121 protein-coding genes and 2 riboswitches (1 of these 123 cut by a window edge) are annotated in these 115,343 nt (G+C 34.1%); of the genes, 26 read left to right on the plus strand and 95 right to left on the minus strand.

What is annotated here, in order from left to right; translation table 11 throughout:
- Positions 1-43: 43 nt before the first annotated feature.
- From bshC to I5776_RS13260, 6 genes are all read right to left on the minus strand, one after another.
- Positions 44-1,663 (minus strand): bacillithiol biosynthesis cysteine-adding enzyme BshC, encoded by a 1,620-nt coding sequence (bshC, locus tag I5776_RS13235; protein WP_202776866.1) that lies wholly within the window; start codon positions 1,661-1,663, stop codon positions 44-46.
- A gap of 124 nt (positions 1,664-1,787) precedes the next feature.
- A complete protein-coding gene (locus tag I5776_RS13240; protein WP_202776867.1) occupies positions 1,788-2,183 on the minus strand; it encodes a DUF3397 domain-containing protein in 396 nt (131 codons plus the stop codon).
- Positions 2,180-3,073 carry a 2-dehydropantoate 2-reductase gene (locus I5776_RS13245; RefSeq protein WP_202776868.1) on the minus strand — a complete coding sequence of 298 codons (894 nt, stop codon included), beginning with the start codon at positions 3,071-3,073 and terminating at the stop codon, positions 2,180-2,182. The genes I5776_RS13240 and I5776_RS13245 overlap by 4 nt, the downstream gene beginning before the upstream one ends.
- 89 nt (positions 3,074-3,162) lie before the next feature.
- Positions 3,163-4,701 (minus strand): acyl-CoA carboxylase subunit beta, encoded by a 1,539-nt coding sequence (locus I5776_RS13250; protein WP_202776869.1) that lies wholly within the window; start codon positions 4,699-4,701, stop codon positions 3,163-3,165.
- 28 nt (positions 4,702-4,729) lie between these two features.
- Positions 4,730-4,942 carry an acetyl-CoA carboxylase biotin carboxyl carrier protein subunit gene (locus tag I5776_RS13255; protein WP_202776870.1) on the minus strand — a complete coding sequence of 71 codons (213 nt, stop codon included), beginning with the start codon at positions 4,940-4,942 and terminating at the stop codon, positions 4,730-4,732.
- A 22-nt stretch (positions 4,943-4,964) separates the two neighbouring features.
- Positions 4,965-6,305, minus strand: a complete 1,341-nt coding sequence (locus I5776_RS13260) for an acetyl-CoA carboxylase biotin carboxylase subunit (protein ID WP_202776871.1) — start codon at positions 6,303-6,305, stop codon at positions 4,965-4,967.
- Between the two features lie 321 nt (positions 6,306-6,626).
- Between I5776_RS13260 and I5776_RS13265 the strand changes: the two genes are divergently transcribed.
- A complete protein-coding gene (locus I5776_RS13265) occupies positions 6,627-7,109 on the plus strand; it encodes an N-acetyltransferase (protein ID WP_202776872.1) in 483 nt (160 codons plus the stop codon).
- 34 nt (positions 7,110-7,143) lie between these two features.
- Here the strand turns inward: I5776_RS13265 and I5776_RS13270 are convergent, their stop codons facing one another.
- The 4 genes from I5776_RS13270 to I5776_RS13285 all read right to left on the minus strand — a co-directional run bounded on the left by I5776_RS13270 (position 7,144) and on the right by I5776_RS13285 (position 9,577).
- Positions 7,144-7,710, minus strand: a complete 567-nt coding sequence (locus tag I5776_RS13270) for an RsfA family transcriptional regulator (protein WP_202776873.1) — start codon at positions 7,708-7,710, stop codon at positions 7,144-7,146.
- A gap of 158 nt (positions 7,711-7,868) precedes the next feature.
- The gene (locus tag I5776_RS13275; protein WP_202776874.1) at positions 7,869-8,624 is read right to left on the minus strand and encodes an enoyl-CoA hydratase/isomerase family protein; all 756 of its coding nucleotides are present in this window, start codon (positions 8,622-8,624) and stop codon (positions 7,869-7,871) included.
- A gap of 162 nt (positions 8,625-8,786) precedes the next feature.
- Positions 8,787-8,960 (minus strand): 50S ribosomal protein L32, encoded by a 174-nt coding sequence (gene rpmF, locus I5776_RS13280; RefSeq protein ID WP_202776875.1) that lies wholly within the window; start codon positions 8,958-8,960, stop codon positions 8,787-8,789.
- Positions 8,961-9,025: 65 nt separating this feature from the next.
- Entirely contained in the window at positions 9,026-9,577 is a 552-nt protein-coding gene (locus I5776_RS13285; protein WP_343066391.1) for a YceD family protein, read from the minus strand.
- Positions 9,578-9,836: 259 nt separating this feature from the next.
- Here I5776_RS13285 and I5776_RS13290 point away from each other — a divergent pair, with 259 nt between their 5' ends.
- Complete coding sequence (locus I5776_RS13290; protein WP_202776877.1) at positions 9,837-11,060, plus strand: nucleotidyltransferase; 1,224 nt, start codon at positions 9,837-9,839, stop codon at positions 11,058-11,060.
- 53 nt (positions 11,061-11,113) lie between these two features.
- On the opposite strand, the gene I5776_RS13295 is transcribed toward I5776_RS13290, so the two are convergent.
- Positions 11,114-12,154, minus strand: a complete 1,041-nt coding sequence (locus I5776_RS13295) for a SepM family pheromone-processing serine protease (protein WP_202776878.1) — start codon at positions 12,152-12,154, stop codon at positions 11,114-11,116.
- A complete protein-coding gene (locus tag I5776_RS13300) occupies positions 12,144-12,941 on the minus strand; it encodes a patatin-like phospholipase family protein (RefSeq protein ID WP_202776879.1) in 798 nt (265 codons plus the stop codon). Before I5776_RS13300 ends, I5776_RS13295 begins: the two co-directional genes overlap by 11 nt.
- Positions 12,942-13,087: 146 nt before the next feature.
- On the opposite strand from I5776_RS13300, the gene ylbJ reads away from it, so the two are divergent.
- On the plus strand, positions 13,088-14,305 hold the full coding sequence (gene ylbJ / locus I5776_RS13305; protein WP_202776880.1) for a sporulation integral membrane protein YlbJ: 1,218 nt from the start codon (positions 13,088-13,090) through the stop codon (positions 14,303-14,305).
- 19 nt (positions 14,306-14,324) lie between these two features.
- Here ylbJ and coaD read toward each other — a convergent pair whose 3' ends face one another.
- From coaD to I5776_RS13325, 4 genes are all read right to left on the minus strand, one after another.
- Positions 14,325-14,813: a pantetheine-phosphate adenylyltransferase gene (gene coaD / locus I5776_RS13310; RefSeq protein WP_202776881.1), complete on the minus strand. Its 489-nt coding sequence runs from the start codon at positions 14,811-14,813 to the stop codon at positions 14,325-14,327.
- 12 nt (positions 14,814-14,825) lie between these two features.
- A complete protein-coding gene (gene rsmD, locus I5776_RS13315; RefSeq protein WP_202776882.1) occupies positions 14,826-15,380 on the minus strand; it encodes a 16S rRNA (guanine(966)-N(2))-methyltransferase RsmD in 555 nt (184 codons plus the stop codon).
- A gap of 38 nt (positions 15,381-15,418) precedes the next feature.
- The gene (locus I5776_RS13320) at positions 15,419-15,571 is read right to left on the minus strand and encodes a hypothetical protein (RefSeq protein ID WP_202776883.1); all 153 of its coding nucleotides are present in this window, start codon (positions 15,569-15,571) and stop codon (positions 15,419-15,421) included.
- Between the two features lie 134 nt (positions 15,572-15,705).
- Positions 15,706-17,115 (minus strand): stalk domain-containing protein, encoded by a 1,410-nt coding sequence (locus tag I5776_RS13325; RefSeq protein ID WP_202776884.1) that lies wholly within the window; start codon positions 17,113-17,115, stop codon positions 15,706-15,708.
- A gap of 152 nt (positions 17,116-17,267) precedes the next feature.
- Here I5776_RS13325 and I5776_RS13330 point away from each other — a divergent pair, with 152 nt between their 5' ends.
- On the plus strand, positions 17,268-17,657 hold the full coding sequence (locus tag I5776_RS13330) for a DUF7147 family protein (RefSeq protein WP_202776885.1): 390 nt from the start codon (positions 17,268-17,270) through the stop codon (positions 17,655-17,657).
- A 44-nt stretch (positions 17,658-17,701) separates the two neighbouring features.
- Here I5776_RS13330 and I5776_RS13335 read toward each other — a convergent pair whose 3' ends face one another.
- From I5776_RS13335 to I5776_RS13360, 6 genes are all read right to left on the minus strand, one after another.
- Complete coding sequence (locus tag I5776_RS13335; RefSeq protein ID WP_202776886.1) at positions 17,702-17,977, minus strand: YlbG family protein; 276 nt, start codon at positions 17,975-17,977, stop codon at positions 17,702-17,704.
- Positions 17,978-18,116: 139 nt separating this feature from the next.
- Positions 18,117-18,563, minus strand: a complete 447-nt coding sequence (locus I5776_RS13340; protein ID WP_202776887.1) for a YlbF/YmcA family competence regulator — start codon at positions 18,561-18,563, stop codon at positions 18,117-18,119.
- A 58-nt stretch (positions 18,564-18,621) separates the two neighbouring features.
- The gene (locus I5776_RS13345; RefSeq protein WP_202776888.1) at positions 18,622-19,020 is read right to left on the minus strand and encodes a hypothetical protein; all 399 of its coding nucleotides are present in this window, start codon (positions 19,018-19,020) and stop codon (positions 18,622-18,624) included.
- Positions 19,021-19,116: 96 nt separating this feature from the next.
- Positions 19,117-19,353 carry a YlbE-like family protein gene (locus I5776_RS13350; protein WP_202776889.1) on the minus strand — a complete coding sequence of 79 codons (237 nt, stop codon included), beginning with the start codon at positions 19,351-19,353 and terminating at the stop codon, positions 19,117-19,119.
- A 15-nt stretch (positions 19,354-19,368) separates the two neighbouring features.
- Entirely contained in the window at positions 19,369-19,782 is a 414-nt protein-coding gene (locus I5776_RS13355) for a YlbD family protein (RefSeq protein WP_202776890.1), read from the minus strand.
- 185 nt (positions 19,783-19,967) lie between these two features.
- Positions 19,968-21,035 (minus strand): CAP domain-containing protein, encoded by a 1,068-nt coding sequence (locus I5776_RS13360; protein ID WP_425490384.1) that lies wholly within the window; start codon positions 21,033-21,035, stop codon positions 19,968-19,970.
- 352 nt (positions 21,036-21,387) lie between these two features.
- Here I5776_RS13360 and I5776_RS13365 point away from each other — a divergent pair, with 352 nt between their 5' ends.
- The gene (locus I5776_RS13365; RefSeq protein ID WP_202776892.1) at positions 21,388-21,747 is read left to right on the plus strand and encodes a YugN family protein; all 360 of its coding nucleotides are present in this window, start codon (positions 21,388-21,390) and stop codon (positions 21,745-21,747) included.
- A gap of 40 nt (positions 21,748-21,787) precedes the next feature.
- Here the strand turns inward: I5776_RS13365 and I5776_RS13370 are convergent, their stop codons facing one another.
- The 7 genes from I5776_RS13370 to cyoE all read right to left on the minus strand — a co-directional run bounded on the left by I5776_RS13370 (position 21,788) and on the right by cyoE (position 28,391).
- The gene (locus I5776_RS13370; protein WP_202776893.1) at positions 21,788-22,249 is read right to left on the minus strand and encodes a DUF420 domain-containing protein; all 462 of its coding nucleotides are present in this window, start codon (positions 22,247-22,249) and stop codon (positions 21,788-21,790) included.
- Positions 22,250-22,313: 64 nt separating this feature from the next.
- Positions 22,314-23,225 (minus strand): cytochrome c oxidase assembly factor CtaG, encoded by a 912-nt coding sequence (ctaG, locus tag I5776_RS13375; RefSeq protein WP_202776894.1) that lies wholly within the window; start codon positions 23,223-23,225, stop codon positions 22,314-22,316.
- A gap of 190 nt (positions 23,226-23,415) precedes the next feature.
- A complete protein-coding gene (gene ctaF / locus I5776_RS13380; RefSeq protein ID WP_202776895.1) occupies positions 23,416-23,748 on the minus strand; it encodes a cytochrome c oxidase subunit IVB in 333 nt (110 codons plus the stop codon).
- A 4-nt stretch (positions 23,749-23,752) separates the two neighbouring features.
- Positions 23,753-24,382, minus strand: a complete 630-nt coding sequence (locus I5776_RS13385) for a cytochrome (ubi)quinol oxidase subunit III (RefSeq protein WP_202776896.1) — start codon at positions 24,380-24,382, stop codon at positions 23,753-23,755.
- Positions 24,383-26,260 (minus strand): cytochrome c oxidase subunit I, encoded by a 1,878-nt coding sequence (gene ctaD / locus I5776_RS13390; RefSeq protein ID WP_202776897.1) that lies wholly within the window; start codon positions 26,258-26,260, stop codon positions 24,383-24,385.
- 32 nt (positions 26,261-26,292) lie between these two features.
- Positions 26,293-27,387, minus strand: coding sequence for a cytochrome c oxidase subunit II (gene coxB / locus I5776_RS13395; RefSeq protein WP_202776898.1), 1,095 nt, complete (start codon positions 27,385-27,387; stop codon positions 26,293-26,295).
- Between the two features lie 92 nt (positions 27,388-27,479).
- On the minus strand, positions 27,480-28,391 hold the full coding sequence (gene cyoE / locus I5776_RS13400; protein WP_202776899.1) for a heme o synthase: 912 nt from the start codon (positions 28,389-28,391) through the stop codon (positions 27,480-27,482).
- A gap of 524 nt (positions 28,392-28,915) precedes the next feature.
- On the opposite strand from cyoE, the gene I5776_RS13405 reads away from it, so the two are divergent.
- Positions 28,916-29,824, plus strand: a complete 909-nt coding sequence (locus I5776_RS13405) for a COX15/CtaA family protein (protein WP_202776900.1) — start codon at positions 28,916-28,918, stop codon at positions 29,822-29,824.
- Between the two features lie 55 nt (positions 29,825-29,879).
- Here the strand turns inward: I5776_RS13405 and pyc are convergent, their stop codons facing one another.
- The 3 genes from pyc to I5776_RS13420 all read right to left on the minus strand — a co-directional run bounded on the left by pyc (position 29,880) and on the right by I5776_RS13420 (position 35,029).
- On the minus strand, positions 29,880-33,320 hold the full coding sequence (gene pyc, locus I5776_RS13410; RefSeq protein WP_202776901.1) for a pyruvate carboxylase: 3,441 nt from the start codon (positions 33,318-33,320) through the stop codon (positions 29,880-29,882).
- A 49-nt stretch (positions 33,321-33,369) separates the two neighbouring features.
- Complete coding sequence (locus I5776_RS13415; protein ID WP_202776902.1) at positions 33,370-34,581, minus strand: FtsW/RodA/SpoVE family cell cycle protein; 1,212 nt, start codon at positions 34,579-34,581, stop codon at positions 33,370-33,372.
- A gap of 163 nt (positions 34,582-34,744) precedes the next feature.
- On the minus strand, positions 34,745-35,029 hold the full coding sequence (locus I5776_RS13420; RefSeq protein ID WP_066232108.1) for an Fpa/YlaN family protein: 285 nt from the start codon (positions 35,027-35,029) through the stop codon (positions 34,745-34,747).
- Between the two features lie 216 nt (positions 35,030-35,245).
- Between I5776_RS13420 and I5776_RS13425 the strand changes: the two genes are divergently transcribed.
- Positions 35,246-35,737, plus strand: coding sequence for a peptidyl-prolyl cis-trans isomerase (locus tag I5776_RS13425; RefSeq protein ID WP_202776903.1), 492 nt, complete (start codon positions 35,246-35,248; stop codon positions 35,735-35,737).
- A 90-nt stretch (positions 35,738-35,827) separates the two neighbouring features.
- Here the strand turns inward: I5776_RS13425 and I5776_RS13430 are convergent, their stop codons facing one another.
- A complete protein-coding gene (locus I5776_RS13430; protein ID WP_202776904.1) occupies positions 35,828-37,156 on the minus strand; it encodes a PhoH family protein in 1,329 nt (442 codons plus the stop codon).
- Positions 37,157-37,475: 319 nt separating this feature from the next.
- Here I5776_RS13430 and I5776_RS13435 point away from each other — a divergent pair, with 319 nt between their 5' ends.
- On the plus strand, positions 37,476-38,075 hold the full coding sequence (locus I5776_RS13435) for a YhcN/YlaJ family sporulation lipoprotein (RefSeq protein WP_202776905.1): 600 nt from the start codon (positions 37,476-37,478) through the stop codon (positions 38,073-38,075).
- An 80-nt stretch (positions 38,076-38,155) separates the two neighbouring features.
- Positions 38,156-38,350 carry a YlaI family protein gene (locus I5776_RS13440; protein ID WP_202776906.1) on the plus strand — a complete coding sequence of 65 codons (195 nt, stop codon included), beginning with the start codon at positions 38,156-38,158 and terminating at the stop codon, positions 38,348-38,350.
- 40 nt (positions 38,351-38,390) lie between these two features.
- Here I5776_RS13440 and I5776_RS13445 read toward each other — a convergent pair whose 3' ends face one another.
- Together I5776_RS13445 and typA are read right to left on the minus strand one after the other, a co-directional pair.
- The gene (locus I5776_RS13445) at positions 38,391-38,717 is read right to left on the minus strand and encodes a YlaH-like family protein (protein WP_246483786.1); all 327 of its coding nucleotides are present in this window, start codon (positions 38,715-38,717) and stop codon (positions 38,391-38,393) included.
- A gap of 28 nt (positions 38,718-38,745) precedes the next feature.
- Positions 38,746-40,584, minus strand: coding sequence for a translational GTPase TypA (typA, locus tag I5776_RS13450; RefSeq protein ID WP_202776907.1), 1,839 nt, complete (start codon positions 40,582-40,584; stop codon positions 38,746-38,748).
- Positions 40,585-40,775: 191 nt separating this feature from the next.
- On the opposite strand from typA, the gene I5776_RS13455 reads away from it, so the two are divergent.
- Complete coding sequence (locus tag I5776_RS13455) at positions 40,776-40,961, plus strand: YlaF family protein (RefSeq protein WP_202776908.1); 186 nt, start codon at positions 40,776-40,778, stop codon at positions 40,959-40,961.
- Between the two features lie 47 nt (positions 40,962-41,008).
- On the opposite strand, the gene I5776_RS13460 is transcribed toward I5776_RS13455, so the two are convergent.
- Both I5776_RS13460 and I5776_RS13465 read right to left on the minus strand, forming a co-directional pair.
- Positions 41,009-41,806: an inositol monophosphatase family protein gene (locus I5776_RS13460; protein WP_202776909.1), complete on the minus strand. Its 798-nt coding sequence runs from the start codon at positions 41,804-41,806 to the stop codon at positions 41,009-41,011.
- A 161-nt stretch (positions 41,807-41,967) separates the two neighbouring features.
- The gene (locus I5776_RS13465) at positions 41,968-42,162 is read right to left on the minus strand and encodes a hypothetical protein (RefSeq protein WP_202776910.1); all 195 of its coding nucleotides are present in this window, start codon (positions 42,160-42,162) and stop codon (positions 41,968-41,970) included.
- A gap of 304 nt (positions 42,163-42,466) precedes the next feature.
- On the opposite strand from I5776_RS13465, the gene I5776_RS13470 reads away from it, so the two are divergent.
- A complete protein-coding gene (locus I5776_RS13470) occupies positions 42,467-43,084 on the plus strand; it encodes a YktB family protein (protein ID WP_202776911.1) in 618 nt (205 codons plus the stop codon).
- An 87-nt stretch (positions 43,085-43,171) separates the two neighbouring features.
- Here the strand turns inward: I5776_RS13470 and I5776_RS13475 are convergent, their stop codons facing one another.
- Complete coding sequence (locus I5776_RS13475; RefSeq protein WP_202776912.1) at positions 43,172-43,441, minus strand: UPF0223 family protein; 270 nt, start codon at positions 43,439-43,441, stop codon at positions 43,172-43,174.
- 32 nt (positions 43,442-43,473) lie between these two features.
- Positions 43,474-44,433 carry an NAD(P)H-dependent flavin oxidoreductase gene (locus I5776_RS13480; protein ID WP_202776913.1) on the minus strand — a complete coding sequence of 320 codons (960 nt, stop codon included), beginning with the start codon at positions 44,431-44,433 and terminating at the stop codon, positions 43,474-43,476.
- A gap of 172 nt (positions 44,434-44,605) precedes the next feature.
- On the opposite strand from I5776_RS13480, the gene I5776_RS13485 reads away from it, so the two are divergent.
- Positions 44,606-46,075 carry an aminotransferase class I/II-fold pyridoxal phosphate-dependent enzyme gene (locus tag I5776_RS13485; protein ID WP_202776914.1) on the plus strand — a complete coding sequence of 490 codons (1,470 nt, stop codon included), beginning with the start codon at positions 44,606-44,608 and terminating at the stop codon, positions 46,073-46,075.
- Positions 46,076-46,110: 35 nt separating this feature from the next.
- Here I5776_RS13485 and I5776_RS13490 read toward each other — a convergent pair whose 3' ends face one another.
- The 8 genes from I5776_RS13490 to I5776_RS13525 form a co-directional block, all read right to left on the minus strand.
- The gene (locus tag I5776_RS13490) at positions 46,111-46,236 is read right to left on the minus strand and encodes a GapA-binding peptide SR1P (protein WP_202776915.1); all 126 of its coding nucleotides are present in this window, start codon (positions 46,234-46,236) and stop codon (positions 46,111-46,113) included.
- Positions 46,237-46,406: 170 nt separating this feature from the next.
- Positions 46,407-46,706 carry a hypothetical protein gene (locus tag I5776_RS13495; RefSeq protein ID WP_246483787.1) on the minus strand — a complete coding sequence of 100 codons (300 nt, stop codon included), beginning with the start codon at positions 46,704-46,706 and terminating at the stop codon, positions 46,407-46,409.
- Positions 46,707-46,823: 117 nt separating this feature from the next.
- Entirely contained in the window at positions 46,824-48,236 is a 1,413-nt protein-coding gene (gene lpdA / locus I5776_RS13500) for a dihydrolipoyl dehydrogenase (protein ID WP_202776916.1), read from the minus strand.
- Positions 48,237-48,240: 4 nt separating this feature from the next.
- On the minus strand, positions 48,241-49,557 hold the full coding sequence (locus tag I5776_RS13505; RefSeq protein ID WP_202776917.1) for a dihydrolipoamide acetyltransferase family protein: 1,317 nt from the start codon (positions 49,555-49,557) through the stop codon (positions 48,241-48,243).
- 294 nt (positions 49,558-49,851) lie between these two features.
- On the minus strand, positions 49,852-50,829 hold the full coding sequence (locus I5776_RS13510; RefSeq protein ID WP_066232165.1) for an alpha-ketoacid dehydrogenase subunit beta: 978 nt from the start codon (positions 50,827-50,829) through the stop codon (positions 49,852-49,854).
- Between the two features lie 3 nt (positions 50,830-50,832).
- A complete protein-coding gene (gene pdhA / locus I5776_RS13515; protein ID WP_202776918.1) occupies positions 50,833-51,945 on the minus strand; it encodes a pyruvate dehydrogenase (acetyl-transferring) E1 component subunit alpha in 1,113 nt (370 codons plus the stop codon).
- A 715-nt stretch (positions 51,946-52,660) separates the two neighbouring features.
- The gene (locus I5776_RS13520) at positions 52,661-53,305 is read right to left on the minus strand and encodes a YkyA family protein (protein ID WP_202776919.1); all 645 of its coding nucleotides are present in this window, start codon (positions 53,303-53,305) and stop codon (positions 52,661-52,663) included.
- 215 nt (positions 53,306-53,520) lie between these two features.
- Positions 53,521-54,294, minus strand: a complete 774-nt coding sequence (locus I5776_RS13525) for a Cof-type HAD-IIB family hydrolase (protein ID WP_202776920.1) — start codon at positions 54,292-54,294, stop codon at positions 53,521-53,523.
- Positions 54,295-54,745: 451 nt separating this feature from the next.
- Here I5776_RS13525 and I5776_RS13530 point away from each other — a divergent pair, with 451 nt between their 5' ends.
- Positions 54,746-54,958 (plus strand): DNA-dependent RNA polymerase subunit epsilon, encoded by a 213-nt coding sequence (locus I5776_RS13530; RefSeq protein WP_202776921.1) that lies wholly within the window; start codon positions 54,746-54,748, stop codon positions 54,956-54,958.
- 5 nt (positions 54,959-54,963) lie between these two features.
- Positions 54,964-56,631, plus strand: a complete 1,668-nt coding sequence (gene rnjA, locus I5776_RS13535; protein ID WP_202776922.1) for a ribonuclease J1 — start codon at positions 54,964-54,966, stop codon at positions 56,629-56,631.
- 46 nt (positions 56,632-56,677) lie between these two features.
- On the opposite strand, the gene I5776_RS13540 is transcribed toward rnjA, so the two are convergent.
- The 8 genes from I5776_RS13540 to I5776_RS13575 form a co-directional block, all read right to left on the minus strand.
- The gene (locus I5776_RS13540; RefSeq protein ID WP_202776923.1) at positions 56,678-57,337 is read right to left on the minus strand and encodes a potassium channel family protein; all 660 of its coding nucleotides are present in this window, start codon (positions 57,335-57,337) and stop codon (positions 56,678-56,680) included.
- A 131-nt stretch (positions 57,338-57,468) separates the two neighbouring features.
- Positions 57,469-58,107, minus strand: a complete 639-nt coding sequence (locus I5776_RS13545) for a response regulator (RefSeq protein WP_202776924.1) — start codon at positions 58,105-58,107, stop codon at positions 57,469-57,471.
- On the minus strand, positions 58,104-59,150 hold the full coding sequence (locus tag I5776_RS13550) for a sensor histidine kinase (protein ID WP_202776925.1): 1,047 nt from the start codon (positions 59,148-59,150) through the stop codon (positions 58,104-58,106). Before I5776_RS13550 ends, I5776_RS13545 begins: the two co-directional genes overlap by 4 nt.
- Positions 59,147-59,866, minus strand: a complete 720-nt coding sequence (gene liaF / locus I5776_RS13555) for a cell wall-active antibiotics response protein LiaF (protein WP_202776926.1) — start codon at positions 59,864-59,866, stop codon at positions 59,147-59,149. The genes I5776_RS13550 and liaF overlap by 4 nt, the downstream gene beginning before the upstream one ends.
- A gap of 164 nt (positions 59,867-60,030) precedes the next feature.
- On the minus strand, positions 60,031-60,672 hold the full coding sequence (locus tag I5776_RS13560) for a PspA/IM30 family protein (protein WP_202776927.1): 642 nt from the start codon (positions 60,670-60,672) through the stop codon (positions 60,031-60,033).
- Between the two features lie 39 nt (positions 60,673-60,711).
- Entirely contained in the window at positions 60,712-61,068 is a 357-nt protein-coding gene (locus I5776_RS13565) for a lmo0954 family membrane protein (RefSeq protein WP_202776928.1), read from the minus strand.
- Between the two features lie 141 nt (positions 61,069-61,209).
- A complete protein-coding gene (locus I5776_RS13570; RefSeq protein WP_246483788.1) occupies positions 61,210-63,027 on the minus strand; it encodes an ABC transporter ATP-binding protein in 1,818 nt (605 codons plus the stop codon).
- Between the two features lie 11 nt (positions 63,028-63,038).
- Positions 63,039-64,793, minus strand: a complete 1,755-nt coding sequence (locus tag I5776_RS13575) for an ABC transporter ATP-binding protein (RefSeq protein WP_202776929.1) — start codon at positions 64,791-64,793, stop codon at positions 63,039-63,041.
- 290 nt (positions 64,794-65,083) lie between these two features.
- Here I5776_RS13575 and I5776_RS13580 point away from each other — a divergent pair, with 290 nt between their 5' ends.
- Positions 65,084-65,905 (plus strand): mechanosensitive ion channel family protein, encoded by an 822-nt coding sequence (locus I5776_RS13580; protein ID WP_202776930.1) that lies wholly within the window; start codon positions 65,084-65,086, stop codon positions 65,903-65,905.
- Between the two features lie 49 nt (positions 65,906-65,954).
- Here I5776_RS13580 and I5776_RS13585 read toward each other — a convergent pair whose 3' ends face one another.
- The 3 genes from I5776_RS13585 to ccpC form a co-directional block, all read right to left on the minus strand.
- Entirely contained in the window at positions 65,955-67,073 is a 1,119-nt protein-coding gene (locus tag I5776_RS13585) for an N-acetyldiaminopimelate deacetylase (RefSeq protein ID WP_202776931.1), read from the minus strand.
- 58 nt (positions 67,074-67,131) lie between these two features.
- On the minus strand, positions 67,132-67,833 hold the full coding sequence (gene dapD, locus I5776_RS13590; RefSeq protein ID WP_202776932.1) for a 2,3,4,5-tetrahydropyridine-2,6-dicarboxylate N-acetyltransferase: 702 nt from the start codon (positions 67,831-67,833) through the stop codon (positions 67,132-67,134).
- Positions 67,834-67,906: 73 nt separating this feature from the next.
- Positions 67,907-68,794, minus strand: a complete 888-nt coding sequence (ccpC, locus tag I5776_RS13595; RefSeq protein WP_202776933.1) for a transcriptional regulator CcpC — start codon at positions 68,792-68,794, stop codon at positions 67,907-67,909.
- Positions 68,795-69,037: 243 nt separating this feature from the next.
- Between ccpC and sigV the strand changes: the two genes are divergently transcribed.
- Both sigV and rsiV read left to right on the plus strand, forming a co-directional pair.
- Positions 69,038-69,520, plus strand: coding sequence for an RNA polymerase sigma factor SigV (gene sigV / locus I5776_RS13600; protein WP_202776934.1), 483 nt, complete (start codon positions 69,038-69,040; stop codon positions 69,518-69,520).
- 71 nt (positions 69,521-69,591) lie between these two features.
- Positions 69,592-70,473, plus strand: coding sequence for an anti-sigma-V factor RsiV (rsiV, locus tag I5776_RS13605; RefSeq protein WP_202776935.1), 882 nt, complete (start codon positions 69,592-69,594; stop codon positions 70,471-70,473).
- A 90-nt stretch (positions 70,474-70,563) separates the two neighbouring features.
- On the opposite strand, the gene cbpB is transcribed toward rsiV, so the two are convergent.
- Together cbpB and I5776_RS13615 are read right to left on the minus strand one after the other, a co-directional pair.
- The gene (gene cbpB, locus I5776_RS13610; RefSeq protein WP_202776936.1) at positions 70,564-71,010 is read right to left on the minus strand and encodes a cyclic-di-AMP-binding protein CbpB; all 447 of its coding nucleotides are present in this window, start codon (positions 71,008-71,010) and stop codon (positions 70,564-70,566) included.
- 254 nt (positions 71,011-71,264) lie between these two features.
- Positions 71,265-71,519: a YkuJ family protein gene (locus I5776_RS13615; protein ID WP_058002465.1), complete on the minus strand. Its 255-nt coding sequence runs from the start codon at positions 71,517-71,519 to the stop codon at positions 71,265-71,267.
- Positions 71,520-71,809: 290 nt separating this feature from the next.
- Here I5776_RS13615 and I5776_RS13620 point away from each other — a divergent pair, with 290 nt between their 5' ends.
- Positions 71,810-72,757 (plus strand): MBL fold metallo-hydrolase, encoded by a 948-nt coding sequence (locus tag I5776_RS13620; RefSeq protein WP_246483789.1) that lies wholly within the window; start codon positions 71,810-71,812, stop codon positions 72,755-72,757.
- 25 nt (positions 72,758-72,782) lie between these two features.
- Here I5776_RS13620 and I5776_RS13625 read toward each other — a convergent pair whose 3' ends face one another.
- The 6 genes from I5776_RS13625 to I5776_RS13650 form a co-directional block, all read right to left on the minus strand.
- On the minus strand, positions 72,783-73,430 hold the full coding sequence (locus tag I5776_RS13625; protein ID WP_202776937.1) for a DUF3993 domain-containing protein: 648 nt from the start codon (positions 73,428-73,430) through the stop codon (positions 72,783-72,785).
- Between the two features lie 224 nt (positions 73,431-73,654).
- Positions 73,655-74,539: an acetamidase/formamidase family protein gene (locus tag I5776_RS13630; RefSeq protein WP_202776938.1), complete on the minus strand. Its 885-nt coding sequence runs from the start codon at positions 74,537-74,539 to the stop codon at positions 73,655-73,657.
- A 21-nt stretch (positions 74,540-74,560) separates the two neighbouring features.
- On the minus strand, positions 74,561-75,283 hold the full coding sequence (locus I5776_RS13635; protein WP_202776939.1) for a DsbA family oxidoreductase: 723 nt from the start codon (positions 75,281-75,283) through the stop codon (positions 74,561-74,563).
- A 98-nt stretch (positions 75,284-75,381) separates the two neighbouring features.
- A complete protein-coding gene (fadH, locus tag I5776_RS13640; protein WP_202776940.1) occupies positions 75,382-76,146 on the minus strand; it encodes a 2,4-dienoyl-CoA reductase in 765 nt (254 codons plus the stop codon).
- Positions 76,147-76,325: 179 nt separating this feature from the next.
- Entirely contained in the window at positions 76,326-76,547 is a 222-nt protein-coding gene (locus tag I5776_RS13645; protein WP_202776941.1) for a hypothetical protein, read from the minus strand.
- A 200-nt stretch (positions 76,548-76,747) separates the two neighbouring features.
- Positions 76,748-78,844, minus strand: coding sequence for a bifunctional diguanylate cyclase/phosphodiesterase (locus I5776_RS13650; protein WP_246483790.1), 2,097 nt, complete (start codon positions 78,842-78,844; stop codon positions 76,748-76,750).
- A gap of 369 nt (positions 78,845-79,213) precedes the next feature.
- Here I5776_RS13650 and I5776_RS13655 point away from each other — a divergent pair, with 369 nt between their 5' ends.
- Positions 79,214-79,672, plus strand: a complete 459-nt coding sequence (locus tag I5776_RS13655) for a YkyB family protein (protein ID WP_202776942.1) — start codon at positions 79,214-79,216, stop codon at positions 79,670-79,672.
- Positions 79,673-79,816: 144 nt separating this feature from the next.
- On the opposite strand, the gene I5776_RS13660 is transcribed toward I5776_RS13655, so the two are convergent.
- Complete coding sequence (locus I5776_RS13660) at positions 79,817-80,722, minus strand: chemotaxis protein (RefSeq protein ID WP_202776943.1); 906 nt, start codon at positions 80,720-80,722, stop codon at positions 79,817-79,819.
- 148 nt (positions 80,723-80,870) lie between these two features.
- On the opposite strand from I5776_RS13660, the gene I5776_RS13665 reads away from it, so the two are divergent.
- Positions 80,871-82,025: an aminotransferase A gene (locus tag I5776_RS13665; RefSeq protein WP_202776944.1), complete on the plus strand. Its 1,155-nt coding sequence runs from the start codon at positions 80,871-80,873 to the stop codon at positions 82,023-82,025.
- Positions 82,026-82,220: 195 nt separating this feature from the next.
- Here the strand turns inward: I5776_RS13665 and I5776_RS13670 are convergent, their stop codons facing one another.
- From I5776_RS13670 to I5776_RS13710, 9 genes are all read right to left on the minus strand, one after another.
- Positions 82,221-82,400: a hypothetical protein gene (locus I5776_RS13670; protein ID WP_202776945.1), complete on the minus strand. Its 180-nt coding sequence runs from the start codon at positions 82,398-82,400 to the stop codon at positions 82,221-82,223.
- Positions 82,401-82,461: 61 nt separating this feature from the next.
- A complete protein-coding gene (locus I5776_RS13675; RefSeq protein ID WP_202776946.1) occupies positions 82,462-83,334 on the minus strand; it encodes an NAD(P)-dependent oxidoreductase in 873 nt (290 codons plus the stop codon).
- A gap of 144 nt (positions 83,335-83,478) precedes the next feature.
- Positions 83,479-84,264, minus strand: coding sequence for an SDR family oxidoreductase (locus tag I5776_RS13680; RefSeq protein ID WP_202776947.1), 786 nt, complete (start codon positions 84,262-84,264; stop codon positions 83,479-83,481).
- Between the two features lie 220 nt (positions 84,265-84,484).
- Positions 84,485-86,203, minus strand: a complete 1,719-nt coding sequence (ptsP, locus tag I5776_RS13685) for a phosphoenolpyruvate--protein phosphotransferase (protein WP_202776948.1) — start codon at positions 86,201-86,203, stop codon at positions 84,485-84,487.
- Positions 86,203-86,469, minus strand: coding sequence for a phosphocarrier protein HPr (locus I5776_RS13690; protein WP_202776949.1), 267 nt, complete (start codon positions 86,467-86,469; stop codon positions 86,203-86,205). Before I5776_RS13690 ends, ptsP begins: the two co-directional genes overlap by 1 nt.
- Before the next feature lie 184 nt (positions 86,470-86,653).
- Positions 86,654-87,631 (minus strand): hypothetical protein, encoded by a 978-nt coding sequence (locus tag I5776_RS13695; RefSeq protein WP_202776950.1) that lies wholly within the window; start codon positions 87,629-87,631, stop codon positions 86,654-86,656.
- A 260-nt stretch (positions 87,632-87,891) separates the two neighbouring features.
- Positions 87,892-89,040: a DUF58 domain-containing protein gene (locus I5776_RS13700; protein ID WP_202776951.1), complete on the minus strand. Its 1,149-nt coding sequence runs from the start codon at positions 89,038-89,040 to the stop codon at positions 87,892-87,894.
- A gap of 46 nt (positions 89,041-89,086) precedes the next feature.
- Entirely contained in the window at positions 89,087-90,025 is a 939-nt protein-coding gene (locus I5776_RS13705; protein WP_202776952.1) for an AAA family ATPase, read from the minus strand.
- 109 nt (positions 90,026-90,134) lie between these two features.
- Positions 90,135-90,311 (minus strand): hypothetical protein, encoded by a 177-nt coding sequence (locus tag I5776_RS13710; RefSeq protein ID WP_425490274.1) that lies wholly within the window; start codon positions 90,309-90,311, stop codon positions 90,135-90,137.
- A gap of 198 nt (positions 90,312-90,509) precedes the next feature.
- Here I5776_RS13710 and I5776_RS13715 point away from each other — a divergent pair, with 198 nt between their 5' ends.
- Together I5776_RS13715 and I5776_RS13720 are read left to right on the plus strand one after the other, a co-directional pair.
- The gene (locus I5776_RS13715; RefSeq protein ID WP_202776954.1) at positions 90,510-90,701 is read left to right on the plus strand and encodes a YkvS family protein; all 192 of its coding nucleotides are present in this window, start codon (positions 90,510-90,512) and stop codon (positions 90,699-90,701) included.
- 367 nt (positions 90,702-91,068) lie between these two features.
- Positions 91,069-91,680, plus strand: coding sequence for a CPBP family intramembrane glutamic endopeptidase (locus I5776_RS13720; protein WP_202776955.1), 612 nt, complete (start codon positions 91,069-91,071; stop codon positions 91,678-91,680).
- Between the two features lie 27 nt (positions 91,681-91,707).
- Here I5776_RS13720 and I5776_RS13725 read toward each other — a convergent pair whose 3' ends face one another.
- Positions 91,708-92,754 (minus strand): YkvI family membrane protein, encoded by a 1,047-nt coding sequence (locus I5776_RS13725; RefSeq protein ID WP_202776956.1) that lies wholly within the window; start codon positions 92,752-92,754, stop codon positions 91,708-91,710.
- A 263-nt stretch (positions 92,755-93,017) separates the two neighbouring features.
- Here I5776_RS13725 and I5776_RS13730 point away from each other — a divergent pair, with 263 nt between their 5' ends.
- Positions 93,018-95,144, plus strand: coding sequence for an ATP-dependent Clp protease ATP-binding subunit (locus tag I5776_RS13730; RefSeq protein ID WP_202776957.1), 2,127 nt, complete (start codon positions 93,018-93,020; stop codon positions 95,142-95,144).
- 40 nt (positions 95,145-95,184) lie between these two features.
- Here I5776_RS13730 and I5776_RS13735 read toward each other — a convergent pair whose 3' ends face one another.
- Together I5776_RS13735 and I5776_RS13740 are read right to left on the minus strand one after the other, a co-directional pair.
- Positions 95,185-96,885 (minus strand): M3 family oligoendopeptidase, encoded by a 1,701-nt coding sequence (locus I5776_RS13735; RefSeq protein WP_425490275.1) that lies wholly within the window; start codon positions 96,883-96,885, stop codon positions 95,185-95,187.
- A gap of 114 nt (positions 96,886-96,999) precedes the next feature.
- Positions 97,000-97,437 (minus strand): MarR family winged helix-turn-helix transcriptional regulator, encoded by a 438-nt coding sequence (locus I5776_RS13740; protein ID WP_202776958.1) that lies wholly within the window; start codon positions 97,435-97,437, stop codon positions 97,000-97,002.
- 103 nt (positions 97,438-97,540) lie between these two features.
- Here I5776_RS13740 and I5776_RS13745 point away from each other — a divergent pair, with 103 nt between their 5' ends.
- Positions 97,541-99,034 carry an ATP-binding protein gene (locus I5776_RS13745; RefSeq protein WP_202776959.1) on the plus strand — a complete coding sequence of 498 codons (1,494 nt, stop codon included), beginning with the start codon at positions 97,541-97,543 and terminating at the stop codon, positions 99,032-99,034.
- Positions 99,035-99,145: 111 nt separating this feature from the next.
- On the opposite strand, the gene I5776_RS13750 is transcribed toward I5776_RS13745, so the two are convergent.
- Complete coding sequence (locus I5776_RS13750) at positions 99,146-99,433, minus strand: aspartyl-phosphate phosphatase Spo0E family protein (protein WP_202776960.1); 288 nt, start codon at positions 99,431-99,433, stop codon at positions 99,146-99,148.
- 355 nt (positions 99,434-99,788) lie between these two features.
- Here I5776_RS13750 and I5776_RS13755 point away from each other — a divergent pair, with 355 nt between their 5' ends.
- Positions 99,789-101,540 carry a B12-binding domain-containing radical SAM protein gene (locus tag I5776_RS13755; RefSeq protein ID WP_202776961.1) on the plus strand — a complete coding sequence of 584 codons (1,752 nt, stop codon included), beginning with the start codon at positions 99,789-99,791 and terminating at the stop codon, positions 101,538-101,540.
- A gap of 14 nt (positions 101,541-101,554) precedes the next feature.
- Here I5776_RS13755 and I5776_RS13760 read toward each other — a convergent pair whose 3' ends face one another.
- From I5776_RS13760 to I5776_RS13770, 3 genes are all read right to left on the minus strand, one after another.
- Positions 101,555-101,695: a hypothetical protein gene (locus tag I5776_RS13760; RefSeq protein WP_202776962.1), complete on the minus strand. Its 141-nt coding sequence runs from the start codon at positions 101,693-101,695 to the stop codon at positions 101,555-101,557.
- Positions 101,692-101,850, minus strand: coding sequence for a hypothetical protein (locus I5776_RS13765; RefSeq protein ID WP_165797717.1), 159 nt, complete (start codon positions 101,848-101,850; stop codon positions 101,692-101,694). The genes I5776_RS13760 and I5776_RS13765 overlap by 4 nt, the downstream gene beginning before the upstream one ends.
- 76 nt (positions 101,851-101,926) lie before the next feature.
- Positions 101,927-103,282, minus strand: coding sequence for a TrkH family potassium uptake protein (locus I5776_RS13770; protein WP_202776963.1), 1,356 nt, complete (start codon positions 103,280-103,282; stop codon positions 101,927-101,929).
- A 208-nt stretch (positions 103,283-103,490) separates the two neighbouring features.
- On the opposite strand from I5776_RS13770, the gene I5776_RS13775 reads away from it, so the two are divergent.
- Positions 103,491-103,682, plus strand: a complete 192-nt coding sequence (locus I5776_RS13775) for an alpha/beta-type small acid-soluble spore protein (protein ID WP_066227883.1) — start codon at positions 103,491-103,493, stop codon at positions 103,680-103,682.
- 253 nt (positions 103,683-103,935) lie between these two features.
- On the opposite strand, the gene I5776_RS13780 is transcribed toward I5776_RS13775, so the two are convergent.
- The 12 genes from I5776_RS13780 to nhaC form a co-directional block, all read right to left on the minus strand.
- Positions 103,936-105,045 (minus strand): anti-sigma factor domain-containing protein, encoded by a 1,110-nt coding sequence (locus tag I5776_RS13780; RefSeq protein ID WP_202776964.1) that lies wholly within the window; start codon positions 105,043-105,045, stop codon positions 103,936-103,938.
- The gene (gene sigI / locus I5776_RS13785) at positions 105,045-105,776 is read right to left on the minus strand and encodes an RNA polymerase sigma-I factor (protein ID WP_202776965.1); all 732 of its coding nucleotides are present in this window, start codon (positions 105,774-105,776) and stop codon (positions 105,045-105,047) included. The genes I5776_RS13780 and sigI overlap by 1 nt, the downstream gene beginning before the upstream one ends.
- A gap of 197 nt (positions 105,777-105,973) precedes the next feature.
- On the minus strand, positions 105,974-106,744 hold the full coding sequence (locus tag I5776_RS13790; RefSeq protein ID WP_202776966.1) for a TerC family protein: 771 nt from the start codon (positions 106,742-106,744) through the stop codon (positions 105,974-105,976).
- A 27-nt stretch (positions 106,745-106,771) separates the two neighbouring features.
- Positions 106,772-106,969: riboswitch (yybP-ykoY riboswitch) on the minus strand.
- Between the two features lie 73 nt (positions 106,970-107,042).
- Positions 107,043-107,513, minus strand: a complete 471-nt coding sequence (locus I5776_RS13795) for a hypothetical protein (protein ID WP_202776967.1) — start codon at positions 107,511-107,513, stop codon at positions 107,043-107,045.
- A 5-nt stretch (positions 107,514-107,518) separates the two neighbouring features.
- Positions 107,519-107,668: a hypothetical protein gene (locus I5776_RS13800; RefSeq protein ID WP_202776968.1), complete on the minus strand. Its 150-nt coding sequence runs from the start codon at positions 107,666-107,668 to the stop codon at positions 107,519-107,521.
- 118 nt (positions 107,669-107,786) lie between these two features.
- Complete coding sequence (locus tag I5776_RS13805) at positions 107,787-108,473, minus strand: ECF transporter S component (protein ID WP_202776969.1); 687 nt, start codon at positions 108,471-108,473, stop codon at positions 107,787-107,789.
- Entirely contained in the window at positions 108,455-110,107 is a 1,653-nt protein-coding gene (locus I5776_RS13810; protein ID WP_202776970.1) for an ABC transporter ATP-binding protein, read from the minus strand. Before I5776_RS13810 ends, I5776_RS13805 begins: the two co-directional genes overlap by 19 nt.
- On the minus strand, positions 110,080-111,012 hold the full coding sequence (locus I5776_RS13815; RefSeq protein WP_202776971.1) for an energy-coupling factor transporter transmembrane component T: 933 nt from the start codon (positions 111,010-111,012) through the stop codon (positions 110,080-110,082). The genes I5776_RS13810 and I5776_RS13815 overlap by 28 nt, the downstream gene beginning before the upstream one ends.
- The gene (locus I5776_RS13820; RefSeq protein WP_202776972.1) at positions 110,963-111,754 is read right to left on the minus strand and encodes a DUF4430 domain-containing protein; all 792 of its coding nucleotides are present in this window, start codon (positions 111,752-111,754) and stop codon (positions 110,963-110,965) included. Before I5776_RS13820 ends, I5776_RS13815 begins: the two co-directional genes overlap by 50 nt.
- 12 nt (positions 111,755-111,766) lie before the next feature.
- Positions 111,767-112,342 (minus strand): class D sortase, encoded by a 576-nt coding sequence (locus I5776_RS13825; RefSeq protein ID WP_246483791.1) that lies wholly within the window; start codon positions 112,340-112,342, stop codon positions 111,767-111,769.
- A gap of 5 nt (positions 112,343-112,347) precedes the next feature.
- Positions 112,348-114,261 (minus strand): DUF4430 domain-containing protein, encoded by a 1,914-nt coding sequence (locus I5776_RS13830; RefSeq protein WP_202776974.1) that lies wholly within the window; start codon positions 114,259-114,261, stop codon positions 112,348-112,350.
- Between the two features lie 114 nt (positions 114,262-114,375).
- A riboswitch (cobalamin riboswitch) is annotated at positions 114,376-114,580 on the minus strand.
- Between the two features lie 65 nt (positions 114,581-114,645).
- Positions 114,646-115,343, minus strand: partial view of a Na+/H+ antiporter NhaC gene (nhaC, locus tag I5776_RS13835; protein WP_202776975.1) — the 3' portion only. It continues 700 nt past the right edge of the window; 698 of the gene's 1,398 nt are visible here — the last part of the coding sequence; its start codon lies off the right edge, out of view; the stop codon is at positions 114,646-114,648.

Consider the following 115,343-nt stretch of genomic DNA (forward strand, 5'->3'; position numbering starts at 1 on the left):
TCTTTTGGAATAAAGCATAAAAAAAGACTAGCTGTCAGCTAGTCTAAATACGAATTAATTTATGTTTGCCATTAAACTCATAATGAAGTGTCATGATTTGGTCAATAAATGTATCGCCGTATTTGTTTAAGAAATAATAGATGTTCCATATTCTTTCCTGTGGTGCTCCGTTTGGTTTCAGAAGGCGTTCGATGCGATTATAACGTTCAAGTATGACATCGTTCTTTTCAGCTAACATTAAATCTGCTTTTCTTTGAAGAAAATCTAATTGGTTTTGATGAAATTGAAGATTTTTCTCAACAATCGGTAATAAACCTTTTTCTGCTTTCTCTTCTATTTGTTTATATTGAGTGTCTAAAAAAGCTTTTGATTCATTAATTAGCCTATCCAAATCATGATTTTTAATTGAATCCCAATAAACTTGTTTTTCATCCTGTAAGCCCTGACGAATAACTTTTTCAACATCCAAATTTAATTCATTCACATCGGATTCAATGGATCGCTCCAATAGACTAATGTTTAATCTTGGAATGATTGGAGGCATTTGAAAATGAAGTGCTTCAAATGCTAGTTTCAGCTCACCCCAGTAAGCAATTTCTCCAGGTCCTGCGATGAATGCTAATGTAGGAAATAGCCATTCTTGCATTATGGGACGAGTCACCACATTGTTACTGAAAGCACTAGGATTTTCCTCCAATATATCCAAAAGTTCATTTTTTGTAAAAAAGACTTCCCCATTCTTCCCCACAAATCCATTTTTTTCTTGTTGATATTCTAATAAGATTCTTTCCATGCCATTATAATAAAATAAATTTAAAGCATTCCCGCTTATATCAATTGCATTTGGAAAATCATTTCCTTTAATCAATTCTTGTTGATGAATGACAGAATCGGTAATTGCTTGTTGATTTTCAATGAGTTCTTGAAAGAACGGGATTTCCAATTGACGTAAATTTTTATCAGCAGAATCGATGACAAGCATTCCATATTTTTTAAATAAATCAACAACAATATACGTAAAAAAATCAACCAAAGACTCGGTATGTTCTATTGCATCATCGATGAGAGCCATAATATTTTTTGTATGAATCGTTTCACCAAAATGTTCAAATACCTTTTTTATCCATCGGCTTAATTGATCCTTATCATACACAATATCTGAAACCATTCTTTTATCGACTGGTCCTTCGGAGTAGCTTATTTTTTTCAAAGCTCTATCACTTTCAACAAACACATGATTGATTTCTAAATAATCGTGATCTTCTCCAGCAATCCAAAAAATTGGAACGACGGGTTTATTTAGTTTTTCTTCTTGTTGTTTAGCGAGATGAATGATCGATATTATTTTATGTATTGTATATAAAGGACCTGTTAATAAACCTGCTTGTTGACCGCCAATCACGACAGATGAATCATCACGTTTTAACTTTAGCAACGATTCTTTTATTTTTTCAGATTTAGGAAAACGTTCCATATATGTTTCAATACAATTAGCAAGCTCATCCCTTGCAAAGTTCCTTTTATGTAAATCCTTCAACCTTTTTTCAAAAACATTAGAATTTGTTATATCATAATGAAAAAAACTTTTAACAGGTTGCTTTTGGTCTAAATAAAGCGAGGCAAAGCGATTTGTTGCTGGAATCGAGATAGTTTCCAGTTCCATTTTGTAATTCTTCCTTTCTCATAGCACAATTTGTCGTCTAATTTTCCACGCTACACTATTTTCTCCAAAGAGTATACCATCATTAGAAAGGAAAATAAAAAAACTTGCTTTAGTGATGGGGTAATTAGCTGCCAATTACGGATTCCATTACACTGGATGTTAACCCATATAGAAGCAGGATAATGTAAAGGCTGAAAAATATCAAAAAATTCAAACGCCAATATCCACGAAAAACCCTTAAATAATCGATTTCATCACGTAAATAACGATAAATAATTGCAAATAATAACGCTAATAACAACATGACAAGAACTATTAGCCATAAGAAGGAGTGTCCCCAAATCGTTTTGATAAAAAAATGCACGGAAATAATTAAAATGACGGTTGTAATATCTATCGAGATTGCTACCGCTTTTCGATGATTTTTTGTTATTTGTTTAATGAATACAAATGAAAGGAAATATCCTATAAAGGGAATGGTTATTAACATTGCAATCATCCATGATATAAAAGTACTCATTCAGTTCCTCCCTTTTCCATCCCTTTAACCATTCCATAAAGCATATTGGTTAAAGGCAATCGGACATTTTTATCCTTTGCTAGTTCTACTATATAGCCGACAATTGCATCAATTTCTGTTTTCCTTTGAAATTTAATATCTTTCAACATTGAGGATTCGTTATTTTCCGTATTTCGACAAATCCAAATGATTTCATTTAGTAGGTTTTTAGAATCTAATTCCGGAAACAATGGAATAATCTCGCTATATAAATCATGAAAAATTTGCATAAAGAAGTTATTTTTTATTAGTTCCCCATTTTTCACTTTCAATATAGCTGTTAATGGATTAATTATTGCGTTAACTAATAACTTTTTTAAAAGGATCTCTCTATAATCCGAATAAGTTGTAAATTGAAAATATTCGCAGTGCAGATTGAGGAGTGAGCTTATACTTGTTATCTCCCCTCTATAGGGAGCTAGTTTCGTTAATCCAATTCCATTATGTGCTACTGTTGTTTCATTTACTTTTAATGCTCCATGTTCAACGGATCCTACCATTATGGATTCATGTTGTAAATGATCGATTAATTTTAAATGTAACATTCCGTTTTGCAAAAATAGCAGAGGGATACTTTTATGTATATTATTTAGATCTGATCGTATGTTTGCAAGTTGATATTGTTTTACTGCGACAATAATTAATTCCTGTTTATTAAACTCTTCTTTATCAAGTGTAGCCTTCACTTTGGATGTAATAGTTGAATCTAATGTTTGAAGTGTAACCCCTTTTTCGTTAATTAAGTCCGATTGTTCAAGTCTATGAGGGAAGAGGGTAACATCAAATTGCTTGCTTAGATAGGATGCAAAAAGTAAACCAATTGATCCGGCTCCGAGTATTCCAATCCTCATCATTTCACCCCTTTCTGAAATTATTTCTACTACCATTGTAACAAAATTTTTAGGGACAGACACTAGAATAGCATCTGTCCCTAAACAAATTAAACTGGATAAACCGGGTGTTTTCTTGTACTAAATTCTAGTTCCTTTGTTTCATATAAACTGAATCGATTAATTAATACAGATCTTAATCGATTAGGCTCTACTATTTCATCTACAATTAATTCCGATGCTAACTTATAAATGTCAATTGTTTCTTGATATTCCTTTTGTTTTTCTTGAATAAAAGCAATTCTTTCTTTCGGATCTTCAATTGCTTGAATTTTATTCGAGTAAACTGCATTTACCGCCGCCTCTGGGCCCATTACAGCAATTTGAGCTGTAGGTAATGCGATACAACAATCAGGTTCAAATGCGGGACCAGCCATTGCATATAATCCTGCTCCGTAAGCTTTTCGGACAATGACAGAGATCTTAGGTACGGTTGCCGAGCTCATCGCAGCAATTAATTTAGCTCCATGGCGGATAATCCCTGCTCTTTCAACTTTTGTGCCTATCATAAATCCCGGTACATCTGATAAGAATAGTAAAGGTATATGGAACGCATCGCAAAGCTGGATAAACTTCGCACCTTTGTCAGCAGAATCAACAAATAATACCCCGCCTTTTGCTTTCGGCTGATTTGCAATGATTCCAACAGCTTTACCATCTATTCTTGCTAAGCCGGTAATTAATTCAGTAGCAAATAACTTCTTAATTTCAAAAAAACTATCCTCATCTATTAATTGATTAATACATTCATACATATCAAATGGTGCATTTTGATGTTTAGGAATAATTTCTTCCAACGTACGCCCAGCTTTTGGGGCAACCCCTTCAATAACACTAGGTTTTTCTTGAAAATTAGTTGGAAAATAAGATAGGTACTTTTGTACTTCCTTAATTGCTTCTTGCTCAGAATTTACAAGCACATCCCCACATCCACTTACGGTGCAATGCATGCGAGCGCCACCCATCTCTTCCAACGAAACCTTTTCTCCTATGACTTTTTCAGCCATCCTTGGTGAACCTAAATACATCGATGCATTTTTATCAACCATGATGACAATATCACAAAAAGCTGGTATGTAAGCGCCGCCTGCTGCAGATGGGCCAAATAATAGGCAAATTTGCGGTATCATACCGGAAAGCTTCACTTGATTATAAAATATTCTTCCTGCCCCTCTTCGATTCGGAAACATTTCCAACTGATCAGTAATCCGAGCTCCAGCAGAATCGACCAAATAAAGCAATGGAACTTTTAATTTTTCTGCAGTTTCTTGAATTCGGATGATTTTCTCTACTGTTCGAGCTCCCCAAGAACCAGCTTTTACAGTAGAATCATTTGCCATAACACAAACCGTTTTTCCGTCAATTTTACCAATAGCTGTAATAACTCCATCCGCCGGTAAATCATCTGCTGTGCAATTGGCAAACAACCCATCTTCTTCATATTCACCAGAATCGAATAAAAGCTGCAATCGATCTCTTACAAATAGTTTGTTTTGAGTTTTTAGCTTTTCATGATATTTTTCCGGTCCGCCGTGTTTTATTTGTTCTTTTCTAGTTTCAAAAGTCTGCTCAGTGCTAGATAACACCATCGGTCACTCCTCCTTTTTATCTGTCTAATTACTCAATAGTCAGAAGAACATCCCCTTCGTTAACAAAATCACCGATATTCACGTGAATTTCCTTTACTTTTCCTGATCCTGTCGATTCAATCGGAATTTCCATTTTCATTGATTCCAACATAACAACTGTTTGCCCAGCCGCTAATTCATCATCCTTATTTACTAATACATTTAATACCGTACCTGCCATTGATGCTGTGACTTCAATCATTTGTGTTTCCTCCTAAAATAAATTAATTGTTCACTTTCATTTGATTAACTAAATTAGTTGTATACTCACCATTATTGAAATATATAGATTGCAATACATTTTTCAAAAAAGGAATATTTGTTTTAATACCTTCAATTATCGTATGATCTAAAAATTCTCTTGCTTTTTGTATACAATCCGTCCTATTTGGAGCAAATATCACACATTTAGCGATCATTGGATCATAGAAAGGTGTAACTTGTAATCCTGAATGGTAACCTGCATCGATGCGAACTCCCTCAATATCTCCCCACGTTAATTGTGAAATCATACCTGGGGAAGGGAAGAAGGTATTTGGATCTTCTGCATAAATTCTTAATTCTATTGCATGACCGCGCTTTTCAATTTCGTTTTGGAATAAAGGAAGCTTTTCACCGCGTGCAACAAGAATTTGCCACCTTACTAAATCAAGATTAGTTAACATTTCAGTCACAGGATGTTCTACTTGTAATCTTGTGTTCATCTCTAGAAAATAAAAATGTTCATTTTCATCGACAATAAACTCTACAGTACCCGCATTTTTATAACCTACAGCTTTTGCAGCGTTAATTGCCGCTGCATACATTTTTTGTTGTGTTTCCCTAGAGAGGTTGGGTGATTGGGCTTCTTCAATAACCTTTTGATTTCGTCTTTGGACAGAGCAATTTCTTTCGTATAAATGAACAATATTCCCATACTGATCACCAAAGATTTGCACTTCCACATGACGAGCATTATCAATACATTTTTCAATAAATACTTCATCAGATCCAAAATATGCTTTAGAGCGCGCTTTAGTTGATTCATAGTGTTGATTGAGCGCTTGTTCATTATCACAGCGCATCATCCCTATTCCACCACCGCCACCGCTTGCCTTTAACATGATAGGATATCCAATTTGATCAGCAAGTTTCTGTGCCTCTTCAAGACCCATCAGTCCTTTAATACTGCCTGGAACGATTGGTACACCCGCTTCATTCATTGTTGTTCTAGCCTTTATTTTATCTCCCATCGACTCGATTGTTTCAGGTGATGGACCGATAAAAGTTATCCCATTGTCAACAACTTTTCTAGCAAATTCACTATTTTCCGACAACAAACCGTATCCCGGATGAATTCCATCGACCTTTTCTCTTATAGCAATTTCGATCAACTGATCCATATTTAAATAAGATTTGTTTACAGGCGACTCACCAATACGGAAAGAATAATCAGCCTCTTTCACAAATGGCATGGAAGAATCTGCATCTGAGTATATTGCAACCGTTTCGATTCCCATTTGCTTACATGTATGAATAATACGTAAAGCAATTTCCCCACGATTTGCAATCAATATTTTTTTCATCGAAACCCCCCTTAAAGAAAAATGGGTAAAATACGTTTAAATTGATACGTATGTGTCCTTTAATTAGAAAAAAGGATCTTATCAAAGGACACACAAAATATAAAATACGAAAAATTTCTCCCCCAATTTTATTATTTCTACAAATTTTGTTTTTTTCCTGCAAATTTTGAAAACGTTTTCTAACTTAATAGCAGAATTTTTTATAATTTTGTTATATAATTATATAAATTACATTTATATAAAATGAATACTGAATAATAAATGATTTGATTTTATTTTATTCATATTCTTATATCGATATTTATTTAAGGAGGAATTCCATTGCCTATTAAAGTTGAAAGATTAAAAGTAAACTACAAAACCCTTGAAGAGTTTAAAAAGTTTAAAGAATACGGTGTTCAGGAACTTTCAATGCTAGAGGATCTACAAGAGAATATTATTGAAGATAATTGCGACTCTCCTTTTTACGGTATTTACTATGGAGATAAATTAGTCGCAAGGATGAGCCTTTATGAACGTTCATCAAAATATGATTTATATTTTGATCCACCACAAAACTATTTAGAACTTTGGAAATTAGAAGTACTACCTGACTATCAATTTAAAGGATATGGAAAGAAGCTCGTAGAATTCGCTAAAAGCTTTGGTGTACCAATAAAAACCAACTCTCGTATGAAGTCAAAAGAATTTTGGGAAAAAATGGGCTTTCAAACTGTTACATATGATATGGACAGGGATTTGGGACAGAACCCTCTCGTTTGGTATCCGGAAGGTGTAAAAGAGAAAAAACAAACAGCTAACTAAGCTGTTTGTTTTTAATTTGATTGTTAACCATATTTTATTTATGTTGCAACGTTAATATTCTTGCTTTTTCTAAGATGGCTACCATAGCAGAATACTCTTCCCGTAAAGACTCATACTCATTTTTTAAACTATCATAACTTTGTTTTTGCTTTTCCAATGATTGGGTTAATTGTTGTATTTGCTGCTTTAACTTTTCATTTTCTTGTATCGCAGTTTCGCTTATACCCTGCTCATTTTGTATACGTTGTAAGTACTTTATCACATTGCTTATACTTTGTTCTATGTTTTGTTCAATGTTTTCTTGAGGACTAATATTTTGTTCATATATAGTAGGTGTTTCAGAGGTTTGTGATTCTGATAATTTTGATTTCCCTTTACGTTCTTTCCTTTGTTTTTTCGCTAGTTCAATGCCTGATTTATATTGTTTGCGAACATATGAATTCCACCTGAATCCGCATGCTGCAGCAGTTCGATTCATTTGTTTACCAACTTCTTCAAATGCCTGCAACTGGGTCCCGCCATCACGGATATGACGTAACACCACCTCTGCAAGTAATAAATCCTCATCATGTGTCCAAGCATCTTGTCGTGTTGATGACATGTCTATCCCTCCTTCAGCTTTTTATTCATACATATGCTACTAGTAGAAAAGATAGACTAATTATGACTGAGAATTATAGTTTATTACTGGTGTTATTACCTTCATTATTTTCAATTGGCGGGCAAGTATTTTTCCCTATGAATACAGTGTCGGTCGTTTTACTTATTTCGAAACTTTTCAACTGCTTGGTGATGCGTGTCTCTCTCCCACAAGACTGCACAGTTTCTTATTTCTTGATTCATTCTTTCTTGTAAATGATTCTCTTCCCATTTAGAAATAATACTTTGCTTGTAGCATTTTAATACATTAACATCCTTCATTATCATTTCTTTGAAAAATTGATGGGCACTGTCACTATTTACTTCCGAAAAAACAAATTGAATAAACCCTTCTTCTATCAATTCCTCCGCGTAATATGTTTTGGCTTCCATTAACATTTTTAGTGCAGAATGTACGGGTATTCTTTCAAACAATAACGAGGCACCACCCCAACCAGTGGTAATCCCTAAATTTCCTTGAATAAATCCTAGTTTACTGCCTTTTTTGGCGATTCGAAAATCACATGCAGCAGCTAACTCACAACCGCCTCCGACAGCTGTACCATTAATTAGAGCCAACGTAGGCTTGTCAAGTGTAGCCAGTCTAAATAAAATTTTTCCCATTTTTGATAACATAGCATATGCATCTTCTTTCGTTTTCAAAAGATGGAATTCGTCCAAATCACCACCTGAACAAAAAGCAGTCTCACCTTCGCCTGTAATGACAAAGGCTTTTACTTTAGGATCATCTTCAGCAATCTCTAGCGCTTTCTCCAAACCATGTATGACATTGAAATTAATTGCATTTCTTTTTTCTGGACGATTTATTTTCCACTCAAGTATGCCAGAATCATGCAAATAAACGGTATAATCCATATCCTCTCCCCCTTAAAAAAAGACCTAAAAAAAACGCGAAGAGCCATGGTCTCTTCACGTTTTTTCTGCTTTGAACGCCAATAGATTGCACTGCTAAAAAATAATAACAGAATCTACTCTATTCGTATTCCTACGAATTTTTATTAGCGATCTTCACAATTTCTAGTTGTTTACTACTTCTTTGCCTTTATATGTTCCACACTCTTTACATACACGGTGTGCAAGTTTCATTTCTCCACAGTTAGGGCACGCAACCATGCCAGGAACTTGTAGTTTGAAATGTGTACGGCGTTTTCTCTTCGCTGTTTTGGAAGTTCTTCTAAAAGGTACAGCCATTCTTCCCACCTCCTTATAGAGATCACTGTTGTTATAAGATCCAGTATAGCTGGTTCTTCAAAAGTTTACGATTGTTCATCAAAGAATTTTGCTAATCCAGCTAAGCGTGGATCAACTTTTTTTTCTTTGCTTTCCTCATCTTGTTTTACTTGTTCTTCCGTTACGACTTCCCATTCATTACCTGATGGAAGATTTGAATCATTTTTAGCCGCTTCACTAAAAACTTGTATCGGAATTTCAAGTAAGAGTAATTCTATTATGACGGGGTCTAAATCTACAATATCACCATTGGGATAATGAATTTCAGCATCCTCTTCCTCTTCGAATGAGGTAGATGATTTTAAAAGAAATATTTCGGTAGATTTAACGTCAATTGGATAATCCACATCTACAAGTGTTCTCGAGCAGGGCAGTACTAATTTTCCCGTTATATGTAAATGAAATGCTACTTTTTCAGACGAAATATTGGCATTACCAGTTACATGAATCGGTGAAACATCACGTATTTCCGGGTCCCGTTTTTTTAAGTCCTCAGAAATATCGATTGTTTCATTAATATCCATACTCTTACCACGGTACTTTAACAATTGAATTGTTGACCATTTCAATGTAATCACTCCAAGACAACAAAGGTAATTATAGCTTTCATTATACCTTTTGTCAATATTTTATCTTTACGCGTATTTGCGTATTTTAATCTATTGTATACTGTTCTTGAAAAATTTCAAATATCCTACTAATCACATTTATAATTAGTATATACAAAATGTTAATTTAATTTTATCCAAAAATGATTTACGTGTTATATTAAAAGAAATTAAGAATTAATCATTCAATCATTTCCGCTGCTCGGATAAAAAAGTTTTGGAGGGCACAATGAAAAGTACCGGACTTATTGTTGAATATAATCCGTTTCACAACGGACATTTTTTTCATGTAGAGGAAGCTAGAAAACGCACAAATGCCGATGTAGTGATTGCCGTCATGAGTGGGAATTTTCTACAGCGAGGAGAACCGGCAATTATTTCTAAATGGGCAAGAGCAAAAATGGCTTTGCTAGCTGGTGTAGACATTGTTGTTGAACTTCCATATGCGTTTGCCGTTCAACATGCTGAAATATTTGCCTACGGTTCGATAACTATTTTACATGCTTTAAAATGCAATTATTTTTGTTTCGGAAGCGAATCAGGAGATATTAACGAATTTTCTTCTGCAATTGATTTAATAGAAAATTACCATATGGAATATGAAACATCCGTTAAGGAATTAATGAAAACCGGAGTTAGTTATCCAACTGCCTTGTCACAAAGTTTTAAAAAGATATTTACAGATCATAAAAATCCCATAGATCTTTCAAAACCAAATAATATTCTCGGCTTTCACTATATGCAAACAAACAATACATTTCAATCACCAATGCAAGCAGTTACGATTAAGCGGAAAAATGCAAATTATCATGACGAAGAATTTGCATCGTCAACGATTGCAAGTGCAACCTCTATTCGTAAAGCGACATTTGAATCAAATCAATCAATTAACGGCATTGAGCAATATGTACCTAAAACTACATCAAATGTACTTCAAGATTATTATAATGGCTACCAAACATTCCACAATTGGGAATTATATTGGCCATTTCTTCAATATCGACTACTTTCCATTGAAGAGACAGATTTAGCAAATATATATGAAATTGAAGAAGGAATCGAACACCGATTAAAAAGACACGCAAAAGATGCAGTTAGCTTTCATGATTTTATGCAAAGGGTAAAGACAAAAAGATATACATGGACAAGAATTCAAAGAATGTGTGTACATATTTTAACTAACACGAAAAAAAATGAAATGTTTCGACATCATAAACATGTCGAATATATTCGTCTATTAGGCATGACGGAAAATGGGAGAAAGTATTTAAATCAAATCAAAAAAGATATAGATGTTCCGCTAATTTCAAAAGTTTCTTCTATTCCAAACGAATTAATCGAACTTGATATTCGAGCGTCAAATGTTTATTCACAAGGATTACAAGAACCATTTAAACAAAAACTATTTAAAGCTGAATATGCGCAGCCACCCCTTTATATTCATAATAATTAAATAGAAATCACAAAAACCGCTTTCTCAAAAAAATAAGCGGTTTTTGTTTTAGGTTATTTTAATGCTTTAAGATAAGCCAAGGCATCATCAAATGTTTTGACCGGAACGATTTTCATTTTTGTTCCAATTTCTTTGGCTGCCTTTAAGGCTTCTTTATAATTAGATTCAATAGTTGGATATTCTTTTTTCATTTCTGGTGTTATTTCATCATCTGGAGCGAAAAATATTTTTGCCCCTTCTTTATCTGCAGCTACTACTTTTTTATCAATTCCTCCAATTCTGCCAACTACACCATCAGGCTCAATGGTGCCCGTACCTGCAATACTATACCCTTTTGTTATATCTTCTTTTGTCAACTGATTATAGATTTCTAAACTGAACATTAACCCCGCTGACGGACCACCGATACTTTCCGTATTCATTTTTACTACTGGATTTGCAATTAGTTCACGATCATCAACTAAACCAATCCCCATGCCAATTTTACCATTAGCATCGTCAAATTTTGCTAGTTGGATGTTGGCGGTTTTTTCTTTGTTGTCTCTTACAAATGTTATTTTTATTTGATCGGCAACCTTTTTTTGCTGAACATATTGAATGAATTTCTCCGACGATTCAAAAGTATGTCCATCCACCTTAATTATTCTGTCACCAGCTTTTAAAACTTTTGATGCAGGCATATCCGAGTACACATCTAGTACGTATACACCCTTATAATTAAAACGATACGATTTATTTGCTTTTTTGTAAGCAACTTGAATAGCATTGTTTTTGGAAGACTCCATTAAATATAATTGATAAACATTATATTCCTCTTCTGTTTGTTTCTCATCTCTAACCTCATTCAGAGGGACAATTTCTTCAAATTTCTTTACTTTTGCTAATGCATAATCATAAATATTTGCTCTTCCCATACGAACCGTAGTTAGCATCAATTTCCCCTTATCATGATAGCCGTTTTCGACATGAACATACGAATCCAATTCATGTGCCATACCTGGTTTCTCTACATAATATGGTAATCGATAAAAGAAGAGTGCAATCATTATTACTAAAAAAAGCATTAAAATACGGGTCCAAATCTTACGTTTCATCTTTATTTCTCACCTTCCATTCTCCAATCATCTGTTTGATTGCTGGAATATATTTTTTTGTTTCCTCTTCTCCTATCTTAATGATTTCTTCAATATTTGTAAAAGCTCTTGAACTATAAAGTGAAACATCCGGTTGAATAAAAAAATCTGATAATGTTTCATAATTTGTCGTATTTTCCATTTGTAATATATCAATACTTTGCATAATAACATCATAAATATTTGTGATTTCTGCATTTCTTTTTACAAATGAAACATCTACCCCGATGATTATATCTGAACCCATATCTTTAGCAACGGATACTGGCACCCGATCAATGACTCCTCCATCTACTAGCAGTCTATCATTTATTTTTTCCGGAACAAAAATTCCCGGTATCGAGATACTAGCACGAACGGCCTCAGCGACTGATCCTGTTTTAAATATTACTTTTTCACCTTTGATTAAATCGGTCGCTACCACTTGAACAGGAGTCTTTAAATCTTCTAAATTTTTGTTATGTGTAAAGAGTGTTAAAAATTCCTTCACACGTTTTCCAGCAATAAACCCCATTTTGGGAATCGTAAAGTCCAAGTAAAATTTTCTTTTAAAAACTGTAGCAAATTTTATGAGTTGGTCCATATTATGTCCTACACCATAAAATGCAGCAACTAATGCTCCCATACTGCAACCTGCAAGGTAATCAATTGAAATATTATTTTCCTCTAACGTTTTCAATACACCTAAATGGGCAAATCCACGTGCACCTCCAGATCCTAAGGCAACTCCGATTTTTGGGTTACTCAACACATATCACCCCATACAATAGTTAATGAAAATTTTATATTTACAAACATCATATGGTCTAATTTATTTCTCTATGAGTATATTGATTTATATGGGGACAAGTATATTTTTATGGATTCATATGAATAATTAGGGAGGAACATAACTTGATTCAATCAAAACTTAAAACAATTTTTTTAGCCCTAGGCGCAACATTAATAGCTGTTTCTATGATAATCCTTCCTGTGGAAACTTTTGAAGCATCTAAAAGAGGATTAAATATATGGTGGGGGACGGTCTTTCCATCCCTTTTTCCGTTTTTTGTTATTTCCGAATTACTAATTGGATTTGGAGTAGTGAAATTTATCGGGATTATTTTAGAACCGTTGATGAGGCCTTTATTTCGCGTTCCGGGAGTTGGCGGATTTGCATGGGCAATGGGAATGGCTTCAGGAAATCCCGCAGGTGCCAAAATTACTGCGAGATTAAGGGAAGAAAAGCAAATATCAAAAATTGAAGCGGAAAGACTCGTCTCATTTACTAATTATTCTAGTCCTCTTTTTATCTTTGTAGCAGTATCAGTTGGTTTTTTTCATAATAAAGGTTTGGGGATTCTTTTTGCCATTGCACATTATTTAGGAAATATTCTCGTAGGATTAATTATGCGATTTTACGGTTACTCAAAAAAAGAAAAATTAGAAGTTAAAAATAAAAAATTCCGTGTTTGGGAGGCTGTCCGTGCTTTACATAGAACGCGTATTGAGGATAAAAGACCTATCGGAAAACTTTTAGGTGATGCGGTTGTTTCTTCGATACATACATTACTTATGATTGGTGGATTTATCATTTTATTTTCAGTCATTAACCGTTTACTTTTTCATTTACAAATTACAGCACTTTTAGCAAGTGTAATTAAAGAATTTTTTGCTACTTTACACTTTCCAAAGCAACTAACAATCCCATTTATTTCGGGATTATTTGAAATTACAATTGGCAGCGATTTAGTTAGCCGCGTAAAAGAATCAACATTACTTCAGCAATCCATCCTTACAAGTTTTATACTTGGTTTTGGCGGCTTTAGTATACAAGCCCAAGTAGCCAGTATACTTGCTCAAACAGATATTCGTTTTAAACCATTTTTTATCGCTAGAATTCTTCATGGATTGTTCGCAGCGATTATCACTTTACTCATTTGGGGACCTATTTTCGGAAAACATCATGAAACGAATAAACTTCCAATTTCTTTACCAGTATTTCTACAAGATTCTCATAGCTTTCTTGATAAATTATCTCAATGGGGAATCGAATATGGCCCAATTATTACAATTTGTTCTTTACTTCTTTATATTTTCATTTATTCAAAAAGGAATGTTTATAGAAAATAGGAGGAAGTCCCTCCTATTTTCAATTGGTATTTTTGTATTTAACTTTTAATGCTTTTTCAACTTGTGGGGGAACTAATTCAGATATCGCCCCTTTATATTTTGCAGCTTCTTTTACAATACTTGAACTTAAAAAAGAATACTGATTATTTGTCATGATAAAAAACGTTTCAATTTCCTCATTAAGGACTCTATTCATTGAAGTAATTTGCATTTCATATTCAAAATCAGATACTGCTCGTAAACCACGAATAATTGCATTAGCATTTACACTCTTTGCATAATCGACAAGTAATCCTTGAAACATATCGACAGTAACATTGGGAATAACTTTCGTTACTTCCTCAATTAATTGAACCCTTTCGTCCACAGTAAATAATGGATTCTTTGACGAGTTGTTTAAGATCACAACATACACTTTATCAAATACCTTTGCTGCTCTTTTGATAATATCTAAATGTCCGTACGTAATCGGATCAAAACTCCCTGGACATACCGCTATACTACCCATCCTGCAATCCCCCTAATTACCCATACTATAAATTGAAATACCAATAATGCCGTAAACGGCTTCTTTTGTTTTCACTAGTTCACCTACAACATTTGGCAACTGTATATCTGAGCTGCACTCACAGACAACGAAACCGCTTTCAGTTAATAATTTTCCATCACTAATTGATTGCAAAAGTGACACAAGTTTTTGCTTTTTATATGGTGGGTCAAGAAAAATGACATCCAATTTAATATCTCTTTTAATAATTGCTTTTAAAGCTCGTTCTGAATCATTACGATAAAGCTCACTCTGCTGTTCAAAACCACATTCACTTATGTTAGTTTTTATTGTTTGGAATGCATTCATATCTCGATCAACAAAGATTACTTTTTCAAGTCCTCTGCTAAGTCCTTCAATTCCCAATCCACCACTGCCAGCAAATAAATCTAGGCCTGTCCCTGTTGTAAAATAAGGACCAATCATATTAAAGATTGCTTCTTTTACTTTATCTGTTGTTGGCCTCGTTTGATTTCCTGGTACAGATTTTAATATTTTTCCTTTTTTACTGCCTGATATCACTCTCATCTGCTTCACCACATAGTTCTTAAATTTTCCTTATTATCCTACCACATTGTATGAATAGGGAAAAGTGAAAGATGATATTTATCTATTTGAAAAACTAAATGTATAATTCTGGTGATGATGGTGATACTTTTATTAGCAACATCATTTAACGATGTTGTTGCCAACCGCGGAGAAGACTTACGTTTCCCCATAAGTTCTTCCTCCGGTTTCTCCTCTCCCTTTGCCTTCTGTCCTTTTACATAGGATATAGAAGGACCCTGCAGATATTTGCAGGGTTTTTTATTTTATAACATTGTTTTGAATCGTTGATTAAACGCTCTAGTCTTTAATTAATTGAAATTTGTTTATCATTTACATCTACTTTTATATGGAAGAGCTGATGTAGCCAATTCATATCGATATATGATTCTCCGTTAATATGGATAAAAGGATTTGCAAGTAATCCATATTTTTCACCATTATAAGTAAATATTTTTTCTCCAAAATAAAATGTAAAGTGATTATTATTATTTTTTAATTGGACGTATTGATTTTTATTTTCCGATTCAACTTTATAGCCCAGTGATTCTGCAATATCATTGAATAATAAGAAGTTTTTCCCGTTGAATGTATATACATGTAAATTTTTTATGTCTTTTCCTCGAACGACTATTTTCCGTCGGTCAAACAGAACGAATGATTTATTCGGTGAAGATAATCGTTTATTCTCCTTAAAAAAGTTTGTACCTAGTCCTGTCGCCTTTATTATTAATTGATCTAGTTTACCGCTGCTTAACTTTATTTCATTCATATTTAAGATCAAATTAGTAAATGAATGAAAATGATCCTTACTTAATTTACCTTTTAGTTCTGAATACATAAATTGTGCCTTTTTCGTTCCTATTGCTTTATCTATAACAATCGATGCGATGAAATCCTTCATCCACTCTTCCTCTTTAGGAAACGTGGAGTTATGATTAATGGCATCCATAACTACTTGTTCTTCTATGCCTTTACTCTTTACATTATTTGCAATTAATAATGAAGATAAAAATGTTTGCTGATAATCATTAGTTAAAACAATTACCATTTTATATTTTGCTTTTATTTTTTCTAGAGTGTTAAGTTTCAAGTTTGCGAGATTCATAGATCTTTGATAATAAATCGTTAACCAATTATTTACGTTCTTTTTGAGCAACTTTTTTTCATGCCAAAAAAGACTGGGTGCTTGTCCATTTATATCAAATACAAAATAATTTATATATTTTTTTTTCTTTACCGCTGTCTTTTCTGCAGCTGCAATCCACATTCCGTGTCTAAATTGTTTTTCTATTAATTGAATTTTACTAGCGGCTACTTTTTGATCCTTTAGCTGTGCAACCCAATTTTTTAATAATAAGGCAGAGCCATTTGAATTCATATTAATTCTATATTTTAAAACGATTTTTCCAGAATTTATTTTCATATTCGTTTTTTCTTCATTCGTCCACTGGCATTGCCTGTTGTCATTTAAACATTCATGTTTTTTTGCATTTTGCGGCCAATCAATTGTATAATTCCCGCTACTAACGGATGAGATTATTTGCTTAACATAAAATTGATTCTTGTGATGTTCAATAATAATATCTTGTTTTATTGTGTTAATCTTCTTTTGGTTCGACTTGGCGGAAAAAACATCCCATTGAAAATAAAGTAAAAAACTTATAATCAGTAATAGGATGGGAATTAAATAGAGTAAATTTCTTTTTCGAAGCATTTCTTTTCTCCTTTGAATATGATATCGTTCATTAGAATATAACCTAATAACCGGATATCTCCTCAATTGAATAATTCAATGATACATTAATTGGAGGTACTTTATCTAGGTAAAAAATTTTTGAAGAAATTAAGAAAAGTGAGGAACTTGATATGTTACAGCGTTTCATAGAACTTGGTGAAGGATATTCAGATTTATATGAGCTAATTGAATTAGCTAAAGCAAATAAACATCGATTAGCCCATTTAATCGCACTGCATACGACGCATAGTCAAAAACAATTGACTTCACTGTGTGTTGTCTTACAACCAACCAATCCAGGTGATTTTCAAGCAATTTATATTTGCCGTGAAGGAATACCAAACCCTCATTCAATACCGAACCAAAGATTCGATTTATTTAATCAGCTTGCTAAAAGTTTAGAAAAGCAAATAATAGAATTTGATGTAAAGCATTCCAAAGAATTTGCAGAAAATGAACTGTACTTCCAATATTTAATCGGAATATTAAGACTGAATCACTATATTCCACCATTAAGATAAAAAACCTCCGTTATGGAGGTTTTTTGATAGACGAATTCTCTTTTTTATAATCCTACTTTATAGTCATACTCTTTTGCTTTGTCAGGCTTAGAATTTTCATATTCAGTTTTCAAAAATGGCTTCCATGAAGGTTCAACTTTGCGAACAAATGGCATGGATGAGAATTTTTCTTGTAGATCATTAATTTCAGTTTGATCACAGTAGAGTACAACGTATTTCATTCTTTTAGAAACATAATGAACGTTTCCAAACCGTCTTAGAGTTTTTGCGTGTTTTAAGTTATAGAGCCAAATAATTAAGCTTTGTCTTTCATTAAACATATAGTTTTCCCCTTAATTCTACATTCACATTATTTTAGCATATCCGATAAATGATAATCAATGTCAGAAAATTATTTTTTTATTAAAGGTTTAAAAAAAAGGAATACAACATAGTATTCCTTTTAAAACAAATGTTCTATTATGCAGAACAGCTACAGCCCCCACCGGAACCGCATCCTCCAGAGCACGAACTATTTTCAGCAAAAAAAGGATTTCCTGTTGGGACTTTTATATGTTGGGAAACTGATTTTCCAACGATAACACTTACATGATCAAGAATATCTTGTAAAGCATTTTCTGCTTTGCGAAATCTAGCAACATTTTCATCCATGTCCATTTCACGCTTTGCTTGCCGTGTACGGATGTTGATTGATTTGTAATCAGGATGATATCTACCAAAACGTTGTACATCTTCGTAAAGGTCCTTCATCTTGTTAAATTCTTTAATCTTTTCTTGCGATTGTGAATCGTTATATAATTTAATATATGATTTTCTATATTCATCAGCAGCTTCAGATTGTAAAATCATTTTTGCCAAATCCTCTGCTTCAGTTATAATTTGAAGTCGTTCAATAGTTGCAAGCAATAAGCCCACCTCCAACTTTATTTTACCATGTTTTCAGTGAGCATGCGAATGATTGATATTATAAGATAGTTACATAAAAATCTTTAGTTAGCCCGTGACTTTTATTGTTTAATTTTACTACATCAATTTTCACATGATGTACGCCTTTGGATAAATTCTTCATAACAAAAGCAGCTGTATAATACTCCCCTTTCAATTGTCCGTCAACGTAAACAATGATTTTTCCACGTTCTATTTTTTTATTTGTCCCCGAAAAAGATACATTTGGTACAAAGCATTCGACAAATATATCCTTACCATGGACAATATGACGAATAGAAGCATTTTTTGATTTGTCCATCTGATTTGTTTTGCTATTTTCTGATGCCTCAACATTGAATGTTTCCGGTTTTGGTATATTTTGTTTGCATCCACTCATAATTATTAAAAAAAGAGCTAAGTAAATTAAACCTCTCATAATAATCACTCCTTGTCTTTAGCTTCTACAGAACAAGAAGTTTTTACACAAAAAAAAGATACATTTCCGCATTAAAATGTACCTTTTCACCGCGAGTCATTTAGAGTATAAACCTTGAAGCATATTCATCATCATTGATGCCATTTGAAGATTATTGTTTATTTTTTCAACTCTTTGTGGGATTGTTTTTTCAAAATAATGCAAAGAGGCAATTTCAAATTTTTCAATTTCCTCAGGGTGGCGACTTAATTTTCGATACCACATAGGCTGTCTTCTTAATAATTGTTTAAGTTCATTTTTTGAATAAATATATTCGATTATATCTTGTCGCAAACTAATTCCTCCTTCTTAATCTTTTCGGAATGAAAAAGGATTCCTTTGTTCATTTGTTGGTGCAGTTGATTGCTTCTCCCCTTGAAATTGTGCCAGCACTCCTTGTACAGACGCAATGACTTGACTCAAGTTATTGAGATGGTATTGCATTTGATTGGCATCTACCTTTTGAATGATACTTCCAATCTGTTTCATCCATTTCCCATCCGTTTCAGTCTTCTCATTACTTTCTAACGGTGTATCTATGTCACCTTCATCGTTATTTCTGTACTTTTCCCAAAATGGGTCTTCTTCCCCTAGTAAGTACCAATCTTCATAAAAGGACTGTAGTGTATTTGAACCATTTTTCACTTCGGAAATTAGTTTAGGATGTTCCTTAACGAACACTTTAAATTGTTCAACTGTTGGGTGAAGTTTTTTATTCCCCATTATCATTCACCTCATATAGTGTAAAACTTTAATCTATAGTTATATTCTATAGATGGTTATTTTTAATCTTTGTATTTACAATGCCTATAATAATTTATGTAAGGTTCGCGAAAAGGTGAGAACGTTTTAAAGAAACAAAAAAAGCCTTTAAAAACTAAGGCTCTTTTGTTTTGTCATCGTTTGAATTACTTCCACGTTTCCTCAATGAAATTTTGGGTATAATATTTTTGATATACACCAACACCTAGATGCGTAAACTTAGGTTCCAATAACGCCTTCCTATGTCCTTCTGAATTTAACCAGCCCTCTACTGCAGAAGGGGCGTCCATATATCGTGCTGCGATATTTTCACCTGCCAATTGAAAAAAAACATGGGCGGTTTGAAGTCGTTTTTCTAAATTGCCGAATTTCGGAGATTCATGGGAAAAGTAATCTTCAACTGCCATATCTTTACTATGGTTATAGGCTACTTCTGCTGTTTTTTGATCCCAAAGCAATTTATTTAGGTCAAACCTTTTGCGTATGATATTCGTTAAATCAAATATTTGTTTTTCACTGCCTACTTCAATCGCTCTCCAACGAGATTCAACGATTGGTGCGGGATCAATTAATCTTCCCCGATAACTCATCTCATATGGACGCTGCTTAATAAGTGTCTCTTTATCCATAAATCGCACACTCGATAAAGTCCCTTTAAATTTATCGAATGAAAGCTGAGCATAGATTGAACCTAATGGTACGAGAGGTCTCATATTTAAATCTTCTTCCGACAATTCAAACCGGTATGTTCCTTTATCGTATTGCACTGTAATATCAGTATCTAAAAGTAACTTTTGATAGATATCTTGAATTTCTTCGTTAATTTTGAATGGGCTTATATTTGTTTTATTTCCAATGGCATAAATTGTTACAACCGTTCCTTTATAAACTCCAACCTGAAAATAATTGTCTTCATTATTATATATCCACCATTCATAGTCATATGCTGAAGGATCGATTCTGTTTGGTTTACCAAATTTTTTTTCTAATTTACTTGCCGGTTCTCCAATAAAAATAGATATTCCTTTATTTGGCCTTTTATACGGTTCCTTATCAACCTTTTTCTTAAGGGTTTTGTCATTATCAGACATAGGTGTTTCTTTATTGCCTGTCCCATTTAAAATATTATTTTCATTCTCAGGTTTTAAATGAAAATATAAACTGATAATAAATATGATAATTAATACGATAATCACTTTGAAAACTGTACGCAGATCCTTTCCTCCTTCCAATAAATAATTTGTATAGTAAAGGTAAGATTTTTTAAAATATTTAATATGCTCTATATTATTATACATATTATATCATTTAAACATTATGTGTTTGAAGTAAAACAATTGGTTCTTTTCATAAACTTCTCTACGATTTGAAAAATATCAGTTATGGAATTCATGATAATGGTAATCGAGGTGCATAATATGTATATAGATATTCAAGTAGTAATACTACCGATTATTCACAATGTATTCATTGCAAGAATTGGCTTTTTAGACTATTATAAGACATGTGGGAAATTGTGTATGTACTTATAATTTGTTCTTGGAAGTATGAGGAGGGAATAATGATATGAATTTTGAAAATATCGGCATTCAAGCATTTAAAGCGGATTTAAACAGATTAGATGATGTAATGAAGAAATACGGTATGGTTCGTGCGGAACAATGGGATTACGAACGTGCATCATATGACCGTAAATTTATTATTAAAGAAGGTACATATTATCTTCGTGTCCAAGCTTATGCAGTTGAAGGCGATGTAGATACATTCGATGCATTAATGCAATTAATGACACCTATTTTGGGTAAACATTATTATCCACACGGTGTTGAGTATGGTGATGATGAAGTTTATCCTACACATTTAGTAAAGCAATGTGAGCAAATTCTTACAAACTTGAAAAAAGAAATTGAAGCTTTTGCTGAATAATCATACAAAAAACAGTGCAGATTCCTGCACTGTTTTTAATTTAAGTTCCTAATATAGCTTTTATGACAGAAGTCGTTTCTCCTCCATGATAAAATACATATAGAAGAAAATACACGACAACGCCAGTTATTCCAGTAAAGAACCAAATAATACTTGTAATTGGACCAAGTTTGCGGTGAAATGATAATCGATTTTTGTAACCTGTCCACAAAGAAATGATTCCAAACACAGCCCCAATTGTTGCTAATGTAATATGGAAGATTAAAAAAATTGTATAGTATATTTTTATACTATCCGGGCCACCAAATGAAGTATTTCCAATAAATATCGTTCTTGATGCATAAATGATAAAAAATATAACCGCAAAGATGGCAGCTAGTGTCATCATTTTTTTATGCTGATCGATTTTTTTCCTGCGAATTAAGTTCCAACCAATAGCGACAAAAATAGCACTGATTACTATGCATGATGTACTAATTGTTGGTAATATAGGAATTGTCATATTTTCTCCTCACATTTTCATGTTATATGTATAGATAGAGTATATCCTCTATCCTATTTCTACATTATTCAGTCGGTTGTGGATGTTGTGACATCATTAAATTTTTTGTCATTTCCTCTGCTTCTTGCTGATCCTTTTTGAACCATTTATAGAATATACTTGCTAGTACGATTCCATAAATAACTTCCTGAACTAGTTTCATAATAATTGCGCCAAGTTGTTGATCTTCTACTACTGGAAGTTTTGAAAATAACTCTGGTCCGCTTAAGTTAAGGCCAGCTAACGTATCTGTTGGAACACATAACGCCATTGCTTGGAGCCAAAGAGCACCGTTAGAATAGGTCTCATATAATGGTTTTCCAGCAAAGATTAATATCCCACATGCTGGAGTAAGCAATATTGCGCTTGAAAATAAATACCCAACACGTTTTAAGCCGTTTAATTGCTTTTGACCAGGTAATGTATTTATTAATGGCCACCACATAAACAAGGCAAGCAAAAATAGCGACATAGTATATGCACTGTGTGCTGTCTCACTCATTTTTATCTTATCAAATATGAATGGAATATGATAAAACGAAAAAGCCACATTAAATAGAATAACTGCTAGAACTGGATTTGTAAAAAATCGAAAAATCGTTTTTATTACTGGAAGCCTTAAAAATGCTTCCCAAAGCCAATTCGGGATACTTAGCATGAGTAAAGGTGTCATGATCATTAATAAAATTGACATTTGAACCATGTGATAAGTAAACATAATGTGGGCCAAAAGATCAATTGGTGAACCTTTTACCAGGTAGAGCAAAAGCATTGAAATAATGAAATAAATCGCTTGTTTTCGTTTTAACGGTTCACTATTTTTAAAATCTTTTCTCCACTTTGTTGTAATTAAAAAGTATAAAACTGACATAAATAGAATCGTTATAATAAAAAACGGACTCCATAATGCTTGGAAACCAAATATGCTTAAAGGCATTGCCTTCACCTCTTTTTATATTTTGTACAAGTCTACCATCTTTACGTTGTACAAGTAAATGTTGATTCCTCACTTTTCATTATACTTTTGTAAAAACGAATCTTCAATGTTCCATGTTGACAATCTATTGACAGTTTACACATGAGATATATTTCTTCAAAAAAATCCAGTCTTTCGACTGGATTTTTTCTTACCACCATACAATTGTAAAGAATGTTAACAATGTTAAAAATCCGACTAAAGCTCCTGAGAAAAGGAAGAGCTGTGGAGCTTCATGTCCTTTATGGCTCATATGCATAAAATAATATAACTGGAATATTACTTGCACAACTGCCATTAAAAGAATGACCGGAATCGTAAACCATTTTGATAAGTCAGCTGCAACCGCACCGAAAGCTATGAGAGTTAATAAAATCATCAAGACAAATGAAACAACTTGATATTTCATTTCCTCCGCGCTTTTTCTACGACGATAATCATAGTCTACTCTTGGGTTGCCGGTATTTATTTGTTCGTTTGTCATATTCTTATCCCACCATTCCCATTAAGTATACGACTGTGAAGATGAACACCCATACAACGTCAATGAAATGCCAATAAAGACTTGCAACATAAAATTTAGGAGCGTTGTATAGATCCAAACCACGACCTGCATTACGAATCATTAGTGACAAGATCCAACATAATCCAAAAGCAACGTGGGCACCATGGAAACCAACCAAAGTATAGAAGGCTGAACCAAATGCACTGCTAGTAAATGTATGATGGAAGTGATTTACGTAATGATTAAATTCATAAATTTCCGTACCAAGGAATGCAGCACCTAATAGTACAGTTACTAATAACCAAGCTTGCATTTTTTTAAATGCAAAGTTTTTCATGTGATACATTGCATATACACTAGTAATTGAACTTGTCAATAACAGCATCGTTGCAATAAATGATAATGGTAATTCAAATAGGTCTTTTGCATGCGCCATTGATGGGTCAGGCACTTTATCCTTTAAAGCAATATATGTTGCAAATAGGGAGGCGAATAACACCGTTTCGCCGCCAAGGAATAACCAGAAACCTAAAAATTTGTTCTTCCCTTCGAGGGTTGCCTTTTCAGGTGCTTCAGGCCATGTTTTTGGTGTAAACTTCTCTTCAACATGCATTTACGCCTTAACCCCCTTATCGTTATCATCTTCAATTAGTTCTTCTTTATGAATATGGAAACCATGATCATCTTTAAGAGAACGTATTAACATAGATCCTAATGCAATCGCTAATCCAATAATTAACACAGGAATTCCCCAAGTATTTCCTTCATCTCCGTGATACATTGCGCCAAATGCTGCAATAAATAATCCTAATGAAATGAATACTGGCAAAATTGATCCATTTGGCATATGGATGTCACCAAGTGGTTCTGCTGGTGTTAATTCTTTTTTACCTTCCATTTTTTCAATCCACCAAGTGTCAATACCACGAACTAATGGAAGTTGTTTAAAGTTATAGAAAGGCGGTGGTGATGGGATTGCCCATTCAAGCGTACGTCCATCTCCCCAAGGGTCATTTCCAACTCTTTTGTTACGAACAGATGTCACAACAATATTAATTAACATGACAATAACACCGAATGCCATAAACGCTGCACCGATTGAGCTTACTAAGTTACCAGTTTCAAGCCCTTGATTTGGAAGGAACTTCCAAATACGACGTGGCATACCCATTAGACCTAAGAAATGTTGAATAAAGAATGTTAAATGGAAACCAATTAGGAATGTCCAGAAAGTGATTTTTCCTAATGTTTCATTTAGCATTGTTCCAAACATTTTTGGCCAATAGAATTGAGTTCCGGCTAATAATGCGAATACTACACCACCAACAATTACATAGTGGAAGTGAGCTACTACGAAATAAGTATCATGATATTGATAATCCGCTGGCGCAGCTGCAAGCATTACACCTGTTACCCCACCCATTAAGAATGAAGGAATGAATGCTGCTGCCCATAACATTGGCGTTGTAAATTTAATATTACCGCCCCACATTGTTAATAGCCAGTTGAATATTTTCATACCCGTTGGAATAGCGATCGTCATTGTTGCAACCGCAAAGATTGCATTTGCAATATTACCTAGACCAACTGTAAACATATGGTGAGCCCAAACCATGAAACCAAGGAATCCGATCAAGACTGTCGCAAACACCATTGATGAATAACCGAACAATCTTTTTCTTGAGAATACTGCAAAGATTTCCGAGAAAATACCGAATGCAGGTAAGATCAAGATATAAACTTCTGGGTGTCCGAAAATCCAGAATAAATGTTCCCAAATAATTGTATTACCGCCGCCGGCAACTTCAAAGAACTGAGCGCCAAACATACGGTCAAATGTTAACATGAACATCCCTACTGTTAGTGGAGGGAAGGCAAATAAAATTAATGCAGATGTTACAAAAGTTGTCCAAGTAAACATTGGCATACGCATATATGTCATACCTGGCGCACGCATATTAATAATGGTAACTAAGAAGTTAATTCCACCCATTAATGTACCAAAACCTGTGATCTGTAAACCTAATGCGTAGAAATCCACCCCATGTCCCGGTGATGCCAATGACAATGAAGCATATGAAGTCCAACCTGCATCAGGAGCGCCACCTAAGAACCATGATAAGTTAATGAATACTCCCCCAAAGAAAAACAACCAAAATCCTAGTGAGTTAACAAATGGGAACGCAACATCGCGTGCACCGATTTGTAACGGCATGACCGCATTCATAAATGCGAATACAAGTGGCATTGCCGCCAAGAATATCATGGTTGTACCATGCATTGTGAGAACTTCGTTATAAAGACCAGCGCTGACAAAGTTACTATCAGGAAGTGCAAGCTGGATACGAATGATCATTGCTTCAATACCACCGATTAAAAAGAACAATCCCCCTGCAATTAAATAAAGAATTGCGATCTTTTTATGGTCTACTGTTGTTAAATAGTCCCATATGGTAGCACCAAAGCCTTTTTTCTGAGCTTTACTACTCACAGTTAAACCTCCCTTTATGCCTTAATAACCAATTATTGTTGTACTTTTAATCCCATTAAATATTCAGCTAATGCATCTAAATCTTGATCAGACAAGTTTTTAAATGCAGGCATTTTATTTCCTGGTTTATAAGCTTGTGGATCTTTAACCCATTTTTTTATATTTTCTTTATTATGATCTAAGATACCTGCTACACGTTCACGTTCACCAAAATCAGTTAAGTTTGGTGCTCTACGTGCTGCTTCAGGTGTTGAATTATCCGGTGAAACCGCATGACAGCTAATACAAGCTACATCTTTACTCTTAAAGATTTCTTCTCCACGTACGGCTAAGTCAGTGGTCGGTTTTACGCCCTCTTTTCCAACACTTTTCATATCCTTAACCCATTGTGTAAAGTCATCTTGTGACATCGGTTTAACTTTAAAATCCATTAAAGCATGTGACGGTCCGCAAAGTTCAGCACATTTTCCATAAAATACGTCGCCAGCTTCTTTTGCTTTTTGACTATCAAATTTCAGCCAAAATTTATTGACATTATCGACATTCGTATCGATTTTCCCACCAACAGAAGGAATCCAGAATGAATGCTTAACATCGGATGATTTTAAAGAAAAATACACTTTTTGATCAGTAGGAACGACTAAATCTTGACTTGTAACAATTCCTAAGCCAGGATATTCGAATTCCCACCAGTATAGATTCGAGCGAACGTTGACAACCAGCTCTTTTGGCTTACCATCTTTGTCCTTTTTCTCCATTGCAGCCGTATCACCTAAATTGAATGTAGCTGCAACTACTGGTATTGCAAGAACAAGTAATAGAATAATCGGAATAACTGTCCAAATAATTTCAAGAACATGATTTCCTTCCACTTGTTTTGGTATCATGTTTTCTTTTGCTTTTGTCCGGCGGAAGCGAATTATTGCAACAACGAAAATAACTACTACTACAGCAATTACAATTACCATAATGCCAGTACTCAACAACATTAAATCAAATTGCTTTTGAGCTACTTCACCCGCTGGCTTTAGTGTTGATAAGAATGGCTCACCACCACAGCCGGAAAGAGCTAGCGCTAATACAGCAAATACTGAGACTAGACGCCATTTTTTCAGCCATTGTTTCATAGCTTAATCAAACCCCACTTTCATTTTATGTCTTTAGTTAACAAGGACTGTAATATATATGGATTTCTTTAAAAAAGAAAGAATTCCCAAAGTTAAATAACGGTAAAGATTACCATTGCAACAAACAAAATTGTTAGATAATTTAATGAATACACAAACATCATTCTAGCCCATTTTATATCATCTTTCATTTTAAAACCATAAATCCCCATTACTAACCAGCCTATATTAAATAGAGTAGCAATAATAAAGAATGTTATGCCTAATGGTAGAAGAAAAAATGGCAATGGCAGTAAACAGGCCACCCATATTACGATATGACGTTTAGTCACTTCAAACCCTTTTACTACTGGTAACATTGGAATATTTGCTGCACGGTATTCCTCACAACGCTTCATTGCCAAAGCATAAAAATGAGGCGGCTGCCAAATAAACATCATCAAAAAGAGAACCCATGCAATCGTATCTAAATTTGGATCTACAGCTGCCCAACCAATTAAAGGTGGAACTGCACCTGATATACTGCCAACAATCGTATTACTTACATATAAACGTTTAGACCACATAGAATACAAAACAACATAACTGAAAATACCAATAATACCAATTATCCCTGCTGTGATTGATGTCATAAATAAAAGGACTGTTCCAAGTGTAATAAAAGAAAATCCAATCGTTAATACTTTAGCACCGCTCATTTTGCCTGTTACCGTCGGTCTTGATTTCGTCCTACTCATAATAGGATCAATATCACGGTCAATGAAATTATTAATACTGCATGAACCTGCGATAATTAAAGCTGACCCAAGTAAAGTAAGAATGACAATATGTATTGACTCCAAAAAATGTTGATTAGTAAATACTAATGCCAGCCACAGACCAGTAAAAGTAGTTATTAGATTTGAATTAACGATGCCTATTTTAATTAAAGATAAAAAATCTTTAATCGCCGTTGTTTCCGGAATGTTTGTTTTTTCAATATCTATCACTCGACTATTTGACATTCGCTCCCCCCCTCGTTTGAAATAAACAACATATATAATATTACTATAAAACAAATTTTACCGTTTTTCTATAATCCAGCGAATTTTCGCTAATTGTTCACTTTTACCCTTATTATGTACCTTGTTTTATTATATATGTCATTCTTCTAGTTTCAGTTTACCACAATCTCCGAAAAATAGACTTTTAATATAGGCAGAAGAGATTTTTTCTCCATCAATTCCATATTAAAACATATCTTTATTATTTTTTGTGAATAATTTTCGACGGTTTTATGTCTATTTTGTGTCGTGAATTATTCATATACTAGAACCGATCTCATTTTCTATAAGATTTTTTAATTCAGGATTAGCCAAATTTGTTACATTATTAAAATGATGAATGAATTGTAACATTTTATCGGTTGTCTTTTTTAAGGCTTTTAGGTACTATCATTAAGTGTATTAGATTAATTCATATCGGTTGGACATCATACTTTATTATGATCTTTTGGTCATATGAAATATTAGGTAAGTAGGTGAAAAAATTGCGTCGAGGATTAAAATGGTTAGCAATCTTAACGACGCTAGGAATGCTTTTCGTCTTGATCGGTGGAGCATTAGTTACAAAAACCGATTCCGGTATGGGATGCGGGAGATCTTGGCCACTTTGTCATGGTCAACTCTTACCAAGCCACATAACGATGAAGACTTTAATTGAATTAGCACATCGCTTTGTATCAGGTGGTGTAGGAATTCTATTACTAATTTTATCGGTTTGGTCATGGAAAGCTATCGGCCACAAGCGCGAAACAAAATTTCTAGTGATTTTATCTTTATTCTTTTTAATATTACAAGCACTTATTGGGGCAGCCGCAGTTGTTTGGGGACAATCTAGTTTTGTGTTAGCATTGCATTTTGGTATATCACTTATTTCATTTGCTTCGGTGTTCCTGTTAACATTATTAATATTTGAAGTGGATCAAAAATTTGATGCCTCAAAAGTTGTTTTTGATAAGCGAATGAAGTTTCATATTATCGGGGTTACAATTTATAGTTATATTGTCGTTTACACAGGTGCCCTTGTTCGTCATACACTCTCAAGTTTAGCGTGCAGGGACTGGCCATTTTGCTTAAACGATTCGATCTCCCTTCCAACAAACATGTACCAATGGGTTCAAATGGGACATCGTTTTGCTGCAGGTATTATTTTTCTTTGGATCGCATATATAACATATTTAAGCTTTAAAAATTACAGAAATCAGCCTGTTATCTATAAAGGTTGGTTCATAGCCTTTATTCTTGTCTGCTTACAAGTAATTGCAGGAGCTCTTATTATCGTTACAAGATTAAACCTATATATCGCACTTGCACATGCATTATTTATCTCCTGCCTTTTTGGCTTGCTAAGTTATTATCTATTATTGATCGGTAGAAGTAATAAAAATATGGAATAACTAGAAAAAATATAAAAAATAAAACACGTACAGACAACTGTACGTGTTTTATTTTTTATATTTTTTCTAGTTCTATTAAAAGATCATTTGGACTAATGGATTCCCCGTTTTGGACAAATATCTCTTTGACCACTCCGGAGAATGGCGCTTGGACAGTTGTTTCCATTTTCATCGCTTCGGTAATCATGAGGTGATCACCAGCATTGACTCTATCTCCTTTACTAACCATCACTTTAATAACCGTCCCTGGCATAGTTGCCCCGATTTGTTGTTCATTTTTCGGGTCAGCTTTTACCTTATTTGCTACAGTTGATTTTATACTTTCATCTTTAATTATTATTTCACGTGGCTGGCCATTTAACTCAAAATACATAATTCTCGTTCCATCTCTTCTAGGTTGTCCGATTGAAACTAATTGAACAAAAAGTGTTTTTCCTTTTTCTATTTCTACCTCAATTTCCTCGCCCAGTCTCATACCATACAGGAATGTTGGTGTATCAATGACGGAAACATCACCAAATAGTTCAACGGTTTTCACATAATCTAAAAATACTTTAGGATATAAAGCGTAAGAAATCGTTTCGTGGTCATTAACTTCCCTGCCTATTTCTTTAGACAATGTGTCTTTAAGACTGGAAAGATCAACACTCTCCATTAATTCTCCTGGACGAATGCTAATTGGATTTCTATCCTTTAAAATCACTTTTTGTAGCTCTTTTGGAAATCCACCGACTGGTTGCCCTAAATATCCTTGAAACAATTCCACAACTGAATCTGGAAAGTCTATTTTTAATCCACGTGTATAGACATCTTCTTCAGTTAGATTATTTTGCACCATAAATAAAGCCATATCTCCAACTACTTTTGAAGAAGGGGTTACCTTTACTATATCCCCAAACATACGGTTTACAATTTGGTACATTTCTTCCACTTCATCCCAACGCTCTCCAAGCCCTACTGCTTTCGCCTGTTGCATGAGATTGCTATATTGTCCACCCGGCATTTCATGTCGGTACACTTCTGTGTGTGGTGAATTCATTCCACTTTCAAAGTCACTATAATATTTTCTTACGTCTTCCCAATAATTTGTAAGCTTTTCCGCGGCATCAATATTTATTTTCGGTTTTCTTTCTGTTCCTTCCAATGCATAATATAATCCATTTAAACTGGGCTGTGATGTTAAGCCCGCCATTGAATTTAGTGCTACATCTACAATATCCACACCCGCATCAATGGCTTTCGCATATGTGTAAAGTCCATTCCCACTTGTATCATGTGTATGCAAATGAATTGGAATATCTATTGTTTCTTTTAATTCAGATATAAGTTGATAAGCTGCTTGTGGTTTTAATAGACCAGCCATGTCTTTAATAGCAAGAATATGTGCTCCTTGATTTTCTAACTCTTTTGCCAAGTTTTTATAGTATTGAATATTATATTTAGTTCTTATAGGGTCATTGATGTCACCAGTGTAGCAAATTGCTGCTTCGGCAATTTTTCCGGTTTGTCTAACAGCATCAATGGCAACTTCCATTCCTTTTATCCAATTCAAACTATCAAATATTCTAAAAACATCAATTCCCGCATCTGCAGACAGTTTGGCAAATTCGCGAATAATATTATCCGGGTAATTTTTATACCCTACCGCATTTGAACCTCTAAAAAGCATTTGAAAAAGAACATTTGGAACCCTTTCTCTTAATTCCTTCAAACGCTGCCATGGGTCTTCCTTTAAAAATCGATATGCCACATCGAATGTAGCTCCTCCCCACATTTCTAAAGAAAATAGTTCTGGAAGTAATTTAGAAGTCGGTTCGGCGATTTTTCTAATATCCTGTGTTCTTACACGTGTTGCGAGTAATGATTGGTGGGCATCACGAAATGTTGTATCAGTCAATAATACTTCTTTTTGCGATTTAATCCACTTTACTAATCCATCAGCGCCATCACGGTCCAGTATTTGTTTTGTACCAGGAGCTGATTCTTCCACGAGACTAACTTTTGGTACTCTGTTTTTGGGATATAATGGCTTTTCTTTATGCTCAATTCCCGGAAATCCATTAATCGTAACATTGCTAATATAAGAAAGCATTTTCGTTCCGCGGTCACGGCTGGCAGGAAAGTCAAAAAGTTCCGGAGTTGAGTCAATAAAAGAAGTGTCATACTCACCCGTAATAAAATTTTCATGTTTCACTACATTAATAAGGAAAGGTATATTTGTTTTTATTCCCCTAATTCTAAATTCCTTCAGATTTCGTACCATTTTTGCTACCGCTTTTTCAAATGATGGAGCTGATGTAGATAATTTTACTAATAGGGAATCATAAAATGGTGTAATAACTGCTCCTTGGAAGCCATTTCCTGCATCAAGTCGTACACCAAAACCACCACCGGAACGGTAAGCCATAATTTTCCCGGTATCAGGCATGAAATGATTTAATGGATCTTCAGTTGTTACCCTAGATTGAATAGCAAAGCCATTGATCGTGATTTTATCCTGTTCCGGAATACTCACAATTTCGCTATGTAATTGATGGCCTTCCGCAATTAAAATTTGAGACTGAACAATATCAATGCCAGTGATCATTTCCGTGATTGTGTGTTCTACTTGGACACGTGGATTAACTTCAATAAAATAAAATTCATTGTCCGCTACTAAAAATTCCACCGTACCAGCATTCACATAATTGACGTTTTTCATTAAATTAACTGCTGCTTGGCAAATATCCTTTCGCAACTCTTCAGTAAGCGATACACATGGTGCTACCTCAACTACTTTTTGGTGGCGTCTTTGAACAGAACAATCCCTTTCAAATAAGTGAACTATATTACCTTTTGAATCACCTAATATTTGAACTTCAATATGTTTAGGATTTTTAATAAATTTTTCTACATAAACCTCATCATTTCCAAATGCGGCTTTTGCTTCTGACTTAGCGCGATTAAATGCTTCAGTCACTTCCTCGGCATGATTAACAATCCTCATCCCACGACCGCCACCGCCTAATGATGCTTTAATGATAAATGGATATCCATGATGCTGACCGAATTTTTGTACTTCTTCAAGAGAAGAGACTGGACCGTTACTACCTGGAATAACTGGAATATTGGCAAGAATCGCTTGCTCCTTCGCTTTAACCTTATCACCAAACATATCTAAGTGATTTGTATTTGGACCAATAAAAGTTATTCCCTCTTCTACACAACGTTTTGCAAATTGAATGTTTTCAGAAAGAAATCCATACCCCGGGTGGATGGCATCTACATTTGAACTTTTCGCAATTTCAATAATTCCTTCAATATCTAAATAGGCATCTATTGGTTTTTTCCCTTCACCAACTAAATATGCTTCGTCCGCTTTGTAACGATGATAAGATCCCGAGTCTTCTTTAGAATAAATGGCTACCGTCCGAATATTTAATTCTGTACACGCTCGAAAAACTCGAATCGCTATTTCTCCTCTGTTCGCTACCAATACCTTTTCAATTTTTTTCATACAGTATGTCTCCCCTTTGCATGATCTTCGATGGATTAGTAATTGTAAATTAATGTACCTTAAATCCACGATTATTAAATTTCGAATTTACAAAAGTAGTAGTCTCTTCTTTTTTCTTATACTTATCTTCATACTTTACAAACATTGATACATTGACTAACACACCTAATGAAGCTGATAAAAGAAGCAGTGAAGAACCGCCATAACTAATCAATGGTAATGGAACCCCTGTAATGGGTATTAATCCCGACACCCCTCCTAAATTAATAAAGGTTTGAATACCAATCATACTTGAGATTCCGATTGATAGTAGACTTCCAAATGGATCTCTGCATTTTACCCCTATATATATTCCTCTTAAAACGAGGTAGGATAAACCAATAATGACAAAACCCACGCCAAAAATTCCTAGCTCTTCCGCAATGATAGCCATAATAAAATCAGTATGTGGCTCGGGAAGATATCCAAGCTTTTGAACGCTTTGTCCAAGACCTAACCCCTTCACACCACCAGACCCTAAGGCCAAGTATGAATTGTATAATTGAAACCCTTCATCTGCTTGACTTTTGAAAGGGTCCATATAACCCGTAATCCGTGCCATTTTATTTTTTGTAAATATTTCATCCTTTTTTAATAAAAATACGGGAGAAAGGAGTAAGACAACAATTAATCCCAAACTTAAAAGTTTCATCATCGTCTTCATTTTCATTCCCGAACAAAGCAAAATCGTTAGTCCTATTGCAAAAATTATGGAGGCAGTACCAAAATCAGGCTCAATCGCTATCAAGAAACAAACAAAGATTAAAAATAATAAAGGTGGAATGACTCCTTTATTAAATTGATCAATATAAGACTGCTTTTTCGCATAAACTGCAGATAGGTATATGATTACACTTAACTTTACAAACTCTGATGGCTGAATCATGCTTGTCCCGATTTTAAACCAGCTTTGAGCATTATTTGAGTTATGACCAAACAGGCGAATCCCGATAAGAGCTGCAACAGATATAAGCATAATCGTTCCAAGAAACTTATTGCTTTTATATATTTTATATGGAAAAAAAGCGGTAATGATAAAAGCAATTAGTGACAATATGAAACTTTTTAATTGTTTCATATAAAAGAAATCGCTGCTATAACCGTATTTTTGTACAGCAACCACCATGCTTGCACTGTATATCATGACTAATCCAAATAAACATAAAAGTATGTACACGATGACAAGTGAATAGTCATAAGACTTTAAGATTTTTTTTAACATAATAACCTTCCAATCCTTTAGTCTATTAAAAGATATTCTTCAATAATTTTTTATTTCCTGCTTATCAAAAGAAATTTAAAAAAAGTATACAGAAAAAATAACTCTTTACTCCTATTTTACAAAAAAACTCAAACAATTTCTGTGAACTGTTTGAGTTTTTTAATTATGATTTTTTTGTGGATGCTTCATGTAAGGCAGTAAGTTCTCGTTCTAATGAATCGAGTAGTTCCTTACCATCCTTCTCTTCCACCAAGCCTAGTCTGACTGCAAAATCTATTTCACGGGATAGGCCAAACATTTGTGTATCCAATACTTCTTCATATAATGGACATTGGGGCATCGTTAAATTATCCATTTGGACTTTAATTAAGCGCAAAATTTTCTCTGCGTCCACCCTTAAAAGAGAATAGGCTTTTTCCCGGTGATCCATTTTAATTTCAGACGCCATATAGATCCCCCCAATTTACGAACAAATAGACAATCTTATCTAAAAATTTTACTCTGAAAATAAGCAAAATGCAAGGATTAAGAGTATTAATTTTCATACCTTTATTTTCTCATATAATTTTGTTTTAGGAAACTTTTTTCATTATGAAAACGTTAGGAAAATGTGACAAGTTCATTTTTTCAGAGTATACTTTTACTATGTAAGGAGGCAAAATAGATGATTATTCCAATTAAAGGAAATATTAAATTTCCAATTACTTTAGATGCCGGGACTTGGATATTTGATGACCGTAAATTAGACTTAACTACATATTTTGATAATAAGAATACGGGTATTGACGAGGATGAAGAATATACAAAAAGTGTTGGTAAATTTTTTGATCGTGAAATTAAAGAAGGCGCTATTTCACCTCCAACACTAAAATCTGAAAAGAGATTTTTGAAAGAAAGACTTTTAACTGGTACATTCGGCATTAAATTTGAACCTTTTTTAAAAAATGCTGAACCTCTCGAAAGTGCTACTACACTTATAATTGAAACAAACGATGAAGAGGTACGAATCCCTATCAGTGAAGCATATGACCTTATTATTGCTTTTTCAAAAGAAGGGAAAGCTCTAAAAGAGGATGGACCAGTGCATATTTTATTTGAAGACGGTTCTAATAAAGATCAACCAATAAAATATGTCAAAGGTTTTCGCGTAGAGTAATCTTTAATATGTTATTGCAGCAACAGAATGGTCAACAAACCATTCTGTTGTGTATTTAACGATAGTATGAAATTCATCTTAATTTAATTTTTATAGAAGGTCCGCCGCCAATTGAGCTAATCCAGATCTTTCTCCTTTCATTAATTTAATATGTCCCGCTACAGCTTGATCCTTAAACTTTTCAAGTACATATGTCAATCCGTTATTGTATTCGTCTAAATATGGATGATCAATTTGTTCAGGATCGCCCATTAATACAATTTTACTTCTTTCTCCCACTCTTGTTAAAATCGTTTTTACTTCATGCTTCGTTAAATTTTGAGCTTCATCAATGATAATAAACTGATCCGGTATACTTCTTCCACGTATATAGGTTAAAGCTTCCACTTCAATTGACCCCATCCCCGCTAAAATAGCTTCTAATTCACCTGGTTTTTTTGTATTAAATAGATATTCCAAATTATCATAAATCGGTTGCATCCAAGGTCTTAATTTCTCTTGTTTTTCACCAGGTAAATATCCCAAATCTTTTCCTACTGGTACGATTGGACGTGCGACAAGTAGTTTTTTGTAGGAATGTAGATCTTCGGTTTGCATCAATCCGGAAGCCAGTGCAAGAAGTGTTTTTCCAGTGCCCGCTTTCCCAATCATTGTTACAAGATTAATGTCTTGTCTAAATAGTAATTCCATCGCCATGGTTTGCCCGACATTTCTTGGTTTAATTCCCCAAATTGGCTCATGGTTATAAACTAATTTTCGTACGACCTTGCCAGTTTTATCAACAATTCCAATCGCCGAAGATGAACTTCCTAACGCATCTTTCATAATTAAAAATTGATTGGGGTAGAAAGGATGATGTGTAATTTCCGATAAAGCTAATTCGCCTTTTTCATAAAATAAATTCAATAAATCAATATTTATATAAATTTCGAGTAACCCTGTATATATATGATCAATTTCCACCACTCGGTCGTTTAAAAAGTCTTCTGCTTGTAAACCTAGCGCATCAGCCTTAACACGTACTAGTGCATCTTTACTTACTAAAATGACAGGCCTTCCATTTTCCTTCGTAGCCTCCTCTATAGATAAATTCTTTGCTACAGCCAATATTCGATTATCATTAGTTTTTTCAATAAATATATCTTGTAATTGTTGAAATGATCGATGATTTAATTCGATTCTAAGTACCCCACCATTTTCAAGTGGAATCTTTTCATGGAGCTTTCCTGCTTTTCTAAAGCTGTCAATCAATTTGGATACTTGTCTGGCATTACGTCCAATTTCATCCATATACCTTTTTTTCGAATCAACTTCTTCTAGCACAACAGCCGGAATGACGATTTCATTATCTTCAAAAGAAAATATGGCATTCGGATCCTGTAATAAGACATTTGTATCTAATACATATATTTTCTTCAAATTGATGCCTCCTGCTCCTTATTGGATTATTGTATAATATGAACTTTTTCTACTTCCTGTTCATTTGAAGTGGACGGACATTGCTAAAATATATGAACAAATGAATAAAGATAGAAGAAAATTGCACACTAATTAAAGAAAAGCGGAATCGCCTTGGTCAGCCCCGACAAGCAAATGTTCAAAACCAAAGGAAGTCCGCTCTTTGACTTCATTTGGTTTAGGTTATTTGACCTCGAGGGGCTAGGCGATGCAGCTAGACATCTAGAAAAGCGGAATGGATTGGAGTACTTTGAGAATAGATTAAATGAGGTGAATGTAGTTGAAAAAAATAGGATTGCTTCTTTGTACTACTATTTTATTAAGTGCATGTGCAAACAATGAGGCTGGACAAAGAAAAAATAGCAATAATATCACTCCAAGAACGATATCTGTTAAAGATAGCAATATTAAAAGTGTCGACAGAAAAACAGGACAACAAATTTCACAACGACTTGTAGACCTTGCCGTCAGCGTACCTAACGTGAAAGATGCAACAGCAGTAGTATTCAGTAATTATGCTCTTGTTGGGATTGATGTTGACGATAATATTGATCGTTCTAGAGTTGGATCCATTAAGTATTCGGTTGCAGAAAGCTTAAAACATGATCCATACGGCGCAAATGCAATTATCGTTGCCGATCCTGATTTTACGCAGCGTCTTCGTGAAATTGGACAAGATATTCGTGATGGTAAACCTGGGCAAGGAATTATCCATGAACTTGCAGATATTGCAGGAAGACTGATGCCAGAAATACCGAAAAATATCATAGAACCAAAAAATCCGCAAGGCGGTACGGAAACACCTAAACAAGAATTAAATCAATCGGAAGATAATAAACTTGAAAAAGAGCAAGAAAACCAATCAAATAATAAAAAATAAAGAAATACAAACCGAAAATTTCCTCACTTTCATTTCCATGTTATACTAAAAAAAACGGTTTAAACTCGGGGTGTAACTGAATGAAAGTAAAATGTATTTTATGCGAAAAAATAAATGATATAAATGACGATTCCATTATGGCAAAACGACTTCGCAATCGTCCAATTCATACCTATATGTGCGATGAATGTTATCAAAGAATAACTGAGAAAACGACTGCAAGAATCGCTTCACGACAAGAATCCGAATCACATAACGAATCTAATGATATATAGAATAAAAAAAACAAATCCACCAATTAGGTGGATTTGTTTTTTATGCATCATTTTGCGCTTCATCTTTTTTGTAATTGTACCTGCGAATTTTATAAATTATTAAAATAAGGGCAGCAACTACGAGTCCTTCTGTAATTGGAAGAAATATCGCTAAAAAGGTTAAAATCGTGCAACCAAATGCTAAAAACAAATAGATTAAAATTGATTTTAACACTGGAAGCTTTTGAGCAAAACCCAATTTATAAACGACAATACATAAAGCTACAATAGTCAAATAAAGCATCCACATTCCTAGTTTAGGAAATTCATCCACTCGATACAAGCCTGCGAAAAAGGAAAGATGTTCCTGCACATTAACCTCTGGCACATTAGACTCCCTTTCTAGAAATTAGTTTTTAGTTCGTTTCTGCATATTTCATTTTTTTAGCAGCTTTTTCACGTTCATTTTTGTTTAGTATTTTTTTACGTAAACGAATAGACTCAGGTGTAACCTCACAGTATTCATCATCATTTAAATATTCAAGTGCTTCTTCTAATGACATAATGCGTGGTTTTTTAATAACTGATGTTTGATCTTTAGTCGCTGAACGAACGTTCGTTGCATGTTTCACTTTCGTAATGTTCACGGTAATATCATTTTCACGAGTATTCTCACCAACGATCATACCTTCGTAAATTTCTGTACCTGGTTCAACAAATATTGTCCCTCTATCCTCTACTTGCATGATACCATATGTTGATGCTTTCCCTGTTTCCATGGAAACAAGCACACCTTGGTGGCGGCCACCAACACGACCTGGCTGCATCGGTTGATAACTATCGAAAGTATGATTAATAATTCCATAGCCACGAGTCAATGTCATGAAATCAGTAGAATAACCGATTAATCCACGAGCTGGTACATTAAAGATTAAACGCACTTGACCGTTTCCGTTATTGACCATATCAAGCATTTCACCTTTGCGAGAACCAAGTGATTCAATAATACTTCCTGTATATTCTTCAGGAATATCAATTTGTACCCTTTCAATTGGTTCACATTTAACACCGTCAATTTCCTTAACAATAACAGAAGGTTTTGATACTTGCAATTCGAAACCTTCACGACGCATATTTTCTATTAAGATAGAAAGATGAAGTTCACCACGGCCGGAAACAATCCAAGCATCAGGGGAATCAGTATTTTCAACTCTTAAACTCACGTCTGTTTGCAATTGAGCACGAAGACGTTCTTCAATCTTCCGTGATGTTATATATTTACCTTCACGACCTGCAAACGGGCTATTATTGACAATAAACGTCATTTGTAGTGTCGGTTCATCAATGCGTAATGGTTGTAGAGGTTCTTGATGGTCAATTGGACAAACTGTTTCCCCAACATTAATATCCTCCATACCGGAAACTGCTATAAGGTCACCCGCATGTGCTTCTTGAATTTCCTGACGTTTTAATCCGAAGAAACCGAAAATTTTAGATACCCGGAATTGTTTTACCGTCCCATCCAATTTCATTAATGCAACTTGTTGTCCCACATGCATCGTACCACGGAAGACGCGTCCAATTCCAATTCTACCTACATAATCATTATAATCTAATAAGGCAACTTGGAATTGTAAAGGCTCTTCTCTCGTATCAGCAGGGGCTGGAATATGATCAATAATTGTATCAAATAAGACTTGCATATTCTCGTCTTGTTTAGTTGGATCATTGCTTGCAGTACCATTAATACCAGATGCATAAATAACAGGAAATTCTAATTGATCTTCGTTTGCATCCAGCTCGATAAATAATTCAATCACTTCATCAACAACTTCTTCTGGACGAGCAAAATCACGGTCAATTTTATTTACAACTACGATCGGAGTTAAATTTTGTTCTAATGCTTTTTTTAGAACGAAACGTGTTTGAGGCATACATCCTTCATATGCATCAACGACTAGTAGAACCCCATCAACCATTTTCATAATACGTTCCACTTCTCCGCCAAAATCAGCGTGTCCAGGTGTATCCATAATATTAATTTTAATATCTTTATATTGAATAGCGGTATTCTTCGCTAAGATTGTAATACCTCTCTCACGTTCAATATCATTAGAATCCATTGCCCGTTCAGCTACTTGTTCATTTGAACGAAATGTTCCAGATTGCTTTAATAGCTGATCGACAAGCGTTGTTTTCCCATGGTCAACGTGTGCAATAATTGCTATATTACGTAAATCTTCTCTTATTTTCAAAAGTGGTTCCTCCTGCCTTTATGACCGTCAATGTTAGTATAACTATAACTTACGTATTATATCATAGTTATTTATAAATCACCACTTATGCATTATTTCCAACTTCACTTTGCAAAGTAAGGTTTTTAAAGTAAAATGAAAATGATATTTTTATTAGCCTTATTGAAGGAAACCTGTAGGAGGCAATTTATATGAAAGATATAAAATGGATTTTCATTCTGTTCGCTACACTTGCGGCCGCCTCAATGATTGGCATCGGAGTAGCAATAGGGGAAAGAAGTATCATCGGTATTATTCTATGTATTCTTGTTCTTATTCTCGTTATGGGGTATGGATTCAAAACAAAAGCAAAAATGCGTGAAGAAGGACGATTATAAAGGATGTAAAAATAACAATAGCTACCTCTCATTTGAGGTAGCCTTATTTATTCATTTGCTAAAAAATACTTGTTTAATATTTCCTTATGGAGTCCAACATTACTGACAAATACCGTACCACTCTCTAATAATTGCAAAGGGTCGCCTTTAACCGTCGATAGTTTTCCACCTAATTCTTCTATTAAAAGTTTTCCAGCCGCAAAATCCCAAGGAGCAAGGCGCATTGCAATGTATGCATCAAGCCGGCCCGTTGCAACATACGCAATTTCAAGTGAGGCTGCACCTAACGATCTTGTAGCACGTGAATCATGGACTAATCGATGTAAATTCGAGATCGGAATGTGTCGATTGGAAATAATCCAAGAAGAGTTGATCCCGATAATGGCATCTTCAACTTTCGTATCAGCCAGTTTAGGAATCGGAACTTCGTTAAAAAAGGCGCCTTTTCCTACTTCAACAAAATAAAGTTCATCTTGAACTACGTCATAAATATATCCTAGCTTGCCTTTTCCATTCTCATAAATTCCAATAGAGATGGCAAAATTTCTTTGTTGGTGGACAAAATTCACTGTACCATCGATCGGATCGATAATCCACAACACTCCATTTGTGTCGTTAATTTTCTTACCATGTCCTTCTTCACCAATAATGTGATGCTCAGGATAATGTTCCTGAATATTTTTCACAAAAAAAGACTCAGTCTCTTTATCTATATTAGTAACTAAATCATTGCGATCTGACTTTGTTTCTATGTCTAATGTTTTTTTAAAAGAATCAATGATATTTATTCTTGCTTCCTTTAGCCACTTTCTAACATATGTATCAATTTGCTCCCAATTCGTCATGGTCATATCCCCCATCACATCTTCGACTTAACTTATTGTATCATTAGCTTAAAGGAAAAAATTATGTAATTCAAGAAATTAACATTATATTTAACTCCATAAAAACGAACCCCATCTGTGATGAGGAACAGGGAGTCCGTAAATCTACTTAAGAAACACTCCTACATTGCTTTCATCCTTAATAATTCTTCCCGTATTTTTTCAAGTTTCTTTTTTGTTAAATCCTTTTTCTTAAGGTCATTATCTTGAATTGCTTCAAAAAGGACAGCTAGCTCATAGTCCATTTCTAATCTAAGTACAGCTATACGTTGCTGATCAAATTTTTTCTTTTTCGAAGTATTCATTACTTGTTTCATGAACTTCACATCCTTTCACTTGTTTTGCCTTTGTTAAATAACTAAATTTTCAGATATCACTTTCTACATCATATGATTTTTTACTAATCATGCAACTAAAATGTGTAATTGCCTAAGTAATTTCATTTTAGGAAATTTGTCGATTATGATAAAATAAGGTCAACTGTATGAAAGATGATAAGTGGAGGTTCTTTTATGAAATTCCCTCGTTTTTTAAATCGGGACTGAACTATAAAACGCCTGCCGTTGCTATCTTTTACCCAATCTAAAAAATGAATAAACGTTATGAAGGAGATTATAAACAATGCAATTCGTAGGTTTCACAAAGAACGATTTTGACACGTTTAATATAGAAGGTCTCGACGCAAGAATGAAAGCGATCGAAGAACGAATTCGACCAAAATTCCGGGAAATCGGTCAATTATTAACGAACGAACTTTCCGTAAGTATAGGGGAAGAAATGTTCTTGCATATAGCCAAACATGCACGTCGGACGGTAAATGCTCCAAAAGATACTTGGTTGGCAATCTCGGGAAACAAGCGTGGTTATAAACAACACCCACATTTTCAAGTTGGATTGTTTGACGACCATGTTTTCATTTGGTTAGCGTTTATTTACGAATTACCGAATAAAGAGGAAATTGCAAAGATGTTTTTGAAGAAATTGAAAACGATTAAAACGTCCATTCCTAATGATTTCGTTGTTTCACAAGACCATATGAAAAAGAGTGCAACTTCATTAAAAGAAATCGACTTGAAAAAGGCGCTTGAACGTTTCCGTGACGTCAAGAAAGCGGAATTCCTGATTGGACGGCAAATTGCAGCCAATGATCCAATTTTAACGAACGGCGCCGAATTTATGGACGTTGTTAGAAATACGTTTGAAACACTTATCCCATTATATAAATTACCGTATAAATAGAATATCGTTGCTAGTATGATAAAAAGGGGAAGGAGCAGAATAAAACTCCTCCCTCCTTTTTGTCAACGCCCCAAAAAGGTTTTATTTTCACATTTTTATTATGTTACCAGGCTCAGATTCCTTTAGTCTTTTTACAACTTGATAAGAGGAATAACTACTTTCTCTTTCAAATTCATTACAGTATTTTTTTTCATCCGCTTTTCCAGGGACAATCTCTTTAAATCGTCGATACTTGTCCATTAGTTCTTCACGTTTTATTCCTTTTTCATAAGCCTTTTCAATTGCCTCAAAAAATTGGATCACTTCTATAACCTCAGTTGTTGACCAATCCATTGAGAAAGGATATTGATATTCCATTTCTACACCGACTTTCTAGTTGTTCTTTACGATTACTTTTCCCATTTTTTCCGAATTTCATTAGCATCATGGATCATTCGTGAAATTAGTTCCTCTACACTTGGAACATCATCAATTAACCCCATTACTTGTCCTGCCCATGCAAATCCATTATCTGCATCTCCATTATATATATAATTTTTATTTGCTTGTCCACTAATATAGTTTTTAAGTTTTTCATATCCACCATTATTTTTTTCAATTTCTAAAATCTGCTCTGTCCATTGATTCGTAATTGCTCGTCCTGGTGCACCTAAACTACGTTTTATAACGGTTGTATCTGTTTCCTTTCCTTTAACAATCGCTTGTTTATAAAGCTCATTTGCATGAACGCACTCTTTCGTTGCAATAAAGCGTGTCCCCATTTCAATTCCTTCAGCACCTAAACTTAAGGCAGCCATTAATCCTCTGCCATCACCAATTCCACCGGATGCGATGACCGGGATTGAAACAGAATCAACAACTTGTGGAATCAATACTAATGAACCTATATCGTCTTTTCCTAAATGGCCACCACCTTCTTGACCTACCACCATAACTCCATCCGCACCTAATTCTTCTGCTTTTTGAGCTTGTCGTTTAGCGGCTACAAGCACTAATTTTTTTACATTTGACCCTTCTAAGTATTGAAAAAAAGGTGTAGGATTTCCACCTGTTACGGATACTACTGCTACTTTTTCATCGATAGCCACATCTAAAAAGTCAGTGTAAGGTCTTCCATGTTGCCCGATGGCAAAATTGACTCCAAACGGCAAGGAAGTTAATTGTTTCACTTTCTGAATTTCTTTACGAAGGGCCTCTGGACTTTCTAAAGACATCGCAGTAATTTGCCCTAACCCTCCCGCATTAGATACAGCCGCGGCCAATTCTGAGTAGGCTAAATAGGCTAACCCTCCCTGAATAATCGGGTATTTAATATTAAGTAAGTCGGTAATCCTAGTATTCCAATTCATATGTATTCACTCCTCAAAATCATTAACATTATATAATACTTCTTCAATTTACTGATATTTTCCTTTCGTTAAGAAGAAACTATTTTCAAGGATAAAGTTAAATGCTATAATTTCTTTTGTTTTAATTAATTTCGCTGCTTGAGATATAACATTAAAAGAGGTGTAAAGTTCATTGTCACAATTTGAAACTCCCTTATTCACTGGATTAATTGAACACGCTAAAAAGAATCCAGTTCAGTTCCATATTCCCGGACACAAAAAAGGCACAGGAATAGATCCTGAATTTCGTCAATTTATAGGAGATAATGCATTATCGATAGACTTAATTAATATTGCTCCTTTGGATGATCTCCATCAACCAAAAGGGATGATTCAAAAAGCTCAGGAATTAGCTGCGCAAGCCTTCGGAGCTGATCATACATTTTTTTCCGTTCAAGGGACGAGCGGCGCTATTATGGCAATGATTATGACAGTCTGTGGACCCGGCGATAAAATTATTGTCCCTCGGAATGTTCATAAATCAGTCATGTCTGCCATTGTTTTCTCAGGTGCTATCCCTATATTTATTCATCCGGAAATTGATCCAATTTTAGGAATATCACACGGGATCACGACTGATTCTGTTTCAAAAGCTTTGCAACAAAATCCAGATGCAAAAGGTGTATTAGTTATTAATCCAACTTATTTCGGAGTTGCTGCTGATTTGAAGAAAATTGTAGAAATTTCCCATTCCTATCAAGTGCCTGTACTCGTAGATGAAGCGCATGGAGTTCATATCCATTTTCATGACGAACTTCCTATTTCAGCAATGGCAGCAGGAGCGGACATGGCAGCAACAAGTGTTCATAAATTAGGTGGATCGATGACGCAGAGCTCTGTATTAAATGTAAAAGATGGTTTAGTATCTTCTAATCGCGTATCAACAATATTAAGTATGTTAACGACTACATCCACCTCGTACTTATTATTAGCATCTCTTGATGTGGCAAGAAGGAGACTTGCTACACAAGGAAAAGAATTGCTGGATAAAACAATTCAACTAGCCCAATCCGTTCGTGGTAAGATTAATGAGATTGATCATTTATACTGTGTTGGAAAAGAAATATTAGGAACAAAAGCAACATTTGATTATGATCCAACTAAACTAATCATCTCTGTAAAAGATCTCGGAATAACTGGATATGATGCCGAAAAGTGGCTTCGTGAAGTGTATAATATCGAAGTTGAACTTTCAGATTTATACAATATTCTCTGCCTTATTACACCTGGCGATTCCGAAGTTGAAACAAATCTGCTAATAAAGGCACTTCAAGAGCTGTCAGACCAATTTTCACATCTTTCAGGGACTGTAAGTCCTCAGGTGATGCTACCGGATATTCCTGTTCTGGCTTTAACACCTCGTGATGCATTTTATGCAGAGACCGAAGTCATCCCTTTTGAACAATCTGCAGGAAGAATCATCGCTGAATTTATTATGGTTTATCCACCAGGAATCCCTATTTTTATACCAGGAGAAATTATTACGGAAGAAAATTTAAAATATATTCGCAAAAATATAGAAGTTGGTCTACCAGTACAAGGTCCAGAAGATTTTGATCTTAAGTCACTTCGTGTTATTAAAGAGCATAAAGCAATAAAATAAAGCTTTCTCCACTTGGAGAAAGCTTTTCTAATGGTTTATTCCTTTTCTTTTTCTATCTGATCTTTATGACAGTTAGCACAGCTCGAATATAAAACGGATACTTTTTCATCCTCAAAATGATCAATAATTTTATTACATGCTTGGCAGATTAAAGTTCCCATATAAATCTTCCCTTCTCAATAGATTATGAAAACGTTTTCTATATAAATTAATAATAATACATATTAATTGAAATTTAAAGCCTATTTTGTATGACATATTTATCTAATTTATATATTAAGTATGACAAATTCAATAAAAAAAACGACAAGATTATTCTTATCGTTGTTTTTTATAACGAAAAAGGTATTGGTACTATTTGTTTAAGAAGAACCTGTAATAAGAAATAAATCGATAAACTGGAAAATGTAATAATAATAGTCGATCGGTTCGATTTAACAATCATCTTTGTTAATAAAAATGATAAATAAAAGAAAACAATAAATACAATTATTTTATATATCAAATGATCTCGATGTGAAAGCCAAACCGCTAATGTAAAACAACTCCAAATGATTAATTGAAAAAGAAATGCAACATATTTTTTCATAGCATCACCAAGACTCTTAATAATGATGTTACCATCTGCCAATTTGTATGTGTTTAATATTAATCATATGACCGCAACATCGTATTTTAAAACCTCTTTTCAAAAAAACAGCAAAAAAAATAAACCACAAAACTGTGGTTTATTTTTTGATCTTCAAAATTATTTTACAATATGAATAGGTGTTCCAAGAGCAACTTCTGCTGCTTCCATTGTAATTTCACCTAATGTTGGATGAGCATGAATAGTCATCGCTATATCTTCAGCAGTCATACCAGCTTCAATTGCTAAACCAATTTCGGCAATCATATCAGATGCACTTGTACCAGCAATTTGGCCACCGATTACTAAGCCATCCTCTTTACGAGTAACTAGTTTTAAGAAACCATCTGTGCTATTTAAAGCAAGTGCGCGACCATTTGCAGCAAATGGGAATTTAGCAGCTACTACTTCAATTCCATCTTCTTTCGCTTGTTTTTCATCATAACCAACAGTTGCGAGTTCTGGTTCAGAGAAAACAACTGCAGGAATTCCAAGATAATCAATTTCAGAAGGATGTCCGGAAATTGCTTCAGCAGCAATTTTTCCTTCATATGATGCTTTATGTGCTAATTGGGGACCTGCAACGATATCACCAATTGCATAAATGTTTGATACATTTGTACGACATTGTTTGTCAATATTAACAAGGCCACGATCTGTCATTTCGATACCCACTTGTTCTAAACCAAGTTCATCTGTATTCGGACGACGACCAACAGTTACTAAAACATAATCAGCTTCAACGGATTTTTCTTCACCTTTTACTTCATATGTTACAACAACGCCATCTTCTTTTTCATCGACACCTTTTGCCATTGCGTTTGTTACAATTTCAGCACCTTTTTTCTTTAAGTTACGAGAAACAAGTGTTGACATTTGTTTTTCAAAGCTTCCTGCAAAAAGTTCAGAACTACCTTCAAGGATTGTTACTTCAGTTCCAAAGTTTGCATAGGCAGTACCAAGTTCGACACCGATAACTCCCCCACCGATGATAACTAATTTCTTTGGAATTTCTGGAAGATTCAACGCACCAGTAGAATTAATTACTCGTTTTGTGTATTTAAATGTTGGAATTTCAACAGGACGAGAACCTGTTGCAAGAATTGCGTTTTTAAATGTATATGTTTGTGCAGAATTTTCATCCATTACACGTAAAGTGTTTGCATCAACAAAGTAAGCTTCACCTTTAACAATATCCACTTTATTACCTTTTAAAAGGCCTTGAACACCGCCAGTTAACTGCTTAACTACTTTCCCTTTCCATTCTTGAACCTTAGAAAAGTCAACTGTAACATTTTCTGCAGAAATACCGATATCGTCGGAATGTTTTGCTGTTTCATAACGATGTCCAGCTGTAATTAACGCTTTTGAAGGGATACAACCGACGTTTAAGCAAACGCCGCCAAGCTCACCTTTCTCAACAATAGTTACTTTTTGTCCTAGTTGGGCTGCACGAATCGCTGCTACATATCCCCCAGGGCCTGCACCGATGACTATAGTATCTGTTTCGATTGGGAAATCTCCTACTACCATTTTATTACGCCTCCATTAATAATAATTCAGGATCGTTCAATAGACGCTTAATATGGTTTAGCGCATATTGAGCGGTAGCTCCATCGATAATACGATGATCAAAGCTCAATGATAATGCTAACACAGGTGCTGCTACAATTTCACCATTTTTTACTACTGGTTTTTCAGAAATTCTTCCGATACCCAAAATTGCTACTTCCGGGTGATTAATTACTGGAGTAAACCATTGACCACCTGCAGATCCAATATTTGTAATGGTACATGAAGCACCTTTCATTTCATTAGGAGCTAATTTTCCATCACGTGCTTTTCCTGCAAGTTCATTAATTTCTTGAGAAACGGAGAATACAGATTTACGATCTGCGTTCTTCACTACAGGAACTAATAGTCCTTTATCCGTATCTGCTGCAATTCCAATATTAAAATAATGTTTATGAACGATTTCGCCGGCAGCATCATCTATAGATGTGTTAAGTGTCGGGAATTCGCGTAAAGCACTAACTAATGCTTTAACAACATAAGGTAAGAAAGTTAACTTAATGCCTTTTTCAGCAGCAACTTCTTTGAATTTTTTACGATGTGCCACAAGTTTTGTCACATCAATTTCGTCCATTAGTGTAACATGTGGAGCTGTATGTTTAGAATTAACCATTGCTTTTGCAATAGCCTTACGGATTCCACTCATTTTTTCACGAGTTTCCGGGAATTCACCTTCAGGGATTGCTACTTTAGCTGGTGCAGCTGCAGTTTCAGTAGTTTCCGCAGCAGTTGTTTGAGTTTGAGCCTCTTCGTTTACTGCCGCACCACCATTTGCATATGCATCAATATCCTCTTTTTGGACGCGGCCATTATTGCCACTGCCTTGTACTAAACGAATATCCACGCCTTTTTCACGTGCATATTTTCTTACAGATGGCATTGCAATTACACGTTTATTAGGATCTGCTTCTTTCGTTTCAGTTGCAGCTTGTGAAGATGCTTCGACTTTCTCTTCTTGTTGAGTGCTTTGCTCAGCTTTTTCTTCAGTCTTTTTTTCTTCTTCGCTCGGGCCGTGATCCCCTTTAAATTGTAGGTTTTCATATCCTGGAGCATCAAATTTGATTAAAACATCACCAACGATGGCAACTGTACCTTCTTCAACTAATATATCTTCTACAGTACCCGCAACTGGTGATGGAATCTCAACAACTGCCTTATCATTTTGTACTTCACACAGAACATCATCTTCTGCAACTTTATCGCCTGGTTTAACAAACCATTTTACGATTTCACCTTCATGAATTCCTTCACCAATATCTGGTAGTCTAAATTCGAATGACAAGATTGTTCACCATCCTAATTAAAATTTTATTTTGTATTGATTGTATTTAAAAATTGCATAGCCCTTCGATAGGAAGGGCAATAATAGCATTTGTTTAATTAATTAGGCTCTGTTAAACTGGATTGTTGATTTCCGCTGCAGGTACTCGCTTTTTCGCGGTTCTGCGATGAGCCTCCTCATCGCTTCGCTCCCCGCGGGGTCTCATCTGTCCAGCTGATCCCGCTGGAGTCTCGCACCTTCCGCTCCAATCAACTTGGCGTCAATATCAATATTGAACTTTAACAAAGTCAATTATTAAAAAGTAAGCACTTTTTTAGCTGTTTCAATAATATCTTTATAATTTGGTAACCAAACTGATTCTGCTTGTGAGAATGGGTATACAGTGTCAGCAGCAGTTACTCGTAACACTGGCGCTTCTAAGCTTAAAATTGCTCTTTCGTTAATTTCAGCAATAACATTAGCAGCGATACCAGCTTGTTTTTGTGCTTCTTGAACAACAATAGCACGATTTGTTTTTTCAACAGATGCAACAATTGTATCTACATCAAGCGGGCTTATAGTTCGTAAATCTACAACTTCAACAGAATAGCCTTCTTTTTCAAGTTCATCTGCAGCTTTTAATGATTCATGAACCATTGCTCCGTAAGTAATAATTGAAAGATCTTTACCCTCGCGCTTAACATCTGCCTTACCTAATGGAATTGTGTATTCTTCTTCAGGTACATCCTGACGGAAAGAACGATACAATTTCATATGCTCTAAGAAGATAACAGGATCATTATCACGGATTGAAGAGATTAACAACCCTTTTGCATCATAAGGTGTAGAAGGAATAACTACTTTTAAACCGGGTTGTTGTGCAACAAGACCTTCTAAACTATCAGCATGAAGTTCTGGTGTGTGAACACCTCCACCAAAAGGTGAACGAATCGTAATTGGTGCATTTAAACTTCCACCGGTACGATAGCGCCAACGTGCCATTTGTCCACTGACAGAGTCCATTACTTCAAATAAAAATCCAAAGAATTGAATCTCGGGTACCGGACGGTAGCCTTCTAATGTTAAACCAATTGCCAATCCGCCAATTCCAGATTCTGCAAGTGGTGTATCAAATACGCGCTCTTCACCAAATTCTTTTTGAAGACCTTCAGTCGCACGGAATACGCCGCCGTTAACGCCAACGTCTTCACCGAATACTAAAACATTTTCGTCATTACGTAATTCAGTACGTAACGCGTCGGTGATTGCTTGAATCATTGTCATTTGCGCCATGGCTTACTTCGACTCCTTTGCTTGGAAAATTTCATTTTGCTCTTTTAAATTTTGTGGCATTTCTTCAAACATAACAGAAATTAAGTCAGTTACTTTTTGTTTTGGCGTATCGTCTGCCTTTTTAATAGCAACTTTAATATCTTCTTTTGCTTGTTCAATGACTTCAGTTTCTTTCTCTTCACTCCATAGTCCTTTGTTTTCGAGATATTTACGGAAACGGACTAATGGATCTTTTCTTTCCCATTCATTATCTAAATCGGAAGTACGATATTTTGTTGGATCGTCTCCTGACATTGTATGTGGTCCATAACGGTAGCAAAGTGTTTCAATTAATGATGGTCCTTCACCATTAATCGCGCGTTCACGTGCTTCACGAACAGCGACATAAACAGCCAACGGATCCATTCCATCAACAAGTAGCCCCGGAATTCCTGCTGCAACTGCCTTTTGTGCAATCGTTTTGGCAGCAGTTTGCTTTTCACGTGGAGTAGAAATAGCAAATTGGTTATTTTGGACAACGAATACAGCAGGAGCTTTATAAGCACCAGCAAAGTTTATCCCTTCGTAGAAATCACCTTGAGATGAACCGCCATCTCCTGTATATGTAATAGCTACTGCTTTTTTACCACGTTTCTTTAATCCAAGTGCAACACCTGCAGTTTGTACATATTGAGCACCAATAATAATTTGTGGAGGTAGAATATTAAGTCCTTCAGGGATTTTCATACCTTCAACATGTCCGCGAGACCATAAAAACGCTTGGTGTAATGGTAGACCATGCCAAATAATTTGTGGTACATCACGATAACCAGGAAGAATATAATCCTCTTGTTCTAATGCAAAGTGGGACGCAATCTGTGAAGCCTCTTGTCCTGCTGTTGGAGCAACGAATCCTAAACGTCCTTGTCTATTTAAAGAAATTGAGCGTTGATCCAGAATACGGGAATAAACCATACGGCGCATTAATTCTTGTAATTCCTCATCTGAAAGATTCGGAACAGCAGATTCATTAACGACTTCGCCTTGTTCATTTAAAATCTGGAACATTTCGAATTGCTCTTCTATTTTTTCGAGCGTTTTCTTAGCGTCGAATTGTGCCTTCTTAGTAGAAGCCATAAAAGTCACCAATCCTTTCTCATAATAAAAATAAATGATTTTATTACATACAAATATAGGTTACCCAAAAACAGATCGGTGAACCATGAAAAATTAATGGTTCCGAGGTTTTTGCCATAACCAATTTCTCTACTTACTAGATAACTTGTCAAAAATAAAATGAAATAGTTATCTAGAATAACCTGTATTAATTAAATCAAATAAAAAATTAATACAATCTTTTATGAATACATTTAATAGATTACATCAATATTTTCGCCTCGTCAAATAATTAATTCTTGGACATTTATTATTTTCTTGCAATAGTTTTCCGTATCCGTTCGGAGAAAATTCTACTTACTGTACTAGTTCACCAACTAATCTGTATTAGTACAAACTTAACCTTTTGAAAGCGTTCGCATTTCACTTCCTCCTGCTACAATTTCATGGGCTGTTATATGACAATACCGTATTAATTCATATTTTGATTGATCATATTAGAAAAGCGCGGGGCGCCTTGCTCATCAACGTAAAAGACTTACGGGACATTGACTGAGATAAAGGAAACCCGGGTGATGTAAGGCGAATCGATGTTGACTTATCGTAGGGAAAAGTCCTGAAGTTTTCTAGTCGATAGGCGCTGGAGCTAGACATAGCAGATATTTATTAGGAACATTAATCCTATAAAATTTATACTTTCTGATCTCATAACAAAAAAACTAGCCAATTAAATTGGCTAGTCAATTTTAATATGTGCATCTTGATAAAACTCTATTTTATTTTCATTAAATTTTTTAGTTCTGTCATTAAAAAGTTTATTCATTTTTAGTACCTCTGAATAAGCTTGATTTGTTAAAGTAATTTGTCTTTCCAAATCTTCCATTGGCAGGTCTTTCCTCTTTAACATTTTATATAGCTGGCTATTTGTGTCAATTCCTTGATTGTACGCTTTATACAACTGATCATGTGCTTTATAGCGATCCTGCATTAAATGATAAAGTTCCATTGCTTCTGTTTTGACTTTTTCTGTTTCAATTTTATTTATTTGATTTTTCATTTTAGAAAATTCTTTTTTAGATGAAAGAATTGATTCTTGCTCAAGTTCCATTCTTTCTTTCCGTTTTGCTAAATTATCTAAAGCAGAATCGGATAATTCCACAATTTTATCCATGTTACTCGTTTCAAGATTTATAATCTTATCAAAAATCTTTTTTTCTTGCGATTCCAATTCCTTTAGCGGTTTTTGTTGCTTATTAAATTCTTTTTCCTTTGCTACCGTTTTTTCTAGTATTTGATAAATCTTTTCTTCTGGACTTTCTTGACACCCCGAAAGTATTGCAATGACTATTAAACAAATAAAAATAATACGAAGCCTAGTCACAAATGTTCCTCCTTACAATGTAACATTTAAACTATATCGATTATTGAGAAATTTAACAATATGTAACGAATGTATTATTTCGTGCTTGTCCAAAAGTTATTTTTTTATAATTTATTCATAATTAAGCGTTAATATGCCATTTTCATTTTTTTATACAATTTTAAATTCTATTAAATAGAAAAGCCGTGAAAATAAATTCACGGCTTTTGCTCTATTTACACGATAAAGTTAAAATGTCTCAATCCACGATAAATTCCTGCATCCGAAACATCTGAAGTTATATAATCTGCATATTTTTTTACTGTCTCACTCGCATTCCCCATTGCTATTCCAGTTCCAACTGTTTCTAGCATTTCTATATCATTTAAACCGTCTCCAAAAGCAAATACATCATCAATATTAAAACCGATTTTTTCAATCAGTATCTTAATTCCCTCTGCTTTTGAACCTCCACTTGGTATTACATCCATCGAAAACTCATGCCATCTTATAAAATTAAATGCCTGATAGTCTGTTAAATACAAATCTTCATCCATTTCTTCACAAAATAACAAGGCCTGATAAATTTCTTTATTTTTATAAAAACTAGGATTAAATTCAGGAGAATCAATTTTTAAGCTCTCCATACTTGTTTTCACAAACGGATGTGTTTCCGTATTCGCTGTCATTTTTTCCTCATTTAAAAATACTATGGGATGTCTATTATTTTTGGAGTTATCGATTAGCTTTTCTAATTCTTTTTGATTGAGGGGATTTGTATAAATAACTTCATTCTCGAATACAACATATTGCCCGTTAAAACAGACATAGGAATCAATTTCTAATTCTTCTCTTAAATCTTTAAACATAAACGGTGCTCGTCCAGTAGCAATTGCAACAAACACCCCATTATTTTTTAATTGGATAATAGCTTTCTTCGTTGATTCCGGCAGCTTCTTATCATGGTCTAATAAAGTACCATCGATATCAAAAAACACAATTTTCTTCATTTTTCTACTCCTTACATGCAGTAAACTTAGGTGAGGTTAAATTAATTTATAATCAAATCATTCTAACATAGACAGCCTTATTTTTGAATTTTGATGACATGATTCCATTTATCCCCTCGAAGAAAAGCTGTTTTAATGCATAGAATATTATTAAGTTTATCTAGGTCGCCTTTACTTTGTGAAAAATTACATTAAAATAAGAGTAAGGAACTGATTCTTACAAGAAAAAGACTAAGAAAATAAATTAGTCATACAACCAAGAAATGTGCTGACATTTAAGAAATGAATGATTTTGTATTCCTATCGAATGAAGTGAGATAATTCTTATTAAAAAAGAATTTCTCCTTTTACTATAATGTAAAAAAGTTCGCATGAAAAAACATGAAATTGTTGTCAACTTTTTATATAATAGAAAAAGTTACATTTGACAACGGAGTTAGGAGAGAAAAAAATGATTTATAAAGTTTATTATCAAGAAAGTAAAACTGAAGTAGCAGTTCGCGAAAATACAAAAACAATGTATATCGAAGCGAAATCAGAAAGAGAAGTACGTCTATCTTTAAAAAACCGTCCATTTAATATCGAATTCGTACAACTCTTAGAAGGTTCTTACCTGGAATACGAAAAAAACCATGAAAATTTCGAACTATCGGAGACTAGATAACCAATATGAAATTTGTAAAAAATGATCAAGCAGCCGTATTTGCCCTTGGCGGTTTAGGGGAAATCGGAAAAAATACTTATGCAGTTCAGTTTCAAGATGAAATTATTTTAATTGATGCTGGGATTAAATTCCCCGAAGATGAATTATTAGGTATCGATTATGTGATCCCAGATTATACCTATTTAGTAAAAAATGAAGAGAAGATTAAAGGCTTGTTTATTACACATGGACATGAAGACCATATTGGTGGTATTCCGTACTTATTAAGACAAGTAAATATACCGATTTATGGTGGAAAACTTGCTCTGGGACTAATTAAAAACAAGTTAGAAGAACATGGTCTATTAAGGCAAACAAAATTTCATGAAATTCAAGAGGATGATGTGATTAAGTTCAGAAAAACATCAGTCACATTTTTCCGGACAACTCATAGTATTCCTGATTCTTATGGGATTGTTGTCAAAACTCCTCAAGGGAATATTGTTCATACAGGTGATTTTAAATTTGACTTCACACCTGTTGGTGAACCAGCTAACTTAACGAAAATGGCTGAGATAGGTAAAGAAGGTGTTCTTTGTCTATTATCAGATAGCACAAATAGTGAAGTTCCTAATTTCACAATGTCTGAACGACGTGTCGGTGAAAGCATTCAGGACGTATTTAGAAAAGTTGATGGACGGATTATTTTTGCAACATTTGCATCAAATATCCATCGCCTTCAACAAGTAGCAGAGGCAGCAGTCATGAACGGCAGAAAAATAGCTGTATTCGGAAGAAGTATGGAAGCAGCTATAAATATCGGACATGATCTTGGCTATATCCAATGCCCAAAAGATACATTTATTGATGCACAGCAAATCAATCGATTACCTGCCAATAAAGTAACTATTTTATGTACTGGTAGCCAAGGTGAACCGATGGCTGCACTTTCTAGAATCGCTAATGGAACACATAGACAAATCCAAATCCAACCTGGGGATACGGTAGTCTTTTCTTCTTCACCTATTCCAGGTAATACGATAAGTGTAAATCGTACGATTAATTTACTATTCCGTGCAGGTGCGGACGTTATTCACGGACCACTTAATGATATTCATACATCTGGTCACGGTGGACAACAGGAACAAAAATTAATGTTACGATTAATTAAACCAAAATTCTTTATGCCTATTCATGGTGAATATCGTATGCAAAGGACACATGCTCAATTAGCGATTGATTGCGGAGTCCCTGAAGAAAACTGTTTCCTTATGGATAATGGTGAAGTTCTTGCGCTAAGCAGCGATTCAGCTCAAGTTGCAGGTAAAATTCCATCAGGATCTGTATATATTGATGGAAACGGAATTGGTGATATCGGTAATATCGTTTTGCGGGATCGACGTATTTTATCGGAGGAAGGTTTAGTTATCGTTGTCGTCTCCATTAATATGAATGACTTTAAAATTGCTTCAGGTCCAGATATTATTTCAAGAGGTTTTGTTTATATGCGTGAATCAGGGGATTTAATCAACGAAGCCCAAAGTTTGATTTCTAAACATCTAAATAAAGTAATGGAAAGAAAAACATCACAATGGACTGAAATTAAAAATGAAATTACAGATACACTCGCACCATTCCTTTATGAAAAAACAAAACGCAGACCGATGATTATGCCAATCATAATGGAAGTATAAATAAGAAGAAGAAAGGAACATTCCAATGAACGGAATGTTCCTTTTTTTATTGAGATAGCTTTTTCTCGAATCGATGGATGTCTGTATCTGCTCCAATAATAATTAAAACATCATTTGGTTCAATCGTGTCATATGCTTGCGGTGAAATAATCATCGTTCCACTACGTTTAATGGCTACAATATTCAATCCATATTTTGCACGAATATTTAAATCGACAATTGTATTTCCAACTAACCATTCATTAGCAACTATCTCTGCAATGCTATATTCATTTGAAAGTTCAATATAATCCAATACATTATTAGAAACAATATGATGCGCGATTCTTCTTCCCATATCCCTCTCTGGATGGACAACATGATCTGCTCCGATTTTATCCAAAACTTTTGCATGATAATCATTTTGTGCTTTAACGGTTACATTTTTAACACCGATTTCCTTAAGCATTAATGTTGTCAGTATACTAGCCTGTATATCAGCACCAATCGCCACAATCACATGATCAAAATTTCTTATTCCAAGGTTTTTCAGTACTGTTTCATCGGTTGTATCAGCAATAACTGCATGTGTGGCGATCGAAGCAAATTCGTTTACCCGATCCTCGTCTTGATCTATTGCCATCACTTCCATACCTTGATCCGCTAATTCTTTACAAATACTTCCGCCAAAACGACCTAGACCTATGACCACAAATTCTTTTTTCATTTTTATTCCTCCACCTAAAGATCACTAATATCTTTGATTTTAGCATATTTACCAATAATAGAAAATTTACTTCTTTGCATAAAGAATAAAAATAGGAGCGAATAAGGGCTAAAGTAGTCCCTATCACACTCCTAATCTTTTTTTATTAATTGATGTTGGAACGCATATATAACAGCTTGTGTTCTGTCTTGCACTTCTAACTTACTTAAAATATTACTCACATGGGTTTTAACGGTTTTTAAAGCGATAAACAATTCATCAGCAATCTCTTGATTAGTCATCCCTTCGGCCATGAGTAATAAAATTTCTATTTCTCTATTCGTCAAATCATCATGTAAAGGGCGTTTATTCCCCTGCTTCATTCGCATCATCATTTTTCCGGTTACTTGGGGTTCGAGAACGGATTGTCCTTCATATGTAGACCTCACAGCCTCAGCAATATCATTTGCTTTAGAAGTTTTTAGCATATAGCTTGTCGCTCCAGCTTCTAATGCGGGATAAACCTTTTCATCATCTATAAAACTCGTTACGATAATAATTTTTGCTTCCGGCCATTCATTAATGATCTCTTTCGTTGCTTGTATGCCATCCATCCCACTCATAACTAAATCCATAAGAATAATATCGGGTCTTAATGAAAGCGCAAGATTTACACCCTCTTGACCATTTGCGGCTTCACCGACAATTTCGATATCTTGTTGGATAGATAAAAAAGCAGAAACACCGATACGAACCATTTCATGGTCGTCCACTAATAAAACTTTTATCATTCAACTTCATCCTTTTCTTTTATAATAGGAATCCTCACTTCAACGCTAGTTCCTTTTGCCGGGAGACTAATCATTTTTATCGTACCACCTATTTCAGCGGCCCGTTCACGAATATTTTGTAAACCGTAGGAGCCAGCTTTTTCTTTCCCCATTTCAAATCCAATACCATCATCAATGATTTTTAATAATACAAATTGTTCAAGCTTAATTAATAATAATTCCATCGTATTTGCCTTCGCATGCCGGAGTGTATTTGAAATCGATTCTTGCATAATACGGAATAAATGATCTTCTACTCCTTTATCAAGCTTTACATTTTCAATTTTCCAGGTAACTTTTAAAGGAAGCTTTGCTGTTAATTCATGTAATAGCTCCTCTGCACCCTTTTTCAGACTTTTTCCTTCTAATTGTATAGGTCGTAGATGAAGCAAAAGGGCTCTCATTTCAGATTGTGACTCATTAATAATTTCTTCCACTAACTTCATTTGTTTCCCTGTAGTGTTAGCATCCGGATTAGGGTTTTGATTAATCGCCGATAAAAGCATAGTTGCTGCAAAAAGTTGCTGGCTTACAGAATCATGAAGCTCCCTAGCTAACCGATTCCGCTCTTGTGACAATACTTCTTGCTTCATACTTTCATTCCAATCTGCACGTTCATTGGCAAGCTTTTGTGAGGCCTTAACTTGCTCGTCGAACCGATTTTGGATTCGTTGAAACCGTTCATATATAATGGATACCTCAGCTAATTTTTCTACAGGAATTTTTGATAAATCAAATTCACCCTTCTCCAAGTCAATTAAATGACTTTCTACTTCTTCCAGTTTCTTTTTCATTAAATAGCCAATGACTAATCCACAAACGATTCCAATAATTATACTTGTAATGATAATAAATACAAAAACTGGAATAAGAAATATTTGCTTAAAAAACAGTGCATTGTACCAATCAATTTTAACTGATTGAATATAAATTGCAGAAATAAATATCGCTATCACAAGGGAAAATGAACTAAAATAAATTAAAAATGTTTTTTGCATATTCATACGTGCTTCACCTCAAAATCACCAATTGGCAACGAGGTTATGATTTTTATTTTTCTTGAAGATTCTTCATAGTTCTCCGAATAATAAATAATGTTTTGATTAAATAAATTTTCTTCTAAATCATAAATTCTCACATTTCCAGTAAACGAAGAGTGATTAACGGTTATTGCTACATCATATGGGATTAACAGCTGAATATTTCCAGCAATCCCTCTAATAATCACAGTTGATTCTCCCATCGGAAGCATTGTCATGCTTAAATCAATTACTGTTTTCCCAAGCCCACATTGGATATTAATATCGTCCCATTCATATATATTGTTTTCAATTCGTTGGCTTCCAAAAAATTTATTTTTAATGTATGGTTGTTTTCGATTAATTTTAGCATGTGTCGAAGGTTCAACTGTTTCCACTTTAATAATTTTCGGTTCCTTCTTTTTTTTGCGATAGCGAAATAAAAGATAAATAAGAATTGAAAACATCAGTATTTTGAAAACAACTGTCGTAAGGATTGTGATAATGCCTATTGAAATACCGATGATAATAAAAATAATCCCTGAAGACCTTTTATTTTTTTTCCATCCAAAATAAATGAGGAGTGCGCTAATGCCAAGCATAATAAGGGACTCTGAATTGAATGAGATTTCAAATAAAATTCCGACAACGGCAACTAAGATTAACCATGTGGGCGTGTTTTGATCTGATCTTGTTCTCATGTTGCCTCCTTCTGTCATTTATGACGAAATAAAGTTTTTTTAACTTACGTTTTGTTAAACATGCGACGAGGGGGTGTCCAATAGTGTTTGCAATCACTTTTAAGACATCCCCTAATCGCTAATTTATTCTACTATTCGCTTTTAATATTACCATGGATTACCGATTAGTTAATAGATGTTTCTTCTTTTTTAAGTCCCTTTTCAAGTTCAGAAATACGAGAATCAAACATACTCATGTCATAACCCGAATTTAATTTTGCTTCTAGGTGGTCCATATACTTTTCAGTTTCCTCAAATCTCCTATTCGATTTCCCCATTATCGAGTCATCCAATATATGATTCATTTTCTTTGTTACCTTTATAACATTTTCCCTGCCCATCAATTCTAATCGTTTAATTTGCATATCCTTTAACTTCATTTTCATTTCTCGATGTTTCTTCTCTAGCACTTCTAATTGATCCGACGCTTCGTTATAAGCTTCTCTAAGGCTAAGTGCTTGTGTCTTATAAAGTGCTTCTTCATCAATTGCTATTTGATGTAATTCTAGTTCATTCGCTTCTAGAGCTATTTCTGCTTGCTTGCAGCGTTTATCTGCCATAAATTCTGTCTGTTTTAATTCACGTGCAAATTCTTCCTTAAGTAAATATTGTCTTTCAATTAACTTCTCTATTTTTTTTGCCTCTTTTTCACTGTCTCGTAAGTATTGGTTTAGTAGGCCGATAGGATTTTTCTTTTCCTTTGTATCCATTGCTTCATGTAGATCTGCCATGACTGAACTTTTAATTCTATCAAATAATGTTGACATGTCACTCTCTCCTTATTATTCATTTTGGGCGATAAAAATCTATTCGTAATTTTTCTTCAGTTCATTCCATTGTTGGTCAAAGCTATCAAATGGGTCTTGCGTTTTTACGTTTGTTTCCCTAGCATCATTTTTCTTATAATGTTTATATCCAGCATACAGAATAAAAATTGCTAGTATCCCCGCTAATGCAGGTAAACTTGCTAGGACAGCAAACAAACTACATATTCCAACCATTGCCCAAAATAGTTTTCCAAAAAAGGAATCGCATTTCATAAATTGCTTTAGCGAAAAGTACACTAATACTAAGCTAATAGCTAAACCGATCATATGTCCCAAACTTCCTAAAGCTACGATAATTAGAAAAGCAGCTACTCCGAACAGCAAAACTTTCTTCATTTTCATTGACCTCCTTTCGATATACTAATCATAAGAAAAAATTGAATAATCGATAACAATCCCCAGCTTTATTTTTCTATACGACTTAAGGCGTATATGAGTATACTGATATATAAAAAAAGGATGACAAATTGTCATCCTCTACATAGCTTCTAACATTTTAAATTGTGCTTTGACTAATCGGTAATATTCACCTTGATATTTCATTAGTTGATCATGATTTCCTTCTTCAATAATCTTCCCATGATCAAGAACAAAGATTTTATCCGCTTCACGGATAGTTGATAGCCGATGGGCTATGATTACTGATGTTCTTCCCTTAAGTAATGTACGTAAAGCATACTGTATTTGTACTTCTGTTTCAGTATCAATACTTGCCGTTGCCTCGTCTAAAATAATAATTCGTGGATCTGCAAGCAACGCTCGTGCAAAGGATAATAGTTGACGTTCGCCAACTGACAATATATTTCCTCTTTCTTCAACTTGCGTTTCATAACCGTTTGGCAGTTTTTCAATAAAGTGATGCGCACCAATCGCTTTAGCGGCATCAATGGCCTCTTTATCTGATGCATCGGGGCGGCCAAATTTAATATTTTCCATTATCGTTCCGGAAAAGATAAATGTGTCTTGCAGAACAACACTAATTTGATTTCTTAAACTCCTTAAAGAAATATCTTTTAAATCACAACCATCAATCTTTACTACACCGCCAGTTGGATCATAAAATCGACTGATCAAATTCGCAATGGTTGTTTTTCCGGAACCTGTATGACCAACTAATGCAATGGTTTGACCCGCTCTCATCTCAAGATCGATACCTTTAAGAGCTAAACGATTATCATCATATGAGAACTCCACTTTTTCAAACTGGACATGACCTTTCATTGCTTGCAGTTGAATCGCATTTTCACTTTCGTGAACAATTGGCGTTTCGTCTAAATATTCGAAAATTCTTTCTGAAGAAGCCATAGCCATTAGAAGTTGATTATAAACCTGACCGATTCGGGAAATAGGCTCCCAGAACATTCCTAAATAAAATGCATATGAAACAAATTCTCCAAGATTCATTGCTTCGGTACGAATTAAATGTGAACCATACCAAATGAGAACGGCTGAACCAACGGCATTTGTTAATTCAATCAATGGCCGAAAAAAAGCATTTTTTTTCGTAGCAATTCTCCAAGCTTCATAATTTTCCGTGTTTACACCATCGAAGAATTTCATATTTTCTTTTTCCTGTGTAAACGCCTGTGTAACTCGTATTCCTTGAATACTTTCGTTCAAATGTGAATTTAATTTCGATTGTTTAATTCTCATATACTGCCAAGAGCGACGAATATTTTGTCTGAGCTTCGTAGAAATAAAGAACATGATTGGTAAAATAATTAGGACCGCTAGAGTTAATTGAGGGCTTAATGTAAATAGAATAACAATGACCCCAACTAACATAATCATATCCATTAATAAGTTAACGACCCCATTAGTAAACAAATCTTGAAGTGAATTTGTATCATTCATAATCCGTACAAGAATTGAACCCGCAGATCGTTGATCAAAAAAGCGATGGGATAAATGTTGGACATGTGTAAATAAATTTTTCCGAATATCATATATTACTTTCTGTCCAAGCTGATTCATCCACCGTATTCTAAAAATATTGGCACCATACGATATCAAGTATAAAGCGGCAATCAAGACGACGATGATCGTCAGAAAATCTCCATCCTTTTGTCTTATTCCTTTTTCAATTGCATACACCCCGATTAAAGTTGGAATAATCAATCGGATTGCGGTGTTCAAAAGCATCGCCGCAAATGATTTTGGTAGTAAATTTTTTGAATATGGTTTTAAATAATTCAACAGTCGAAGCATTTGCTTCCAGTTAAAGGGTTTGTCAATTATCTGTTCAGTCGAATAGTTAAACCTTTCAACTTGTTTTCCGTTCTTTTCTTTAGCCAATGAATTTCACCTCAACCTGTCTGGGATTGCAGTATGGCCTGCTGATCTTTATATTGAATTTTGTATATCCGCTCATATGGTCCGCCATTTGCTAATAATTCGTCGTGTACACCTCTTTCAACGATTTTTCCGTCTTCTAACACGAGGATTTCATCGGCATGTTTCAGTGATGAAATACGATGGGCGATAATAAAAGTCGTTCTGCCCTTCATTACTTGACGTAACCCTTCTTGAATTTTAAATTCAGTATCCATATCAACTGCACTTGTTGCATCATCTAAAATCAGGATACTTGGGTTTAAGCATATAGCACGTGCAATCGCGATTCTTTGTTTTTGACCGCCTGATAAGCCCAGGCCTCTTTCACCAAGCATTGTATCGTATCCATCGGGTAATTCCATGATAAAGTCATGTGCTTGTGCTCTTTTTGCTGCTTCAACAATTTCTTCCATCGTTGCATGTGGACGTCCATAAGCAATATTTGCTTTAATAGTTGATGAAAATAGGAAGGATTCCTGCAAGACAATCCCTATATTTGAACGTAATGATTGAATTGAATATTCATTAACCGGTTTTCCATCGATTAATACCTTTCCTGAAACTGGTTCGTAAAATCGCGTCATTAACTGGGTAATGGTCGTTTTACCGGAGCCCGTTGCACCGATTAACCCGATAACTTTCCCCGGTTCCGCTTTAAAATCGATATTTTTTATCGCTGCATTCTCATCGCCAAAATATTGAAGAGTTACATCTTGAAATTCAACCTCACCTTTCAAGCGTTTAGCTTCAAATGCATTGTGTTTATCAACAATTTCATTATCAGCTTCTAAAATTTCTAATAAACGCTCCCCAGATGCTTTTGACTGTGAGAATAAATTAATTGTGAAACCAAGATTGATAATCGGCATGAGGATATAACCTAATAAACTATAAAAAGCAACAAGTTCTCCCGGCTTTAAGCTACCATTTATAACAAGATATCCACCATAGGACAATAAAATAATGATTCCTATGTTCCCTATCAACTCCATCAACGGAAAATACTTTGCCCAAATATTTGCAGTGCTTATTTGCTGATCACGGTAATCGTCATTAGAAAGATTAAACTTCGAGGTTTGAAACTCTTCTCTTGATAAAGATTTAACTGTATTGATTCCACTTATATTCTCTTGAACATTCGTATTAAGCTTTCCAAATGATTTTCTAATTCCTCTAAAAGCGGGATGGACAACCTTATCAAACTTATAAACAGAGACTGCTAGAAATGGCAGCATAATCATTGTCATCAACGTTAATGAAACTGAATAATAAAACATGACACTAAAACTAATCCCTAAAATTAAAATAAAGCGTAATGCCTCGGAGAAACCAAATGATAAGAAAAAGCGAAATCCTTCTACATCGGCTGTTAATCGGGACATTAAGTCACCGGTTTTCGCATTATCATAATACCGAAACGGTTGAAATTGAAGTTTTTTATAGAGTTCATTACGGAGACGATAAACAGAGGTAATTCCGAATAGGTCGCCTGTATATTGTTGAATAAAGGTTGCAACCCCTTTAACAAGCATAAGTATAACAAACCCAATTGATAAGTATGGTATCATTTCATATTTCTTATCATATATCACTTCATCGATTGTTAATTGTAAAATAATTGGATAAATAATTGTTATCGCCGTAACAATTATTAAAAAAAACATGGACGTTATAAACAAACGTTTATATGGCATATAAAAGTCCTTTAACTTTTTAAATGTATCCATTTCATTCCCCCCACTTGTAAAAAATAATATAAACGTAATATTAAATATAACGGTTATCGAAATATTTATCCATCCTTTTGTTCCAATTTTTATAAAATTTTTTTGTTTCTATATATTCTAAGATGTAAAATAAATCAAGTGGAAAAAACCGTTGTTTTGTAGTAATTTGTAAATAAAATGTAAAACAAATTCAATGTGATTTTTGCTTTAATAAGGTTTATCATTTTAAATGGGGGGAATATATAAACGCCTCACTAACAACTGAGATAAGTATCGAAAGGATGTATTAGATGGATTGGATTACAAAAAAATTAACAGAGTTTGATTGGACAGGTTTCCTGCTCCAGGTTGGAATGTTTTTATTAAAACTCGTTATTATCTACATCATTTATAAAATCGTAAAAGTGATTGGAAGGAAAATCATTCATACCTCTTTTGAAAAATATCAAAGCAGAATGACAATTTCAACCGCAAGATCGAAAACATTACAAAACCTAGTTGATAATACATTTTCGTATGTTTTAGTTTTTATACTTTTTGTAACATTACTACAAACGTTAGGGATTAAAACAACAGGAATTCTTGCCGGGGCGGGGATTGTCGGCCTAGCAGTAGGTTTCGGAGCTCAAGGGCTTGTCAGCGATGTTGTTACAGGATTTTTCCTATTATTAGAAAAGCAAGTAGATGTTGACGACTATGTAACGATTGGCAGTTTTTCCGGGGTTGTCGAACAAGTGGGTTTACGGACAACTCAAATTCGCTCTACAGATGGAACATTGCATTTCCTTCCAAATCGCCAAATTACTACATTAAGTAATCATTCACGCGGAAATATGCAAGCACTAGTTGATTTCTCCATTGGAGACCCATCTTCAATCGATCATGCGATAAATATCATACAGCAGGCATGTGATCAAATAGCAATAGAAGATGATAATATTGTAGAAGGACCCAATGTATTAGGTGTTCAGTCATTCGAAAGTTCGGATATCCAGCTACGAGTTATTGCAAGAACAAAGAATGGAAAACAATCAGGTGTAGAACGAAAATTGAAAAAGGTTATTAAAGAAACTATTGATTCACAAATAAAAGTAAAGGAAAATTCGAATTAGGTATATAAAAAAGATAGGTAAAATTTGTACCTATCTTTTTGTTTTCAAATCATAAAGTTTGGATATATTCAATGATCGTGCTAATAGAAAAATCGATAGCATTCTCTTTTGGATTTATTTTTGCGTGATGCAAACCGAACGGTGAATCAACTCCTAGCCAAAACATAAATCCCGGAATTTCCTTTAACATGTAGCCAAAGTCTTCTCCCGTCATTGCCTCTTTGCAAATAAAAAGGTTCACATCTTCTCTTTGTTTCAAAAATTCCATGAAATGCTTTGTTGGTAACTCATGATTGTATACTTGATGATACATGCTGCCATAATCAATGCTTGCTTCACATTCAAACCCATTTTCTAAGCCTTTAACAAGCGCTTCAATCCTTTTCTTTACCTTTTTCATCGAATCAACCGAAAGGGTGCGAATAGTCCCTTCTAGCCTTGCAGTCTCTGCAATAATGTTTTGAACTGTACCACCTGTAATTTTCCCTACAGTAATAACAGCACTATCAAGCGGATCAACATTTCTTGAAATAATAGATTGGAGGTGGGTAACTAGATAAGAAGCTGCTACAACCATATCATTCGTTTGGTGAGGATAGGCGGCATGCCCTCCTTTTCCTTTTAGATCAATAAATAGTTCGGATGTATTAGCAAATAATAACCCTTCTTTAACTGCAATCGTGCCGACAGGATACTCCGGTGCAATATGTAAGGCAAAGATAAGATCCGGCTTCCATTCTTTAAATTCTTTACTTTGCAATAATGGTTCTGCTCCACCGGGTCCCTCTTCAGCAGGTTGAAAAATAAAAAGTAAATTGTCTTTAATAGGATGATGAACGAAGAAAGTTAATACACCGAGTGCAATACTCATATGAAAGTCATGTCCACACGCATGCATCCTACCTTCGTGCTCTGATTTAAATGTTAAATCGGTTCTTTCATCAATCGGTAACCCATCGATATCCGTCCGGTAACCAATTGTTTTAGAAGGATTTGTCCCAAATATTTTAACAAGCAGTCCTGTCCTCCATTTGCGAATTTCATACCGATCTTCGGGCAATTTTTGAATATAATTCAGAAGATATTCTTGCGTTTTAAATTCTTTAAATCCTAGTTCAGGGATTTTATGTAGTTCACGGCGAATTTGCACAAATTGGCTTAGTTCCATTGTTTATTTCCCCTTTTATAAAAAGCCTAGCAATTGCCAGGCTTTTCTACTTCATTAATTATAGATTACGGAGTTCTTGTTTAATTTCAATTTTTGACTTTGTTTTTTCATCTATTTCTTTTAATTTTTTAGCCGGAACTCCTGCAACAAGTGTATTCGGGGGAACATCGCTCACTACTATTGCTCCTGCGGCTACTACAGAACCTTTTCCAACTGTTACACCTTCAAGGATAACCGCATTTGCACCGATAAGTACATCGTCTTCAATAATAACCGGTTTCGCAGATGGCGGCTCAATTACTCCAGCTAAAACAGCTCCAGCCCCAACATGGCAATTTTTCCCTACAGTTGCTCGTCCGCCTAATACGGCATTCATATCAATCATTGTGCCATCACCAATAACGGCACCAATATTGATGACTGCTCCCATCATAATAACAACATTATTACCAATTTCAACTTGGTCACGAATAAATGCACCTGGTTCAATTCGAGCATTAATATTTTTCATGTCCAGCAAAGGAATAGCAGAATTACGTCGATCATTTTCAACTACATAATCTTCAATTTTATCCCGATTCGCTTCCAACACAGCGGATATTTCAGACCATTCACCAAATACAACTCCACTGTTTCCATTAATAAATGTTTGAGCATGCTCACCAAAGTTAACCCCCGTTAAAGTTCCTTTTACATACACTTTTACCGGTGTTGTTTTTTTGCTATTAGAGATAAAAGAAATAATTTCATTTGCATCCATTAGGATAAATCCCCCTTCTATTATGTATGGAAATTACTTTATCAAACTAAATCTTGATATACAAGATAAAAGATTAAAAAGTATGTGGTTGATTTGCTATAAAATCGTTTATCACTTCAACAAAAGCTTGTACTTGTTTCAGTTTAAAGGCAGATTCATAGCCAAGTAACCATGTATCGCGTTTTAATCTTTGATCATGATCACCTTTCAATGGAATCTTATACATATCTTTTGCAGATTCATTTAAAGTAATCGCTGGTAATATCGCATATCCGATTCCATTGAAAGTCATTTGCTTACATGTTTCAATTTGGTCAACCACGATCGTACGTTTTGGGGTCGTCTGAAATTGACGGTGCCACCAATCTTGAATTTCTTGATAATAATTGGAGTCACTTTTAAATTGGATAAATGGCCGATCCGTTTTCAACACATCTTCAACATGTTGGATTTCTTTATCTACCAAATATAACGTATCTTCAAATAAATGCTTTTTATGTCCTTTCCAATCCGTAGAGCCACGAAGAATTCCAATATGAACTTCATCATCATAAAGCGATTTTAATATTTCGCTACTCCAACCGGTAATTAATGAAATTTTCGCATGAGGATATTGATCCACAAATGTTTTCAAAACTTTAGGAAGCCAATTTTGACCAACAATCGAAGCACAAGCAATTTTTAAAGTACCATGCACTTTAGATTCTAAAGTTTGAATTTGTTCTTTAACTTTTTCTTCTTGGTCGAGTACATTATTTGCAAATCGAATCACCAACTCACCAGAAGGTGTTAAGATCAATCCTTTTTGTGTTCGCAGGAATAATTTAGTTCCCCATTGTTTTTCAATATTTTGCAGTCTTTGCGATAGTGCGGGTTGAGAAACGAAAAGGCGCTCCGCAGCCTTACGCATATTCATTTCCTCCGCAAGAACAGATAAAAGGTAAAATTCATTTGTCGACATTTTCATACCCCAATAAGTTTTACTTATATTATATCTAAAAATAGACTAGTTTACATGTTCTATACTAACCAATTCAAATATGTAATAAATTTTTAAACTCAATTCAAACTTTTTGTTGCCCCCTGGCGTCTATTTACCGTAACAGTCGAAAGGGACTGTAACAATAAATCTAGATACAAGCTCTTCCTCGAGGGAGCCCGGTGCAAAAAAGCAAGATAATGTAGAAAAAGGAGTTCTTTTTTCATGAAGAAAAAAAAGTCAGCTGACCAGTTAACATCTTTCATTTTTGAGCACAAGGAAGATTTTTATCGACTCGCTTATAGCTATGTAAAAAATTCTGAAGATGCATTAGATATTGTTCAGGAATCAATTCAAAAGGCAATTGTAGCAAAAGATTTTGTAAAAAATCCCCTTTCAATTAAAAGTTGGTTTTATAAAATTGTCGTAAATACTTCCTTAGATTACTTAAGAAAGTCAAAAAAAATCACTTTAGTTAATGACGAAACACTAGATTTCTTTAGTTCCGGAACAGAAGATGTTTATCAAAACATTGATTTAAAAAGATCCTTAGAGGAACTTCCACTCAAATATCGAACGGTTATTATTCTCCGATATTTTGAAGATTTAAAAATAGAGGATATTGCTTCTATTTTAAGCGAAAAGGTTAGTACAGTAAAAACTCGCCTTTATAAAGCTCTGGAGCTATTAAGAATAAAAATGCAATGAACTAGATTTTAAGAGTTGTGTTACACAAAAATTTTTTAGAGTAAATCCAATTAAATCGGAGGACTAGAAAAATGGATAAAAAATTAGAAAAAATGAAAAGTGAGTATAAAAATATACCTATCCCTAAAGAATTAGATGAAGTTGTTAAAAAAGCAGTACAGACGAAAAGAAAAAAGCCTTTTCACTATCAATGGCTAGTAGGAGTGGCCGCAGCCGCAGTTATTTTTACGGGAAGCGTGAACATTAGTCCAACATTTGCAAAAACTTTAGCAACCATTCCTGTAATTGGTCCTATAGTTGAGGTTATTACCATTAAAGAAATTCATATAGACGAAAAAAATTACAATGCACATTTGAAAACTCCGAAAATAAATCATCTTGATAATAAGTCTTTAGAAAATAATTTAAACAAAAAATATATAGAAGAAAACCAAAAATTATATAAGGATTTTTCAAAAGAAGTAGAAACACTAAAAAAACAAGGCGGCGGCCATTTAGGCATTGATTCGGGATATGAAGTTAAAACGGATGATGAGCGTATTCTTTCTATCGCCCGTTTTGTTGAACAAACACAGGCTTCCTCGTATACAACAATTAAATTTGATACGATAGATAAGAAAAATAAAATTCTATTAACGCTTCCAAGTCTGTTCAAAGATAGTAAATATATAAATATAATTAGTGAAAATATAAAAGAACAAATGAGAAAACAAATAAAACAGGATGATAATAAAATATATTGGGTCGATCAGGCAGGACTAGAAGATTTGAATAAAGATGAGGTATTTAAACATATTTCTGCTGATCAAAACTTTTATATTAACCCTGATCATAAATTAGTGATTTCTTTCAATGAATATGAAGTTGCGCCTGGATATATGGGAGCAGTGGAATTCGTTATTCCGACAGAAATACTTTTAAATGATCTCGTTGGCCATGAATATATTCAATAGTTAAAGAAATAAATAAAAAATAGCAATAAAAAAAATAAGCTCCCAGTTTTTATGGGAGCTTATTTTTTTACCAAATCATATTACGGATACTTATAAATGATTTAATTTTTGTACATGCTTTTTTAATTCCTTAAGCAATGATCTTCTTGTAAAAATTCCTGCAAAATAGCCCTCATTATCCTCTACACATAGAAAAGGATGATCGATAAGAAGACCTAAAGCTTTCTCAAAGTGGTCATCAATGTGTAATCTTGGTATTTTCGTTGTCATGACATCTTCCACTTTTTTTTCGCTCAGTTTTTCAAATTCAATTCTTTCTAGGCCTAAAATCGATTCAGTAATTAAGGATGAACTAATAAGCCCGTGTAATTTGTATTTTGGATCTAATACTGGGATAGCTGAATAGCCGCTTTTTGTAAGTACTAATAATGCATGTTCCAGACTATTGCCAATCTGAACATGTGCCACTTTTTCCGAAGCGATCATAAAATCATTGATTTTTGGTTCAAGAAATTCGTTACTCTGTAAGGAAATCATAATAAAACTCCCTTGTTATGTTTTAAGGTTTCCCTACATTATTTTATCACAAGACTAAGAATTAAGGACTGATTAACCTTATTTAAATTTATTTCTTTTTTTTAAGAATCGTTTTAATCTCTTGCAATTCTTTTTTCGTACTAATTAACTCAGCTACAATTAACAACATTAATAACAATTGAATCCCTATTAATAAATAAATCATATTATCCCCCTAACTTTTCTAAAAAAAAAGAGCCTTAAGATTGAAGGCTCTAAGATGGATTCTTTTCTTCTTGCACTAGGTCGAAAATTTCTATGGCAGTAATATCAATATCATCAAATTGGTATTTATTCACTTTCTTATCTTCATCATATTCTTCGAGTTCAAATGTATCTGTTGCAGGGAAGAATTTCACTTGACATAATGTTTTTCCGTTTACTTCAAATCTTCGTTGTTGAATTTCACCGGTATCTTTTGCATCCTGCATTGCCTTTAATCTTTGGATTATTCCTAATAGTTGGGACATAATAAACTCCTTTCCTAATTACGCGTGTTTCACAATTTAAGTCACCGATTTATCATAACCTAAACGAGAAATGATTACCACTCTCAATTTGCCTAAACAAACATGACTTAATATTGCCATTATTCATAAATGGAAACATTGAATTTTAATCCTATTTATACCTCTATTTTATCATTCCCGAAAGTTGAATTCTAATAACTACTATGGCATTAATTTATTTTTAAAAATAAAGAAAATTCGTTATACTGTTGGTAGTAAAGTGAATAAAAACACAACTAGGGGGATATATTTTGAACACGATAGACATTGATGGAAGAATTAAGTTAATCGATTTAAACGATCTTAACCAACCAAAAAGAACTGGTTCATATGTATTACTTGAGGATTCAATTACATTAATTGAAACATCGGCAAGTCCATCGATTCCTTACTTAAAAGAAGGGCTTGCCAAGCTAAATATTGGGTTAGACCAAATCAAATATATTATCCTAACACATATTCATCTTGACCATGGCGGTGGAGCGGGACTGTTTCTTAAAGACTGCCCTAATGCACAAATTGTCGTCCATCCAAAAGCTGCACGTCACTTAATCGATCCAACTAGATTAGAATTAGGTGCGAGAGCTGTTTATAACGAGCAATTTGACCAACTATTTCACCCGATTATTCCTATCCCTAAAAGTCGAATTATAACAAAAGAAAATGAGGAAACCTTGCAAATTGGCTCAAAAACATCACTAATCTTCTATGACACTCCAGGACATGCGAACCATCATTTTGGTATTTATGATCCTGTTTCTAACGGGATGTTTACAGGGGATACTGCTGGCATTTACTATTGGACGTTAAAAGAACATGGATTTGACCTCTTTTTGCCAACTACTTCCCCGAATCAATTTAATCCATTGGCGATGATTGAGTCGATTAAGTTCTTTGAACAGAAAAACTTAAGCGTCCTTTATTTTGGACATTTTGGATTTACAAAAAAGGTGGCTTTAGCATTAGATACAGTTAAGAATTGGATTCATAAATTCGTTGAATGCAGCAAAAAAGGATATTTATCAAGTGAATTGGATGAGCGTCGGATTGAAAATACCTACCTTGCTTTGCGAGCAGCTATTTTTGATTTTTTATATTCTGAGCAAGTCCCGAAAGACCATCCAGTTTTCGCCACCTTAGAACTCGATTTGAAGATATGTTCAATGGGATTAATTGATTATTTGGATAAAAAAGAATAAAAGAAAGCAGACATTACTGCTTTCTTTAAATGATGCGTAAAAAGGAGTTAAGACTAAAAAAGCGATGATTGAATTTCTCTAAAGGATGGTTTAAGTTCAAATTTTTATTTACCGAAGAAAATGAATGTATTATATAACCTTTCGTTCCCTCGGTCATACCTGTAGTATCCTTTTGTTTGCCCTCTATTTGGTTTACAATTTTTTCGGGTACTTTTTCTAAAACCTCATCAATCTTCCACTTGCCATTTTCACGAATTAATCGCACACCTTTGTAATCTTTTTCATATTGCACAGGTCCTTCTTGGCGATGATTAATAGATTCAACAACATAAAAACAATTTCTATCTTTTACGACAATTGTATTTTCATCATAAGTAAAGAAAGGGATATAGTATAATGGAAAATCAGTTCCAAAAGTTTGATAACCGTGGTCTGTTTTAACTAGATTTTCTTTAAGAAATAATGGAATAAATTTTCTCGTGAAATATGGCTCCATTAACTCTTTAATATCTTTTAGTGACCGTTCCTTTTCACTCAATTGTACTTGCGCGTCAAAAGCCCTTTTTACGATCGGTTTAATCGATGAATCGTCCGTACTTGCATACACATTAATGGCTTGTCCACTACAAAGAATTATTAAAATAAAAACACTGGCAACTGTAAAGATTCGCATTATTATTCCTCCTTCGATTGTGATGCATTAACTTGTTTACACACATGAGGCTTGCAAACTTATTGTAACAATAGAAATTTGTCGATATACCATAAATGTTTCGCAAAATTCGAACAAGAACTGACAAATGATATTATTGTATTGTATTCCCTAATAAAAAAAATTATAACTAGTTCGCTACTCCTAAAAAAAATCCATCCTTAATTGGATGGATTTCTTTTACGTTAAAAGATATTCGATACAACTGTCTTTGGTATAACTATTCTAACCGTGACTAATGGATTGACAATTTGACTTATTTGTAGATCACAAACTGCACTGAGTAGCCGGTAGGCATCATTAAATGATAAGGACAACTTTTTTTCAAATAAACTCACTACTGCCTCCATCCCTTTGTTTGAAGCTTGTTCAATGCTTTCCGCGGAAGAAATATACATAAATGATTCCGCTGTTTCTACTATAGGCATAGGGATCGGTTCATGTATTTTTGACACTGTCATTGTTACTTTTCCACCAATTTCTATACCAGAACCATCCAGTTCACCGTCACCCATCGATGCATGTAAATCTCCTAAGGCTAACATTCCCCCATCATGATAGACGGGAAGATATACTTTGCTTCCGATAGTAATATACTTAGTATCCATATTACCACCATGATCACCGGGTGACTCACACAAAACATCCCCTTCAAGTGGAGCAGTGCCAATCACACCAATCATCGGCTTAATTGGTAGTTCTAGAAATTCATTAAATAAAATTTTTCCATTTTCAACATGAAAAATTTTCGTGTCTGTCTCTTTCACCAGTTCACCTAGAGGACCCATTCCCGGATATAAGACCATTACACCCTGTTTATCTAATTGAATATCTTCGATGTCAACGACCAGGGTTTCACCCTTTTTAAGATTATTTATAAAAATTGGACCCGTCGCAGGATTAATATAATCAATTTGCATATTTGGGCGCAACTGCTCGGCGCTTGTAATAACTCCTCCGTAGCAATCAAATGTTTCAACGGAAAAAGTTTCACCTAAATCAACTGTATAAGCTGGTTGATGCAAAGAAGAAAAACTTAATATAGATTGCTCTTTTTGAAATGTTTTCAAAAATTCCCCACCCTTTATACTCTAGTCTTCTGAAACAACACAACCTTCATCTGTGCAGTATTCGCTTTTTGATTTATTAGGATTGATCACTTTCAAAGGTGTTTTCCCATTTTCCTCTTCCCACACCATATTTAATGCATTTACAAATGCTTCAACAGGTTGTGCTCCGGAAACTGCGTATTTTTGATTTATTACAAAGAATGGGACACCCGAAATTCCGATTTGTTTCGCCTCAGCCTCATCAGCTCTCACAGCATTTGAATATGCAGAGCTATTTAACATTTCAATTGTTTCTTCACGATTTAAACCGATATCCTCCGCCAAATCTGCTAAAGTATTGTAATCACTTATTTTTTTTGAGTCTGTAAAATACGCTTTCAGCAAGTGTTCAGTCATTTTAGCACCAAACGATTTTTCCTCAGCAAATTTCGCCAGACGATGGGCATCAAATGTATTTGTTGGGATCATCGTATCAAATTGATAGATTAATCCTATTTCTGCTGCTTGTTTCCCTATATTGTTATTTGCTTCTTTGGCTTGCTCAATGCTCATGCCATATTTCTTTGCCAATGTCTCATGTATGTTCAATTTATTATTCTTACTTGCATTCGGATCTAATTCATAGCTACGATAAGCGATTTCAACTTGATCCCTTTCTGGAAACTGTTTTAATGCCATTTCTAGCCGTCTTTTACCTATATAACAAAATGGGCATACAAAATCAGACCATATTTCTATTTTCATTTATAACACATCTCCTAGCTTTAATCTTTTCATATTATAATAACACTCTCGTATGGAGATTATCACGAAAAGTGCTTCACATAATGTTAAGCTATGTGTTAAAAAGGATATTGATTTAACCATTGACCGCCATCCATTGTAATGCACTCACCATTAATATATGCTGCTTGTTCGGAAAAAAGATAATAAGCTAGCCCCGCGATTTCTTCTGGTGTTCCTAATCGTCCTAGTGGTACACTATGTAGTGTTCTTTTTGCAGCCTCCTCCGATTCCCAGAGTTTATCCGCTCCACCCGTTCTTTCAATAGGTCCGGGTGCAATCGCATTTACCCGTATTCCATATTTTCTTCCCCACTCAACAGCTAGAGTACGGGTTAAAGACAATACTCCTGCCTTAGCGGCGGCAGAATGTACGACACCAGGACCAGCATCCCAAGCATATGTTGCTACCATATTTAATATGCTTCCTTTTATCTTATTATCAATCCAATAATTTCCTACTGCCCTTGAGCAATAAAAAGTTCCATTTAATACAATATTTATTACAGAATTCCACCCATTCACAGATAACTTTTCTGCATGAGTAATAAAGTTTCCTGCTGCATTATTCACTAAAAAATCAATTCTACCAAACTGATCATTTACTTCTTGTACCATCCTGTCAACGTCTTCCGGATTTCTTACATCCATCTGTACAGTCAAAATATTTGAATGAAACTGCAGTAACTCCTTTTTTACATTTTCAAGGCGTTCTTCATTCCTTCCAGTAACAACAACACTCGCCCCTTCTTTTGCAAAGCGATACGCCATATGCATTCCCATTCCACTGGAGCCACCAGTAATAATTACAACTTTATCTTTCAATTACTTCTCCTCCTTCATGAATGAATATTCACTCATATTGTATCACGAAATGATTTTTAATACTGAAAATTATTTTTATTAAAACAATACACGAAAATTTAAGAATCAAAAAACAGTACCATATATAGCAGCCCTTTTAAGTGTCTACTCTATATGATACTGTTTTTAAAACGTAGATTCTATTTATCTTCCATTTTATTTAATAAAGATTCATTTAATTTAGTTAACGAACGAATGATTGATTTTTTTCGAGAATACCCTTTAACTGTCACCGTAATATCATTATATTCCGTATAAACCTGTCCCCAAGCACCTGAAGGAGAAAATCCATATGAAAATATTTTTAATACCCCTTTTTCGGTAGGAAAATAGATTATATCCAAATGCTCATGTGGTGTCATTAATGAAACCTCCCTTTTATAAACATCAAATGGTAACTTTCATTTTCATTTAAGCCTCTAAACTAATTATATAATAAAATAGTATGATTATAGTTACAATTTTAACTGCAAATTTATCCATATTTTCTAAACATACTTTAAAACAATTAAGGGATGTTCATTATGATTTTGAATTTTGTTGTTTCTTTAATTAAAAATCATTAATTTAATAATACTTTTTCTTCGATTTCTTTCGCACTAACCGGTCGACTAAAATAGTAACCTTGCGCTTTTTGACATTGAGCAGAAACAAGAAATTGAACCTGATCTTCTTCCTCAACACCTTCCGCAATAACTTCCATGCCTAAATTATGGGCAAGATGAATGATTGTTTTTGTAATTGCTGCGTCTTTTTCATTGACTTGAATTTCGCGGACAAAAGACTGATCAATTTTCAAAATATCAATAGGAAATCTTTTTAAATAGTTTAACGAAGAATATCCCGTACCGAAATCATCAACAGAAATTATTATTCCAATCTCCTTTAAACGATGCAGCATTGAAAGTGCAGCGATTGTATCTTCCATTGCACCTTCAGTGATTTCGATTTCCAACGCAGAAGCCGGTAATTTATTCATAAATAATGCTTTTTGAATGATTTCAGGCAAGTTTGTTTGCATAAACTGCTTTGGAGAAATATTAATTGCGACACGTATATCATAATAACCCTTATTACGCCAATCTGCTAATTGGGAACAAACACTCTGTATTACCCATTCTCCTATTGGAATAATTAGTCCTGTTTCTTCGGCCAATGGGATAAACTGTGATGGTGGAACATTTCCAAATTTCCTGTTTTGCCAACGTAATAACGCCTCAAATGTTGTAATTTTACCCGTTTTCAAATTTACTTGTGGCTGATAATGCATAACAAACTCATTCATCTCAATAGCTTTACGCAAGTGAGCTTCCATCAAAATATAATTTGGAAAAGCATCTTTCATATCCGAACGATAAAATCGAAAATGTCCCTTACCTTTTTCTTTTACTTGAAGAAGTGCACCATCGGCATTTTTTATTAAAGTTTCTGAATCCCGTCCATCTGCCGGAAACATACTTATCCCTATAGATGGTGTGACATAATAATCCTGTCCATTAATATCAAATGGGATATTAAACAAAGCTAAAATATTTTGTGAAAATCGATTGACTTCTCTTTTTTCATGGCCTGGCAATAAAATGACAAACTCATCTCCACCTAAACGGTAAACACGATAATTAGCTAGTTTTAATGTCCCTAATCTTTCGGCTGTTTGTTTTAACAGCACATCGCCGGCTTGATGGCCAAGTGTATCATTGAAATATTTAAAACGATCTATATCCATGTATAATAAAGCAAATTCACGCTTTCTTTGCTTTGAATTGGCAATTTCTAATTGCAAATGCTCCATAAGTGCTCGACGATTCCATAATCCAGTCAAATGATCATGCATTGCCATAAAATTCATTTTTTCGTGATTCTCCCACAGTTCGGTTAGATCACGAATAATAATGTAAATACCAAATATCTTTTCATTCACTACTATCGGTACAGTTTTTAATTGGGCATTTATCTTTCTTTCTTCATTTCCGATAAAAATACAATCACTTGTTTGAGGTTCTCCTACTAATGTATTTGTCATGACTCGAAAAATTTCAGATACACTTTTTTTGTCTACAAATTCATAAATCGAACGATTAAGCATTTGTTTCTCCGAATAACCAAACATTTCTTGACTTGCAGGATTTACATTTAATATTCGTCCTTTTTCATTCACAGAAAATATCGCATCTAAATTATGTATAATAAGAGATTGATATATTTCTGTACTCTCTACTAATTTTTTTTTCTCAAAAGCAGTATACGAAATATCTCTTGTCACCGAAACAATATAATTAATAGTATTGTCACTATCTTTAATTCCAGAAAGACGGGATTCAAAAATTCTTTTTCCCCCGTTTTCGGTTTCTATTTCATCCGTATAGATTACGGTATCGTTTGTTTTTAATACTTTCCTATAGTTATGGATTAAATGTTTTGCACGCTCTATCGGTAAAGCTTCTGTTAATAATTTGCCCATATCACTATTATGAAGATTAGCATGTTTTAATCCCTTTTCATTAGCATATACGTAGCGAAAATCTTCCCCTTGTTCCACTTTCATAATAAAAATCATATCTGAAAGCTGCGTAAAAAAAATGTCTTTAACCATTTTTTCTTCAAAAAGTTGTTCAGGATGTTTCATATCATTTATTTGTCTATTATTATTCTGATTCATAATCTCATCCTTTTTTTACCCTTGTTTTCCAATTAACCCATAAAAAATTTGTTGTATTTTCTCTATTTATGTCTATTTTACAAGGAAATAAGAAAAAAGAATAGGAACATTTAAAAAATAATTTAAAATGGATAAACTAAAATTTGGCCGGATTTTTTAAACCCGGCCTTTAAATTATTTGTTTGATATGAAAGACCACCAATTTCCTTTATGTCCAATTAGGAAAATGGGAAGTTTAATAAAATCGTTAATTTTCAGACAAGCTTTGCAATACAGTTCATTAGTAGTATAATATGGGTAATATTTTTATTTTTACTTTGCACAGACATACGAAGAATTACTTTGAAAAATATGAAAGGAGATCTTTTTTTGAATTCGCACGATTCCGCTCCATTAAAGCCTACAATTTTAAACCTTTCTCAAGCGATCTTTACAGTGAATCGCCATGCAAAGACTGCTACAAATCCAAAGTATTTGTATAAGCTTAAAAAAGCAACAATTGAAAAAATGATTATTGAAAAAAAGGCTAGTAAAGTAGGACTACACTTTTCAGAAAACCCTAAATATAGCAAACAACAATCAGATGTCCTTGTAAAATGTGGAGATTATACTTTCCATATTCCACCTTCGAAACAAGACTTTCAAGAACTCCCACATCTAGGAAAACTTGATCACTCATCTAAAAATCCAAAATGTCGAGTTCCGCTTAATCAAGCTAAACAATTATTGGAACGGTATACGGGTATCTGTGAGCTGCACCATTCACAGCACCAGCATCGGCAAAAAGCTACGAGACCCATTTTTAAAAAACTTGGTGAACGATATTAAAAAAATAAAATAACCAATAAAAATGGACTCTAAAGTAGGAGAGTCCATTTTTATTATGTCTAGGTCAAGAAACCTAACCCTTCGAGGGCACAAGGCGCCTTTGCTTTTCCTTTTGTCTAACTGCAGCGCCTAGCCTTAGCTTTTCTATATTATATGTTTGTCAATTTTTAATATTAATTCATTTATTTCAGGTTTGCTTACTTGATCATCTGCACCCACGACTTCACCCTTATGTCGTAAGCTATCTGTAATCAATGAGGAAAAAATAATGACTGGCACTTGGGACAGTTGCTCATTGTTTTTAACTTTTTTCGTAAAATGATGGCCGTCCATTTGTGGCATTTCAATATCTGTAATAATTAATTGTACTTCATCTAAAATATTCTTACCTTCAATAAGTATCGATTCTAAATAATGAAAAGCATCTTTTCCATTTTCGAAAAATTCCACATTTTCATAACCCGCTTCATATAATGTATCATGTATCAACTTTCTTAATAAGGAAGAATCTTCAGCAACCACGATTTTCTTAGATGAACGTTCCCTTTTACCAAGCTTTTTTATTTCATTTTTATTTATACCTGTATCCGGATTTATTTCGGTAACGATTCGTTCGAAATCCAACATCAATATCATATGGTCATTTTTCTTTATTACTCCAATTATTTGTGCCCCATCCCCTGAATATAAATCGGATGGTTTCTCGATTTGATTCCATGATATTCGATGTATTTGGGTTACGTTTTGTACTTGAAAGACTACTTTTTGTTTGTTAAATTCAGTAACAATGTATTTTTCATTAGAATTATCAGCCGATTCTCCAAGTTGAAGAACTTTTCTTAAATCGACAACAGGTAATACTTCGCCCCTTAATTGAATGATACCTTTAATAAATGGATGGGCATGAGGAATATATGTAACAGGCAATGGTTGTATAATTTCCTTAACCTTGATGACATTAATCCCAAAACTGTTGTTATGTATTTGAAATTCTATTATTTCTAATTCATTTGTTCCACTATCTAATAAGATTCCATTTGAGCTTTCCATAAAAGACGTCCCTTCACAGTTATTCATTGTAAATATATCATGAAATAGGTATATTGTCTGTTGTATAAGGTAATTTTGCAATAATTTCTCTTTTATTCTATTTGTGTCATGATAGAATATAAAAAAGTAATATAAAAGGATGAAGAAAATGGAACATTTACTTAATCAACAAGTGATCGATATTGAAATATCTGGCATTAGAAAGTTCTTTAATATGGTGAGTGATATTGATGATTTAATTTCATTTACAATAGGACAACCTGATTTTCCTACCCCGGAGCATGTGAAACAGGCTGGAATTAGCGCGATTAAAGAAGACTTTACTTCTTATACACATAATGCTGGTTACTTAGAGCTAAGAAAAGCAGCGAGCGATTTTGTTTTAAAAAAATATGGATTAACCTATCGTCCTGAAGATGAAGTCATTGTCACTGTCGGTGCCAGTGAAGCGATAGATATTGCCCTACGTACGATTTTAACGAAAGATGATGAGGTACTTTTACCCGGACCTATCTATCCTGGATATGAACCAATTATCCGAATATGTGGTGGTGTCCCAATCCATATTGATACTAGGGATTCACAGTTCAAATTAACAGCTGAAAAAATAAAACCGTTTTTAACTGATAAAACAAAATGTATAATTTTACCTTACCCTTCAAATCCGACGGGCGTAAGTTTATCTGAACAAGAAATAAAAGAAATTGCCTCTTTACTAAAAAGTAAGGATATATTTGTCATTGCCGATGAAATATATAGCGAACTCGTTTACGACAATGCCCACTATTCGTTAGCATCCGAATTAAGAGAAAAAACTATCGTCATAAATGGATTATCAAAATCCCATTCGATGACAGGATGGCGGGTTGGATTTTTATTTGCTGATCAATCACTTTGTAAGCATTTCTTAAAAGTACATCAATATAATGTATCCTGTATATCATCAATCTCTCAAAAAGCTGCTTTTGAAGCACTAACAAAAGGAATCGATGATGCTAAAATAATGCAAAAGGAATATTTTAAACGAAGAGAATATGTTCGTTCACGGTTATCGGAAATGGGACTGGAATATGTAAAACCAGATGGTGCGTTTTACTTTTTTGTTAAAATTCCGGAAGGTTTCTCTACTAACTCTTTTGATTTTGCTCTCGATTTAGCTAATAAGGCAAAAGTGGCCGTAGTTCCCGGAAGTGCCTTTTCCGAATATGGTGAAGGATATTTCCGTCTATCTTACGCTTGTTCAACAGAAGTTCTCCAAAAGGGATTGAATCGATTAGAAGCGTATTTAAATAACATGAGTTAATTACAAAAGCGTATCCCACAGCATTGTTGTGGGATACGCTTTGTCTAGCTCCAGCGCCTATCGACTAGAAAACTTCAGGACTTTTCCCTACGATAAGTCAACATCGATTTGCCTTGCATCACCCGCGTTTCCTTTATCTCAGTCAAAGTCCTTCCAGTTTTTACGTCGATGAGCAAGGCGCTTCCGCTTTTCTCATTATTGACCTTTATACTTTCCATTATTTTTACTTGCTTTTTCTTTCTTCGCCTTGTCTTTATGGATTTTATTTGCAGCTGCACTTCCCATTTCGTGTGCGAATTCTTCGTTTAACACAGACGAATCAAAGCCTTTTTTGTTTTTTTGATCTGCATCGTTTTTCTTCGTTCGTTTCGCCATTTATTCTTCCTCCAAACATAAATAATGTCAGACATGTTTAGTTTGAATAATTGGCTAAAAATTATTCCCAATACTTGATCAAAGCTTGTGTTCCACTATTCTCTTCACCTTTTTCGGACAATTGATCATAAAGTTTTTTCGCAAGTGAAAGTCCCGGTAGGTGTAAATTCATTTTTTCAGCTTCTTCTAGTGCGATTCCCATGTCCTTAATAAAATGTTTGATGAAAAATCCAGGGGAATAATCGTTCACTAACATTTTTGGGGCTAGATTTGATAATGAAAAACTCCCAGCAGCTCCCGCACTAATCGATTTCAAAACATTTTCTGGATTTAAACCGGCATTTTTCGCATATACAATTGCTTCTGCTACACCGATCATATTTGTAGCAATGGCAATTTGATTACACATTTTTGTATGTTGGCCAGCCCCTGCTTGGCCTTGGTATACAATATTTTGTCCGAAACACGATAGAATTGGAAATACTTTTTCAAAGATGGATTTATCTCCACCAACCATTACTGTAAGTGTTCCGTTTTTTGCCCCAATATCTCCACCAGAAACGGGTGCATCCAATGAATGTAGATTTTTTTCCTTTGCAGCATGGTAAATCTTTTTTGCAAGAGTTGGTGTGGATGTTGTCATATCAATTAGGGTGGCTCCTTTGCGAGCATGAGCGATTAACCCATCCGCTCCGAAGTAAACCTCTTCTACATCATATGGATAGCCTACTATTGTAATTACGACATCTGCACGTTTAGCAACATCTTTTGGCGTATCACACCATATTGCGCCATATTTGATTAACTCCAGCGCCTTATCTTTTGATCGATTATAAACAAAGATCTCATAATTTTCCTTTAATAAATGGTAAACCATACTCTTCCCCATTATGCCCGTTCCGATAAAACCAACCGATAATTGTTTAGTATCCATGTAAATTCTCCTTTAAAAATTTAATATAACAAAAAAAAGAACCCGCGAAAAACGGGCTCTTAAGAAAAGAATAGGGGATGTGAGAAAAAATCTCCAATTTATGCTTACTCTTATATTACCCTTTTAAAAAATATATAAACCAACCTATATTGATTTTATTTTTCCTCCATCTACTAGAAAACTGCTCCCCGTCACATAGGAATTAGCTTCAGAAGCTAAAAATACGACAATGTTTGCAAATTCTTCTGGTTTCCCATATCTTTTTAATGGGATCGTTTGTTTCTCCATTTCTTCGACTTCTTCAATTGATTGATTGTTTTTCGCGGCATTGATTTCATCCAAATGCTTTACACGATCGGTAGCAATCCGACCTGGTCCGACCGTATTTACTAATATATTATATTTTGCAAGTTCCATTGATAACGATTTAGATAAACCGACAATTCCCGTTCTGAATGTATTAGAAAGGATTAGACCTGGTATCGGCTCTTTAATTGAAGAAGAGGCGATATTAATAATTTTCCCGCCGTTTTTCTTTAATAATGGCAAACATTCTCTTATGACTCGTATGTAGGAAAGTAAATTAAGTTCAAATGCATTTTGCCATTGTTCATCGGATATTTCTTCAAATCCTCCGGCTGGTGGTCCACCTGCATTGTTGATTAAAATGTCTAACGAACCGTATTCACGTTTTAATTTGTCCATAACTGAACGGATTTGCCCTGGATCGGTAATATCACAGCCAATAAAATCGACTTTGCCAGTCCCAACTGTAGAAAGTTCCTCTTTAACTAACTTTAATTGTTCTTCATTTCTACTAGATAATAATACATTCGCTCCTTCTTGTACAAAAACTTTCGCGATAGCTTTACCTAACCCTTGACTTGAAGCGATAACCAATGCCGTTTTCCCTTTCAATCCAAGTTCCATTAAACATTCCTCCTTTTTATAAGTATAAACGATTCATAATGGTTGTTTCATTAATTTATAATAAAAAAAACAGACGAAATTTATCGTCTGTCAAAAGAAAATAGGGGGAAAAATGAGAAAGAAATTACTTACCTCAAAGATCTTACCTTCAATTAATCTTGAGATAATTAACTTTACCACCTATTTAAATCTATAAACCTTTTTCACTTTTACAACTAAATTACAATGAAGTAACATTCTTTACAGCTTCTAATACCTCATCATTTGTTTGAAGTTGTAAAACTTTTTCAGCTAATTTTTCCATATCGGATTTGTTCAGAGAACGGATTTGGGATCGTGCTTTTAAAATAGATGATGCACTCATCGAAAATTCATCAAGGCCAAGGCCAAGAAGAATCGGTATTGCAATTTCATCTCCTGCCATTTCTCCGCACATGCCAGTCCATTTACCTTCTTTATGTGAGGCATCAATAACCATTTTTACTAATCGTAAAATGGCTGGATTATATGGCTGATACAAATAAGAAACGCGTTCATTCATGCGATCCGCTGCCATTGTGTATTGAATCAAGTCATTTGTTCCAATACTAAAGAAGTCTACTTCTTTGGCGAATTGATCGGCAAGAACAGCAGTTGATGGAATTTCAACCATGATCCCAATCTCAATTTGGTCTGAAACCGGAATATTTTCCGCTTGAAGTTTATCTTTTTCTTCCAATAAAATTGCCTTTGCTTGGCGGAATTCATTCAATGTCGCAATCATTGGGAACATAATTTTCAAGTTACCATATACACTTGCACGTAAAAGAGCACGTAATTGTGTACGGAACATATCTTGTTCTTCTAAACATAAACGAATTGCTCTAAAGCCAAGGAAAGGATTCATTTCTTCCGGCAATTTTAAATAAGGAAGGTTTTTGTCCCCACCAATATCTAATGTACGAACAACAACAGATTTGTTCTTCATGCCTTCTAGTACAGCTTTGTAGGCTTCGAATTGTTCTTCTTCTGTAGGGAATTGGTCTCTTCCCATATACAAAAATTCGGTACGGTATAATCCTACTGCTTCACCGCCATTTGCTTGTACACCTTGCAAGTCATTTGGAGTACCAATATTAGCCGCAAGTTCTACATGATGGCCATCTTTGGATACAGTCTTTTCGTTGACAAGTTTTGCCCACTCAGCTTTTTGCTGTTCATACTTTACTTTTTCTTGTGTATATTGATCAATTACTTCTTGTGTAGGATTAATATGAACTTCACCATTTAATCCATCAACAATAACTAGATCACCGTTAGAAATATCTTCGATTGCAGTTTTTGTTCCCACTACAGCCGGAATTTCAAGCGATCTTGCCATTATTGCAGAGTGAGATGTTCTTCCGCCGATATTTGTTGTAAATCCTTTAACGAAATCACGATTAAGCTGAGCGGTATCGGAAGGAGTTAAGTCTTCTGCAACCACTATTACTTCCTCTGAAATCAGACTAGGATTTGGAATCTTAACATTTAATAAATGGGAAAGAACTCTCTTTCTTACATCTCGAATGTCCGCTGCACGTTCTCTCATATATTCATTATCCATTTGTTCAAACATCATAATGAACATATCAGTTGTTTCTTTTAATGCACTCTCCGCATTAATTTTTTCATCGTTAATTTTTCCTTCAACCGAAGAAATTACCTCTGGGTCATTAAGTACGAGAAGATGTGCATCAAAGATTGCCGCTTTATCTGCACCAAGCTTTTCATTCGCATGGTTTCGTATTACTTCAAGCTCAGAAGTAGCTGAAGCAATTGCGTCTTTAAATCGTTGAACTTCACTAGAACTATCATCAATTTGTTTTTTTTCAAATGATAGATCGGGTTCAACTAAACGGTATGCTTTAGCGATAGCAATTCCATTTGAAGCTGCTATTCCTTTTAATATTGTTGACATTATTCAGCTAAACCTTCTTTTTTCAATAATTCTTCAAGACTTTCTAATGCAGCTGCTTCATCGCTTCCTTCTGCACTAATAGAGATTTGAGCATCTTTACCAATTCCAAGTGACATTACACCCATGATTGACTTTAAGTTCACTTGTTTTCCGTTATATTCTAGTTGGATTTCAGAATCAAATTTACTTGCTGTTTGTACAAGTAATGTTGCTGGACGAGCATGAATTCCAGTATCTGCGATAACTTTAAATTGTTTTTGTGCCATTTTATAAATCTCCTTTATAAATAAAATATTATTGTTCTTATAACAAAATAAGCCACCTATTCCATTTCGTCAAATAAAATTTTATCGAAGTGAAATAAGACTATCCAATTGTTAAGGGTACCATGCATTTAACAAGATAACAAATCAATTGCTCACTCTTTATTATTACAAAATTTTTCACAAGTTATGAATTGGCTTCATCTAAGTCATGTAAGGGTTTTCTATCCTTTAATTGTTTTTTAATTATTTTATACTCATTAATAAATTGCTCTGCCTCTGTGATGGTGACATTTTCCATACCATAACGGACTTTTTCATACAAGTTAATCCAATTATTTGAACAACTTATTTCAATTCTTTTCAACCATTCACGAGCGGATTCTGATCCTTTGCGCCCAATATTTTTCTTAACAGCAATCTTTTCTAATTCTGATACATATTTTCTAATTTGATGTGTTGCTTTTGAATATGAGGGTATATTGATTAACTTTGAAAGGTCTTCCTCTGTCTTTTTTGCAAATTGTCGCGTTAATATAACTTCATCATTATCATCAGTCATAGGAGCTTTAAAGCGTCTAAACCGTATAACGGCCAAAATCGCTAAAACAGAAAAAACAATTAATATAATTACATAGAAATTATTTCCTTCCGAAACTTGCTTTTCAAGAATGCTCGTTACTTGATCATTTTCAGTGTTATCATTTATTATTTCCTCTTGGCTTGTTGGTTCTACATTTTTTACTTGTATTATTTTATCTAAAAAAGGAAATACTCGACCCAATAAAGGAATCAATTTTAGTAAAGCAGTAACAATCACTAGTAAACCTTCTCTTAACCCCAAGCTAATGACGACTATTATGCCTCCAATAATAAGTGGAATAATAACGGTGTACAATGCGACAGAAAGAAAAGCACTTTTCTTGGAAAAATTACTTAGAAAGTAATTTTTCATAAATGTACCATAGGACGAAATGAAAAATTGGAGTAATATAAGCAGTAAAATAGTGTCTATTTCAACTAATTTTAAAGGTTTGCCTATACCATAAATTAAAATTCCAACAATAATAGATATTAAAAGCAGTCCATTTTGATTATCATAATATTCATCATCAAAATCTTCTGGCAGCAACTTATACAATCTCCACTGACTAAAAACAATCATGATAACAAGCCCCCAAAACGGGATTCCTGCGAGAATAGACCCAATTATCATTAAAGGAATGGAAATAGAATAATACAATAAATTTACTTTATGCTTATTTCCCTTTGATAGCAGAAGGGAAATGAATACCGAAAATAACATAACAAGCAAAAACATCCAGCTTATTGTGTGAATCCCATCCTTTAATCGGATTGGAAACAAAAATAACACCAATAAAATAGATTCACTAATAATGGTCTTGAAGATTCCCACTATCCAACTTAAGCTTGTTTTTCTATTTGATATTGTTTCCATTCCTTCATGACTCCTTGTCCATTTATTGTATCCAATTTAAAAATGGTCGAGTTTTTCCTTTTAAAACTTAAAAGGATTCTATCAGTTTGAATAGCGCTTTCTCCAACATGAATAATGATTGGAAATGACATGTCTTTTTTTTCTATATCTTTTAACATGAATAGATGTGGTAAAGGAAAAGTATGAAATGACAACATGGATAACATTTCAAATGCTTTTTGTCTTTGAATTTTTCCTTCTCCTTCTGAAAGGTAGAAATATGGAATATCGCCATGAGTACGAACATTTATTGCAAAGGCAAATGCAATATTTTCTTTCACTGCTTGCTCAATTAAATAGGCCGTAAAACTGATTAATTCCTCCAAATCTCTATTAATTGAATGGCCATCAGAAATATTCAATACAAATAACCATGTACGTGCTCCATTGTTTGGAAATACCTTTGTTTGAAGTTTTTGCATCCTCGCACTTGCTTTCCAATTAATATGCTGGAACGAATCACCGTTAACATATTCTCTTGTACCAATAGGCTGCATAGGATCATAAAACAATGACGATGAAGTTTCTTGATATCCATGCAATAAAACAGGCTTATTTTCGATGTTATGAAGGAATTTTCTCAGAGGATAGACCAATTTTTTCTTTTTTATTATTTCATTATAATTAAGAACAACAGCTCCACTTCCAAATAAATGGTGAACTTTCACTTCAAGTCTATAAATACGGGATACGCCTCTTTTTATGGCCAAAAAGGGGATACGTACCTCGACCTGTTCATTGGTCCAAGCTTTAAAAGGAATATTCACCTCAATAAATGAACGATTTTTTATAAACGGATATGTTGTTGGTTCGATACAATCATCAAAAGAAATGGATAATGCTCCTTTTACAATTGGATATCCTTCGTTTACAAAGGTCAACAACCATTCACCTTCAGTATCGACGTTTAATCTTGTTAATTCCTTGTTATTATCAAAATAAAATTTTTCTCCTAATTTCCTAAAATAGAAATTATGTAAGTACAGAAAAACAGCTATAGAAGCCACAATAAAGAGCATCCAGCTTTCACCAAACAAAAATGCTATTGTGATTAAGAGAAATAAGAATGTGCGCATTAAATGCAAATTGCCTGTGATTAAAATTTCCTTATCCCATTTCATTTTATCGCACCGATTCTACAGGGGCTGGAATATTAGAAACAATATCCTCAAAAATCTCATCCACTGTATTTGTCAATGATGCCTCCATAGATAAGTACAAACGATGCTTCAACACATACGGGGCAACGATTTTTACATCATCAGGAGTAACAAACTGCCGCCCTTGAATAAACGCATGTCCTTGACTAGCTTTTAATAACGCTAATGCTGCACGTGGACTAGCTCCTTGATCAATAGCTGAATGCTCCCTCGTTTGCCTTGTAATCAATAAAATAAATTTTTCAACATCTTCACTGATTAATATGTTTTTAACTTCTTGTTTTAAATAAATCAACTCTTCTTTCGAAAGGATTGCTTGGACAGTTGATAATGGTTCTTCCTTTTGAAATTTTCTTAAAATATCTCTTTCTTCTTCGTATGTAGGATACTCTATCGATATTTTCATAAAAAACCGATCAAGCTGTGCTGCTGGCAGCGGAAATGTCCCTTGTTGTGATTCCACCTGATTTTGTGTAGCAATTACCATGAATGGTTCTTCTACTTTAAGGGTCTCACCATCAATTGTTACCTGTCTTTCTTCCATGACTTCAAGCAAACTTGATTGTGTCCTTGGTGTAGCTCGGTTAATTTCATCGGCTAGTAAAATATTCGTTATGATTGGTCCTTGTCTTAATTCAAATTGCTGATTTTTTGGATTAAAAAACTGCATTCCCGTCACATCTGTTGGTAATACATCTGGCGTGAATTGGATTCGTTTAAAATCACCATTGATGCATTTTGCAAATGTTTTAGCCAGTAATGTCTTACCTGTCCCAGGAACACTTTCCAATAAAATATGCCCGCCTTGAATTAAGGCAATGGTCAATAATTCAATATCTTTTTCCCGACCGACAATAACTTTAGCTATTTCTCTCTTTAATTCGCTTATTTTATTTTCCATCTGTAGTCCCCCTTGTCGACGTTTTCTATATAATACAAATATACCAAATTTTATAAAAATAGGCTATTATCAAAAAAAAGAGTTCTTTCAAAAGAACTCTTTGCACCTATTAGCTTCTAGGTACTTCCAAATATTTATAAATTACATGACCATTTCGTTGAGCTATTCCTTGAAAATGTTTAAAGTCATCCTGTTCCACGATAATTTTTCGCACTTCATAGAAATCAGCATTATCAATATATAATTCTTTCATTTCTCCCGTGCGGAGTTGATTTAGCAACTCCATTATTTTTTCCTGTGTCAAAAGAACCACACTCCATATCGGCGATACTAAACAAATCTTTTTTAAATTAACACATTCCTGTTCAATTAAAAAGGGAAAAATTTGTTTAAAAACTTGAAAATTTCTATAAAATGGTGCAAACTTAATAGAAGATATTAGAAAATTATCAATAAATAATCAATGCGAAATGGGGGACGTCAGATGAAAAAAGCCGATGTTGGAAATGTTATTGAATTTAAAAACGGTTTACGTGGCGTTGTTGAGAAGGTGAATGAAAACTCAGTAATTGTTGACTTAACATATATGGAGAATTATCGAGATCTCGAACTAGAAGAAAAAACAGTAATTAATCATAAAAATTACACCATCATTCAAGAATCAATCAACGCATAGAAAGGACTAAAAAAATTGGCTAGAATAGTCAATTTTTTTAGTCCTTTCTATATAAGTCAATTTCATTCTTAGAAAAGCGCAAGCGCCTTGCTCATCGACGTAAAAACTGGAATGACTTTGACTGAGATAAAGGAAACACGTTGAGCCTGAAGGGCGAATCGATGTTGACTTATCGTAGGGAAAAGTCCTGAAGTTTTCTAGTGGATAGGCGCTGGAGCTAGACAAAGCAGATATTTATTGGGAACATTAATCCTATAAAATTTATACTTTCTTATCTCAGAACAAATATTTTATTTCTTACTGTTATTTGTTAAAATTACTTTATAAATTGTTTATTATTGTTTAGTCGAGGGGAGATTACTTTCAAATGAAACGCAGCGCGACAGATATTAAGCTAATTCTAGGAATATTGTTAGCGCATGTATTGTTGTATATTACATTCAACGATAAATCAATATTTTGGTACATATATACTGCTGTATCTTTATTACTTATAAGCTATTCTATTGTTAATGAAAAGTCTGAGGATGATATATCTACAAAGAAATACTTATTTAAAGCTATAGTGTCCGGCATAGGCTTATATTTAATCTTTTGGATTGGAGACTGGTTTTTCTCCATTGTTTCTCCTTTCTTGGAGAATAAAGTAATAAAAACCTATCATTTACTTTCTCCGAAGTGGGTTTGGCATTATTTTGTTTTAGTATTTATTATGGCGCCTGGCGAAGAAATCTTTTGGCGTGGCTTTATTCAAAAAAGAATCATGAAACATATACAAGGCTGGATTGCCGTTTTAATAACCGCCATTTTAAACGCTTCTGTATTCATCTATTCAGGTAATATCGTTTTAATATTTGCAGCTTTAGTTGGAGGGATTGTGTGGGGAACACTTTATTTTAAATTTAAAAGTATCCCTCTAGTCGTTATTTCCCATTTAATTTTTGATTTATTACTAATAGTTGTTCTCCCACTTCATTAAACCTCAAAAAACAGGTTCAGAACAAACCTATTTTTTGAGGTTTATTTTGTCTTTTTTCACCCATAACAATATGATAAATAGTAAACTTATATAACCAAATAGTGGATATAAAAATGAAAGAAGCGTTCCGTAATTAATCTTACTTATTAACGTGACTACGGCAATGATCATCATATATATCCAAAACATTTTCAAAGAAAGATATTGTCGCAGTTGTTTTCCTAGACCATAAATATTCCCAATAATCGATGTGAAAATCTCTCCATAAATAATGGCTACATAAATAAAATAAATACTACTAAACGTGTTTTGTACAATAATTGCCATTGGGATATCATATTGGTTCACATTTGGCAGCATAACGAGTGTAATATGGCTGGATATTAGTATAAGTGTTAATAATCCCCCTCCGATTATTCCACCCCATTTGACAATCTCTTTATCATTTACTTCATAGGCTATAGGTACCAGCACAGCTTGGGCTAATGTTAAATTAAGAGCAGCATAGGAAAATGGGGAGAGGAAAAACCTCCATCCATTCTCTACTTCTGGTATATGAAAAAATATATTCGCAAAATTTGGCGCCACGATTGATTGTGTCATAATGATAAAATTAAATAGTACCATCATCGGTACTACGAACGAATTAACCGCAAATACCCCTTTTGTGCCAATAACCATAATGAGTATGGTTAATCCAATGGTAAGATATATTCCTATATTTTTGTCCAATCCCAAGTGGTCCTCAAAAACAGAACCTGCACCTGAAAACATAACTCCACTAACACCTAATAACATAAGCAACATAAATATATTCATCAGCTTCGCAATTCTTCTTCCAAATAAATATTGATTAAAGACCTCATATGAATGTGCCTTAAGATCAATCGCCTTTACCATGATTTTTGAGCCTAATACAATAAATAAATATCCTGCAATAAGAATAGACAAAATTCCGATAAACCCATACTTCGTAAAAAACACAACAATTTCCCTTCCTGTTGCAAAGCCAGCTCCAATTACCGTTCCAACGTAAACTGCAGCAATTTGACATGCACCAATCCACTTTTTCATTTATATCCCCTCACATTTGTTTCCACTACTAAACCATATGTACAAGCAATGAAAAATACGACAATAATATATTTTTTTAAATAGGTCAAAAAAGATCAAAAAATAGTTTACAAAATATAAAATTGGGTGTAAGATAAGTTCATAAGGTCAAAGATGGTCAAAATTAGCAAAGACCATCATTTTTAGATAAATAAGGTCAAAGTTAGTCAAAATCAAACTTTATCAAAATAATATTGCATTGCTATTTAAGGAGGAATGCTTTTATGAAATGTCAAAAATGTCAAATGAACTTAGCAAATGTTCAATTAAGAGTAAATATAAATGGTCACACACAGAATCTTCATCTTTGTTCCGAATGCTATCAAAATGAGTTTTCTATGAAAAAGACACCATTTGGTGGTATTCCTTCAATGAATGGATTTGAAGATATATTTAAAGGATTGGGGAATTCCCCTAAGGATACTGTGAACACTCAAGAAGCTCAACATACAGGAAATAACAGCTTTTTAGATAAATTCGGTAAAAATTTAACAAATATAGCGAAAGCAGGATTAATAGACCCTGTAATCGGAAGAGATCAGGAAATTAATCGTGTGATAGAAATATTAAACCGCCGAAATAAAAACAATCCTGTATTAATTGGTGAGCCGGGTGTCGGGAAAACAGCTATCGCCGAAGGACTTGCCTTGAAAATAGCTGAAAACAATGTTCCAGCAAAATTAAAAAATAAAGAAGTATATTTACTAGATGTTGCTTCACTAGTTGCAAATACCGGGATACGTGGACAATTTGAAGAACGAATGAAACAATTAATTACAGAATTACAAAGTCGAAAAAATATACTGTTATTTATTGATGAAATCCATCTTCTTGTAGGGGCAGGTTCTGCTGAAGGTTCTATGGATGCCGGCAATATTTTAAAACCAGCCTTGGCTAGAGGTGAGCTTCAAGTCATTGGTGCGACAACATTAAAAGAATATCGCCAAATTGAGAAGGACGCTGCATTAGAACGCCGATTCCAACCAGTTCAAGTGAGCGAACCGACTATCGAGCAAGCAATCAATATATTAAATGGATTAAAAGAGAAATACGAAAATTACCACCATGTAAATTATTCTGATGAAGCAATTAAAGCGTGTGTCAATTTATCACATCGTTATATTCAAGATCGTTATTTACCGGACAAAGCCATTGATTTAATGGATGAAGCTGGTTCTAAATTAAATCTCGCTATCGGTACTAACGATCGTGCGGATATTAAAGAACGGCTTGTTGAAATCGATTCCGAGAAACAAAAAGCATTAGAAAAAGAAGATTATGAAACGGCTGCGAAATTACGTGATGAAGAAGAGCAATTGGAAAAAACATTGAATACGGATGAAGACTCAAATCATTCCATCATTGTGGATGTATCACTTATCCATGAAATTATCGAACAAAAAACTGGAATCCCTGTCGGAAAACTTCAGGAAGATGAACAGAAAAAAATGAAAGACATTGAAGAAAATCTTGCAAAAAAAGTAATCGGTCAAGATGAAGCAGTGAAAAAAATCGCTAAAGCGATTCGTCGTAGCCGAGCAGGTTTAAAAGCAAAAAATCGACCTATCGGTTCATTCCTTTTCGTAGGTCCGACTGGTGTTGGGAAAACCGAACTAACAAAAACATTAGCCGAAGAATTATTCGGAACGAAGGATGCAATGATTCGCCTTGATATGAGTGAATATATGGAAAAACATAGTGTATCAAAATTAATCGGTTCACCTCCAGGTTATGTTGGACATGATGAAGCTGGCCAATTAACAGAAAGAGTGCGCAGAAATCCGTATAGCATTATCCTTTTAGATGAAATTGAGAAGGCACATCCAGACGTACAGCATATGTTTCTGCAGATCCTAGAAGACGGACGTTTAACAGATAGCCAAGGACGTACGGTTAGCTTTAAGGATACAGTCATTATCATGACAAGTAATGCGGGTGTAGCTACAAAAGAAATTCATGTAGGATTTGATCAAAATAATGCCATCAAAGAGACAAGTATCCTTGATTCGCTAGGAAGCTTTTTCAAACCTGAATTTTTGAATCGATTTGATAATATCATTGAATTTCATCCATTAAATAAAGAACATCTACTAGTAATTGTTGATTTAATGATTAATGAATTAAATGATTCATTAGCAGAACAACATATTACATTAGATGTGGAAAATGTAGTAAAAGAAAAACTCGCGGAATTGGGATATCATCCTGCGTTTGGTGCAAGACCACTTCGCAGAGTGATCCAAGAACAATTGGAGGATCGGATTGCGGATTATATTTTAGATCATCCCGATCAAAAAGAATTAGTAGCAACCCTTATAGACAATACAATCAGTGTGTCTATTAAAAATTAACCAAAAAGGAGAAAAGCAATGAAAGCTTTTCTCCTTTTTTTTATAGTTTGCTATCATTTACCTGATCTAGCCATTGTTGGATTGTACCAATGACAGATTCCACACAACCATCCTCAAATGGAGAAATAAGATTGGCCTCTTTTACTAATTTTGTAAACGACTTGCTTCCACCTTGTTTACATAGATGAATATAATCTTTCCATGCTTCTTCATGATTTTCTTGTGACTTCTTCCAAAATTGAAATGCACAAATTTGGGCAAGTGTATAGTCAATATAGTAAAATGGCGATTCATAGATATGACCTTGTCTTTGCCAGAATCCGCCCTTTTCGAGATACTCTAAACCATCATAATCACGATGCGGTAAATATTTCGCTTCAATATTTTTCCATGCTTGCTTTCTTTCCGCAGGGGTAGCCTCTGGGTTTTCATAAACAAAATGCTGGAATTCATCTACAGCCACACCATAAGGTAAGAATAATAAGGCACTGCTCAAATGGGCAAATTTATACTTATCTGTATCCTCTTTAAAGAATAGTTCCATCCAAGGATACGTGAAAAATTCCATGCTCATTGAATGAATTTCACAAGCTTCATGTGTCGGCCAACTATACTCCGGAATTTCAAATTGACGACTGGAATAAACTTGGAAAGCATGACCAGCTTCATGTGTTAACACATCAATATCACCTGAAGTACCATTAAAGTTTGAGAAAATATAAGGAGCTTTATAATTTTCAATATAGGTGCAATATCCACCACTCGCTTTTCCTTTTTTCGCCACCAAATCCATTAAATGATTTTCATTCATAAATGTAAAAAATTCATCTGTTTCCTTCGATAATTCAGCATACATTTGTTTACCATTATCAATAATCCATTCAGGGCTCCCTTTCGGAGTGGCATTACCAGATAAAAATTGAAAACTCTCGTCGTAAAATTTAAGAGAATCCACGCCAATTCGTTCTTGTTGACGTTCTCTTAATTTACTTGCAAGAGGTACTATAAATTCTCTTACTTGATCTCGGAATTTCGCTACCATATCGGCATTATAATCGATACGTGCCATTCGATAATAACCGAGCTCAACGAAATTTTTATACCCAAGTTTTGATGCAATCTCAGTTCTAACCTTTACTAATTCATCATAAATGCGATCAAATTCATCTTCATGAGCAACGAAAAAACCAAATTTCGCCTCTACCGCACTTTTCCTTGTTTCACGGTCTTTTGATTCCGTAAAAGGATCAATTTGTGCAAGGGTTCTTTCTTCCCCTTCAAACATAATTTTTGCAGATGCAATAAGCTTAGTATACTCAGATGTAAGTTTATTCTCTTGTTGCAATAAAGGAATAATCTCAGGGGAAAATGTTTTTAATTGTCCTTCTGCTAAATCAAAAAGCTGCTTTCCCCACTTATTTTCTAGTTCCAAGCGAAACTCGGAAGATACTAATGCTTGATAATATTCAGATGTGAGACCTTCTACTAAAGGCATAATCTCATCCATATAATCATTTTCGGCTTTATAGAATTCATCATTCGTATCAATTGTATGGCGAACATAGCAAAGATTAAACATCGTTCCTATTTCATTACTTATTTTATTAATATTTTTCATTGCTTCACTTTGCTCTTCAACACTTTTAGAAAGTTTAAATTTCTCCAGCTCTTTATGAAAAGATGCTTGTACTTCCTCAATATTCGGTCTTTTATATTCATAATCCTCAAATCTCACATTCATTACTTACACCCCACTAAAAATTATTCAATCCATAATTTATTCGCTATAAATAGTAAGATTTCCTCCTTTCCATATAAAAAAGCATTTCTTATGAAAAGAAATGCTTTTATTCTATCATGCTTGTGGAATATTTAATCCTATTTTTTTTAAAGATTCAATTGCCACTTCTTTTTCATCTGAACTTAGCACCGACATTAATTGATGAATCCGATTTTGGTGCCCTGGAAAAATAGATTCAATAAATTGCTTCCCTTCGTCTGTAATGTGAGCAAATGTTACACGGCGATCATTTGCACAACCTACACGCTCAATAAGCTTTTTCTTCTCCAGTTTATCCACTACATACGTAATACTACCACTTGCTAATAATATTTTATCGCCTATTTGCTGTAATGGCTGGTCACCTTTATGGTAGAGCAGCTCTAACACCGCAAATTCTGTCGGATTTAATCCGTTTTTCTGAATAAACTCATTTGTATATTCATTGACTGCACGAAACGCCCTTGATAATACTATAAATAGTTTTAATGATTGCTGAACTTCATTATCCATTCAATCCATTCCTTTACCTACATATTAAAATAATAAGATTTCTATTATTTTAATACAATTTATAATATGATAAAAGAGTAATTATATAAATTGAGGTACTTCCATGAAAAATAAATTTAAAAAATTGGCATTCTATTTTATTCCAGTTCTCGTCCCCGCTATTTTATTGACATTAACATATGGTTACTATAGCTATAAAAAAAATGTGGGAAAATCAATTATGCAGACGGAACGTAATGCATCCATTTACCAAAGACAGTTAGATCAGGTCATTGGGGAGACAATAAAAAGTTTAGAGGTTTTGGCAATAACATTTGAATCAAATTTCAATAATATTACTGATGTAAAAACAGCCCTTAATACAATGAGTGGAAAAGACCCACGATATGGAGGTATGTATTTTTTAGATAAAAACGGGAATGTCATTACTGGTACGAATGATTATTTGAAACAATATAATCTTAAAAATCAAAGTTATATTAAGACGATGTATCAAACTCATCAATCCGTCGTCTCAGACCAAGTGGAAACATTATCAAACAACAAAAAAGTTGTCGCCATTGTAACACCGGTAATAAAGAATAACGTCATACAGGCAATAATCGTTGCACATATTCGAACGGATTATATTGTTAATATTATTCAAATGTTAACTCCTAATACATTTGTTCATGTTGAAAGTGAACAAGGAGTTCCCATTTTTTCAACAAATGATCAATTAATTCTAAATCCGTCGAATAATTATGTAAGTACATCTCTGGAAAGGGTTCCTTGGAAAATCACATTAATTCCTAAACATCCAAAAATCAAATCCGTTTTTATTAATACTTTTATATTTTTCTTAATCATTACTACTGTTATTCATGTTGTTTATTTATTTTTTCATACATTGTCAATTAAACGACAAGCAGAACGGGAAAAACTTCAAAATGATTCGCAAAAGCTTGAACTTGTTGGTACACTTGCAGCTAGTACCGCACACGAAATTCGAAATCCGTTAACCGGTATTAAAGGTCTTGTACAATTACTATCAGAAAAATATAAAGACCCGAAAGATCAATTTTACTTTTCGATTTTACACAAAGAAATCAATCGAATCAATCAAATTGTTAATGAATTCTTAATACTCGGGAAACCTACTATTCAAAAAATGGAAAAAATCCATTTAGACCAAGTGATTAATGACCTAAACCCATTAATATATTCCGAATCAAATTTATACAATGTGCACTATTCCTATCAAATTAAATCTGAGGAAATTACAGTGCTTGCCACAATTGATCAATTAAAGCAAGTTGTCCTTAATATAACAAAAAATGCCCTTGAGGCAATGCCTAGTGAAGGCAAATTGATACTTAATCTAGAAAAGATAGATAGTCACGCATTGTTGTCTATTTCTGATAATGGAACGGGTATATCTCCAGAAAACTTAAAAAAAGTTTTCACTCCTTTTTTTACTTCAAAGGAAAATGGGACTGGACTTGGTTTAGTTGTATGTAAAAGAATCATTGAATCATTTGATGGAAGTTTGTCGATAAAAAGTGAAATAAATAAAGGCACGGAAGTATTAATTTCCCTTCCTATTTTTAAAGGTTAATCTCGGTTAGGAGATTAACCTTTTTAAATGGTGATGTATTAAACTTGAGGTGAGATAATAGAGCGTATTTCATTGATGATCAGTGAGGGTTAAACATGGTGTAATAATTTTTTAAATAGCATTTAATACGTTATATTTCACAACTCTCTCATTACTATGTTTTTTACTTTTATATATAATAAATGAAGATTCCTTGATAACGACAGGTTTCAAACTTCTATCATTTGATTGTTGGAATTTGTAGTATTCATTCAATAACGTGTCTAATTCCTGAGAGCAAAAAATAGTTTTATCATTTGTTAACCCATATCGTTTTCCAAGTTGTATCATTTCTTCCCTTTTTACTTGAATTCGCTTTAAATATCTTTTTTCTTTTATTGCATTGCCATAGGTATACACTTTTTCATTCTCCTTCAATTTCATTCTTATATCGATATTTTTCGACTACCTTTCGAATTATCGCAGGTATACACATAAAAGTAAATAGATTCGCAATATTAGACATTCTTTTTACAAATTTTCTTTATTTCTACATAGAACACGAATGTTTTTCGACATTTCTTCGTGATATTCCTCGTATTTCTACACTCTTTTTCATACATTTCTCTATTATAAATTCTATTTGAAGATAGATATGAATAATTTATCATGAAAACTATTAACATTGAGGTTTTGTGCGTACTCCTATAAAATATACTAGGATAGAATTAAAAATAATCTTATGCATATTTGAAAGAAGAGGTAATACACATTCATGAAAATCATTGCAAGTACTTTAAATGCAAAATACATTCATACGAATTTGGCCATTCGTTATTTAAAAGCCGCAGCCGCACCAGAATATAATATTGAACTAGCCGAATATACAATCAAAGACCCTGTGATGAATATCGTTTCTGATTTATTTACAAAAAAACCTGACGTCCTTGGGTTCAGCTGTTACATTTGGAATATTGAAGAAACGATTAGGGTCATCCAAATGTTAAAAAAAATTATGCCGGAACTAACGATTGTACTCGGAGGACCTGAAGTATCCTACGATACGACGTATTGGCTTAAGCGTATACCAGAAGTTGATTTCATCGTAATGGGTGAAGGTGAAGAAACATTTAAACAGCTCCTTAATGAAATTCAAGAAAAGAAAGATTTTAAGCAAGTTCACGGTATTGGATATATAGAAAATGAGAAGATCATTATTAATCCAATTCGCAATAAAATTGACTTGCGTGAGCTTCCATCGCCTTATCGATTTGAGGAAGACCTCCCCCATCTTTCAAAACGAGTGATTTATATTGAAACAAGTCGCGGATGCCCGTTTAACTGTCAATTTTGCCTGTCATCTATTGAAGTTGGGGTTCGTTATTTTAATCGTGAAAAAATTAAAGATGATATTCGTTTCTTAATGAATCACGGAGCAAAAACAATTAAATTTGTCGATCGTACGTTTAATATTAGTAGAAGTTATGCAATGGAAATGTTTCAGTTTCTCATTGATGAACACACACCCGGAACAGTATTTCAATTTGAAATAACTGGGGATATTATGCGGCCGGAAGTAATTGACTTTCTAAATGAACACGCTCCAAAAGGTTTATTTAGATTCGAAATTGGTGTTCAATCTACAAATGATTTAACGAATGAATTAGTGAAAAGAAGACAAAATTTCGAAAAGCTCACCCGTACCGTTACAATGGTGAAAAATGGCGGAAAAATTGATCAGCATCTCGACCTTATCGCGGGGCTGCCTGAAGAGGATTACCAATCATTCCGAAAGACCTTTAATGATGTGTTTGCATTACGTCCGGAGGAACTTCAGTTGGGATTTCTGAAGATGTTGCGTGGTACAGGTCTTAGAATCCGGGCAAAAGAACATGAATATATTTATATGGATCATGCTCCATATGAAATTTTAGGTAATAATATTCTATCATTTGATGACATCGTTCGAATTAAACAAGTAGAAGATGTGTTAGAAAAATATTGGAATGATCATCGCATGAATGAAACAATTGAATATTTAGTTACCAACGTTTTCGAAACGCCTTTCGATTTCTTCCAACAATTTGGTTCTTATTGGGAAGAACAAGGATGGAGCAGAATTGGGCATCAATTGGAAGATTTGTTTAGAAGATTGTTATCTTTCTTAAAAACAGACGAAGAAACACGTAAACATATTGAAATTATTGAAGGATTAATGAAATATGATTACCTTCTTAATCAGAGATACAAACCAAGAAAATCTTGGTGGGAGGATCGTGTTAGTAAGGATGAAAGAAACACCATCTTTACTGATATCAATGCGAATCCACAACAACTAGGTGAGACGTACAATCAGCTTCAATTAACCCAAAAAGACTTAAATAAACATTCAATTGTTGAAAAAATACCATTTAACTTACATCACTATCACACGACGAGAAAAATTAACCGTGAAGATAGTTATATGCTTGTTTACTTTGATCCAAAGACTGGAAAATCATCAATTTTTAGCACAAATAAAAAGTAGCCGCTTTATGCAGGCTACTTTTTATTTGTAGGAGACTTATCTTTGTTTTCTTTTCGTCCGGCGTCTTTAGCTGTTTCATAGAACTTAATTGCATTTAAGTCTCCGATTTCAACACCAAATTCTTCCCGATTATTGCCTTTATTATTTTTCTTCATTTTCCTTTACGGCCTTGTTTAGAATTACGGTTTGCATGTTTTGCTGTTTCTTCACCATTCGCAAATTCTGCTGAAAACTCGGCTTCTTCTACATTTCTTTTTGGTGTGTGACTATGTTTAACAGCAGCATTCACTTCAGCCTTACGTTTCGCCATGTATATCCCCTCTTTTGACTATTTTATGGTACGTCAATAGTTTTTTCCAAAACCATTTTGAATAAACCAAAAGAGATTATCCAATTATTAGTCGTTCTTTTGGATAATGATAATTATTCGACTGATCTCTTCCTCCCATCATGTACATTAACGAAACAATCCCTACTCTTCCAATAAACATTAAAACAATTAATAAGCATTTTCCAAATATCGTTAAATCAGGAGTAATTCCCAACGATGCCCCTGTCGTACCAAATGCAGAGCAAACCTCAAATATTATTGAAAGCAAACTTTCGTGTTCAGTTATGGATAAAAGAATAACCGAAACGATACAAATAAATGAAGCAATGATAAATACGGCTAATGCCTTTAATACATCCATCTCATGAATTTCCCGCTTAAAAATTTTTATATTCCGATTCCCTTTTGCAAAATGAATAATAAATAAAACAATAATTGCAAATGTTGTTGTACGGATTCCTCCCCCAACTGAACTTGGTGAAGCACCAATAAACATTAATCCGGACATAATTAACAATGTTGGTGAAGAGAATTGATTAATATCTGCTGTTAATAGACCGGCACTTCTCGTAGTATTCGATTGAAAGGTAGTATAGAAAAAGGCATCATACCAATCCTTTCCCTTTAAAAACAAATCTTTTTCTAACAAAAATATAGCGATTGTCCCAAAAATAAATAATATTCCATATGTTGAAGTTGTTATTTTAGTAAATAATGAAAAGTGAAATTTAGGAGCGTTTTTCTTACGTAATAAAAATTCTTTAAGCTCCAATAAAACAGGGAAACCGATTGCCCCAAGTGTGATAAGAATCATATTGATAAATTGTACAAAATAATCTTTAGCAAATGGTATAAGAGATTGCCCAGTCAAATCAAATCCTGCATTAGTTGTTGCACTAACCGACGCAAATAATCCATGTAAGTATGCAACTTTCCAATCAGAATAATAAGTTAAAAAATATGTCCCTAATATTAGGGCACCGATTAATTCAATCATTAAAATTAAAACCAAAATTAATTTCAACATTTTAACTAAACCTGAAAGATTTGTTTGGTTTTGATCCGTCATAATTAGTTTACGTTGTTTCAAACCAATCTTCTTTCCAAGGATTAACCAAAAAAACGTTGTAATCGACATAATTCCAATCCCGCCAATTTGCAAAATAAGCATTAATATAATTATTCCGCTTGTGGAATAGGTTTCTGATATATTTACTGTCGACAAACCTGTTACACTTACTGCACTCGCTGCTACAAAAATTGTATCGAGGACACTAGTGTGGACTCCCGGTTTATGTGCAAAAGGCAGACGAAGAAAGATTGAAGAGATAGATACGGTTAAAAAATAATAATAAACAATTAATTGAAACGGCGTTAATTTTCTTAATTTCGATTGTAAATAATGTCTCATTAAACAAGATTCCTTTCCAACCAATAAATCAATTTCTTACTCCTTCTAATATATAGAAGAATGGCGGCGATTAAAAGGAAAATTATTAACAAATACGTTTTAGAACTCCTTAACTAGATTACAACCTTTTACCATTCATGTTTATCACACTTATTAAACATAATAGTAATACAAGATTTTTATTAATTTTCGAAAGGGGTATTTTAAAATGGCAAGAAGCAGCAATAAATTATTAGTCCCAGGAGTAGAACAATATTTGGATCAAGTGAAATATGAAATTGCCCAAGAATTTGGAGTAAATCTTGGTTCAGATACCGTATCACGTGCAAATGGATCCGTAGGCGGAGAAATTACAAAACGTCTTGTAAAACAAGCACAGTCTGAGCTTTCAGGCAAATAAAAGTATTAGAAAAGCGCAAGCGCCTTGCTCATCGACGTAAAAACTGGAAGGACTTTGACTGAGATAAAGGAAACGCGGGTGATGTAAGGCGAATCGATGTTGACTTATCGTAGGGAAAAGTCCTGAAGTTTTCTAGTCGATAGGCGCTGGAGCTAGACAAAGCAGATATTTATTAGGAACATTAATCCTATAAAATTTATACTTTCTTCTCTCAAAAGAAAAAATAAAGAGTAATCCACTTTTAAAGTTGGATTTACTCTTTATTTTTGTGATATTTTCCATGCATGTTATGTGGAAAATTTCTTCTCTTTACTTTATCTTTATGTTTTCCCCTATGTTTCTGTATTTTTTTACTGGTGGCGGGATTCATATTATATTTATCTCTTCTATGTTTATTTTGATGATTATTGTGATGCTTTTCATATTTTCGGTATACATCATTGCTTTTTACATTTGATCGAATACCATTCTTTCGGTTATTCGCTGTTTCTTGATTCTTTATTTTATGATGATGGTTATGATGCTTGATAACTTTATTATTACGTTTAGAAAGTTTTCCTTTTTCTTGTTTATGTATTTCAGAAACGCTTATTTTTTTTACCGGTAACTTTTCTTTATTCCTGTCTTTATTTGGAGTTATTTGAATTTCATTTTCAATTTTTTTAATTTCAGTCTCTTTATTTGTTGGATTTTGGTCAATTGTTGATTCATTTTTTCTTTTTTTCTCTGCAATGAATTTTCCTGGAGATATCCCTTGTTTACGAGCAGTTTTTCTTTCTTTAATTGATCCCTTTACAACCTCAATCTTAGCTTCAATTTTTTTTGCAGCCGTTTGAACTTCTTTAATTTTACGATCAAGTAAATCATCCTTTGGTTGATTTTCTTTGTTAATTATTGAAGCGATGATAATATTCTGTTGTTGTTTTATATAGCCCATGGCAATGCATGTATTCATTATTGTTTTAGCAACAGTTGCAAAGGATTGATCCTTATCAAATTTCGTAGATGTTAATACCTTCTCACCTATCTCATTATACGCATTCGTCCGAATAACATGGAAATCTTTATCTAAAACAAACTCGATACTTGGATTCATATCCATTGTCACGTAAGCATATGCCTTATTTTTTTCAAATGGATTTAAGAACACCAATCCTATTATAAATACAGCAACAAGTCCTGATGCACATGACCATAAAGTATATTTGACCCGCTTTGCAGGTTTTCTTTCATATGTTTCAAAAAAAATTTCTTCCCCAATGTCGTATGTATTTTCGGTTTTCTTACCTTTAATGAATTCCCCTTCAGGAGTCAGCATGACCAAATGTTTGTTTTTTATTTCTAATATGACACCCTTTTTCATTATGATAACCGCCCTTTTACGTACTCCCTTAAATAAACAAAATCCAATGAAATAATTAAAGCGATGGCAATAATATATTTTCGATTACGTTCCAGTGTTTTTCGACTCACATTCACTTTACTTTCCAGCATTTTAATTGGTAATCTTTTTTTATCGTTCATATATTGTAAAAGCTCTGGATCACTAACCAATGTTCTAGCAACTTGTATTGCATTTATTCTTGCATCCTCATGTTTAGGTGAATGTTTAACTAAATCCTTAAATTTCAAACCAAATGTTTGCAAAAGGACAGAAAATCGACTAATCTCGTCTTTTCTTTTTTCATTATCGATGTTTCGATTATATTCATCAACAGATAATGTATTTTCAAAGGTCAGAGAATTTTCCTCTTCATTTAACCCTCCATCGAAGCTTAAATCCTTATATTTATTGTTACTTCTAAGATAATCAATTACTCTTCTCTTAATAATGACTTCTGCAAAAGATAAAAGAGAAGTACCTTTGCTTTGGTCAAACTTATGTATGGCGTCATTAAAGGCAATGAGTCCAATGCTAAATTCATCATCACTATCATTAATATAGTGCTTACATACTGAAGAAACAGTCTTCTTTACGAATGGCTGATAATCTTGAAGTAATTGATTTAATATGTTTTCATCACCATTTTGGGCTGATTGAGCCATTTCTTCTAATGACATTTGATTCCGTTCTTGGACTAAACAATTTAGCATGAAATTCACCTCATTATCCACTAATTATAGCATGGATGAGGTGTTTAATAAGTTTTCTATCTATTTACAAATTTGTTTCATCATACGTTTCGAAAAAACACTCCGATTTTTTGAGGGTTCAGAATGATAATAAATGAAAAAAAACTGTTGGAAATGATTAACATATCAATCCAACAGTTTTCATTTTTAGATTTAACTTATGCGCTTTGGCTTATTTGTTCCTGTTCTTTTTTTCGTGAAACTAAGTAACCACTTACCGCTATACCAACGAGAACTACCCAAAATATAAGTTTCCACACAAGTGATTCGGGAAAATGTTTATCTAATATATGCACACTTGGGTGTGCCAATGTAAATACTGCTAATTTTACTCCAACCCAACCAACTATTAAAAATGCTGCAGTTTCAAGGGTAGGATATTTTTGTAATAAATTCACAAACCATTTAGCCGCAAAACGTATGATAACTAAACCAATAATTCCACCAAGAAGCATGACTAAAAACTGTCCACCATCAATGCCGCCTATTTTTGTCCAGCCAGTTGGTCTCAACGTTACCGCTAAAGCTACAGCGGCTAACATTGAATCGATTGCAAAGGCTATATCCGCCAGCTCCACTTTTAAAACAGTCATCCAGAAAGAAGGTTCTTTCTTTTTCTCCTTATTTTTGATGTTTGTTTTACCAGTTTTGTGCTTTAAAATATGGTGTATCGCAATATAAAGCAAATATACTGCTCCTATTGCTTGAATTTGCCATACATTTACTAATAATGAAATTAAGAATAATGCTGTAAATCGAAACACAAATGCTCCAAGCAGACCGTAAAACAATGCTTTTTTTTGCTTTTTTTCCGGTAAATGTTTAACCATTACGGCCATAACGACCGCATTATCTGCTGCAAGGATTCCTTCCAGCCCAATTAAAATTAGTAATACCCATCCATATTCTAGTAGCATTGAAAAGTCCATATAAGATTTCTCCCCTTTTTAATTTTTGAAGATAATTGACGAAACCCTATACAGACAAAAAGACCTCTGCCTAATATAGGCAAAGGTCTTGCTAGACATCGTTCATGCCAACAAAGCCGATGGACTTAAAATCCATGTAATGACGACTTTGTTTTAAATGTTTAAGTCACAAATAAATGCTTTCGTGTCTTAAAACATTTAACGCTACTCCCCTTTGACATTCGTCAAAAGCTATTTAATTTATATTTCAAGTATAAAGGAGTTAGCGCAAATATACAACTATAAATTTTTCACATAGTTAATAGTCTTCCTTTTTCGACAATAAAATGATATAGCGAATGATAAAACCTATGAATAAACCAGGAATCAAGAAAATCATTGGTAGAAAGATGGGACCAAAAAAAATACTTTTCACCTTTACTATCGGTGAATACATTAGTCCGATCGTTACAAAATAAGCACCAAATGCAAATGGGAGATAATCATATTTTTTTGGTTTTTCCCGTGCAGCCTTATAGGCATCCCACATTGCAAACATATACAAACAAGGGTAAAACATTAACCATTGATAATCAATTATGTTGGCTGCTTCAGTTGTTTTCCCTAAAAAACTTAGCATAATACCTTTATTAAAATGACTGTTAACATTTATTATAAATTCAAGTCCTACAAATAATAACCCTTTGATATAGGAGCCGGATAAAAGTTGAGAAAATCCTGGTAAAGCAACACTCCACAGAATAGCTTCTAATGGTTCGTTTTTCTTCATAATTCTTAGGAAAATTCAGTAGTTTTTGTATCATTAAGCAAAGGGGTAAATTCCTCGTCCATCTCATAGGTTGTCATATTGTCAGGAAAGCTGTCGCTTAAATAGCCAATCCAAAAACTTGAAAAATCCAACTCTCTCCAGTCATTATTTTCCATATTCATTTCCTCCTATTCATAACCATATAATTACCAAATAGCGAATATTTATTCTTATACCGAGAAACAAATAAAGAAAATAATATCTGATTATGTAAAGTTGTTGGTTAGTGATGATTTAATGATCAAGTAATCCATATTTTTTTTTGAATCGTAGGAGTATTTTAATCCACGCTTTACCGAAAACGGCAAGAAAAAAAACATTCGATACAGCATGAGCTAGATCAAAATAAAAACTTGTTCCAAAGGAAGCAAGTATATGTGAAATTGTAATTTGTTCAATATTACCCATAAAAATCCATATATTCATAACCCATCCAAATAATATTCCCGAAATAAAACCAAATATATACCTACCAATTGACCATTTCATAAATTTTGTGTGACGTAGTAAGCCCGCTGCTAGTCCAATCATTCCCCATGAATACATTTGCCATGGTGTCCAAGGACCTTGGCCAAGAAAAAGATTTGATACTAGTGCAGCTAATGCACCGACAACAAAACCACTTTCTGCACCTAAGGCTAAACCCGTAATAATAATGACAAATGTCGTTGGCTGAACACTAGGAATGGACGCGAATGGAACTCTTGATACAGCAGCTATCGCTGAAAGTACAGCAAGTAAGACAAGCTCTCTTCCCGATATTTTTCTTCTTTCAAATCGAATAACAAATGGTAGAAACGTTAGAATAACGAATAAGACGCTAGCTAGCATATAATGATGTTGAATAAAAAGAGTTATCAAAATAAGCATGACGGTAAGAATAATCGCGGAGCTCATTAATATTACTTGATGACGCGCCATTTTGTCCTTGCCTCCTCCACCGTCAAAACATTTGGTGCACTGCTTCCCCTGATCATTCGATTAACTGTTGTCGTATAAAAAGTATTTCCAGAAAAAAAACTATGCACAGGTGCCGTTACAGTTATGTTTCCTTGGAATAGCATTGCACATCTCGTTGCATACTGTGCGGCAAATTCTATATCATGTGTTATTAACACAATCGTAACCCCTGATTTCCTTAAACGAATCAATAACTCACCAAATCGCTTTTTTGCTTCAGGATCTAAACCTTTTGTCGGTTCGTCGATGAGCAGAATTTTTGGATCAGGCAGCAATACTCCAGCAAGTGCTGCTTTTTGTAATTCTCCACCGCTTAAATCATATGGGTGTCTACTTGCTAGGCTAGATAATTGAAACCATTCAAGAAGTTCCTTCGCCCTCGTTTTTCCCTCATTTAGTTGATGATGTATAATAATTTCATCAAGTTCAGCTTCCACTGTATCATGTAAAAAAAATAACTTAGGATTTTGCGGTAAATACCCAATTTCTAATGGGTCATGTTTTTTTATTTTCTTCCCTTTATAAAGAATTGACCCTCTTTGAGGTCTTTCTATTCCTGCCATGATTTTTAAAAGGGTTGATTTTCCTGTCCCGTTTGCACCAACAATCGCGAGTGCCTCTCCCTCAAAAACAGAAAGTGACGAGCAATCTAGTATTTTTCGTTGTTCCTTCGTATATTGAAAATCAATATTTTTCAATTGCAGCAAAAGCGTGCCTTCTCTAATGTCTTCTTTACTTTCTGTAGATACCTCTTCAATTTCAAGTTTTTTTAGCCATACCTTTCCTTCTTTAACTGTAAGCGGAAGCTCTCCATTTTGTATATTTAATGAATGCTCCAAATATAAAATAGCAGGGCTAGGTAAGTATGAGTAGAGATTATTTTCAGCATTCTTACCAATCTGCAGTGTAACATTGCGGGGTGTGCTATCATAAATAACATTCCCTCGGTCGATTATAATCGCTCGATCGGCCAATGCAAATAATTCTTCCAAGCGATGTTCGGCAATAATAACGGTAATTCCAAATTCCTCGTTCATACGATGAAGCATTCCAATAAATTCCTTAGCTGCAACTGGATCTAATTGTGCTGTTGGTTCGTCTAGCAATAATACCCTTGGCTCTAATAGTAGGATAGAAGCTAAATTGACAAGTTGTTTTTGACCTCCTGAAAGCTCATATGTCTTTTTCTCCAACAAATCATCTAGACCAAAAAAGTGAATCATTTCAGCTACTTTTTTTCTCATATATTCAGTTGAAAAGCCCATATTTTCCATTCCAAATATTAGCTCTTCCATCACCTGATCCATCACTAATTGATTTTCTGGGTCTTGAAAGACTATGCCGAGCTCTTTTGCCGCTACTTCTGAATCTAACTTAAAAATTGGTTGGTCATTATAGTAAATATCCCCAGAAAACCTCCCATGGGGAGAAACTTCCTTTTTTAATAAACGCAGGAGGGTCGATTTTCCGCTTCCAGATGCTCCGCATAAGACAATAAAATCGCCTTCATTGACGCAAAATGACACATTGTCCAATGCAGGATGAGGCTCATCCGGATAATGAAAACTTACATTTTTCGATTCCAATAATGCCATATAAATGCCTCCCTACCTTCTATAATAAGTGGAAATCCGATGTATATCACAAATATTAAAAGAAAGAACCACTCCCTGCCGATTAAACCGATAGTTTCCAAAATCGGATTAATCGCAAGCACATTATCACCTAGATACCATCCATAAATTGATACACTCCCCAATAAGGTAATATATCCTAAAGCCAGCCAATCCTTTTGACGCATTTGATACGGGGTGTAGCGACTTCTTTTTTTTATCCCATACCCTCTCGCAGTCATTGAATCAGCTGTTTGGATTGCTTCTTCCAATGACCAAGTTAACAAAATTTGAACAAGCTGAATGCCACTTTTTGCACGCAATTTTAAAGGACCTTCTGTAACTGATAAACCTTTTCCTTTTTGAACCTGCTGAATTTCCTTCAATCTTCGATTTAACAAAGGAACGAATCGCATGGCTAACATAGCTAGTAATGCCCATTGAGGTAACCACTTTGAAAATAAAAAAAGAAATTTATTCGCAGTAATTACGAGATTATAAGAAGCGAATAATATCATTAAGCATAATAGCGAAAGTGAAAAAATAACCCCTTGAATAATTGCTTCAAGCATGATTGGATTTTGTCCAAGATAAAATAAGATATGTGTTCCACGATGATTAATAAGAGGATTTATGATTAAAAAGAACAATGAAACGAAGAGTAACATCCGCCACCATTGCCTTATTGCCTTTCCTTTATCCAAACTAATGTTTACACCAACTAGAATAATTGCTCCAATAAATAAAAACACTGGATGCTTTGAAAGCATAACCAGTGCCGCTGCCCCGATGTAGTAAAGAAAACATACAAAAGGATGAAACGATCGGAATCCTCTATTATTTTTTACTATAGTCTGTCGTATATATCCACTCAATTCGATCACCATTCTTTACAGTTACTGCTCCAACACTACGATCTAATAATACGCCATTCTTTTTAACTGTCCAACCGCTCATAGGTCCTAAATCAAATTCAAAAAGGTTCGCTATCCCTTGAACATAGGCGGTCGCCCCACTTCCGGTCACACTTATAGGAATTCCCTTTTCTTTGAGGATATTTCTCGTTACAACAAGTAATGTATCTCCCTTATTTATAGCTACTTTTGTTTGCGAAAGAATCGTTCCTGTTTTTTTATCCCCTCTAACACTTATCAGTACACTTGATTGTGGGTTTGTTACTTTTTTCGAATGATTGTTTTGCTGTTTTGCTGTTTCTTTTGACTGAGTCGTTTGTTTTTGATTCTCTTCTTTCGTTTCTTTACTTTTTTTGACTGTTACAGATTGCTTTTTTTCTGTATTTATCGTTCTCTTTTCGGTCGATGTTTGACTATTATTTGTATTTTTATCTTTATTTGTATTCGTATCGTTTTGGCTATTCTCTTTTTCTTCTTTCTTATTGTCACTTTCTTTCAATGTTGTTTTGGAAACAGGTGACTCTTTCTTTTTTTCTATTTCTTTACTGTTATCTTCTTCCTTTGCTATATCATTTTCCTTTGTATTACTTGCAGTAATGTCTGAAGCTTTGCTTCCTTCATTTATAGGTTTAACCTCATCCTTTTGACAACCTGCAATTAAAAAAATGATCAGAGATGTAAGTAACAATATGGCGAAAGATTTCAATATTCTCATTCGTTCCATCTCCTATGTTGATTTTGGATAAGCATAGATAATATACCTGTTCGGTGCATTCCCTATAAAATGAAAAGGATAACACGTTGTAAGGACAAGTTCTTCTTTAGGTGATGTTGAATGGATGATTGTTCGATCTTCTGCATCTACTACCTTTGTCCGGTCCACAATATAGGTGAAAATTTTGCCTTGAAAAGTAACTAGTAGTGAATCTCCTTTTTTTAACTCACCAAAACGTCTAAAAACTGTATCACGATGACCAGAAAGTACAATTTGATCCTTTTTCCCGGGAAGTGCCGATTTAAGAAAATGACCGACTCCCTTTTTAAGTTGTTCGTCAGACGTCCCTTCAATAATTGGAAGCTCAGCATTCAATGCAGGTACATTCAATATCCCTAAAATGTTTTTATCAACAGGCTGTACAGCCCTTTTGATTTCGTTTTTTTTGAGTGGATTTATTTGCGAGAGTTCCTTAGCTTGCTGAAGAGCCACCACTTGAGAGTGTTGGCCCTTCAAAATTTTCCAGCCACTGAAAAACACACATAATAAACCCGCTATTAAAAGAATCAGTGCTGAAATTTTTTTCATTTTTATCATACTCTCTTTTTTCGAGTATTTACATACAACACACTACCCAAAGTAATTAGGATTACACCAAAAATAAGTATATTGTATGAATTTGTCGCCGTATTTGGTAATCGTTCACCTTTACTAGTATTTTCTGTTTGTTGGTTTGAATTTTTCTGTTGATTATCGTTTTGTGTTTTTGGATGATCAGTAGATTTATCAGTAGGATTATTAGACGATTCAATTGTAACAAATTGATAGATCGAACCTTTTCCATCTAAATAATCATTGTAAGCAGTCAACCCTAATAACGCTTGCGCAGTTGCAATCGTATTAGATTCTTTGTCGCTACTAATATGTGCAAAGCCGCCATCTTTTTGTTTAAACGATAATAAATGTTGAACCAGATTCACTCCCGATTTAGTAAACTGTTTTCCATTCGGATCAACTCCGATTGCAGCTAAACCGATAATGACTTGTGATGTTGTTTCACTAGCATCTCCACCATTAACAGAACTGCTAAAACCACCGTTTTTATCTTGATTACTTGAAAGCCATGCCACTGCACTTTCAATAGCAGACTTTACTTTTTCTTGACTTTGATAAGGAGATAAAGCAGCAAGTGTCATGGCAGTAATGTCTACACTCGGACTATTCCCGGCTAAAGACCAGCCACCGTCTTTTAACTGATTTTTTAGTAAGTAATCCACTAGTTTTTCTCTTGTCCATTTAGCATCTTTCGGAATTTTATACTTTCCACTATCTACCGCCAATAATGCATAGACAATCCCATTCGTCCCCTGATTTGTCATCCGTTCATTTTCATAAATCTTTTTAATTAAGTTGTAACCGGCAAAATTAGTTGCGTCTTTGCCAGCAGCTGTGATTCCAATTGCTAATCTTTCATAATCAGTCACATTGCGGAAATTTCCTTCATTATCCTTAATATTGCTTTCGATATTATTCAAATAAGACTCCGGAACAGAGTGACCCGCCTTTTTTAGACCGACAATCTCGAATTCATTGACGCCGCCATTTTTTAATACATAATTAGCTGTGGATTTAAGCAAAGCTTCAATTTGTTTTTTTGAAATACTTGGCTGTGATTCATCTGTTTTTCCACCTGAATTGTTGTTATTATCAGGATTGCCATTATTATCTGGTTTCCCATTATCATCATCTGTATCAGTTGGTGGTTCAGTTCCAACCACATTTAATTGAATGTTATCCCCATCTTTAATTTCATAGGAGGATAGACCAATTTCCATCGTTTTACCGTTAAGTGATGTCGACCAATATTCCCCTTCAGCTAGTTTTGTATTTCCAATATTATTTACATATGCTAAAAAACTAGAATCAATAGAAGATTTTAGATCAATGTTTTTTGTATGGGCTGCAAGTCTTAAAGCAGCATAGGCATTCGTACCTTTAACGACTTCTACTTCTGTTTCTGGTAGAACGTCTTTATTGTTTTTATCTTTAGCAGTTATCTTTGCTTTTATTGTTGCTGCAGGATAACTAACTACTTTTAATAAAAGATCATCGCCATTTTGAACGGTATAACTCGATGCCCCAACCTGTGCTTCACTGCCATTAATATAGAAGCTCCAATAAAGTCCACCATTTTCAAATTTCGGTTCTGAATCACCTATTTTTACAATTTGTTCACCATAATTTGGGTCAATCTTCGTTTGAAAATCTACTTTCTTTTGTTTAGCCAATTCTTTTAATATACTAATCGCTTTTTCATCGTTCTTTAATTTCACTACAGATGTAGAAATTATTGCTTTCCCATCTTCATTTAATACTGTCACCATCGCTGCATTATCTAACGTAGCAGCAGCAACTCTTTGCCCGCCGAATATTGACCACTGTAATGAAAGTAGTAATACTGCAGTCAAAATAGCTAGAATTCGCCTTTGAAAAATCCCTTGTTTCACGTGTTTCCCCCCAATTAAAATAAAATAAAAAACATCTCCTCAGCGGAGATGTGTGGATTGACTGAGGAAAACGAAAATACCCTCAAGTTCAACACCACCCTATCCACGTAGGTTGTTAGGTGCAAAAAATAGGCAGGTCTCCTGGCTCTTGATCAATACTCCTTAAACCCTTCCCATCCTCAGATAGTGGCATTTCTTTAAGGAGCTCCCAATTACAGTGGCGGGACCGCGCCGGAATTTCACCGGACTTCCCTTTTCATGACAGATAGTACAAATAGTTCTATTTCTCTATCTATCAACCTATTTTTCTCACTATTCATTTAATACATATTTCACTATATCTACATATTTAAAGAGTGTCAAGATATCGTGCCCTTTAAAACGTTACGATTTTGCAATCACTTTACTATTCACCGTTAACGTTTTCCCAGTCCATCCAAAGACAATTGTTAACAATGGTGACAGTAAGCAAAAAAAGGAAAATGGCAAATAGTCTATAGTAGAAACCCCGAGCACATTCGTTAAAAATACTCCACACACTCCCCAAGGGATTAATGGATTTACAACTGTTCCCGCATCCTCTAATACTCTTGAAAGATTTTTATTAGCTAGTCCCAAATTTTCAAATGGCTTTTGAAATGCTTCTCCAGTTAGAATAATAGATAAATATTGTTCTCCAATTAAAATATTTACCCCAATAGCTGTAAATGCAGCTGCCATGATGACTGATCCAATTTTGTTTAAAACTTTCGCTAAAGCTTTTAATAAAACTGGAATTATTTCTAAGGTAAACAACAACCCACCCATACTTAAAGCAAGAATTACAAGTGAAACGGTAAACATCATACTATTCATACCGCCTCTCGTTAACAAGCTATCGATTGCTTCATTGCCCGTTTTTGAAACATAGCCATTAAAAAGAATTTGGAAAAGTTCTTGTCCGCTAGGAATATGGTGAAATAACGACAGAATAATTGCAAGTAATGAATTTACTGCTAATGTCAGGAACGCTGATATTTTTTTGTAAGCAAAAATCGCTAGGACAACTACCGGAATGATGCTGTACCAGTGAACTAAATTTG

It is taken from the genome of Heyndrickxia vini, assembly GCF_016772275.1.
GTDB lineage: Bacteria > Bacillota > Bacilli > Bacillales > Bacillaceae_C > Heyndrickxia > Heyndrickxia vini.

Coding starts and splice junctions, on each gene's coding strand:
- bshC (WP_202776866.1), bottom strand. CDS start 1,663: ATGGAACTGGAAACTATCTCGATTCCAGCAACAAATCGCTTTGCCTCG.
- I5776_RS13240 (WP_202776867.1), bottom strand. CDS start 2,183: ATGAGTACTTTTATATCATGGATGATTGCAATGTTAATAACCATTCCC.
- I5776_RS13245 (WP_202776868.1), bottom strand. CDS start 3,073: ATGAGGATTGGAATACTCGGAGCCGGATCAATTGGTTTACTTTTTGCA.
- I5776_RS13250 (WP_202776869.1), bottom strand. CDS start 4,701: ATGGTGTTATCTAGCACTGAGCAGACTTTTGAAACTAGAAAAGAACAA.
- I5776_RS13255 (WP_202776870.1), bottom strand. CDS start 4,942: ATGATTGAAGTCACAGCATCAATGGCAGGTACGGTATTAAATGTATTA.
- I5776_RS13260 (WP_202776871.1), bottom strand. CDS start 6,305: ATGAAAAAAATATTGATTGCAAATCGTGGGGAAATTGCTTTACGTATT.
- I5776_RS13270 (WP_202776873.1), bottom strand. CDS start 7,710: ATGTCATCAACACGACAAGATGCTTGGACACATGATGAGGATTTATTA.
- I5776_RS13275 (WP_202776874.1), bottom strand. CDS start 8,624: ATGGATTATACCGTTTATTTGCATGATTCTGGCATACTTGAGTGGAAA.
- rpmF (WP_202776875.1), bottom strand. CDS start 8,960: ATGGCTGTACCTTTTAGAAGAACTTCCAAAACAGCGAAGAGAAAACGC.
- I5776_RS13290 (WP_202776877.1), top strand. CDS start 9,837: ATGAAAAGTACCGGACTTATTGTTGAATATAATCCGTTTCACAACGGA.
- I5776_RS13295 (WP_202776878.1), bottom strand. CDS start 12,154: ATGAAACGTAAGATTTGGACCCGTATTTTAATGCTTTTTTTAGTAATA.
- coaD (WP_202776881.1), bottom strand. CDS start 14,813: ATGGGTAGTATAGCGGTATGTCCAGGGAGTTTTGATCCGATTACGTAC.
- rsmD (WP_202776882.1), bottom strand. CDS start 15,380: ATGAGAGTGATATCAGGCAGTAAAAAAGGAAAAATATTAAAATCTGTA.
- I5776_RS13320 (WP_202776883.1), bottom strand. CDS start 15,571: ATGGGGAAACGTAAGTCTTCTCCGCGGTTGGCAACAACATCGTTAAAT.
- I5776_RS13325 (WP_202776884.1), bottom strand. CDS start 17,115: ATGCTTCGAAAAAGAAATTTACTCTATTTAATTCCCATCCTATTACTG.
- I5776_RS13330 (WP_202776885.1), top strand. CDS start 17,268: ATGTTACAGCGTTTCATAGAACTTGGTGAAGGATATTCAGATTTATAT.
- I5776_RS13335 (WP_202776886.1), bottom strand. CDS start 17,977: ATGTTTAATGAAAGACAAAGCTTAATTATTTGGCTCTATAACTTAAAA.
- I5776_RS13345 (WP_202776888.1), bottom strand. CDS start 19,020: ATGAGAGGTTTAATTTACTTAGCTCTTTTTTTAATAATTATGAGTGGA.
- I5776_RS13355 (WP_202776890.1), bottom strand. CDS start 19,782: ATGGGGAATAAAAAACTTCACCCAACAGTTGAACAATTTAAAGTGTTC.
- I5776_RS13365 (WP_202776892.1), top strand. CDS start 21,388: ATGAATTTTGAAAATATCGGCATTCAAGCATTTAAAGCGGATTTAAAC.
- I5776_RS13370 (WP_202776893.1), bottom strand. CDS start 22,249: ATGACAATTCCTATATTACCAACAATTAGTACATCATGCATAGTAATC.
- ctaG (WP_202776894.1), bottom strand. CDS start 23,225: ATGCCTTTAAGCATATTTGGTTTCCAAGCATTATGGAGTCCGTTTTTT.
- ctaF (WP_202776895.1), bottom strand. CDS start 23,748: ATGACAAACGAACAAATAAATACCGGCAACCCAAGAGTAGACTATGAT.
- I5776_RS13385 (WP_202776896.1), bottom strand. CDS start 24,382: ATGCATGTTGAAGAGAAGTTTACACCAAAAACATGGCCTGAAGCACCT.
- coxB (WP_202776898.1), bottom strand. CDS start 27,387: ATGAAACAATGGCTGAAAAAATGGCGTCTAGTCTCAGTATTTGCTGTA.
- cyoE (WP_202776899.1), bottom strand. CDS start 28,391: ATGTCAAATAGTCGAGTGATAGATATTGAAAAAACAAACATTCCGGAA.
- pyc (WP_202776901.1), bottom strand. CDS start 33,320: ATGAAAAAAATTGAAAAGGTATTGGTAGCGAACAGAGGAGAAATAGCG.
- I5776_RS13415 (WP_202776902.1), bottom strand. CDS start 34,581: ATGTTAAAAAAAATCTTAAAGTCTTATGACTATTCACTTGTCATCGTG.
- I5776_RS13420 (WP_066232108.1), bottom strand. CDS start 35,029: ATGGCGTCTGAAATTAAAATGGATCACCGGGAAAAAGCCTATTCTCTT.
- I5776_RS13425 (WP_202776903.1), top strand. CDS start 35,246: ATGATTATTCCAATTAAAGGAAATATTAAATTTCCAATTACTTTAGAT.
- I5776_RS13440 (WP_202776906.1), top strand. CDS start 38,156: ATGAAAGTAAAATGTATTTTATGCGAAAAAATAAATGATATAAATGAC.
- I5776_RS13455 (WP_202776908.1), top strand. CDS start 40,776: ATGAAAGATATAAAATGGATTTTCATTCTGTTCGCTACACTTGCGGCC.
- I5776_RS13460 (WP_202776909.1), bottom strand. CDS start 41,806: ATGACGAATTGGGAGCAAATTGATACATATGTTAGAAAGTGGCTAAAG.
- I5776_RS13465 (WP_202776910.1), bottom strand. CDS start 42,162: ATGAAACAAGTAATGAATACTTCGAAAAAGAAAAAATTTGATCAGCAA.
- I5776_RS13470 (WP_202776911.1), top strand. CDS start 42,467: ATGCAATTCGTAGGTTTCACAAAGAACGATTTTGACACGTTTAATATA.
- I5776_RS13475 (WP_202776912.1), bottom strand. CDS start 43,441: ATGGAATATCAATATCCTTTCTCAATGGATTGGTCAACAACTGAGGTT.
- I5776_RS13480 (WP_202776913.1), bottom strand. CDS start 44,433: ATGAATTGGAATACTAGGATTACCGACTTACTTAATATTAAATACCCG.
- I5776_RS13490 (WP_202776915.1), bottom strand. CDS start 46,236: ATGGGAACTTTAATCTGCCAAGCATGTAATAAAATTATTGATCATTTT.
- lpdA (WP_202776916.1), bottom strand. CDS start 48,236: ATGGTAGTAGGAGATTTCCCAATCGAAACAGATACTATAGTCATCGGT.
- I5776_RS13510 (WP_066232165.1), bottom strand. CDS start 50,829: ATGGCGCAAATGACAATGATTCAAGCAATCACCGACGCGTTACGTACT.
- pdhA (WP_202776918.1), bottom strand. CDS start 51,945: ATGGCTTCTACTAAGAAGGCACAATTCGACGCTAAGAAAACGCTCGAA.
- I5776_RS13525 (WP_202776920.1), bottom strand. CDS start 54,294: ATGAAGAAAATTGTGTTTTTTGATATCGATGGTACTTTATTAGACCAT.
- I5776_RS13530 (WP_202776921.1), top strand. CDS start 54,746: ATGATTTATAAAGTTTATTATCAAGAAAGTAAAACTGAAGTAGCAGTT.
- rnjA (WP_202776922.1), top strand. CDS start 54,964: ATGAAATTTGTAAAAAATGATCAAGCAGCCGTATTTGCCCTTGGCGGT.
- I5776_RS13540 (WP_202776923.1), bottom strand. CDS start 57,337: ATGAAAAAAGAATTTGTGGTCATAGGTCTAGGTCGTTTTGGCGGAAGT.
- I5776_RS13545 (WP_202776924.1), bottom strand. CDS start 58,107: ATGATAAAAGTTTTATTAGTGGACGACCATGAAATGGTTCGTATCGGT.
- I5776_RS13550 (WP_202776925.1), bottom strand. CDS start 59,150: ATGAATATGCAAAAAACATTTTTAATTTATTTTAGTTCATTTTCCCTT.
- liaF (WP_202776926.1), bottom strand. CDS start 59,866: ATGAGAACAAGATCAGATCAAAACACGCCCACATGGTTAATCTTAGTT.
- I5776_RS13560 (WP_202776927.1), bottom strand. CDS start 60,672: ATGTCAACATTATTTGATAGAATTAAAAGTTCAGTCATGGCAGATCTA.
- I5776_RS13565 (WP_202776928.1), bottom strand. CDS start 61,068: ATGAAGAAAGTTTTGCTGTTCGGAGTAGCTGCTTTTCTAATTATCGTA.
- I5776_RS13575 (WP_202776929.1), bottom strand. CDS start 64,793: ATGGATACATTTAAAAAGTTAAAGGACTTTTATATGCCATATAAACGT.
- I5776_RS13580 (WP_202776930.1), top strand. CDS start 65,084: ATGGATTGGATTACAAAAAAATTAACAGAGTTTGATTGGACAGGTTTC.
- I5776_RS13585 (WP_202776931.1), bottom strand. CDS start 67,073: ATGGAACTAAGCCAATTTGTGCAAATTCGCCGTGAACTACATAAAATC.
- dapD (WP_202776932.1), bottom strand. CDS start 67,833: ATGGATGCAAATGAAATTATTTCTTTTATCTCTAATAGCAAAAAAACA.
- ccpC (WP_202776933.1), bottom strand. CDS start 68,794: ATGTCGACAAATGAATTTTACCTTTTATCTGTTCTTGCGGAGGAAATG.
- sigV (WP_202776934.1), top strand. CDS start 69,038: ATGAAGAAAAAAAAGTCAGCTGACCAGTTAACATCTTTCATTTTTGAG.
- rsiV (WP_202776935.1), top strand. CDS start 69,592: ATGGATAAAAAATTAGAAAAAATGAAAAGTGAGTATAAAAATATACCT.
- cbpB (WP_202776936.1), bottom strand. CDS start 71,010: ATGATTTCCTTACAGAGTAACGAATTTCTTGAACCAAAAATCAATGAT.
- I5776_RS13615 (WP_058002465.1), bottom strand. CDS start 71,519: ATGTCCCAACTATTAGGAATAATCCAAAGATTAAAGGCAATGCAGGAT.
- I5776_RS13625 (WP_202776937.1), bottom strand. CDS start 73,430: ATGCGAATCTTTACAGTTGCCAGTGTTTTTATTTTAATAATTCTTTGT.
- I5776_RS13635 (WP_202776939.1), bottom strand. CDS start 75,283: ATGAAAATAGAAATATGGTCTGATTTTGTATGCCCATTTTGTTATATA.
- I5776_RS13645 (WP_202776941.1), bottom strand. CDS start 76,547: ATGACACCACATGAGCATTTGGATATAATCTATTTTCCTACCGAAAAA.
- I5776_RS13650 (WP_246483790.1), bottom strand. CDS start 78,844: ATGAATCAGAATAATAATAGACAAATAAATGATATGAAACATCCTGAA.
- I5776_RS13660 (WP_202776943.1), bottom strand. CDS start 80,722: ATGGAAAGCTCAAATGGAATCTTATTAGATAGTGGAACAAATGAATTA.
- I5776_RS13665 (WP_202776944.1), top strand. CDS start 80,871: ATGGAACATTTACTTAATCAACAAGTGATCGATATTGAAATATCTGGC.
- I5776_RS13670 (WP_202776945.1), bottom strand. CDS start 82,400: ATGGCGAAACGAACGAAGAAAAACGATGCAGATCAAAAAAACAAAAAA.
- I5776_RS13675 (WP_202776946.1), bottom strand. CDS start 83,334: ATGGATACTAAACAATTATCGGTTGGTTTTATCGGAACGGGCATAATG.
- I5776_RS13680 (WP_202776947.1), bottom strand. CDS start 84,264: ATGGAACTTGGATTGAAAGGGAAAACGGCATTGGTTATCGCTTCAAGT.
- ptsP (WP_202776948.1), bottom strand. CDS start 86,203: ATGTCAACAATATTAAAAGGAATAGCAGCTTCAAATGGAATTGCTATC.
- I5776_RS13690 (WP_202776949.1), bottom strand. CDS start 86,469: ATGGCACAAAAACAATTTAAAGTTATCGCAGATACTGGAATTCATGCT.
- I5776_RS13695 (WP_202776950.1), bottom strand. CDS start 87,631: ATGATTGTTTTTAGTCAGTGGAGATTGTATAAGTTGCTGCCAGAAGAT.
- I5776_RS13700 (WP_202776951.1), bottom strand. CDS start 89,040: ATGCGCACATTCTTATTTCTCTTAATCACAATAGCATTTTTGTTTGGT.
- I5776_RS13705 (WP_202776952.1), bottom strand. CDS start 90,025: ATGGAAAATAAAATAAGCGAATTAAAGAGAGAAATAGCTAAAGTTATT.
- I5776_RS13710 (WP_425490274.1), bottom strand. CDS start 90,311: ATGGAGTTGCTAAATCAACTCCGCACGGGAGAAATGAAAGAATTATAT.
- I5776_RS13715 (WP_202776954.1), top strand. CDS start 90,510: ATGAAAAAAGCCGATGTTGGAAATGTTATTGAATTTAAAAACGGTTTA.
- I5776_RS13720 (WP_202776955.1), top strand. CDS start 91,069: ATGAAACGCAGCGCGACAGATATTAAGCTAATTCTAGGAATATTGTTA.
- I5776_RS13725 (WP_202776956.1), bottom strand. CDS start 92,754: ATGAAAAAGTGGATTGGTGCATGTCAAATTGCTGCAGTTTACGTTGGA.
- I5776_RS13730 (WP_202776957.1), top strand. CDS start 93,018: ATGAAATGTCAAAAATGTCAAATGAACTTAGCAAATGTTCAATTAAGA.
- I5776_RS13735 (WP_425490275.1), bottom strand. CDS start 96,885: ATGAATGTGAGATTTGAGGATTATGAATATAAAAGACCGAATATTGAG.
- I5776_RS13740 (WP_202776958.1), bottom strand. CDS start 97,437: ATGGATAATGAAGTTCAGCAATCATTAAAACTATTTATAGTATTATCA.
- I5776_RS13745 (WP_202776959.1), top strand. CDS start 97,541: ATGAAAAATAAATTTAAAAAATTGGCATTCTATTTTATTCCAGTTCTC.
- I5776_RS13755 (WP_202776961.1), top strand. CDS start 99,789: ATGAAAATCATTGCAAGTACTTTAAATGCAAAATACATTCATACGAAT.
- I5776_RS13760 (WP_202776962.1), bottom strand. CDS start 101,695: ATGAAGAAAAATAATAAAGGCAATAATCGGGAAGAATTTGGTGTTGAA.
- I5776_RS13765 (WP_165797717.1), bottom strand. CDS start 101,850: ATGGCGAAACGTAAGGCTGAAGTGAATGCTGCTGTTAAACATAGTCAC.
- I5776_RS13770 (WP_202776963.1), bottom strand. CDS start 103,282: ATGAGACATTATTTACAATCGAAATTAAGAAAATTAACGCCGTTTCAA.
- I5776_RS13775 (WP_066227883.1), top strand. CDS start 103,491: ATGGCAAGAAGCAGCAATAAATTATTAGTCCCAGGAGTAGAACAATAT.
- I5776_RS13780 (WP_202776964.1), bottom strand. CDS start 105,045: ATGAAAAAGGGTGTCATATTAGAAATAAAAAACAAACATTTGGTCATG.
- sigI (WP_202776965.1), bottom strand. CDS start 105,776: ATGCTAAATTGTTTAGTCCAAGAACGGAATCAAATGTCATTAGAAGAA.
- I5776_RS13790 (WP_202776966.1), bottom strand. CDS start 106,744: ATGGACTTTTCAATGCTACTAGAATATGGATGGGTATTACTAATTTTA.
- I5776_RS13795 (WP_202776967.1), bottom strand. CDS start 107,513: ATGAAGAAAAACGAACCATTAGAAGCTATTCTGTGGAGTGTTGCTTTA.
- I5776_RS13800 (WP_202776968.1), bottom strand. CDS start 107,668: ATGGAAAATAATGACTGGAGAGAGTTGGATTTTTCAAGTTTTTGGATT.
- I5776_RS13805 (WP_202776969.1), bottom strand. CDS start 108,473: ATGGCGCGTCATCAAGTAATATTAATGAGCTCCGCGATTATTCTTACC.
- I5776_RS13810 (WP_202776970.1), bottom strand. CDS start 110,107: ATGGCATTATTGGAATCGAAAAATGTAAGTTTTCATTATCCGGATGAG.
- I5776_RS13815 (WP_202776971.1), bottom strand. CDS start 111,012: ATGGTGATCGAATTGAGTGGATATATACGACAGACTATAGTAAAAAAT.
- I5776_RS13820 (WP_202776972.1), bottom strand. CDS start 111,754: ATGAGAATATTGAAATCTTTCGCCATATTGTTACTTACATCTCTGATC.
- I5776_RS13825 (WP_246483791.1), bottom strand. CDS start 112,342: ATGAAAAAAATTTCAGCACTGATTCTTTTAATAGCGGGTTTATTATGT.